The following is a 115343-nucleotide window of genomic DNA, read 5'->3' on the forward strand; positions in this document are numbered from 1 at the left end:
CAGTTAAAGTAGCCAAGCCATTGTTGTAGTTGTTCTGCGTACTTTTATAGATCTCATTTGCCAGATCTGCATTCTTCTTCTGTGCATTTATTGCATTCAAGCTGTAGCGTAATTGATTCTTAGCATTATCGAACGCTAAGTTCAGGGAATTGGTCGTTTCCCTTCTATCTTCGTTTGCTTTTTTGATATCTACATCTGCCTGACGAACTTTTGAACGGGTTAAAAAGCCGTTGAATATTGGCACTTTTAAGGTTAATCCTATTGCCGATGACCCATAGCCAATAGCGGCAGCGTTAGAGCTTAAAAAATCAAAACCACCACTCTGACTGGAATAGGTATAATTTCCTGATAAAGCTAATGATGGATAATACTCAGCAACATATGCTTTACGCTGAAGCCATAATAGCTTGTCTTGTGTATTTAGAATTTTAATCTCTGTTCTGTTATTCAATGCCACTGTATCTGCAAACTGAGGAAGTTCTGTAACTTCAGAAAGTTCAGTTTTAGGAAGCGTGATGGCCGTGTTTACCGGCATTCCCATCGCAAACTTCAACTGATTTTCCAATTGAGTGATTGAATTAGAAATCTGCTCGCGTTGTGTCTGTAAGTTAGTAAGCCTTACCGTAATACGGTCAACATCGATTTTTTTAGCCAAACCATTTTTATAGTTGCTGGCGATGGCATTTTCATTCGCCGTTACATTTTTAATGTTGTTCTCTATCACAACCAATTGTTGCCTGGTTACGAGTGCCTGATAATAGTTGTTGGCTACTAGTTCGATGATCTGCTCCTCTGTTAGAAGAGATGTAAGGCTGTAGTATTCCTCACTTGACCTTGCGGCTTGCAGACCGGTAAATACTTGTTGATTAAAAATCTGTTGAGAAAGTTGAACACCAGCAGTTGAATTCCATTTTTGACCGAATTTCAATGTCTGTAGTTGTCCCCCGAAATCAACAACCTGTTGTCCAATGATCGGATTATAGGTAAGGCCACTTGTTCCTGTGATTTGTGGTAAAGCCTGGGCTCTCACTTCCTCTACCTTATACCTGCCTTTGTCTATGTCCAGCTTAGCTTTACGAATCCTAACGTTGTTCTGTACTGCAAAATTTAAGGCATCCTTTAAACTTAAAGTTTGCTGTGCAGTTACCGTATTGGATAATGCCAGACCCAGTAGGAGCAAGGGGATGGTTTTTATTTGTTTGATGATCGCATTCATATAATATAGTATAGTTTGTATTCTTATTTAAGTCCTTTAACAAATATTTTTGATAAACTAAGCTGTTTGTCAAGCATGATCTTCATATCCTTCTTGCTTGGGAATAGTTCTTTGTTGCCGTGCATGATACAGAGCGAAGTTATTCCCATTAGGCTCTCCAGGTAAAGTTCAACTGTTTTTTCCAGGTCGGTTTCAGCAATTTCTCCCTTGTCCAATGCCCTTTTGAAAATGCTGACATGGATATCCACGTTCTTCTTCTTCATATGCATGAACCTAGCCTTAAGCTCATCTGAGTTTAAGGAGGCGTCAGGACTGGATCCGGACAGGTGGAGCATATAATATTTTTGAAAAAACTTAAATCTGATCTCTATAAAATCATTAAGACGCTCGTCTAGCGACTTCTCGATCAGCAATTCTTTTTCAGCTAATTCGAAATAATCATCAAATATCTTTTGGATCACGCCTTCTATCAAGCTGCTTTTATCCGGGAAATAATAATATAATGATGGTTTTGATACAGAGAGGTCTTCAGCAATCTCATTCATCGTCGTCTTCTGGATGCCATAGTGGATAAAGCGCTTTATCGCGCCTTCTATTATTGCATCTCTTTTCTTGTCCATTACTAACATCCTACTTTTTTTCTTTCTGACTTTTTTATTTCAATGGTCAAAAATAAGGCCATTATTTGAACTGCCGAAATTTAAAATGATAAATCGTCCAAAATTACCTGAAATTGACTTTAATGTGCTTTGGCTGAGACACCAGTCATAAATATTTCTGCGAATATTTTTTCTTTATAAAAGATGGTTTTAAACTGGTCTTTGCCGGGGAATATGTTTTTGTCTTTGGCCAAAATGTTAAAGTGGATTCCAGCAATGGCATCAAGAAATATGTCTGTGGCCAGTTTTGGATCTTCCATTGTCAATTCTCCACTTGAAATGCCGCGCGTAAATAATGAGTTGATAATGATCTTCTCAAAAGTTTTTGCTTTTTCAAATTTCTCAAAAAGATCATCAGGCAAGTCATTCCCAATCGTTTGGCTGGATTCGTACAGGTTGTAGTATTTTTGTATAAATGACTGTCTCTTTTGCAGCAGTTTCAGGACAGCCTCTTTTGCCGTAGCAGTCTTGTCTATGGATTTTACGAATTCCCGGCTAACCTTGTGCATCAGGTATTCCATGGTACTTACGTACAAACTTAGTTTGTCTGGAAAATAATAATATAAAAGCGCCTTGGATAATGAGATATCTTTTGCTATTTCAGACATGGTCGTCTTTGAAAGGCCATAATGGGCGAATCTCTTTAGTGCAGCTTCGATAATTAATATTTTCTTCTTATCCTGGTTTTCCATAAAAAATCTAATATACAAAGGGGCAATTAAAGTGCCTAACTATTTTTTTCTAAGTTTGTACTTTATATACTAATATATCCATGCTCACTGTTCAAGAAAATATTTCGCTTAAGCCATACAACACGTTTGGAATTTCTGCATTTGCTGCTGCCTTTGTGGAGATTGTAACTGTGGAGGATTTGAGTGAAATACTTCAGACGGACCTTAAAAGTAAGCCATTGCTAGTATTGGGTGGCGGAAGCAATGTTCTTTTTACGAAGGATTTTGAAGGGTTGGTAGTGAAGATAAGTATACCTGGCATCAGTTATGCCGAAACAGAAGATGGGGTTAAAGTTACTGCAGGAGCTGGTGTGCTCTGGCATGCGCTGGTTACATTTTGCGTTAATAATGGTTTCGCCGGATTAGAAAACCTCAGTTTAATTCCTGGAACAGTAGGGGCTTCGCCAGTACAAAATATTGGCGCCTACGGTGTTGAATTGAAAGATGTGTTTGACTCTTGCATTGCTTATGAAATTCAAACTGGCGATAAGAGAATCTTTAATTACGATGACTGTAAATTTAGTTACCGGGAGAGTGTTTTTAAAACAGAACTCAAAGGACAATATATAATTACTTCGGTTACATTTAAACTTAGCAACACTCCGAAGATCAATACACGGTATGGAGCTATTCAGGAAGAGCTTAAAAGGCGTAACATTACAGCTCCAACCATTGCAGATGTTTCAACTGTGGTATCAGAGATTAGGGTAGGCAAACTTCCTGACCCTTCAACTATAGGTAATGCGGGTAGCTTTTTCAAAAATCCTGTTGTTAGTGCAGCGGCATTTCGGGTTCTTTGTAAGAAATTTCCAGACGTTGTTCATTACTCTCTTCCAGAAGGCGGGGAAAAGTTGGCCGCGGGATGGCTTATTGAGCAATGCGGATTTAAGGGAGTTACTATTGGACAAACAGGCACCTGGAAACACCAAGCACTCGTTTTGGTTAATCACGGAGATGCAACCGGGACAGAAGTGTATAGTTTTTCAGAACAGATCATTTTGGCTGTGGATGCCAAATTTGGTGTTCGTTTAGAAAGAGAAGTAAATATTTTGTGACATTTACTTTCTTTGCCATTAAACAGACAAAATTGATTTCTTAACATCCAAATTCATTTTTTGGTATACCTATTGTATAGGTTAGCGTGTACAGCATTAAACAAAAAGCGTTTCGCCACTGATAAAGCTTCTTTGTTTTTTAAAACCACTAAAACTTAAACATCATGACAAAAAATGAATTCAACCTGCAACTCCATGATCATTCAGTGTCCTTGCAGTCATTCGCTTTAAATTTTACTAAAGACATAGAAGATGCAAATGATTTAGTGCAAGATACTATGTTAAAAGCTGTTACGTACTACAGCAAATTTAAAGAGGGAACAAATTTGAAGGGGTGGTTGTTTACGATAATGAAAAATACTTTCATTAATAACTACAGAAGATTAGTTAAAACCAATGCGCTGATTACTAAGACTGACGATATTTCTTCAGCGAACCTTCATTACAGTGCTTCTTCAAACACAAGTGAAAGTAAATTTGTGATAGGAGACATAAACAAAGCTCTTTCTACTTTAGCCCCTGAATATTACATTCCTTTCATTAAGTACTTTGAAGGCTTCAAGTACCATGAAATTGCAGAAGAGCTAAATATTCCAATTGGAACAGTAAAAACAAGAATACACGTTGCCAGACAAATCCTGAAGAAATATTTGAAAACTTATTCAAAAGATATTTTAGGAGCCGACATCGCTTAAACTAATTAAATTCCCTTCTCAAAGGCCTGTTTCAATCGAATCAGGCCTTTTGTGTTTTTTATTTGGTATAGCAATAATTGTATACTTTTGAAATAAGAATGGAACTCCCAATATATACAAAACAACAACTCGCGCTGCGAAACGGACAAGATAAACCTCAAATTTGGGTGGCCTATAGAGGTTTGATTTATGACGTTTCCGAAAGTAGGCTTTGGAAGAACGGCAAACATTACGAACATTGGGCGGGGCAAGACCTGAGTGATGAGTTGTCTGACGCCCCGCACACTGAAAGTGTATTTGAAAAATTTTCTGTTATCGGTAGGTTGATGTAATTAAGCTTCTATAGTGAACGAGCTCAAGTTTACAAACTCTTGAACACGTGCTGCTACTTCTTCTTCAGTAAGATTTAATATTTTTTCTGTACCAAATTTCTCTACGCAGAATGACGCAAGTGCAGAACCATAAATTATTGCGTTTTTCATATTGTTGAAGCTAATTGTTCCCACTTTGGCAAGATATCCTATGAAGCCGCCGGCAAAAGTATCTCCGGCGCCAGTTGGGTCAAATACATCAGCCAAGGGAAGTGCAGGAGCAGAAAATATCTTGTCTTCATGAAACAATAATGCGCCGTGTTCACCTTTTTTAATGATCAGATATTTAGGTCCCATTTCCAGAATTTTCCTGGCGGCCTTGACCAACGAGTATTCTCCGGAAAGCTGTCTTGCTTCCGCATCATTAATGGTTAGTACATCAACCAACTTAATTGTCTCCAGTAAATCAGACATCATAATGTCCATCCAAAAATTCATGGTATCCAATACGATAAGTTTTGGGCGATTTTTAAGCCGTTTGATTACAGTTTGCTGCACGATAGGGGTAAGGTTCCCCAGCATCAGATATTCGCAGTCTTGATAGCTTTCAGGGATAATGGGGTCAAAGTTTTCTAACACATTCAGCTCCGTAATTAAGGTATCTCTGCTGTTCATGTCGTTATGGTATTTTCCCGACCAGAAAAAAGATTTTTCTCCTGCTTTTACCTGAAGTCCCTCTGTGTCGATCCCGTGTTCTGCAAACTTATCAATATTCTTTTTTCCAAAATCATCTCCAATTACCGCTACAATTTTTACCTTATCGTAAAAGTAGGATGCGGATAAACTGGCGTAAGTTGCAGCACCGCCTACTATTTTATCTGTCTTTCCGAAAGGTGTTTCGATAGCATCAAAAGCTACAGTTCCTATGATTATCAGGCTCATATATATTTTTTAATTTTTTTTTGCTACAAATATTGCATAAATAATTTAAAAGCCCTAATATTGCATTCCCAAAACGAACGAGGGTTTGCTTCTTAAAGAAGATCCAAAGGCGGTTTTGGTAACCAGAGTACTCCTTCTTAGCTCAGCTGGTTAGAGCATCTGACTGTTAATCAGAGGGTCGCTGGTTCGAGCCCAGCAGAGGGAGCCAAAAAGGCAAGCACGGTAAAACGGTCGCTTGCCTTTTTTTATTTCTATGGCTTTTGCATATCTGCCAGTAACCTTTAAGAATTGGATAATTGCGTTGAATATCTTTGCGTTTATGTATGATATATTTGCTGGTAACCAATCTATAAACCAATGAAATCTACAGCCTTAATTTTTGCATTTTTTCTCTTTTTTTTAGTTTCTTCTGCTCAAGAGAACCATCGTTACAAACCATCCGCTTCAAATTTGAAGGCCCGACAACATTTTCAAGATATGAAATTGGGCATGTTTATTCATTGGGGGATATACAGTACGCTAGGTGATGGCGAGTGGGTAATGAACACCAGGAAGATTCCCTATAATAATTACAAGCGACTGGCTGATTTTTTCAATCCACAGGCATTTAATGCAAAGGAGTGGGTAACGATAGCAAAAAATGCCGGTATGAAATATATTACGATCACTAGCAGGCATCATGATGGATTTAGTATGTATAAAACTCAGGCTTCTCCCTATAATATCGTTGATGCTACACCCTATAAAATGGACCCATTGAAAGAATTGGCTGCCGAGTGTGAAAAGGAGGGAATAGAACTCCGCTTCTATTATTCCCTACTTGACTGGGGTCGCGAAGATTATGCGTATGGTAGCCCAATGAAAGATGGAGTTCCAGTAAATGGTGACTGGAAAGCCTATATCGACTTTATGAAAATGCAGTTAACCGAGTTAATTACGAATTATCCAAGTGTAAAAGGGATTTGGTTTGATGGAGAATGGGATAGGAAAGACAGCAACTGGCATTTCGATGAAATTTACGCATTAATTCATAATCTTAATCCCGAAATCATGATTGGCAATAATCACCATCTTGCTGTAAAGGAGGGTGAAGATTTCCAGTTATTTGAAAAGGATTTGCCAGGAGGCAATACTGCTGGCTTCAGCGCTGATGCAAAAATTGGTCAACTACCATTAGAAACCTGCGAAACGATGAATGGCAGCTGGGGTTTCAATATTAATGATAACAACTATAAATCTGTAAACCAGCTGGTAAATTACATTGTCAATGCGGCAGGAAGAAATGCCAATTTCCTGCTCAACATCGGTCCTATGCCCAATGGAAAGGTACAGCCAGAATTTGTTGATACTTTGGCAAAAGTAGGGGAGTGGATGAAGACCAATGGTGAAAGCATATATGGTACACGCGGTAATATCATACCGGCTCAGGATTGGGGAGTTATCACTGCACGCGACAATATATTCTATGTACACATTCTCAAGATTCCATCTTCCAACCAGGTATTCATCCCATTGGAAAATAAGAAGATCAAGAGCGCGTACAAGATGATAGATCATAAGAAAGTTCAATTTAAGCAAGATAAAAAGGGAATAACTCTTACGCTGGATGCTGGTGGAAACGCAATTGTAGATTACATTGTAAAACTGCAGTAACAGCAGAATGAGATAGGCAGAACTCACCGCTTTGTTGTGGGTTTTTTTATTAGTTTTGCATCCCTTTTATGAAAAACTACTTATACGGTATAGACTTTGGTACAACCAATTCTGCCCTGGCCATTTATGATGAAGATTCGAAAGAAATTCAAAGTACTATCATTATTCCTTCACTAATCTATTTTTATCATCAGCTAAAGGGTGTAGATGAACAAAGCTATGTAGTAGGGGAGGAAGCAATTTCAGCGTATCTCAATGATGGAATGAAGGGACGTTTCATTAAATCAATTAAGCAAATCCTGTCCAGAAGCAGTTTCACAGAAACCCGGATTCATAACCGAAAGTACAATGCATCAGACTTGGTTGCCATAATTCTAAGAGAACTAAAAAGCAAAGCTGATGAGCTAACTGGTCAAGATTGCCAGCGAGCAGTGATTGGCAGGCCAGTTTTTTTTGATGATGACAATGTTCAGAAAGATACTCTTGCACAAAACCGATTGAGCAAAGCGGCTGAAATTGCTGGCTTTAGAGAAGTAAGATTTCAGTTTGAACCTATTGGGGCAGCTTTTGCTTATGAGAAGACGCTTGAGAAAAAGGAAAACGTATTGGTTGCCGATCTTGGAGGTGGTACTACGGATTTTACATACCTAGTTCTGGATCCTGTAAAGGTTGGTGCAAAGGACAGGAAAAATGACATGATGGCTACTGGTGGTATTTACATTGGCGGAGATAGCTTTGATTCTGCATTCATGTGGGAAATTGGTACGCCGTACTTTGGTAAAAACACTACTTACGAAGCAACGCTAGGTAAAATTCTTACTGTGCCAAAGTCACTTTTTGTAAACATCTGTTCCTGGGAACAAATGAATTTTTTTAACGGGCAACGAATTAAAAAAGACATCGAAAATTATTACTACTTTTCTGGCAATGATGCCAAGTTTAGAAACTTGATCACACTGATAGATAATAATTTAGGTTACTCAATGTTCCAATCAATCGAAAAAACAAAAATTGAGTTGTCAAAATCTAATCATTCCGTATTCCGCTATAAAAAAATGGATATAAAAATTGAAGAAAATATCCAATTGTCGCATTACGAAGAGATCATCGAAAAGGATGTGGTCCGCATTGAAGATTACCTGGATAAGTTTATGATACAGCACAAAATAAGTGCGACAGACATAGATAGTCTTTTTTTAACAGGAGGTACCTCAATGGTTGGGCGTATTCAGAAATTATTCAAGACCAAATTTCCTCACATCAAGCTAAACTCCGGAGATAACTTTAAAAGCGTTGCCAAAGGTTTAGCCTACAGCGGATATTTGTTTAACGATCTATAATTTGCATGATATTTAGCAAAATCATTCCTGTAAAATCAAATGTAGGGAAGATTTCGCTGCATTTCCTTTGCAGTTTGGGTGCTGTTGTCATGGCTCCAGCCCGGAGGATAAAAAATGTATTTTAGCTTATTACGGTAGCTAGGCGTTTTTTTCATGTCTTGCCAGATTGCAATGAATTCATGAAAAATAATGTTCACCGGGCCATTGTCTTCAGGTTGTTTAGTTAAACCAAATTTGATGTCCTCATGGTCAATTTCCGGCTGAAAGGTCCCAAATAATCGGTCCCATAAGATCAGTACCATACCCATGTTTTTGTCAAGATACCTTAAATTACTTGCATGGTGAACACGGTGGTGCGAAGGGGTGACAAAAATATATTCAATGATTGGATGTAGTTTTTTTATGGCCTGAGTATGCACTATGTTACCATATATTTGAGTAATCAAATATGCGAACAGAATATCGAACGCATCAAATCCCATAAAGGCAAGCGGAAGGTAAAAGAAAACACGGTATAAAGGCTCAAATACAGTAGACCTAAAACCGGTTGTCAGATTAAAAAATGTTGAAGAATGGTGTGTGACGTGCATCGCCCAGAAGAAACGGACATAATGACCTGTGTAATGCAGTACCCAGTAGAGGAAATCTTGAGCGAGGATCAACACCAGCCAATATAATATTGTATTGTTAATCTGGAATATCCTGTAGTGCAAATACACATAGTGGAGTAAAAGGAAAGTTCCAGCTTTAGTGGTTAGGTTGACAATGAACGCAGAAACCATTAAATAAATATTGGTAAGCGTATCTTTTTTTTGATAATGGTGTCTGTCGTGGGTATAGCTAAAAAACATTTCAACAAACGTTATCAGTATGACCAAACTGAAGAGAATAATCACTGAAATACTTTTGTAAAATTCTATCATAGTTGTAATTAGGGTAAAGGTAATTTCGATCAAGAATCAGGCCTCAGTCGTCAATGAACCGTTATCCTTTTGTAAAATTCCTTTAACAAAAAAATATATGTATTTTTAATCTTCCAATTAATTTGGATACTAACAATGTTAACTCAAATAAAAACTGATGGATAGAATTAACAAAATGATCATGCCCGTTGTGGCGTTGGCGATACTTGGCACGTTTTCCTGTAAAAACGGAGATACATCTGGTGAGCTACATTCCGGCATTCTTATAAAGAACATGGATACTACGGTAAATCCGGGAGATAATTTCACTGCTTATGTAAACGGTACATGGGTTAAAAATACCAAACTTCCTTCTGACAAGGCTTCTTACGGCGCAGGAGCTATTGTGAATGATAAAGCGCAGGAAGACGTAAAAGCAATTATCGAAAATGCATCAAAAGGTAGTCCGAAGGACGGTTCTGAAGAACAGAAGATAGGTGATTTTTACGAATCGTTCATGAACAGCAAGGTACGTGACTCAATTGGATTGGCGCCTTTAACTAAAGAGTTTCAGAAGATTGATGCCATAAAGACGGCTAAGGATTTGGTTTCCTATATGGCCTATGCCAATAGGGTCGGGATTAAAATTCCTTTTAACGTTAGCGTTACAGAAGATTTTAAAGATCCAAAACGTTATATGTTGTTAACGTGGCAGGGGGGACTTGGACTGCCAGACCGGGAATACTACTTTTTAACAGATGCGAAATCTGCAGCCCTTCGTGCAAAGTATGTAATCCACATTGAAAAGATGCTTGGCATTGCGGGTATTTCTGATGCTAAAAGGAAAGCAGAACAGATCATGGCGCTGGAAACTCAGCTTGCTGGAAAGCAAATGAAAAAAGAAGATACCAGGAATATTGCGGCACTTTATAATAAATATGCTGTGAAAAGTTTAGTAAGCCTTACGCCTGATTTTGATTGGACTGTTTTTTTAAATGAGGCCGGCGTTAAAAACCCCGATAGCATTGTTGTTACTCAAGTAGCGTATACAAAAGCGCTGAACGGCATTTTTAAAAGTACACCAATAGATACATGGAAAGATTATCTTAAATGGGGAGCTGTAACGGGAGCTGCCACACTTTTAAATACAGCGCTGGACCAGGAAAACTTCGATTTCTATTCCAAGACTATGCTAGGCATAAAAGAGCAGAAACCACAATGGCGTAGAGCTGTTGCCATGGTAAATGCCAATCTTGGGGAGATGGTTGGGAAATTATATGTGGAGAAACATTTTCCTCCTGCAGCAAAGGAAAGGATGTTGAAGCTAGTCAATAATTTACTTAAAGCTTATGAGACAAGCATCAATGCATTGGATTGGATGAGCCCTGAAACTAAGAAGCAGGCTCTAGTTAAGATTAAGAAGTTTATGCCTAAGATCGGATATCCTGATACATGGAGAGACTATGGTAACCTGAAAGTAGTTAAAGGTGATTTATATGGTAATTCCCTACGCGCTACTGAATTTGAATACAAACGTACTATGGATAAGCTTGGGGAAGTGGTCGACAGGAAAGAATGGGGTATGACGCCACAAACAGTTAATGCTTATTATAATCCGACGCTAAATGAAATTGTCTTCCCAGCAGCAATCCTTCAGCCACCCTATTTCGATATGGGGGCAGATGATGCCGTAAACTACGGCGGTATAGGTGCAGTAATCGGCCATGAAATAGGACATGGGTTTGACGATCAGGGTAGTACCTTCGATGGCGACGGGGTATTGAGAAACTGGTGGACTCCTAAAGACCTTTCTGAGTTTAAAAAGCGCACCAATGCTTTGGTTGCACAATACAATAGCTTTAAAGTATTTCCTGATCTTAGCGTAAACGGCACATTTACTTTAGGTGAGAATATAGGTGATTTAGGTGGGTTGAGTATCGCGATGAAAGCCTACAAGGCTAGCTTGGAAGGTAAGCCAGCTCCTGTGATGGACGGGTTTACTGGTGAGCAGCGCGTGCTTATTGGTTGGGGACAAGCTTGGTTAAATAAAGCCAATGAAGAAGCATTAAGAAATCAAGTTGGGACTGATCCGCATTCTCCTGCTAAATTCAGGGTAAATGGCGTAGTGAGGAATATTCCTGAATTTTACGAAGCATTCAAAGTGAAATCTACCGATTCCCTTTATCTTGCACCAAAGGACCGGGTAAAGATCTGGTAGTCTATTTGGTAACTATAAATGGCCGGTTGAGAATTAAGCCGGCCATTTATTTTAACTGCTAATGTAACTTTCCAACTGAGATATGGTTTGCTTTTGATCAGCAATAATAAATTTTACAAGATCTCCTATAGAGACCATTCCAAGCAGCTTTTCATCTTTCATAACTGGCAAATGCCTTATATGTTTGTCTGTCATTAGTTGCATACATTTTTCAATGCTGTCTGTTGGCAGCACGGTAATGGGTTGTGCAGTCATGACTTCATAGATGCTCGTGTCTGCCGATGATTTTCCATGGAGGATAATCTTTCTGGCGTAATCACGTTCAGTAAAGATTCCTGTAAGCACTTCTTCTTTAGTAATGAGCAGGGCGCTAACATTTCGCTCCATCATCAATTGGAGCCCGGAAAGAACTGATGAATTTTCAGCTACTGAAAATATTTGCGACGGCTTCGCATCTAGTATTTGTTGTACTGTTTTCATAAGTAATTAATATTTAGCTATTTGAATGTAGCTAAAAAAAATCACTACAGCAACTCTAAAATTTCTTCTACATATTTCCGGTCATTTGCTAATCGCGGAACTTTATGTTGCCCACCAAGCTTACCTTTTTTCTTAAGCCAGTTGTAGAAGGTGTTCGCAGGCGCATTGTGTACTATTGGTCGTTTTAGTGCCATATCTTTAAAGCGTTTGGCGTCATAATCTGAGTTAACGTCTCTTAAAGTTTGATCCAGTATGTCAACAAATTTCTCAAAATCGTTTGGTTGCTGGTCAAATTCTATAATCCATTCGTGTCCGCCTACATCTTCTCCTTTAAAATAAATAGGGCAGGCCGTGTAGTCTTTAAAAACTGCCCCTGTCACATCACAAGCTTTGCAGATCGCCTGTTCCGCATTATCAATGATCACCTCTTCGCCAAAGGCGTTTATAAAGTGCTTTGTTCGACCAGTAATACGGATTCGATACGGAGCAATATTTGTAAATTGTACAGTGTCTCCAATCATATAGCGCCATAGCCCTCCATTGGTAGAAATGATGATGGCATAGTTTTTATTTAACTCGACTTGGTCAAGGGAAAGCGTATCGGCATATTCATCTTCCAGATTTTCAATAGGAAGGAATTCATAATAAATGCCATAGTCTAGCATAAGCAGCATTTCGTCAGAATTCACTTCATCTTGTATGCCAAAAAAACCTTCAGAGGCATTATAAGTTTCCAGGTAATACATATCATTGCATGGAATCAGCTCTTTAAATTGTTCCCTATACGGTTTAAAGTTTACAGCACCATGTGTATAAAGCTCCAAGTTGGGCCAAACCTCCAATAAATTCTTTTTTCCAGTGATTTCAAGCACCTTTTTTGCCAGCACAATAGTCCAGGTAGGGACTCCCGCGATATTTGTTACGTTTTCTTTAATGGTGGCCTCAGCCATTTTTTCCATTTTAATCTCGTAGTTGTCCATCAGGGCGATTGACATATTGGGTGTACGATAATATTCTGCCCAAATGGGTAGATTTTTTATCAATACGGCTGATAAGTCACCATAGAAGGAATCTTCATTGAGTTGGTTGATCTGGTGACTTCCACCTAGGACCAGTCCTTTACCTGTTAGTATTTGGTTCTCGGGGCGGTTGTTACAGAATATAGACAGCAGATCTTTTCCACCTTTGTAGTGGCATTCCTGCAAAGACTCTTCGGAAACAGGAATAAATTTGCTCCTATCACTAGTTGTTCCTGACGATTTGGCAAACCATTTTATTTCTGAAGGCCAGAGGATGTTTTGCTCGCCGTTCAGCATTCTTTCTATGTATGGTTTAAGAGAATCATAGTTTTGGATGGGAACCCTTTGTTTAAATTGTTTTGGGTTTTCAATACTATGGTAATGGTATTTTTCTCCCCATTCGGTATCCTGAGCACTGCTAATCAGTTTATGAAACCACTCTTCCTGCACATCATGGGGATATTTCATGAAAAGCTCGATCTGATGAACACGCTTTTTCATATACCATGTAAAAATAGAATTTACAATTGCCATAAGTGTTTAATCTGGTTATAAACTTTTACTGCGCAATACAAAGTTGGAGCCAAGATATACCCTTCTCACCATTTCATTAGCTGCAAGTACTTCAGGAGTGCCTGACTCCAGGATCTTGCCTTCAAATAGGAGATATGCTCTATCAGTAATTGACAGTGTTTCCTGTACGTTGTGATCGGTAATCAAAATACCTATGTTCTTTTGTTTAAGCTTATAAACGATGGTTTGAATCTCTTCTACCGCAATTGGATCCACACCAGCAAATGGCTCATCCAGCAAGATGAAATTGGGGCTTGCAGCAAGCGCCCTGGCAATTTCTGTCCTTCTTCGTTCCCCCCGAAAGCAGATCTCCACGATTCTTTCTGACTTTATGAAGGCTGAACTCGTTGATCAATTCCTCAAGTTTTTCATGACGTTCCTCTTTAGTCATCTTAGTCATTTCCAGAATGGCCATAATGTTGTCTTCAACAGAAAGCTTCCTGAATACTGATGCTTCCTGGGCGAGGTAGCCAATACCTTTTTGTGCACGTTTATACATGGCATCAGCGGTAATGTCTACATCATCAAGATAGATGGTGCCTTCGTTGGGCTTAATCAGCCCTACAATCATATAAAAGGAAGTAGTTTTGCCTGCTCCATTTGGTCCAAGCAGTCCTACGATTTCGCCCTGACTAACAGAAAAGGAAACGTCGTTTACTACCGTTCGCTGCTTGTATTTCTTAATCAGATGCTCTGCTCTTAATATCATTTGGTGTATTAATTATCAATTTTAATTGCTTTTACATTTAATTGAATTGTCTTCTGGTCCCGCCATACGTTTTCCTCAATTGTATAACAAACAGAGAAGGGCCGATTTAGTTGTAAAAGCTTTTCGTATTCCGAAAGTCCAAATCCAATACATTCAAAATTTGCTGAATTTAGTTGTTTTATACTAAACTTTAAGTGTTTTTCGCCAACTACCTGCGGATAACGCAAGAGGTAAACGTTATGGGTAACAAATGTTGGAGTAGTATTGTGTGGGCCAAAGGGCGCCATTTGTGCAATGATACGCTGAAACTTGCCAGTTATTTGCGCGAGTTCTATTTCCGTGTCTATGGTAACCTCTGGACAAAGCAGCTCATCTGTAATCGTAGCGGCAACCACTTTCTCGAAACGTTCCGAGAATAGGTCTATATTTTCTTTTTTCAAAGTTAATCCTGCCGCGAACTTGTGCCCACCGAACTGTTCCATTAAATCTTCACATCCCAGTAGAGCTTCATACAGATCGAAGCCAGCTACTGATCTTGCAGAGCCTGTTAATAGGCCATTCGATTCTGTCAGCACGATTGTAGGCCGGTAATATTTTTCTGTTAGTCTTGAAGCAACAATGCCTATTACTCCTTTATTCCAACTGCTGTTGTACACAACCGTTGTTTTCTTCCCCATTAAAATTGCAGAATCATCTATTAAAGCAAGGGCCTCAGCAGTAATGCTCTTATCAGAAAGCCTACGATCAGAATTTTGAAGATTAATAAACTCACTTTGTTCAATCGCTAAATGGTCTTCATCACAGATCAGCATTTTCACCGCCTGATTACCATGGTCCATGCGACCTGCAGCGTTAATTTTAGGTGCGAGATTAAACACAACGTCTGTTAGTGTATATATTTTTGCTTTTCCCGAACTATCCATCAGGGCCTTTAAGCCGGTACAAGGATTAGCGTTGAGCCTGATCAAACCATGGTAGGCTAATATTCTATTTTCGCCTTCAACTGGTACAATATCAGCTGCTATGCTAACCATAACCAGATCAATATATTGCAAGTAGCTACTATCTGGCAGGTTATGTTTTATCCCATAGGCTTGTGCTAATTTAAAGCCTATTCCACAGCCCGCAAGTTCTTTAAACGGATAGCTGCAATCTTTACGCTTGGGGTCTAGGATGGCTATTGCCTCCGGTAGGCTCTCGCCGGGTAAATGGTGGTCACAGATGATGAAATCTACGCCTAAAGTTTGCGCGTAAGCTATCATTTCCAGTGATTTGACTCCGCAATCCAAGGCAATAACCAGTTTGAAATTATTGTGACTGGCGTAGTCAATCCCTGCACGGGAAATTCCGTAACCCTCTTTATGTCTGTCGGGAATGTAGTATTCAATCTTTCTCGTAATCTTGCTGAAAAAGCTATAGGCCAGCGCAACTGCAGTAGTGCCATCCACATCGTAATCACCATAGATCAAGATGTTTTCTTCCTTTTCTATCGCCAAGTCTATTCGTTGAATTGCTTTGTCCATGTCCTTCATCAGGTACGGGTCATGGAGTAAATCAAGTCTTGGACGGAAAAAATCTTTTGCTTGCTCAAACGAAGTAATATTTCTTTGAACCAGAATTTCAGCCAATGTAATGTCTATGTTGAGTTGCTGTGCTAACAAAATTGCCGACTCCTCATCGCCTTTCGGTGTCTCCACCCATCTTTTCTTCGTCGTCATTTGGTTGTTTGTTCAGGCAGGTTCTATATCTTTGCGTTGATATGGTAAATATATCATTTATTCTTTTTTTTCACTAAGATTACGCCATTGCAAGTTTTCACTTTATACGAGGGTTCCTACTCGGTAGATGCTTCTAAAAAGTTTGTTCCCTTTGATCCTGCTGTTGACAAACCACAGGATCGTCCAGCGTCATTATTTATATATGTACAACCATTCTTGGTGCAAACTAATACTAGCCTTTTGCTCTTTGATACGGGTTTAGGGTATAACAACACTGATGGTAAGTTTATTCTTCATGAAAACATCAGGAAGGCAGGATTTGATCCTGATGACATCGATTTAGTACTAATGTCTCATTTACATTTTGACCACTCTGGGGGCATGGTCCAATACATAAATGGAAAGATGGAACTTAGTTTTCCTCATGCTACTTATGTCATACAGCAAGGCGAATGGGAAAGTGCCTTTACAAGCAGCTCATCTTCGTATAGAACAGAGATATTTGATTTTCTACAACGCAATGCACAACTTCATTTTATAGAAGGTTCTGGGGAGTTAACCGCGGAGATTGGTTATGAGCTTACTGGTGCACATACTCCGTTTCATCAAGTCTTTTTAATTGATGACGGAACAGACAAAGTATTTTTTGGTGGTGATGTTTTGCCTGAACCTGAAGAATTAATCAAAAAATTTATTGCGAAGTACGACTTTGACGGTAGAAAAGCAATGGAACTTAGAGAAGAGTTTGGAATCAAAGCTGCGGCTGAAAATTGGAACTGCCTATTTTACCATGGTAAGTCAAAATCAAGTGGTTATGTCGAGTTAACTAATGGTAACTTTAAAATACTATAAATTAAGGGGTGATTAGCCTTAGCAGTTCGGTTAGTCTTTCAATTGATAGTGGTTTTGATATAAATCCTTTAATGGACTTATAAGTTTTTGCTTTTTCAATATCATTTTCATAAACGGACGAGGAGAGCATATACATGTCTGATTTTATTTCCGGACTTAATTTCTCATATGCTTCCAGAAATTCCCATCCATTTAGAACCGGCATATTAATATCTATAAGCATTAAATGCGGAAATCTAGTTTTGTCTTCGGATACTTGAGCCAAATAATCAATGGCCAGTTGTCCATTATTCTTAGAGGTCATCTCAACGTTATAACCGGTTTTTGCTACGATCTTTTTGATAATGAAGATGTTGATTTCATCATCATCAATAACAAGGAGGTTGATTTTATAATCTGACATAACGTATTAACAAATGGGATATTGTGTACAACTAAGATAGAAAAATATTATACAAATGTTTAAACTGTTAGTTTATTTTTATCGCAAAAAAAAGGCCATTGCAATAGCAATAGCCTTTTTGATATCTTATCTTGAATTATTTCTTAGCTATCAACTTAACAGCCAGCTCAAACTCATCGTAAATCATTTTGTCTCCAACATCAGGGAACATACCTTTTGATCTGAATTTAATGCCGTATTTGGTCCTGTCTACGATAATTTTATCTGCCGCAGCGGTAACAGTGCCATCCGAATTCCATGTTACTGTTGCCGGAAACGTGACTGGATTCGTAATTCCTTTGATTGTTAAATCACCAGTAATGGTAACATTATTACCTGATCCAGCTACCACTTTTTTAACTATCAAAGTAGAAGTGGCAAATTTATCAACACCGAAGAAATCATCAGCTTTCAAGTGACCTTCAAGCTTGTCGCTTTTATCAGCATCCTTAATTGTAGGCATGTTGATTACAAAGTTTCCGCCAGTTAGCTTCTTGCCATCGAACAATAAATTTCCAGATTGTAAAGCGATAGTTCCGTTATGGCTTCCTGTCAATTTTTTACCAAGCCAGGTTAAACTTGATTTTTCTGCATCTACTTTATATGTAGTTGGTTTAAATGGCGCTATGAACGCAGAACTTACTGCTACCACTAGAAGTAGTAAAGCAACGGATGTGATTTTTAATTTCATTATTTGTTTTCTTATGAATAGTGTTTTTTTAAAACCTTTTGATGCATCTTAGAACGCAAATGTACCAAAAGGTTTAATGCTCGTTATTGATCTATGTTAAGATTTAAGCAAAGCTTTCGCTCTCTTGGTAACTCTCTATAGGCGGGCAGGCACATATTAATGATCTATCTCCGTAAGAGTCATTAACCCGGCCAACTGATGGCCAAAATTTGTAAGCTGCCACATATGGGAGCGGAAATGCTGCTGTTTGTCTGCTGTAGCCGTGTGACCACTCATCTCCAGTTACTACAGCAGAAGTATGAGGTGCGTTTTTCAAAGGGTTGTCTATCTTATCTAATGTTCCATTCTCAACAGCAATAATTTCATTTCTAATGGCTATTAACGCATCACAGAAACGGTCTAGTTCATGTTTAGGTTCACTTTCTGTTGGTTCAACCATCAATGTGCCTGCTACCGGGAACGATACCGTTGGTGCGTGAAAACCATAATCCATCAGTCGCTTTGCGATGTCAACTACCTCTATTCCGTGATTTTTAAATGCCCGGCAGTCCAATATCATCTCATGTGCGCAACGTCCATTGGCACCCGAGTACAATACGGGATAGTGAGCCTCAAGCCTGGCTTTCATGTAGTTTGCATTTAAAATGGCATATCTGGTAGCATTGGTTAATCCTTCTGCCCCCATCATTGCTATATAAGCATGCGAAATGATTAAGATTGATGCTGATCCCCATGGAGCTGAAGATACAGCATGGATCGATTTTTCATTATTTATGTCTACAACCGCATGACCTGGAAGATATTTAACCAGATGTTTTGCAACGCCAATTGGACCCATGCCCGGTCCGCCGCCTCCGTGAGGAATGCAAAAAGTTTTATGGAGATTAAGGTGACAGACGTCAGCACCAATGTTTGCCGGACTGGTCAGACCAACTTGCGCATTCATATTAGCGCCATCCATGTAAACTTGTCCGCCGTTCTCGTGTATGGTATTGCAAATATCAATGATGCTTTCTTCAAAGACTCCATGAGTAGACGGATAAGTTACCATGAGGCATGATAAGTTAGCTGAATATTCCAGCGCTTTGGCTTTCAAATCTTCAACATCGATGTTTCCGTTTTCAAGAGATTTAACTACAACGATTTTCATTCCCGCCATTGCTGCAGAAGCAGGATTAGTACCATGCGCAGAAGAAGGAATTAATGCAATGTTACGGTGATGATCACCACGATCCTGATGGTAAGCCCTAATTACCATCAATCCCGCATATTCACCCTGAGCACCTGCATTTGGCTGGAGGCTCATTGCCGCAAAACCAGTAATTTCGCTAAGCCACTTGTCGAGTTCATTGAAAACTGTATAATAACCCATTACCTGATCTGCAGGCGCAAAAGGGTGAACTTTACCAAATTCTGGCCATGTGACAGGAATCATTTCTGTTGTAGCGTTGAGCTTCATGGTACAGGAGCCAAGCGCAATCATAGAGTGACAAAGGGATAGGTCCTTTGCCTCCAAAGATTTAACATAGCGGAGCATTTCATGCTCCGAGTGGTGTGCGTTAAATATCGGGTGTGTCAGATAGGCTGAGCTGCGTTGGAGTGGAGCAGGAATAACAGATTCGACTGGTCCTTCCGAAATTTCTACTGCATCAGCAGCGACAGCCTTTACTTTCGCAAATATTTTGACTAGTAATTTAACATCCTCAAAAGAAGTTGTTTCATCAAGTGAAATGGTTACGATAGGTCCGTTATAATGCAGGTTAATCTCATTGTCAATGCATTCTCTGTGAATAGAATCTGCAAGGTTATGCAAATCCAGTTGAACCGTATCAAAGTATACTTGGCTCAATACGTTATAACCAATTTTCTTCAAAGATTCTGCCAACGTAATGGTCAGGCCATGGGTGCGTTCTGCAATTAGCTTTAAGCCTTTAGGTCCATGGTAAACTGCATAAAAACCAGCCATAATTGCCAATAAGGCCTGGGCTGTACATATATTGGATGTCGCCTTGTCCCTGCGGATGTGTTGCTCCCGGGTTTGAAGGGCCATGCGAAGCGCGTAATTATTATTACTGTCTATAGTAACCCCAATTATCCGTCCAGGTATTGCGCGTTTATATTCATCTTTAGTTGCAAAGAATGCAGCGTGCGGACCACCAAATCCCATTGGAACGCCGAAGCGCTGACTGGTACCAACAACGATGTCTGCACCCCACTCTCCAGGAGGGGTTAATAATGTAAGGCTCAACAGATCGGCAATGACTGTGATTTTAACATTCTTTTCGTGAGCTTGTTCTGCAAATGCGGTATAATCATATACCTCACCATTACCAGCCGGATATTGAACTATCGCCCCAAAAAATTCGTCATGCAGATCGAAAGTCAAATGATCGCCAATAACCAACTCAATACCAAAAGGATTTGCGCGTGTTTTAAGAATGTCTATAGTTTGGGGGAAGATCAGTCCTGAAACAAAGAATTTTTTCGCAGATTGATTTTTACGCAAACTGTATTGCATAAACATGGCTTCAGCAGCCGCAGTACCTTCGTCAAGTAAGGATGCATTCGCAATCTCCATTCCTGTTAGATCAATAACCGCTGTTTGGAAATTAAGGAGCGCTTGTAAACGACCTTGTGCAATCTCTGCCTGGTAAGGAGTATATTGTGTATACCAACCCGGATTTTCCATCACGTTTCGCAAAATCACCCCGGGCGTTATTGTATCATAATAACCTTGTCCGATATAAGACTTAAACACTTTGTTAAGTGAAGCAGTCTGCTTTAACGCGCTTAGGTAATCCTTCTCAGATTTCGCAGCGGGCAGATTTAATATTTGCTTCAATCTGATCTTTTCAGGAACAGTTTGCGCTATCAATTCGTCAACAGAACCTACCCTAAGGGTAGCAAGCATCGCATCGGTATCATCCGAATTTGGCGCAATGTGACGGTCTTTAAAGTCTTCTTGGTAATGAATGTTTAAGCTCATGAATTCTTTGAATAAAAAGTTGCGCAAAGTTAATAAAAATACGCCTATTTCAGGTCAAGATAAACGAGCAATTGGGTAACGATTTAGTGCTTCAGTTGGGCAAGATACATTTGTATCGTATTTTCCATTCCTAAATAAATTGCATCACTAATTAAGGCATGACCTATGCTAACTTCCAGAAGTCCGGGAATACTTTCCGAAAAGTATCTTAAGTTGTGTAGGTCGAGATCATGTCCTGCATTGATGCCTAATCCGACTTCGTGTGCCTTGTGTGCAGCAGCTACATAGGGTACAATAGCTTTTTCCCTGTTATCATAATAATTATGAGCATAGGCTTCTGTATATAATTCAATCCTGTCAGCCCCGGTATCCGCAGCAGCTGCGATCATTTCAACAACAGGATCTACAAACACGGACACCCTTATACCTTCAGCTTTGAAAAGCGAAACCATTTCTTTTAAATAGGAATGGTGTTTAATTGTATCCCAGCCATGGTTTGAGGTGATTTGTCCATCGGCGTCTGGTACAAGCGTCACCTGCACAGGCTTGTTCGCTAAAACCAAGTCAACAAATTTTTCTTCTCTGCAATTTCCTTCAATATTGAATTCAGTTTTAATCTTTCTCTTGAGATCGTAAACATCCTGGTAGCGAATGTGTCTTTCGTCGGGACGTGGGTGGACGGTAATTCCTTCTGCTCCAAATCGCTCACAATCTAATGCTACTTTTACCAAATCGGGGTTGTTCCCACCGCGACTGTTGCGCAGGGTTGCAATTTTATTAATGTTTACAGAAAGCTTTGCCATAGCACAAAGTTAAGGTATTTATAAACTGAGGAACAAAAAAAAGGGATGTTACATTTAAGTAACACCCCAATCCATACATTATTTTATTTTAGTATCTGTAAGCTTCTGGTTTGAACGGGCCCTCAACTTGAACACCAATGTAATCAGCTTGATGCTGATCCAGAACGTCAAGCTCAACTCCAATTTTTGCCAGGTGTAAACGAGCTACTTTCTCATCAAGATATTTAGGAAGGACGTAAACTTTGTTTTCATATTTATCTGTATTTGTCCAAAGTTCTAGTTGTGCAAGTGTCTGGTTAGTGAATGAAGCAGACATTACAAAGCTTGGGTGACCGGTAGCACAACCAAGATTTACCAAACGGCCCTCCGCCAATAATATAATATCTTTACCATCGATAGTATATTTATCTACCTGCGGCTTGATTTCAACTTTAGTATCGCCATAGTTGGAATTTAACCAGGCAACGTCAATTTCATTGTCAAAGTGACCGATATTACAAACGATAGCTTTATCTTTCATTGTCTTGAAGTGCTCTGCACGAACAATGTCACAATTACCGGTTGTGGTGACGATGATGTCAGCTTCTAATACAGCTGTAGTAAACTTCTTAACTTCATAACCTTCCATTGCGGCTTGTAACGCACAGATCGGATCAATTTCAGAAACGATTACACGTACACCTTGTGAACTCAAAGATTCAGCAGAACCCTTACCTACATCTCCGTAACCAGCCACAACCGCAACTTTTCCAGCCATCATGATGTCTGTTGCACGACGAATCGCATCAACTAATGATTCACGACAACCATATTTGTTATCGAATTTAGATTTGGTAACAGAATCATTCACATTAATTGCAGGTAAATGCAATGTTCCGTTTTTCATACGCTCGTATAAACGATGAACGCCGGTAGTAGTTTCTTCTGATAGGCCTTTAATGTTTGCAATTAGCTCGGGAAATTTATCAAATACCATGTTTGTTAAATCACCACCGTCATCAAGAATCATGTTTAATGGTTGCTGATCCGGACCAAAATGTAGTGTCTGCTCAATACACCAATCGAAACTTTCTTCGTCCAATCCTTTCCAGGCATAAACCTGGATACCCGCAGCGGCAATCGCCGCGGCGGCGTGATCTTGAGTGGAGAAAATGTTGCATGATGACCAAGTAACCTCTGCGCCAAGGGCAACAAGGGTCTCAATTAGAACTGCGGTTTGAATGGTCATGTGAAGGCAGCCTGCAATGCGTGCGCCTTTTAACGGTTGTGACGGACCGAATTCTTCGCGAAGCGACATCAAACCTGGCATTTCTGCCTCTGCTAATCCGATCTCTTTGCGGCCCCATTCTGCCAGTGAAATGTCCTTAACTTTATAAGGAACGTAAGTTGTCTCTACTGATGACATATGTTTATGATTAAGTTTATGATTTACAGTGGATTGGATTTAACATGATTTTATTTCACGCCTTCTAATTTTCCTTCTGCATTTCGTATGCAAAAGTAGGGAATAGTTTAGCTAAATTCAAAAAGGGACTAAGCCAATAGCATTTACTATGTTTGGCTGACTTTAGACCCATTGACTGTTTGTTGAAAAGGGGCTTTATCTTCAAAAATGATAGTTTTATTTTTCAACTATTTATATAAATTAGTAAAATACAATAGGTGCAAGGCGATACATGACATATTCGTTATCATTTTTATTAATCATTGATTGGCTAAAGGGACATTTACTGGCTTGCCCGTTTAAAAGGTTAACAGGTTTGGATTGTCCTGGATGTGGTTTTCAAAGATCCATATTAGCATTAGTTCAGGGTGATGTTAAATCTTCTGTTCATTTGTACCCTGCTGTTGCTCCTATTTTAATGTTTATCATTTTTGTTCCTCTGCATCTAAAATTTGATTTTAAAAATGGGGCCCAGCTGATTAAGTTCCTATACCTCATCATTGCGATTGTAATTGTTCTTAATTATATCTATAAAATATACAACCATAAATTATACTAAAACTCAATCACCATGTCAGAAAATCAATTCCCTCGGGACTCGTCAGAAAATAACCCTTCACCAAAACCTCCAGAATTTAAAAAACCTGTTGAGCCTGTGCATCCGTTTGGGTCCTTCGGGCAGCAAGCATTGCCAAACAGTACACCTGTACTGGTATTAGGGATACTTGCTATTCTGTCATGTTGTTGTTATGGATTGCCTGGATTAATCCTTGGCATTATAGGCTTAGTTCTGGGTAACAAAGATCTCAAACTTTTTAAACAGAACCCAGGGCTATACACCGAGAGTTCTTACAAAAACTCTAAGGCAGGACGTATATGTGCAATAATCGCTTTGATACTTAGTGCTTTGTTCGTAATCATCATGATTGGTCTGATTGCTGTGCTAGGGTGGGCTACTATACAAAATCCCGAAGAATTGAAGAGAGTTCTGGAAGAAATGGGGAAAAAATAACAAAGTAATTTAAAGGTAAAAACTGAACGCCAGTTTTTTATTCGCTTTGATGCTGCATCTGGACACTGTACCTTTGTACATTCAAATTGACAATTAAAATTAAAATATATGTATCCAGAGTATCTAGTAGAACCAATGCGTGCTGAACTTACAAAAGTAGGTTTTGAAGAATTGAAGACTGCCCAGGAAGTAGATAGTGCAATTGGTACTGAAGGAACTGTTTTTGTAGTTGTGAATTCAGTATGTGGCTGTGCCGCGGCCAACGCACGTCCAGCTGCAAGACTTGCTGCAGCTAATGACAAACATCCCGATAAATTGGTAACCGTTTTTGCAGGTATGGAAAAGGAAGCTGTAGACAGAGCCAGGGGTTATATGATGCCTTTTCCTCCATCATCTCCGGCAATGGCTTTATTTAAAGACGGTAAGCTCGTGCATATGATTGAACGCCATCAGATAGAAGGTAGACCAGCACAAATGATTGCCGACAGCTTGGTAGGCGCATTTGAACAGTATTGTTAACCAATTGTGCATATTTAAAAGCCCCTGATTATATGATGTCAGGGGCTTTTTCATTTTATCTTTAGTGCTGGTGCTTTGAAGCATAGTATAAGACTTTGCTATATAGTTCGTCTGGCAAGAAAGGCTTCACTACAAAATCGTCTATACCGGCATCCCTAACTTGTTCCGCAATTTCATTCGGAAGATTAGCAGTTAATGCTATAATTGGGATGCTTATTCCTCTTGATCGCATGTTTCTAGTGGCTTCATACCCATCCATAACGGGCATATGTAAGTCTATTAAGACCAATCGATGTATTTTTGGGTCGACCGTATTTAGTCCTTCAAGACCATTATGTGCTACATCAATGGTAGCTCCCCAGCGTTCCAAATACTTCTGGGCAACAAGGACGTTCATCAGGTTGTCTTCCACTAAGAGGATATGAACGCCGGTTAAAGGTTTATCCGCTTCGTTTGGAAGAGTTTCTGGGTCATGGGGCTTAATTTCTTTAATGCTCTTCTCAAAGATTTGAATAAAATAGAAAGTAGATCCTTTCCCTTCCTCGCTAATGAGCTTTAATGACGATTTTTGTAACTCCAGGATCTTCTTAGAGATAGCAAGTCCAAGTCCTGTTCCACCAAAACCTCTTGATGTTGAGGAATCCGCCTGGGTAAAGCGCTCAAAAATGATTTTCTGTTTATCTTCCGAAATTCCAATCCCAGTGTCTTTTACATATATATTTAGCGTGACAGTTCTTTCATTTTGGTTCGCTACTTCAATTCCAACCTGAACGTTTCCTTTTTGGGTAAATTTAATGGCATTGTGGACAAGATTGGTCACGACTTGTGAGGTTCGTGTAGGATCCCCCATTAGCTTATGCTTTAATTTCTCGTCTACATCAAGTTTAAGGGAGATACCTTTGTCGGTAGCGGATCCCTGCAGGCCGCTAACAATATTCCTGGCTATTGATGCAATGTCCATTTCAATATGCTCAAACGTGACCTTGCCGGCCTCGATCTTTGTATAATCCAATATGTCGTTCACGATAGCTAGTAAATTATTAGCTGAAAACAACATGATGTCCAGTTGCTCGATTTGATCTTCTCTGGGCTCATTTTTAAGCAGCAGATGACTCATTCCAATTACCGCGTTCAATGGAGTGCGGATCTCATGACTCATTGTACTTAGAAATTCGCTTTTAACGACCAAACCTTCTTCTGCCTGAGTGGTGGCTTGCTTCAAAGCAAATGATACGCGATGTGAAAGGACTAATGACTGCAGGAAGAAAAAGCAGATATAACAAAAGAAACTTAGAATCTGGTGTGAACCTATGATTCCCCAATAGTGCAAAAGGGTAATCGCGAAAGCTGGTATTAATGCAAGTGAACTAAGGAGGGTATAAATGGAGCCTGGCCTTTTCTTAATATACGCAATAGTGTAAATTACCGGAACGTAAACCAGGCAAAAGATGGTGACTATTAGAAATGGATTGATTAGCTGAGTGAAAAATATTGGGGAAATGCACAAGGTTGCTAATGCAAAAGTGAAACACACGATGCTGACGATTTCTATTATCTTTTTATTGGTTTCAAGGGGATAAAGATACTTTGTGTAAAGCGCGAAGAGTCCGATACTTAAAAAAAGACTCATGTATTCCATCCGAATCGCAATGTACCAGTCCAGATTTGGAAACACCGTATGGAGAACATAGTCATCCACACCGATGATCCTATAACTGTAAACAGTAGAATATATGGCAAACATTAAAATCGCCTTATCGCGGTTTCCAAGAATAAAAAGACCTAGAAAAAACAGGCTACCCATTATTAAACAGCCGAACAATATAAAATCGATTGCCTCAGCGCTACGCCTTTCAAGTTCAATATCAAACTTCTTTCCAATCACGAGCGGTTTGCTGATGCCGCCTTTACTGTGAACAAAATTGGAGATTTGTAGAAGTATAATCAGTTCCTCCGTGTTTCTGGGCACGTCAAAAGCTTTATATTCCCAGTGGGGGACAAACTTTTCTGAGCTTATGCTTACCTTCCCGTTAGTGGCAACTGGCTTGCCATTTATAAAAAGCGCGTAGGCAGTATATGTTTCAGGCATCGCAATCCTCAGTGTTTCATCGCTTTTTGGCAATAACAACTTTACTTTATAAGAAGCGTAGCCAAATGCAGGAAGTTTCCGTTCCCAGGACTTATAATCTGTCCATCTCGACGGAAATTTTACGTATTGAGGTGGTACTGTTACAGAATCTTCTGGCGCAACGAGCATACTCCAATAAAAACCCCATGTGCCACGAAGCTCTATTGGCTCTTCAAATGATTCCTTGCGAAGGTCGATAACACCATTTGTTTCCGAGTGCAACACTGAATTGTCTTGCGCAGCGCAAACACCCACTCCAATGCAAAGTGAAAATAATAATGCGTAAAAGGTTTTCAAAATCATGAGTATTGGTCCTATCCCTAGGGCTCAAATTTATTTATAGGCCACAAAGTATGAAATATTAAATCATCTGGGAAATCGAATGAAACATTTATCGGTCATTACGTTATTTGATTTACTAATAATACAGATTTAATAAACTTTAAACATTTTTTTCGGTAATTTGTCGTTTTCTGATATTTAATGTTTAATCATGAAAATAGGCCTTTTCAGAGTTGCTAAATTACATTTTTGTTAGTGATAAAGGGCTCGAAAAGGTATAAACTCAAATGATATGGATCCTAAAATACAAAAAAAGCACAATTTAAATATCGAAGGTAATGTTGAGGCTGCGCAAACGATTGTTTTTGCTCATGGCTTTGGCACAGACCAGACCGTTTGGAAAAATATTAAGGAAGCCTTTGTTGACGATTATAGGATTATTTTATACGATAACGTTGGGGCAGGTAAGGCTGATCCAGATGCCTATAGTCCGAACAAATACAATTCCCTGCATGCTTATGCGGATGACATGCTCGAAATATTAAAGGCGCTAAATTTGGATGATGTCATAATAATAGCACATTCTGTGAGTTCGATGATAGCACTATTAGCTATGAATAAATCTCCAGAGGCTGTGTCAAAAGCTGTTTTCTTAAATGCTTCTCCACGTTATATCAATGATGATGAGGAAAATTATACTGGAGGTTTCACCCAGGAGGCATTAGATAGCATGTATGAAGCGATGACGACTAACTACTATGCCTGGGCTAGTGGTTTTTCTGCTGTGGCAATGGGTAATCCAGATGTTCCTGAGCTAGGTGAGGAGTTTGCGCGGACTTTATCAGCTATTAGACCAGATATTGCGCTCTCAGTCGCCAAAGTTATTTTTGAATCAGACATGCGTGAAGAACTTAGTAAGCTTCAAAACAGAGTCCTATTAGTGCAGGCTCATGAAGATATTGCTGTTCCCCCATTTGTCGCCCAATATTTAAATGAACATATCAATAACAGTATATTAAAATATGTAAATGCGACTGGTCATTTTCCTCATATAAGCGCGCCTGACGAAATTATTGACATTATTAAATCTTTTATCTAAACCGATTGTCGCAACATAGTTTAAATGTCGATTGGGCAAAAGCCGCGTTAAAGTTCATTAAACAAATGGGCATGGCAGAACGATTCCAAACATGGGAATGGATTATGCAGAAAAGTGTTGTGGCATTGAAGGACATTTCTCAGGCTTCAAAAGCTTTATTGATTAGAAATGAAGACACACTCACTTCTAGAATAATAAACCTTGACACCGATATGGGACAGATGACTTACCTGGATCCTGTTATTTTACAAGACTTAAGTGCTGCGAGAGAACCTCAATTTTATGTCACGCCATTCGAGGTGAATACTAATTTATTAGGTTTACTTGAAAATCCATATTGCTTTGCTGTCTTTCCGGTAAAGCATAGTAATGGAGACGGCTTTATTTTTTTAGCCTGGGAAAAGTGTTTTGAATTTAGTGAAGATTTTATAGAATTCGCCAATAGTTGCCTTGATAAGATTAACGAAATTTCACGGCTTTCCAATACTTACTATGCGCTTGAAGAACTAAAACTTGGTTTTAACGCGATCTTACACACAGTACCTCAATGTATCGTTTATATAGATGATAGTGGGAAAAATAGCTGGATCAATGACCGTGCAGCCACCCTTTTTAAATTGGATAGCGGGAGTGTAGTACCAGCGAAACTGTCTGAAGCCATGCAGCATTTGCGCAATTCGGCTTCTAATAAAGAGGAAATTTTCAGGACGGGAATGGAAATCTTCAAGTCTAAAAATAAGAAAATTAGCAACTGGAAGTGGATATTTCATGATCCTGTTTTTTTTGTGCTTGATGTTTGTTGTACGCCTACGGTATCCGATTATGTGAGTGGTGTATTGTGGACATTTGATGACATCACCAGTCAATATATTTTCGACCAGCGCCTTAGAGATCTAAATGTTCAACTTGAAGAGAAAAGTCGGCTTGCAGAGGAGCAAAACAAAGCGAAGTCAGAGTTTCTCGCAAATATGAGTCACGAGATTCGCACTCCTATGAACGGAGTAATTGGCATGACCAGTTTACTTCGCAACACACATTTGGACGAAGACCAGTTTGATTTTGTAGAATCCATACGCATTAGTGCTGACGCCCTTCTTGAGATTATTAATGAAATCCTAGATTTTTCTAAAATTGAGTCTGGAAAACTTGAACTCGAGGAGCATTCCTTTTTTATACATAAAATTATTGAAGAAACTTATGATTTACTTGCATTAAAAGCGTATGAAAAGGATATAGATCTTCTGTATCAAATTGATCCTCATGTTCCAATGGAAGTCATCGGAGATATGACCAGACTTCGGCAAATTGTCGTCAACCTGGTAGGTAATGCCATTAAGTTCACACCTAGCGGAGAAATTTTAACCTCTATCAAGCTTGTATCTCGTGATGAAAGTAATTATGAGTTAGAATTTTCAATAAAGGATAGTGGGATCGGTATTCCCGAGGATAAGATGCACAAGTTATTTAATTCTTTTTCGCAAGTCGATTCTTCTACAACAAGAAAATATGGAGGCACGGGACTAGGCTTAGCCATTAGCTCCAGATTAGTAGAGAAAATGCAAGGGAGGATTTGGGTGGAGAGCGAGGTTGGAAAAGGGACAACTTTTAGATTTACGATAAAGATCCAAGCCAAGTCTGAAATTAAAGAGTTTAAGATCGCAACTCCACAAAAGGAGATCTTAGGAAAGGTGGCTTTGCTAATAGACGATAACAAGACCAACCTGAAGATATTAAAAGGCCATTGCGAGCTTTGGGGAATGTATGCTGATGTTGCAATCAGTGGAACTGAAGGCCTGAACTTAATGCAGAGAAACGAATATGATGTAGTGATCATTGATTTGCTGATGCCAGAGATGAATGGAGTGGATGTTGCCGTTGCCATCCATGCAAAATATGGGCATAGTGTGCCAATGGTATTGTTTAGCTCTGCAGGGCAGTTTCCTGCCGATCGGCAAAATGAGCGTGAACTGTTTGCTGCTATTTTGGACAAGCCGATCAAGCAAGCCTATTTCCAAAAGATGCTGATAAATACGCTATCGAAATCAGCGGCAGTAAAAGATAAATTGACTTTAGCATCTAACTTGCAACCTGTTCACGTTGAAGTTAACGATTTGATCGGGATCCTTGTCGCAGAAGATAACATCATCAATCAAAAAATAGTAATCAATGCTTTTAAAGCGATTGGCTACGGCTGTGATGTCGTTTCTAATGGATTGGAAGTTTTATCCTCGTTAAAGCGGCAACATTACGACATTGTATTAATGGATGTGCAAATGCCCGAGATGGACGGCTTACAAGCTACCCGGGAAATCATAAAGATCTATGGAAACAACCGCCCGGTCATTATTGCTATGACAGCTGGTGCCTACGAAAAAGATAAAGAAGAATGTATAGAGGCTGGTATGGACGATTTTCTGACCAAGCCGTTCGACTTTGAAAATCTGTATAATAAATTCACCTTCTGGAAGGGTAAACTCAATAAATAAAAGCTTAAATACGCCTTATTTGTTAACCTGATTGGTATATTTGGGTATGACATATTGTTTAGCGATAAAGGTGAAGGAGGGCCTTGTGGCAATTGCCGATACAAGAATTACTTCAGGTACTGATACGACTCAAAAAAAGAAAGTTCATATCGAGCAGCGCGATAAATATTCGCTCTTCATCATGACCAGCGGCCTGCGTTCTGTCAGGGACAAAGCAGTACAATATTTTAAAGAACTTATTGAAGAAGGTGAGGTTCATAACAAACTTTATAAGGCAGTTAACGCATTTGGAGCTCAAGTTAAGCGGGTAGCCCAGGAAGATCGTGCAGAGCTGGAACAAAGTGGCTTAAAATTTAACTTGCATACCATAATTGGCGGACAATTGAGAGATGATGAGGAACATAAGCTGTTCCTCCTTTATCCGGAAGGTAACTGGGTTGAATTGGGCGAAGGAGCACCATTTGTAGTGATTGGAAATTCTGGACACGGAAAAGCCATCCTAAACCGTACACTGACTAGCGAATCAAGTATGCACTTAGCTTTAAAAACAGGATTTCTTTCTTTTGACTCAACTAGGGCAAGTGCTAATGATGTGGATTTTCCGATAGACGTTGTGCTTTACCAAAATAATACCTTTGGAATGGTTGAACATCGATATGGAAAGAAGGATTTGGAGTATATTTCCGATCAGTGGGCTGAGGAACTGAAAAAAGCATTGAATAATATATCTGATGAATGGATGGAGGTTGCTTTTAATAAATTGCCGGTTCCTAACGAGGCGGAAATATGAAGTTTGAGGTTTCAACAACATTAAAATACGGATCAGCAGATTTGTCTACTTTGATCCTCAATATACAGCCTTTTAAATCTTTTGGTCAGTTTGTGATTAGCGAAGACTTTCAATCTTCCCAAAAACTTATTTCCTATGAATGGGTGGCTGCTAGTGGCGAAAAACGATTTAAAGTATTGGAGATACCACAAACAGCAGAAGTTGTGTTCACCTACACTGGCATTGTTGAAAACCGAATCAAAACCATCCCCGCTGCACAGCTTGACGATGTTCCAATAAGTCTCATGCCCATTTTAGTTTTACCTTATCTAAATCCCAGCCGGTATTGCCAGTCAGACAAACTGTACAAATTTGCATTTGATAAATTTGGTCATATCGAATCTGCCTTCAATAAAGTAATGGCCATCAGGGATTGGATCTTTGAGAATGTAGAATACCGCTCAGGTCACACCACACCACAAACATCGGCTTATGATACGGTAACAGAGCAAATAGGAGTATGCCGGGATTTTGCACATCTTGGTGTAGCATTATGCAGGGCGCTAACTATCCCCGCAAGGTATTTTACAGGATATGCCTATCAATTGCAACCACCAGATTTTCACGCTTGCTTTGAAGTATATCTTGGTGGACATTGGATCATCATGGATGCCACTAAGCTCGTTCCTATTAATGGTTTGGTCAAGATAGCGACAGGATTTGATGCAACTGATACGGCATTGGCCAGCAGCTTTGGTAATTTAAACTTTACGAGTATGGAAGTTGGAATTAAAGCACTTGACGAAAATTTCAAAGCATTTGATCATCAAACACTCCTGCAAGGCTACAGTTATTATTGAGTTTAAAAATCTTTATTCAGCAGTTTTTCTAACTCTCCGAACGAAACATTCATTCTTACGCGCCCTTGCTTAGCATAGGCGATTTCTCCTGTCTCTTCAGATACAATTACTGCTACTGCATCAGTGGCCTCAGAAACCCCAATCCCAGCTCGGTGCCTTAAGCCAAACTGAGGCGGTAGCTTGTCATTGTCTGTTAATGGTAGGATACAGCTAGCACTTTTAATTTTATTTTCTGAGATGACAACAGCTCCATCGTGAAGCGGACTGTATTTTTGAAATATGCTCTCCAGTAATCGTTTTGATATTTTGGAATCAATGATCTCGCAACTGTTAGCAAACAGTTGATCGTCGTAAAATTTAACGAATACGATCAAGGCTCCCGTGCGAGATTTTTTCATGCTTTTGCAGGCATCAATAATTGGTTTAATGCGAACCAGGTTGTCTCGTTCTACACCTTTACTGCCAAAAAGATAACCCCACCATGCCTTATTTTTTTGTAGAAAAGTGTTCTTGCCAATAAGAAGCAGGAAACGCCGGATTTCCGGCTGGAAAATGACAATCAACGCTATGATACCTACACTGATGAATTTTTCTATGATTGCAGTAAGCAGGTTCATGTGCAACTGTTTCACAGCAAACCAGATCATCATAATGATCAGCATGCCCAGTAACAGGTTTACTGCTATAGTATTTTTGATTAAATTGTAGATGTAGTAAATGATTAGCGCGACAAGAATAATGTCGATCACGTCTGTAACTGTGATTTTTAGGAAATCGAAGTCTAAACTTTTCATCAATGCAAGGTAGGAAATTTTTAATCAGGATACTCCTGAAGCGTTTTTTGTACCAGTGTAACGCATTGGACAGCTTCCTTCACATCATGAACCCTTAATATGCTTGCACCTTTCATTAAGGATATGGTGTTCAATGCGGTGGTACCATTCAAAGATTTGTCAGCAGTTATCTCAAGGGTTTTGTAGATCATTCCCTTTCTGGATATCCCGGAAAGTAATGGATATCCAAAATGCTGAAGATCTTCCAGATGATTCAATAATTCAAAGTTGTGTGCTGTAGTTTTCGCGAATCCAAAGCCGGGATCGAGGATCACATCTTTAACGCCAAGCTGTTTCAGCGCAGCTATTTTATCGCTAAAGTAGTTATTCACTTCCATACGAAAATCAGCATAGCTTGCCTCGTTCTTCATGGTTTGAGGTGTTCCTTTCATATGCATCAGCACGTAAGGCACCTGAAGCGAAGCCACGGTTTCAAACATCTGATCATCAAGACTGCCGCCAGAAATATCATTGATGAGATGTGCCCCAGATTCTACCGCTGCCCTGGCTACTTTAGACCTAAAAGTGTCTATCGACAAAAAGGCTTCCGGGAAATTTTTATGAATGGCTTCCACCATCGGAATTAGCCTACTTAACTCTTCCTCTTCATCAATATCTTCCGCGCCAGGGCGGGAAGAATAAGCGCCCAGATCAAGAAATACCGCCCCTTCATTAAGGTGCTTTTCTGCCATGTTCATAGCTTGCTGTTCGGTGGAAACTCGACTATCGCCATAGAAAGAATCTGGCGTAATATTAATGATTCCCATTACGCAAGGATAGGCTAAATCCAATAGCTTTCCCCGCAGGTTCAGTGTGGTCTTTCGGTATAAAAACGTATCTTTAGCCATTGTTAATGATACAAACTTAGATAAAATTGGCAACAAATACTTCACAAGAATACGATTCAGTAATTGCAGTTTGCAAAGCGCTTTTTATAAAGAAAACCAGTGATTACGGCACTGCCTGGCGCATTTTAAGATCTTCTTCCATAACTGATCAGATATTTATTAAAGCTCAGCGCATCAGGACCCTTGAAGAAAAGAAAGTATCCAAGGTAGGGGAAGACATTACATCCGAATATATCGGAATTGTCAACTATTGTGTGATTGCCATGATGCAGCTGGATATGGCAGCCGATGAGCCAAATGAGCTTGGGGTGCAGCGCGTTGAGTTGTTGTTTGATCAAAAGGTATCTATTACTAAAGAACTAATGTTTGCAAAAAACCACGATTATGGCGAAGCCTGGAGAGATATGAGAATTAGCTCGCTTACGGACCTCATCCTGATGAAGATATTTAGGGTAAAGCAAATTGAAGACAACCTTGGACAAACCATTGCATCGGAAGGAGTCGCCGCAAATTACCAGGACATGCTCAACTATGCGGTATTTGCATTAATTAAATTGGGGGTTAATTAGCTATGAAAGCAATCTTAAACTTCTTCAGGGTATTTGTTGGGGTGTTATTTATATTCTCAGGTCTGATAAAAGCGAATGACACGATTGGCTTTGGCTATAAACTGGAAGAATATTTTGATGTATTCCACATGTCTTTTTTCTCAGGATATGCTACAGCTATAGCAATGATACTTTGCATCCTGGAAATCGTTTTAGGAGCGCTGCTTCTTTTCGGTTTCTGGCGCAAGCAGGTCACTTCTGGCTTACTGGCTATTATTATTTTCTTTACATTTTTAACCTTTGTTTCTGCTTTTTTCAAGGTGGTTACATCGTGTGGCTGTTTCGGAGATGCCATACCCTTAACACCTTGGCAATCTTTCTCTAAGGATCTGGTATTGCTGGTGATGATTCTTTACATTTTTATTTATAAAAAAGACATTCACCCAATTACTACCCATCCAGGTTGGCAAAGCGGATTATTTTCGCTTGTTTTTACTGCTTCATTATTATTTACGCAGTTTACTTATAACTATTTGCCGGTTATTGATTTCCTTCCCTATAAAGTAGGAGCAAACATACCTCAGCTTATGAGTATCCCTGTAGGAGCACTGCCGGATGAGTATGAGATCACTTATAACCTCACTAACAAGAAAACTGCTGAAAAGAAAATACTGACCGACAAAGAATACCTCAAAACGGGTATTTGGAAAGACAATAACTGGGAGATCGTTGGCACCCCAGAAAGTCGACTAGTCAAAGCAGGTTATCAACCAAAGATCCGTGATTTAAAAATTATGGATGCTTCTGGTACAGATTACACCAAAGAAATTATTGAAAACCCATATTATAGCCTGATCATCGTAGCCTGGAATTTAAAGGACACAGATGAAAAAGCTATGTCAACATTAAACGCGCTGGCATTGAATGCTACTGAACAATTCAACATCCGTACGGTCTTACTTACCGCTAATTCTGCTCAGGATGCAGATGCATTCAGTAAGAGGATGAAACTATTTATGGAAGTTTTCTACGCGGATGCAGTACCTCTTAAAAGTATGGTAAGAGCGAATCCGGGGATTATGTTGCTAAAAAATGGGGTGGTGGTAAATAAGTGGCATTATCATAATGCACCATCTTTTGATGACCTTTCCAAAAATTATTTCGGCAAATAATATGATTTACTACGCCTTCAAAAAATTCGTTTATGGATTTGCTGTGATGGCGGGCGTAATTATCGTTGTTTTCTTACTATTCAATGTACTTCCCGGTGATCCCGCGAGGATGACCATGGGACAGCGATCTGATGTGCAGTCCCTTGAGGCGGTACGTAAAGAATTTGGGTTGGACAGGTCAAGGCCCGAACAATTTCTTCTCTACATTAATGATTTGTCTCCTCTTGGCATTCATGATCATACTGCCGAGGCTGAAGAAAAATATGGTTATGTAAAATTGATCGCTTTAGGCAACAGTGTTCTTGCATTGAAATGGCCTTACCTGCGCAGGTCGTATCAGACAAAAAGAGACGTCACGGCTATACTTCGGGAAACTGTTCCTAACACCTTTGTACTGGCGCTTAGTGCAATGTTCTTTGCTACAATAATTGGTATTTTTTTAGGAGTACTATCAGCGGTGAATAAGGATACCTGGATAGATAAAACGGCCAATGCTTTTGCTATTTTGGGTATTTCGGCCCCATCATTTTTTGCGGGGATTATCATCGCCTGGCTATTTGGCTTTGTATGGAGTGATTATACAGGCTTGAGCATGTCTGGCAGCTTGTACAGCTACGACCCTTTTGAAGGTGAAATCATGACCTGGAAAAACCTGTGGCTTCCAATGGTAACATTGGGATTAAGGCCGCTGGCCATTATTGTCCAGCTAACCAGAAGCGCAATGCTTGACGTGCTGGCGCAGGATTACATTAGAACGGCCCGTGCTAAAGGTTTAAGTAGAACCAGTATCATTTACAAGCATGCACTTAGAAATGCTATGAATCCTGTAATTACAGCTATTTCAGGTTGGTTTGCGTCTTTATTGGCAGGATCTTTTTTTGTCGAATACATATTTGGATACAACGGTTTGGGCAGAACAGCGGTAACCGCATTAGAGATGTCCGATTTTCCGGTGATCATGGGGTCAATTCTATTCGTTGCCCTGGTATTCGTTATCATTAATATTTTAGTTGACATTTTATATGCCTTTGTTGATCCAAGGGTAAAATTAGCTTAAGATGAGAATATTCCTTATTGGTTTTATGGGTTGCGGCAAAACAACGCTTGGTAAAAGACTTGCATTTAAAATGGATTACCAATTTATAGATCTGGACCATGAACTTGAAAATGCAGTCGGAATGTCTGTCGGCCAGTACTTCTCGGAAAATGGCGAGGATGCGTTCAGAGCTCTGGAGCGTGATTTGTTAAAGTCTATCAACTATCCCACCAACTGTATCGTCTCTACTGGTGGCGGAACGCCCTGCTACTTTGACAATATGGAATTCATGAATAGTACCGGCATAACTATATATATTGAAATGGAGCCAGCTGCATTGGCAAAAAGACTGGAAAATGGAAAGCACAAGCGCCCTTTAATTAAAGATCTTGACGGAGAACAGTTGGTCAATTTCATAGAAATGAAGTTAGCGGAAAGAAACCCTTTTTATAAAAGATCCTATATGTCTGTGGATGGAATAAATATTACTCCCGAGAAAGTAAGACATCAATTATTTCAAATCGGCTAAATAAGTTATTGTCTGTTGTTCTATGACTAAAATGGCAGCTTCTACCGCTGGTCCAACACCTGCAGTTTCAGATTTTACCGGTAGTGAATTGACCGTATAAAGTGCATCTGTATAATACTTACCCCAGGTTTTAATTATTTTCTGTTCATCTGCAATTGGTTTGCCACTGGCAATAGCCGCTTTACTCAAATCATACTCGGTCTTCAAGCGTTCAAGTGCCGCCTTTTTTACTTCGTCAACGATAAAAGTGGCTGTAACTTCATTGGCATTGATGAGGGTATATGCCGCTGTTAATGCACTTATGCCTACATTTTGCATGGTAGCTGCAGAAACTTTATCCAACCTGTCATTATCAGTGTGGTAGTACATATCTGTAAAATGCCACATCAACAGTCCGGGAATTTTATTTTGTAAAAAGGGGGTATGGTCACTGCCGCCTTCAAATGGATTGTAGTTTACCGTCCAGTTGGCGTGTTTGCCTTGGTCGCGACAAACTTTCATGATAAAATCATTGTAGTAATGTGGAAATAAATCCTCCTCCTTAACATCGCCAGCTCCCCATTCAGAATGTTTATCTGTACCCCTTGTCCATATCGCTGAAGGATCCGGCATTTTCTCGATCAGAAAGCTACCTCCAGTTTTTTTGGTATCTTCTCCAACCATATCCAAGCTCATGCCGCATAATATTCCCTTTGCTCTTTCCGGATCTTCCTTGATGTAGCGCTGTGTGGATACAATTTCATCTCCCCATAAGAATGTTATGGTGCGCTGGGGTATAAGTTTGTTTTCCTTTACCAATTCCGCAGTAACACGCGCCATTTCGGTTAGTGTGCCAACTCCTGTTGCATTATCGTTAGCACCGGGCTCCTGCACATGGGCGCTAAATACAAATCGCTGGTTTGGAGAAACAGTTCCTCTTACATTCGCTACTATGGTTAATTCTTCTGAAGGGTAGCTATTGGTTTCTATACTTACCTTCAGTTTTACAGGGCCTTTTGTCAATGCCCTTTTTAAACGCTCCTTAGCCTGGTAAGACAAATTAATGGCCCAGCCTTTATTGTCCTGGTTGCTGATCGCAGAAAATTGTATAGAACTCTGGTTTTTTTCTGGCTGTGTATAAGTAGGCATGGCATAGCCAAGTACACCTATTGCTCCAGCGTTAACGGCTTCATTAAATAGCCTTCCACTGCTTGTTTCTGAAAATAAAATCTTTCCTTTAATGGTTGTTTCACCGAGCGTTTTTATTGCAGCTGCATCAACCATAACTACTTCTGCTTTTGTACCGCCTGCCGGCGTTGCATTGGATCCAATGGCGATCATGTTCCTGTTGGTCTTAAACTCCAATAATGGCAGTTTTTCTCCTTCAATACTGATGCTGGCATTAACTGGATCCCAGGCGTTTTTTTTCATTGGACGTTTCTCAATGCGATAGGTCAGTGCAGCCTCTTCTTCATTGCCCTTCTGTAAAATGTACCCTGCTTTTTTAAGTAGTGCTTCTACATAATAGATACTTTCATTGAAACCTTTATTCCCTGGAAGTCGCCAGCGCTGCTCTACAAATGCCGTAGTTTCAAAAGCATTGTGCTTATTGAAGCTTTTTCTCGTCATTTCGAAATAAGGAACTGTAGGATCTTGAGCAATTGCCGAAGTGCTGATCAGCAATAGGAAAACAATTGATATTTTTTTCATCTTTCAGTTATAAAGTGATCCAGGACTGGTCTGCTTGTTTTTGCAGGATCGCAGAAAATGCTGTACGCGGTGGAATGTCTAAATAGGGGTAGGTAACTTTTGATAAATAAAGCCCCTGCGGATGTGCAGGGGTAATCAAAGCAGGTGTTTGGTTGTTGATCAGGTAATTTTCAAATTCATCTACTGATAAAGTACCCCTTCCTATTTTGAGCAATTGCCCCATAATGATCCTGATCATCTTACTCAGGAACCGGTTCGATGCGATCTGGAACCTCATCCTGTCGCCATTGGGGTCAATAGAAATAGAGGCTTTCATCACATTGCATATTGTATGTTCATACTTATCCGGGCTGGTGCAAAATGCACGGTAATCTTTGTAATTGGGCAGGATGGCAGCAGCCTTTTTCATCTTGTCAAAATCCAGATTGTCCAACAGGTAATAGGCGCTTAGCCCATTTAAAAACGGGTCTTTATAGGTGTGTAAAAAATAATCGTAAGACCGGTACACAGCGTCAAACCTGGCATGTGGCTCACCCTCCATCGGTATGATGTCAAAAACAGCAATGTTTGAAGGTAATGATTTGTTTAATCTAAAAAGCAGATCAAAGTCCCATTCCCTTTCTATGTCCATATGAAAGAAAAACTGGCTGGCGTGCACATGCGCATCTGTTCGTCCGCAGCCATTTACGAAAACGGTTGTTCTCATGATCTTGCTCAACGCTTTTTCTATAACACCCTGAACGTTTGCTATTCCAGATTGTTTCTGCCATCCATTGTAATTCAGGCCATTATAGCCAATATGAACAAAATATCTCAATTTCTTTATCTTCTTGGCGCCCGCTTGTTCAACTCATCAATTGGCATGTTCATCATTCGTCCTACAGGTATTTTACCTTTATAAGTAATAACCTTTAGCATAGTAGCATCCTTTGGCGGCATTAATTTTTCTGTATACTTTGGATAAAAACGGTCTGGGAAGGAGTTGTCAAAGCTGTAATAAATATCCAGCCCTTCCACTTCAGTGCTCAACTCAATCATCAACTGTTTGTCGGCAGATCTGCTTACTGAAAATATCGGATCGTAAACACTTGGTGCATATTTTGTTTCAGCAATGTCCAGGCGTTTAAAGTGCTGCTCTACTTTGGAAAAGAAAGTAACCCAATTCTTTTTTTCAACGGGCGACCAAACTGATTCTGCTATGGCCATACCGCGTGGCCAGGTCATGTACTCGGCCTGTCGTATGTTATACACTTGTTCTGTCCACAAGTTGGCCTGTCCGCCTTTAATGTACTTTGGGTCTGCACCCGCAGGTATAGGGTCGAATTCGTAAGATTTACTTAGTCGCAGGGAAGCATATACTCGCGGTTCTGTAATTTGATCCGCCTGCATGTAATCCAGGTAAGCATATGTAGTCGGACTCATCACTACCTCATGTTTGTTCTTTGAGGCATCAATGCCATATTTTGTTCCTCTCCAACTCATTACCGCGGTACTCGCTGGCATATCTCCATCCAGGATCTCATCCCAGCCCATAAATTTTTTTCCTTTGGATTCTACGATTTTCTGGACCCGCTTTTCAAAGTAACCTTGCACCTGATGCATATTCTTTAGTCCCTCCCGTTTCATCAGCACCTTGATGCTGTCGTTCTTTTCCCAGTAATTAATTGGGGCCTCGTCTCCACCCATGTGGATATAATCAAAGGGAAACAATTTAGCAACCTGGGAAATAACAGAATCCAGAAAAACATAAACCTTTTCATTAGCCGGGCAAAGCGTATTGTCAATAAGTGCAATAGGAGGGGAACCTTTAGACCAGTCCATGATCCGCTCTCCTGATCTTACCCTATAATTTTCTGCGCCTGGGGTACAGGATAATTCCGGGTACGATGCTATGGCAGCTAAACTGTGACCGGGCACATCAATTTCTGGCATCACATCAACGAACCTGTCTTTCGCATATTGTACTATTTCTTTAATGTCCTCTTGGGTATAGAAACCACCATAGGTGCGAGGCTCATCAGCAGTTGGAGGAATAAAATTTCCAAATTCCCCGGTTTTATTTACCCGCCATGCACCAACTTCAGTCAACTTTGGTAAGCCTTTAATCTCAATTCGCCAACCCTCGTCGTCGGCCAGATGCAAATGCAACAAGTTGTATTTGTACCTTACCATGGCATCAATATATTGTTTTACCTCAGCTTTGGTAAAGAAATGTCTGGCCACATCAAACATAAGTCCTCGCCATCCTACACGCGGATAATCGGTAACCTCAACACATGGTACAGCCCATTCTACATCTTCAACCAATTCCTTGCTTTCAATTTCCTTTGGGAAAAGCTGGATCAGGCTTTGCACACCATAAAATAGACCTGCAGGCTTGTTGGCCTTAATGGTAATCAACGATGGGGTTACGGTTAGGGTGTAACCTTCTTTTCCAATAAATGCATTGGTTTTGTCGTTTAAAACCAAATTGATGGTAGATTTGGTATTCTTATCGGTTACATTGGAGACAAAGCTACCCGTTGGAATGGACAGCCTTTCCTGCAGAAAACTCACGACCTGTTTAAGCTCCGGATTTGCAGGCGAATGAATAACTACATTTGCCGGCAATATAAAATGGCCCTCCGTTTTAATCAAAGAGACCGGTTCTGGAATAATGGCGATTTCGGAAGTATGGTTTGCAGCTTCGTTAGCGGTTGTGGCAGGGATGTCAGCAATTGCCGCCTGACTAAATACTTTAAAGCTCAACAGGCAGAGGATTAATAACACAGAGTATCTTTTCATAATCCCTGCAATTTACCAAAATTTACTTTAAGGCATCCAAAACACGGAACAACTTTTTGTTGATCCCAGACCCTGTATAATTGTTTACATTGATGACAATCACATATTTATTGCCGCTTGCACTGGTATAATAGCCTGCAAATGCAGAGACATCGTTAATGGTTCCGCTTTTCAGTTTCATGCCATTGTTTTCTGGCAATGAATTATAATAATCTCTAAACCAATTCTCTTTTTGCGCCTGATAGAGCACACTTGCCATCGCAAAGGTGGTTACTCGTGTGCCAGGCGATAGGCCGCTCCCATCTAATATATTCAATGCATTTCTGTCTATTCCGCGTTCTGCCCAGAAATTAATAATTGAGGACGCACCGTTTTTGGTTGTCGCGGTTCTTCCAAGTTTCCATGCTATGGTTTTGATGAGGTGTTCCCCGTAAAGATTAACGCTCTTTTTATTAAACCAGTAAACAATGTCACTGAGCGAAGGGGAGGAGATCGTATTAAGTTTTTGAGTGATTTTTGGAAGCGTTTGTTGAGTTGCGTTGAGTATTCTACTCGTAGTTGTGATACCTGATGCCACTATCCCAACCCGCCTTAAGGTATCTTGCAATCGGAAAGCTGCATCATACGCAGGATCTGGAAGCGCTACAGAAATGCCATCTTTTGAAGCGCCAAATCCCCAGGTTCCTCGTAAATAAGCAATAGTGCTAAGTGGAGGTATATACGCGTAAACGTTATCGCCAGTTCCTTCTGCACCAGCCTTGACCTCGTTTACAATCTGCAAATACGGCATAGCTGGGACAGTCTTTGTAATGCTGACAGAATTGTCAGCACGGTTTGCCTTAAGGTGTAAGTCAAATTGGTTCTCTCTCCAGCTAAGTCCAGAAGCGCCTGCGCCATAATAATTGCCAATATCTTGCCAGATCCAGCCATCAGGTGTTGTTTGAGTCCCAAATATACTTTCGTCGCCAATAACGCTGCCATCAATTTTTTTTATTCCTGCAGACCGGATCGCCTTTACCCATTGCCCCAGGATTACACCTTCTTTGCTGCTTTCATACCTCCATGATCCCAGCGTGGGGTCGCCACCACCGGTAATGATCAGGTTTCCCTTTAGCGTTCCATCACCGCTAATCGTTCCGCTATAGCTAAGTGTGGTCTGAAACCTAAAATCTTTTCCAAGTATGCTGAATGCTGTTGCTGATGTGATCGTTTTCAAAGTGGAGGCTGTTGCCAGTCCAATATTCTCATTCCGGGCAAATAACGTTTTCCCCGTATTTGCATCTAATACACACAGCGAAGCTATCGCATATTTTGTTTGATCATCTGCAAGGAAAGTATTAAATGCCTGTTCTATTTTTTGAACCGGACTTTGTGCATTGGACACCAGTCCAATGAATAGTAAATACAAAAAAAGGAATTTTCTAAGCATATTTCAAATAAAAAACGTGATGTAAAAATAGCAGGTATTGCCTTTTCCACATCACGCTAACGTATTTTACGGTAATTTATATCAGTTCTTTTCTTACCAGGTATTCTGCAATCTGTACTGCATTTGTCGCAGCACCTTTGCGCAGGTTATCCGCCACAATCCACATGTTAAGTGTGTTTGGTAAAGATTCATCTCTTCTTATTCTGCCTACAAATACCTCATCACGTTCGTGAGCATCTTTTGGCATTGGATATTTCAGGTTTGCCGGATCATCAACTACAATGAGTCCTTCAGTTTTCGACAATAGGTCCCTCACTTCTGCAACATCAAATTCATTTTCAAATTCAATATTTACCGATTCAGAGTGTCCACCCATCACTGGGATACGCACCGTTGTAGCGGTAACGCGGATGGTGTCATCACCCATAATCTTACGGGTTTCCAGGATCATCTTCATTTCTTCTTTGGTGTAGCCATTATCGGTGAATACGTCGATCTGAGGGATTACATTGAGGTCAATAGGGTAAGCATAGGCCATTGGCCCATCCATAATACCTTTACGCTCATTCATCATCTGATCCACTGCTTTTACACCTGTACCGGTTACGGATTGGTAAGTAGAAACCACTACGCGTCTGATTCTGTATTTGTCGTGCAAAGGCTTAAGTGCTACTACCATTTGTATCGTTGAGCAATTCGGATTGGCAATGATCTTATCATCAATAGACAGCTCATGTGCATTTACTTCAGGTACGATCAATTTTTTGGACGGATCCATCCTCCATGCTGAAGAATTGTCGATCACTGTTGTGCCGGCTTCGGCGAAACGTGGTGCATTCTCTAATGAAGTACCTCCACCAGCAGAAAACAAAGCAATATCGGGTCTCATTGAAATTGCTGTATCCATGTTTACAACAGCGAACTTTTTACCTTTGAAAGTGATTTCCTTACCAACACTCTTTTCAGAGGCTACAGGGATCAATTCGGTTAGCGGGAAGTTACGCTCTTCTAATACTTTCAACATTACGGTGCCTACCAAACCGGTGGCTCCTACTACTGCAATTTTCATGTTCTTTTAGTTGTTTTAATTGTCATGAAGCGTCACCAGCGAAGCTTCTGATGGTTTCATGTTCTTTTTCTAATTTGTTATTTACTTTTTTAAATTTATTACTGGTTTTACGTTTAATAAGTCTGCAAATATGAGATTATTTTACGTAAAAAAAGGGAAGTGGTTCGATTTAAACCACTTCCCTTTAATATTTTGCGACGATATTGTCTTTATATCAGGTTGTGGTCTACATAGTCAAAGCTCTTCTTAATGCTGGCAAAAGGATCCATTGAAAAATTCTCCTGCTCTACAATGAGGTGCTTTAAACCGGCCTGCTTGGCATGTTTATAAATCGACTTAAAGTCTATCGATCCGCTTCCAACTTCTGTATTGATTTTAGGGTTGGCTTTGTCCATATCCTTAACGTGCCACATCACAAAGCGACCCGGATGTTTCTCAAATAAAGCTATTGGATCGTGACCAGACCTTACTACCCAGTATAAGTCCATTTCGAAATGAACGTTGTCTTTGTCCGTACCGGCAAGTAAAACATCATAACCCATTTCTTGGCCATACTTGGTAAATTCAAAATCATGGTTATGATAGGCCATTTGCAATCCTGAGGCTTTGACCAGGCCAGCTGCCTGGTTCAATCTTTCCGCAAGTCTTTTAAAATCATCAATGCTGGTTCTTAAAGTAGGATCTAGCCACGGACAAGTAAAGTATTCCATATTTAAGGTTGCTGCCCCTTCGATTAAAGGTTTCAACTCTTCCAAATTTCCAGACTTAATAAAATCGGTCAGGGTGAAGTGTCCGCTCGGGGCCTTCAATCCATTCTCTTTAAGAGTTTGGCTAAAGTCTTTTGCCGATAATCCCCAAAACCCTGTTTCGGCAGTGTACCCATAGGTTTCCACCTCTTTGTATCCAGCCTGGGCAACCTTAGCAATTACGCCTTTTACGTCTTTTGGCAACTGCTCTCTCAAAGTGTACAGCTGTAAGCCTACTACTTTTCCGCTAGCTGCCGGTGTACAATAAAAATTACGTAAAATGACAGCACCTGCCGCCGCGATACTTGCCTGTTTAATAAAGGTTCTTCTTGAGTTCATGATTATTATACGTCACAAATGTTAACTGCCTCACTTAAAGATTTAAATACTTCTTTACTTCTTGGGATAAATTCCTGTGCAAGATAACCTTTAAATCCTGTAGCAACAATAGCTTTGATAATAGCAGGATAATAAAGCTCCTGATTTTCATCGAGTTCATGCCTTCCCGGTACACCTGCGGTATGATAATGAGATATGTATTTAAAGTTGTTTCTAATGGTGCTGATCACATTACCTTCATCAATTTGCATGTGATAGATGTCGTATAACAGTTTAAAGTTTTCAGACCCTAATCTTTTACACAACTCCACACCCCATGGCGTATTGTCACACTGATAATCTTTATGGTCAACCTTGCTGTTCAACAGTTCCATAACCAGCGTCACTTTGTATTTTTCTGCAATAGGCAATACCTGTTTCAATCCTTCTACACAGTTATTCCATCCAGTCTCATTGTCTTTACCACGTCTGCTGCCGCTAAAACAAATCAGTTGTTTGTAACCTGCATCAGCTACTCTTGGAATCATTTCCGAATAATTTTTAATGAGGGTTGCATGAAACTTCGTGTCGTTCCATCCATCTTCCAGGTTGATCTCTGCACCATTACATAGTGAGGAATCTAATCCGTGTTTTTTTAAAGTATCCCAGTCATTAGGACCAACGAGATCGATCGCTTTGATGCCTATCTTTTTAGCTTCCACACAAAGTGTATCTAAATCTACACCGCCAAAACACCAGCGGCAAACCGAATGGTTTACATTTCCTTTAAGCATAGTACTTTTATGTTCTGCAAAAGCAAAGGCAGGCAAAGCCGCCGAAACGCCCAATGCAGCGGTCCCGGCAACCATATTCTTCAGCGCAGTCCTTCTGCTCAATTCTGATTTCATGTTCTAATTATTTAAACGGTAACTGTCTCAGTCTTTTTCTTATCTGAGAAGAATAAAAGGAATAATATGGCTACTACTGCAGCAATTGCAGCCGGAATGATCCAGATATGGTACCAATCGTGCCCGGTGCCAACAACATATTTGTCAACTACCATACCCGAAATAAACGATCCGATCAGCATCCCAACTCCATAAGTAGCAAGGGTGATAAAGCCTTGTGCCGCACTTTTAAATCGATCTCCCGCTAGCCTGTCTGTGTAGATTTGACCGGTAACGAAGAAGAAGTCATAACAAATGCCATGCAGTACAATGCCTCCGATCAACATCCAGTAATTGGTATCTGCGTTACCGAAAGCAAAGAACAAATACCTGATCACCCAGGCAATCATCCCAATGGCCAGCATTTTTTTAACACCAAGACGAACAAAAAATAAGGGCATCAGGATCATAAATAGAGTCTCAGAAACTTGCCCTAATGCTTGAACCCCCGCGGCGGCTTTCATTCCCACTTCATTAAGAAAAGGATTGGTAAAATTATAGTAGAAGGATAGTGGAACACATATCGCAACTGAAGCAATAAAAAACATTAGGAAAGATTTATTCTTTAATAAACCTATTGCGTCCAGTCCAAGAATATCGCCTACAGTCGTTTTCTCGCCTTTTTTTACTGGTGGCGTGTGTGGTAGGATGAAACTAAACAATCCTAAAATAATCGATGCAATGGATGCAACTTTGAAAGTCATTACCAAATTTCCATCCTGTTCCCAATTTAACCAGCCAATGATCACGCCGGCAACGATCCATCCAATGGTTCCAAAAACGCGGATAGCAGGAAATTCCTTTTCAGGATCTTTCAATTGTTTAAAGGAGATGGAGTTTACCAGGGCCAACGTTGGCATATAGGCGATCATATAGCCCAGGATGAAAGGGAAAAAGCTCTCGAAATTTAATGAGGTTGAGGCAAGCCAAAGTAAAAGACCACCAACCAAGTGCAAAACTCCAAGTATTTTTTGCGCTGCAAAAAATCTGTCAGCAATTAGTCCTATAATGAATGGGGCAATGATTGCACCCAAAGATTGGGTACTGTAGGCAGAGCCAATTTGTACGCCGTCTGATAAAAGGCTTTTTCCCAGGTAAGTACCCATGGTCACAAACCATGATCCCCAGATAAAAAACTCCAGGAACATCATGGTTGATAATTTAATACGGTTATTTAAATTCATTGTTTTTTAGTTACGCTTTATTTATAGTTCTTTAATCATGATGTTCTTGTACCATACTTCATCACCATGATCCTGAAGGGCTATTTTACCTGATTTAAAGGCACCAAACCCTTCCCATGCTGCGAACTTACTTTTAGCTACCAGTTCTTTCCAGTTTTGGTCCCATAAAGTCGTTTTTACTACACTAATCCCATTGAGCTTAAGCTCCAGCGATCCTTTATTAGCGATAATTTCTGCAGTATTCCATTCACCTACTGGCTTAACCGGCTCAGAGCTGCTTTGTATCAAATCATAGAGGTTGCCGGCACGGTGTTTCGTAATTTTTCCATCAGGGTGGCCATCATTGTCCAATACCTGCATTTCCGGTCCGGTCATATAAGTTGCCCCATATTTTTGCGGATCGTCCTGTACGTAAAAGATGATTCCGCTGTTTGATTTCGGAGCTACCTTCCAGTCAATCTTCAAATGGAAATTGCTGTATGCTTTATCAGTTACCAGGTCACCTCCGTCACCTTCAGAAGATGGGACAAAATGAAGCGTTCCGGCATCTGCTTTCCATTTGGTACTGGCCGCAGTCTTACCATATGTGTGCCATCCGCTTGTGCTTTTCCCGTCAAATAATTTGGTAAAACCTTTCGAAGCGCCGCTTTGGGCTTTCGAAAAACTGCTGCTCATCATTGAACCAATGATGAGCGCAGAGAAAATGTATTGTTTCATTAATTTATTTATTGTTAAGATTCCAACCCTCACGATATTCGCGTTTCACATATTGGTTTACGCTGTCAAAATTGGTTACTTTCATATTGATGTTATCCCACAGCAATTTGATGTGACCGCCTTTAAGGTCGTAACCACGAACTGCAAGATTTGCCATTAATAAAGCTTCAGTAAGTGGTCCTGCTTTATCGAACGAAGAACTTAGCTCAGTTTTACCATATCCGGCTATTGCACCCTCTACCCATTGTGCGTAATGGCCGTCAGCTCCGCCCGGAACACGAGCCCATTTTTGCTTAACTTTTGCATCTTTAGTGCGCGAAGTAGGCAATAATAGTGGATCGTTAGAGTAAGTGCTGGCGATCATTTTACCTTTTGTACCGATGAACAATGAACCGTTTCCATCGTCACCAAATCTTTCATTGGCTTCTAATTCAATTGGTCTTTCCGGCTGAATACCACCGTCCATCCAATGTAGTGTAATGTCTCCTTTTGTTTTATCTGTTTTAGGGAAAGTCATAGTAATGTGGCTTGATGGAGGACAGCTTTCAGGGAAAACTCCTTTCTTAAATTCATCAACATATACACTTCCTACTGTTGCCTGTACGTCTTTTACATATTGTAGTCCAAGAACCCTGAAAGGTGCTTCGATTAGGTGACATCCCATATCTCCTAATGCGCCTGTTCCATAATCCCACCATCCGCGCCAGTTAAACGGCACCAATTTGTCTACGTAGTCTTTTTTAGGGGCAGTACCTAACCAAAGGTCCCAGTCCAGTTCTTTTGGAATCTCTGCTTTTGTGTTGGGCCAAGCGATACCTTGTGGCCATACTGGTCTGTTAGTCCAGCAATATACAGTATGTACATCTCCGATTAGATTAGCATCATACCATTCAGATAATAATCTAGTTCCATCGTTAGATGCACCCTGGTTACCCATTTGGGTGACAACTTTATATTGTTTAGCCGCATTGGTCAATAAGCGTGCTTCAAAAAGATCGTGGGTTAAAGGTTTTTGTACATACACATGCTTGCCCAATTGCATGGCATGGTAAGCAATAATAGCATGGTTATGATCTGGTGTTGAAACAGACACTGCATCAAAATTCTTATGTTCCTTATCATACATTTCACGCCAATCTTTGTAGTACTTGGCTTTCGGGAAATTTTTACGGGTAGTAGCTGCTCTTCTGTCGTCTACATCACATAAAAATCCGATATCTGCTTTTCCGCTTTTAGCGAACATCGCGATATCTGATTCTCCTTTACCACCAGCACCAACACCGGCCACAATTAACCTGTCGCTTGGCGCAAGAAAACCTGGTCCACCTAAAACATGTCGCGGAACGATCATGAATGCAGATGCTGCAATAGCGGTTGTTTTTAGAAAACTACGTCTTGAGGCAGCCTCCTGGTCTTTTTTGATTTCTTCCATTGTTTATTTTGGTTAGGTTACGAAATTATTTCTTCAGTGATAGGATGTATTTTACCATTTCCTTGGCATCAGATTTACTTACTGCCGGATGCGGACTCATCGGAACATCTCCCCATACACCGGCACCTCCAGCAATGATTTTATCGGCAAGATGATCAATGTCAGCCGCAGTGTATTTCGCAGCTACATTAACGTATGCCGGACCAACGATTTTGTTTTTAACGCTGTGACAAGCAAGGCAATCAGATTTCTTGATTAAGGCCTCTCCTGGAAGTTCTGCCGTAGCAGCAACCGCTGCAGCTTTCACTGGTTCAGCTTTTACCGCTGGTTCAGGTGTTGTTGCCGCTGCAACAACCGGAGCATCCGTTTTCGGTGCTGCCGTTGTGGTCGCAGAATCAGTTGCTGCTGAGTCCGCCGCCATAGGTGCTGGTGCATTTAAGCCTAACTTTGCAGAATCTGCTGATGCTTTCATAGCAGCCCGCTCTTCGGGACTATGGCAGGATGCCCAGGTCAGGGCCAGGCAACCTAAAATTAGAAGTGATTTCTTCATTTGTGTATTTGTTTATAAACCTAAAATTTTATTGTTAAAATCGTGATCGCCACCTCCAGAGGATGCGAAATCATCAAATGCCCTATCGGTCACTTTAATGATGTGCTTTTTAATAAACTCTGAACCCTCGCGGGCGCCAACCTGGGCATCTTTAATAGAACATTCCCATTCCATAACTGCCCAGCCTTTATAATCGTACTGTGCCAGTTTACTGAAAATGGTTCCAAAGTCTACTTGTCCGTCTCCCGGAGAACGGTACCTGCCGGCACGGTTTGCCCAGCTTTGGTATCCTCCAAATGTTCCTTGTTTACCTGTCGGGTTAAATTCTGAATCCTTTACATGGAACGCTTTGATGCGTTCATGGTAAAAATCAATATACTGGATGTAGTCCAATTGCTGTAACACAAAGTGTGATGGATCATACAACAAACACGCACGCGGGTGGTTATTTACTTTTTCCAGGAACATTTCATAAGTGATGCCATCAAAGAGATCTTCACCAGGGTGGATCTCATAGCATACGTCAACTCCGCATTCATCAAAAACATTTAGGATCGGCGTCCATCTTTTCGCAAGCTCTGTAAAGCCTGTATCAACCAAACCCTCCGGGCGCTGTGGCCAGGGGTGAAACATGTGCCATAACAAAGAGCCGCTAAAAGTGGCATGTGCATTCAGCCCAAGATTTTGTGAAGCTTTAGCCGCATATTTCATTTGCTGCACCGCCCATTCCTGTCTTGCTTTTGGGTTATTCTTATATTGGTCTGGTGCAAAAGCATCAAACGCAAGGTCGTATGCCGGGTTAACTGCTACAAGCTGGCCTTGAAGGTGTGTTGAAAGCTCAGTGATCTCTAAACCGTATGATCTTACTTTGCCTGTAAGTTCATCCGCGTAGGTTTTACTTTCTGCCGCTTTTTGAAGGTCAATAAATCGTGGGTCTAGCGTGGGTACTTGTATCCCTTTAAAGCCAAGACTTGCCGCCCATTCGCAAATCGAATCTAATGAATTGAACGGTGCCTCATCGCCAATAAACTGGGCTAAAAATACCGCAGGTCCTTTAATTGTTGTCATCCTTATTTATACTTTAAAATCAAACCATTTTTGGTCAGACTGGCTTGACGCCACTACATTGTCAATAAATGCCATACCCCTAACACCATCTTCCACTTTCGGGAAATCCAGCATCGCTTCAGTAGGAGTAGTTCCATGGATCTTCGCTGATAATGTTAACGCAAAATTGCGGTAGATATTTGCAAATGCTTCCAGATAACCTTCAGGGTGTCCGCCCGGTACACGCGTGTTGTGTTTCGCTGCATCAGAAAGATAAGCTTGTCCGGCACGGTAAACCTGTGCAGGCTGGTCAAGCCATTTTACCAACAAAGTATTCGGCTCCATCTGGTGCCATTCTAATCCACCCTTTTCTCCATAAACTCTTATTTTTAACGCATTTTCTTCACCAGCAGCAACTTGGGAAGCAGATAAGACACCGCTCGCGCCGTTATCAAATTTCAACAATACGTTTCCATCGTCATCTAAGCCGCGACCTTCCACTACAATATTCAGGTCTGCGCATAGCTTGCTGATCTTTAAACCAGAAATGTATTCTGCCAACTGAGCAGCATGCGTGCCTATATCACCCATACATCCGCTTTTACCGCTTTTCTTTGGGTCAGTACGCCATGCAGCACCCGCATTGCCCTCTCTTTCAGTCAAGGTACTCAACCATCCTTGGGGATACTCAACCATCACCTTTCTAACTTTGCCTAAAACGCCGTCTTTCACCATTTGTCTGGCTTGTTTAACCATTGGGTAGCCAGAATAAGTATGGGTAAGGCATAAAAGCAGTCCGGTTTCTTCAACTTTTTGCTGTAATTGTTTTGCTTCTTCTAACGATAGTGCGATTGGCTTTTCGATCACCACATTAAAACCATGGTCCAGCGCCAGCATTGCTGGTCCGAAATGCGCAAAATTAGGGGTAACGATGGTTACAAAATCTATGCGCTGATCAGCAGGAAGCTTGCTTTCCTTTTCGATCATTTCCTCGTAGGTGAGGTAAATGCGCTCTTCAGGAAGAAAAAGCATTTCGCCAGATTCCCTGGCTACTTCCGGGTTGATACTTAAGGCTCCGCAGCAAAATTCTACTTGCCCGTCAATGTTTGCAGCGATACGGTGAACAGCTCCGATAAATGCATCTTTACCTCCGCCTACCATACCCATTCTAATTTTTCTCGTTTTCATTAACTTAAATTGTTACTGGTTTTATTACTAATGCACAGAACAAGAGGCTACCAATGCGCCGGCCACACACCGATTAATGCAGTATATGTATTTAACACTGTAAGGTCTTTTGGTGGACAATTCATATTTGGCGGTTTGGTGACATAGTTGTGTGCTAAATGTCTTTCGTTTTGTAATATTAAGAAAAAATAAATAGTTAGTGTTCTAAATACACAATTTAAGTAAAAATATAATGTTTTTGTTACCTATACCCTTTATTGTGCCTTTCAAGTGCTTAAAGGCCTATATCAGCTGCACTTTATTTATTTTCATATAATTGCCCTACAGATTTGTATTCCTAAAAAGATTTTAAAGAGCTTTGTTTCATTTTTATAACTTTGCCCAATTCAAGAAAAAACATGGTTGAAAAAATTATAGTATTAGGCTCAAACGGACAGATCGGCACCGAGCTTGTAACCGCCCTTCGAAAAACCTATGGCGAAAGTAACGTGGTGGCCTGCGATATCCGACGCCCGGATTACGACATCAAGAATTCCGGGCCATTTGAGTTTGTCAACGTGCTGGAAAAGGAAACCCTAAATAGCCTCTTTAATAAATACAAACCAACTCAGGTTTACCTACTTGCTGCGCTATTGTCGGCTACCGGCGAACAGAATCCAAAACTGGCATGGGATTTAAATATGAATGGCTTATTGAATATTCTTGATCTCGCTATTACCTATAAAACAGCAAAAGTATACTGGCCAAGTTCAATAGCCGTTTTCGGACCTAATTCGCCCAAAGACCATACGCCGCAGTTTTGTGTAATGGATCCGAATACTGTTTACGGGATCAGCAAGCTGGCAGGCGAACGCTGGTGTGAATATTACAATCAGAAATTTGGATTGGATGTGAGGAGTATCCGTTATCCTGGATTGATCAGTTGGAAGGCTGCGCCTGGTGGTGGTACTACTGATTATGCCATCCATATTTTTCATGAGGCATTAAAAAAGGGAAGTTATGCTTCTTTTTTAAATGCAGAGACAGAATTGCCGATGATGTATATGGATGATGCCATTCGCGGCACCATAGAATTAATGGACGCACCATCTGAGCAGATTGCCATTCGTTCCAGTTATAACTTTACAGGGGTAAGTTTCACGCCGGAAGTGCTAGCCGCTGAGATCAGAAAACATATTCCTGAATTTACATTAACTTACAATGAAAATGATCCAAGGCAGCTCATTGCGAATAGCTGGCCGAGGTCGATTGATGATCGTGTTGCAAGTGCCAACTGGGGATGGAAGCCTGAGTTTGATCTTGCAAAAATGACAAGTGATATGTTAAAGAATTTAAAAAAATAGGAGGTAGTATGAAGTAGTTAGTATTTGGGCAGGGAGCGAACCTACCCGATGTACTAACCACTGGCTTCTAACTACTGATATCTAACATCTAAATACTAACTACTAAATACTACAATGGGAAGAGCATTTGAGTTCCGTAAAGAAAGGAAATTTAAACGTTGGGCCAAGATGGCCGTTCAATTTACCCGCATAGGTAAAGATATCGTTATGGCCGTTAAAGAGAATGGGCCGCATCCGGAAACCAATTCACGTTTGCGTACCGCCATTCAAAACGCTAAGGCTGTAAATATGCCTAAGGATCGTGTTGATGCTGCTATTAAGAGAGCTTCAGATAAAAGCATGGCCAACTATGAAGAGATCGTTTATGAAGGTTATGCCCCTCATGGTGTCGCAATTCTTGTAGAGACGGCTACTGACAATACCAATCGTACCGTTGCCAATGTTCGTAGTTATTTTAATAAGACCAGTGGCACTTTGGGTAAGACCGGCTCCCTTGATTTTGTATTCAACAGGAAATCTATATTCAGGTTTGTGCCAACTGATGCGATTGATTTGGAAGAATTGGAGTTTGAATTGATTGATGCCGGATTGGATGAGCTTTATGTAGAAGCTGATGAAGATGGAAATGATATCGCTGTAGCACAGGGTGCTTTCGAAAACTTCGGTTCATTGCAAAAAGCATTAGAAGAGAAGGGGATTGAATTAAAAAGTTCGAAACTGGAGCGTATCGCATTGTCTCATCATGAAGTAAGTGAAGAACAAGCTGCAGATGTATTAAAACTGATTGATAAGCTAGAGGAAGACGACGATGTCCAGGCCGTATACCACAACATGGCAGAATAATTATTTGTGATTAGCAAACAGCCATTGCAATAGCCCGGGTTCTTTAAATGCAGAATCCCAGCTATTGTGATTGTCGTTAACATACAGCGTCATCTTGGGCTTTACGCCGAGAACTACTAACTGATCGGCAATAGCTTTTGATAATCCCACGGGTACCACATCATCTTTTTCTCCATGAAAGATCCATAAAGGGATCTTTTTGTATTTCTGTACGTTTGCAATATTGTCGCCCCCGCAGATCGCAAAAGCTGCGGCAAATGTCTTCCGCTTGCGCCTCAGCAATTCATAAGTGCCCATTCCACCCATAGAAAGGCCGCCAACATACACACGCTTTTTATCTACAAAAGGTTTGTCCAGAAAATTGTCAATCATACCCAATAAGGCATGCATGGATTTGGTAGGCTTACCACCTGAAGCAAATATACGGTCTGCACTCACATTTAAGCCTGATTTTAGGTCAGCATTGGCCCAAAAGCTATCGCTGCTACATTGTGGGAATACAACTATTGCCGGAAACCGGCGGCGGTTGTCTTCCTGAAGAAACAGTTTACCACCGTGTGTAAGCTGGCTGTTGTTGTCGTTTCCCCTTTCTCCGGAGCCGTGCAGAAAGAATACGATGGGATATTTCTTTGCGGGATCAAAATTTAAAGGAAACAGGATCCTGTAATAGATACTGTCTTTACCCTTTATAAAATTTCCTTTATCAAATTTGCTTAAATCCTGTGCAGTACTGCTCAGCGTACTGAATAGGAATAAAGCAGCGCCAATCAATTTCAAAGGAGTCATTTGCGGATTGATTTAGTATATATAAGAGAATCTAACTATTTCTTTTTCAGATACGGCGTGATTGCTTTTGCCCAAATCTCGTAGCCTTTCGGTTTCATATGCAGCATATCCGACTGGAAAAGTTCCAGTCTGTTATTGCCATTCTCGTCTAGCATTTTAGAGGTAACGTCTACAAAACTTGCATTTTTTTGCTTGGCAATGTATGCCTTTATGGACGCATTTGCTGTTAAAACTACATCAGAAAACTTGGACCTCGATGGACTCAGTTTCATGGATACATAAGTAATGGTCGCTTTTGGTAAGCCTTTACGTACGTTTGTAAAAAACGTAACAAAGCGGTTATAGGTATCCTCTGCATTGACACCGGCCGCCACATCGTTTTCCCCGCTATAGATCACCACTTGTCTGGGCTTATACTTCAATACCAATTCCTGGATATAATCATTTGCAGAAACCAGGTCCGATCCGCCAAAGCCCCGGTTTATGGCATCATAGCTTTTAAACGTTTCCTCCAGGTCTTTCCACATCCTTAGGGATGAACTGCCTACAAATACAATCCCATTTTTAGGAGGCATCGCAATACTGTCACTTTTTTTGAACGCAGATATCTCGTCCCAGAATGGCTTGTTTTGCCCGTAAGCAGCGGTAGAAAGTAGTAATAATATCAATAAAGGTTTGATTAGATTATACATTGATAAGAAATTTTAGTCAAGATACTGTTTTACAATATCAAACTGAAACTTGTTTCCAGCACATCTCTTGAATTTCCGCCAACATATACTTTGAAGTCGCCTGGCTCTGCAACAAACTTCAGATCACTATTGTAAAATTTTAAATCTTCCACACTGATCTTGAAGGTCAGTGTTTTCGTTTCTCCTGCCTTCAAACTGATCTTTTGAAATCCTTTCAGCTGTTTTACCGGGCGGGTAGTGCTCCCAACTAAATCCTGAAGATATAGTTGTACCACTTCCTGACCTTCAACAGTTCCTGTATTGCTCACACTGATGTTCACATTCAAATTGCCACCTGCTTTCAGCTTATTGCTGCTCAATTGAAGGTTACTGTATTTAAACGTGGTATAGCTCAAGCCGAAACCGAAAGGGTAGAGGGGCTCATTGCTTACATCCAGGTAATTGGAGCGAAACTTAGAGAACCACATGCCTTCTTTTAGTGGTCTTCCTGTGTTTTTATGACTATAATACAGCGGAATCTGCCCAACGTTTTGTGGAAATGTAGTGGTCAGTTTACCAGATGGATTGACATCGCCAAACAATACATCTGTAATGGCAGCACCAGCTTCAGTACCACCAAACCATGCATCAAGTATGGCAGGTACGTTCTGGTTTTCCCAGTTCAACACTAGCGGCCTTCCGCTAAATAAAACCAGCACCACCGGTTTTCCGGTTTTTAATAATGCTTCTAGTAACCTCTTTTGCACTTCAGGTATTTCCAGGTTTGTCCTGCTGGAAGCTTCACCACTCATTTCAGAGCTTTCGCCAAGCGCGGCAACTATTACATCAGCTTTTTTGGCGATGGAAACAGCCTCCTTTATGATGTCCTCTTCCGGGCGGCTGTCCCTGGGGATATCTCTTCCAAACATGGTTGCCCTTTTTTGGTAGGCAGTGTCGCCAACCAGGTTGGCACCCAGGCTGTGCAGTATTTTAACTTTATCGCCCAGGATAGTTTGCATGCTCTCCAACAAGGATTTGGTATTGGCCAGATCACTGTTCACACTCCAGGTGCCTGGCATGTTAGTGCCAGTGTTCGCAAGCGGCCCAATTAGTGCTACTGTTCCAGCCTTTTTAAGTGGCAGTGTTTGGTTTTCATTTTTTAACAGTACGAAAGATTGCCCGGCCGCTTTACGTGCAAATTGCAGGTTCTCCGGTGTCAGGATCTCCTTTTTTGCACGTTCTTCATTGCAATACCTAAATGGATCCTCAAAAAGCCCAAGTTTGTATTTCGCTTCCAACACCAGTCGACAGGCATTGTCTATTTGTGTTTGTTTTACTTTTCCTTCTTTCAATGATTTTTTGAGAGTGGTTAAAAATCCTTCACCAACCATGTCCATCTCTACGCCAGCGTTCAGCGATAAAGCGGATACGGTCTTGAGGTCGCCCAACCCATGGTCTATCAGTTCGTTCACGGCTGTATAGTCGGTTACCACAAAGCCTTTAAATCCCCATTGCTTACGCAACAGGTCTGTCATTAGCCATTTATTTGCAGTTGCCGGAACACCGTTGATGTCGTTGAATGAGGTCATTACACTTCCTGCACCGGCATCTACAGCCGCTTTGTATGGTGGCAGGTAATCATTATACATACGGTCCATACTCATATCTGTGGTATTGTAATCCCTGCCGGCTTCAGCTGCACCGTAAAGGGCAAAATGTTTTACACAGGCCATCATCGTATTGTATTTCGATAGGTCGTCGCCCTGGTAGCCTTTTACCATTGCCTTAGCAATCTGGGTTCCCAAATAAGTATCTTCTCCAGATCCTTCAGAAATCCTGCCCCAGCGGGGATCTCTGGAAATATCAACCATAGGTGAGAAAGTCCAATTTAATCCGTCTGCAGTCGCTTCGGTCGCGGCGATCCTTGCTGTTTGCTGGATCAACGACATGTCCCAGGTGCAGGATAAAGCTAACGGAATAGGGAAAGTTGTTTTATAGCCATGGATCACATCCTGACCAAAAATTATTGGGATTTTTAATCGGGTATGGTTAACCGCAATTTCTTGCGCTTTTCTAATCCTCGCCGGCGTGGTCATACTAAAAATACCGCCTACTTGTCCGTTCTTTATTTTTGCTTCCACATTCGTACTCACCGCGGAACCTGTCGTGGCTTCGCCGCCGGTGAGCAGGTTTAGCTGACCGATTTTCTCATCTATGGTCATTTTGCTGAGCAGATTGTTGATGAAGGTATTCATCTTTTGATCGGCAGCTGGCACAGTTTTCTTTTGCTGGGCCATAGCAGTCAGGGAAGTCAAGAGTAGGGCAAGTATAAGAAGAGGGGTAGTTTTCATGTATTATTTTTTTAAAATAGGTGATTCAAAACCGAGCTTGCTTAAGCCGGCCTGGATATCAGGGTTACTCATAAAGAGTTTCCAGAGCAATCCGCTCCTGTAATTTTCAATCATCACAATGATGGGGCCCTGGTCTATTGCCAGGTGTGATTTTGCATACCAGTTGTGCTCTTCACTAAAGGCATCTACAAAACCGTACTTGCTCCAAATCTTGTCGCCCAGGTCAAAGTAGAAATGTTTAAGCGCCTTCATCGAGAATTCGGGGGTGTAAGGGAAAGCAGAAAGTGCGGCAGTCGGGCTAATCACACCAAGGTCTTCCGAGGGGGAATGTGCTGCATATCCCTGCCAACTGTCGCTGGCAGTCAATCCCCAGCTATTCGCGCCATATCCTTTGTAATTTTTAGGATTTGCCAATACATAAGCACGGTTAATCAGGGTATGGTTCCTGTTTTGTTCCCAATAGTCGGCATACTGGTCCTTCAGCCCACGTGGGTCCAACCCTAAAAAGGAATACTGGGAAAAGAAAAGCGGACCGCCACTATCAAATCCCAATGGGAGTTTATAACCGTAAAATTCTTTGCCATTTTTAAAGAAATTACTTTGGGCCCAACCCCTGTGGTAAACTGCAGCAGGAACGGAATATCTTTTAGCAGATGCCGCCAATACATAAGTGATCAGGCATTCATTATAACCGCGAAGCGGGAAGTTCATCGCCCACCCATTATTCGGACTCCAATGCCAGTACAATACTTCTTCTCCTCCTTTTGTAAACCAATCCCATTCTATTTCATCCCATAATCCAGAGATTCGTCCGCGCAGTTCATTCTCAATCGGGTTGTCTGCATTGAAATATTGTTTTGCAGTTAGTAATCCTTGGAATAAGTAAGAAGATTCTACCAGGTCTGCCCCGTCGTCCTTCCTGCTAAAGGGAATGGTCTTACCGGATTGCCCGTTTAACCAATGCGGAAATACACCATGGTAAGCATCTGCTTTGCCTAAAAACTTCACCATTTTGAGCAGGAATCGGGATGCACTGTCGCGCGCGATCCAATGCCTGTCGGCCGCTACTACAACAGCCATTATCCCAAAACCAGTACCACCCGTTGTGGTTACTTCATCCCCGTAACCAAAAGAAGCATTGCTGCGCTCCCTGGCCATACCACTTACCGGATGGGCAAAATCCCAAAAGTAGCGAAAGGTCTGTTTTTGTACCAGATCGAGTAATTGATCATCGGTCAGGTTCTTCCTTATTTTCAGGTTCGGGTCCAGACTATTGTTTTTTTGTTGTGTGCAGGCTACTTGTGTTGCCAGTACCATTACCAGAAAAGTCAATATGTATTTTACCATGTGCTTTGATTCATAGAAGTTGCCGGTTGTGTACCGGCAACTTCTAAAGTAATTAAAATGAATTAATTATATCCTGGGTTCTGGGTAAGTAAGCCCCCGCTTTGATCAATTTCTGTAGAAGGGATAGGCCATACCTCATTCTTATTTGCTTTCCAGCCTTTCGGACCGAAAACTTCCAGTCCGCGACCCTGACGGATCACATCAAAATAACGGTCAGACTCCATGGCCAGTTCTACCTGGCGCTCGTGCCATATCGCGTTACGCAATGCAAGTTTCTCACTAGTAGTCACATCCGGCAAGATTGCCGCATTGCCGCCCCTGGCACGTGCCCTTACTTTGTTTAGAGATGTTTTAGCAAGTGTAGCATCACCAAGCTCGTTGGCTGCTTCTGCATTCATCAGCAAAATGTCTGCAAATCTCAGTACACGCACATTTTGTTGCGCACCCTCGTTAAAGCCAGAAACATATTGAGAAAATGGAACATATGATTTTTGATTGTAACGCTCATTTGGTACCGTATTTGGAATCACGTCACCCTCTGGGGTGGTTTCTCCTCTGAATATGATGGTGGCATCTCTTCTTGGATCTCCTGCTTCAAAAGCATTGGCCAATGCTTCAGATGGCGTGTTGAAACCCCAACCTCCACCGGATACGCCGGCAACACCCTGCACCTGGCTGTATTGTGAGTTTGACGCATCACCGTTGCCCGCAACCAATTCGCACTGTACTTCAAATAAGGATTCTACGCTGTTTTCATTTTGTGTCCTAAATCCTTTCTCAAAATCTCCAAATAAGTTATAGCCCATTCCAATCACCTGGTTGGTGTAGGTCAGCACGTCACTCCATTTCGCTTGATACATCGCTACTTTAGCGTGAAGTCCTATGGCTGCACCTTTTGTCGCTCTGCCCAAATCTGTACTTCCATAAGAAGCTGGAAGTACCGCTGCCGCATCGGTCAGGTCTTTCTCAATTTGAGCGTAAACAGCTGATTTATCAGATTGAGGCATGTTATATTCTGTGGCATCTTTTGGCACATGCAGGCGCAACACTACTCTGCCATAAGCGCGAACTAGCCGAAAATAGGAGTAAGCCCTTACAAATTTAGCTTCTGCCAGGTAACGGGATTTTAAGGCCTCGTCCATAGTAATGTTAGGAACATTGTCCAATACCTGATTACAAAGGTTAATGTTCTGGTATTGACCCGTCCAGAAATCCTGCAACGCACCTTGCGTAGAGGTCACGGTAAAAGTATCATAAAGATTAAAGAAGGTGGCATCAGTTGGCGTACTGCCTTTATCTGCCTCATCAGAACCTGTACTTTCAATGCAAATCGCATTAAAGGCCACATTGTTCCAGCTCCTAAGTTGTGCATAGATGGCATTTACGCCTTTAAGAGCATCATCTTGTGTCTTCCAGAATTCAACTGCAGGCTGCTGTGCCTGTGGTGGAACATCGAGGAAACTTTTCTTGCAGGAGGCGGTTAATAACAACACGCAAAGCGCTGCTGCGGTAAAGCCCGACTGTATATTTATAGTTGTTTTCATGTTAAATTCGATTAAAATGTTACGTTAACCCCAAAGTTGTAAGTTGCATAGAGCGGGTACACATTGGTGTCTATCCCGGCGTTCGTTGGTGTTCCACCTACTTCCGGACTAAAGCCTTTATATCCAAATAAGTTCAGCGCATTTTGTGCGTTAAGGAACACCCTAAGCTTTTGCATTTTCCATTTAGAGGTTAGGGATTGTGCCAGTGTATAACCCAACTGCACATTTCTAAGCCTGATATAATCTCCTTTTTCTACATAAAAGGAGTTGGGTGCGTTATTCAATCCGCTTGCCAAACTAGCAGAGGCATAAGTGTTTGAAGATCCGGCACCAGTCCAGCGGTTTTTAATGAAATCAGCGGTATAATTTTCATTACCAAAACGATTGCTCAGATTGGCATTGAAAACATCAACTCCTGCAACACCTTGGATATCTAATGTCAAATCAAAGCTCTTGTAACCAAAATTAGTATTCAACCCGTAACTGAATTTAGGATTAGGATTACCCAGTACCACACGGTCGCGAAGATCGATTGTTCCATCTCCGTTGATGTCGGCGTATTTAAAATCACCTGCTTTAAAACTGTTATTTGTCCAGGTATTTGCTTCCGCCTGTGTCTGGAATATTCCATCTACTTTGTAGCCAAAGAATTCACCAATCGGCCTATTGTTCACCGTCCTGGTAGAGATATAACCGCTTGTAATACCTGCGCCACCTTTATAGATTGGGTTGGCTCCAGAGGCTACGTTTGTTACTTTGTTTTCATTGATCCCAATATTTCCACTAATGGAATAGGTTAGTCCGCCTTTTGTCTTGTCAGCCCAAGTAGCTAAAAATTCAAATCCGTGGTTTTGTATATCGGCCTGATTGGCGATAATTGTGCTGTTTGTTGTACCGATGCTCCCTAGTACCGGAATGTCAAAAATAGCCTGTTCAGTTTTTCTGTTGTAATAATCCGCTTCTACGCTCAACCTGTTGCTCAGGAAGCCCATTTCCAGACCTACATCAGTTCCTGCACTGCGCTCCCACAGTAATGAGGGAGGCACAACGCTGCGGATACTCGCACCAGTGTATGGATTGCCGCCAAAAATAGCAATTAGCGAAGCTGATTGATCTACAGTTAAGGTAGATGGATTAAACGGCACGCCCGCATTACCTACCTTACCCCAGCTACCTCTTAATTTCAGGTTGCTGAACAATTGCTGGTCTTTCATGAAATCTTCATTACTGATCACCCATCCGGCACCAATAGAAGGGAAGTTAGACCAGGTACTGCCTGTACCAAAGAATTGCGAGGCACCGTCTCTTCTCAAGGAAGCATTTAACAGGTACCTGTTTTTGAAGGAATAGTTAACTCTTCCAAAATACGAAGCAAAAGTGCTTAATTTTCCTGCATCCAGTACACTGCGTGTTGCAGCATCACCGAGGGCCAGATAAAGATCGCTTTCAGAACTGAAAGGAACGCCCTGTGCTTCTGCATTAATGGTATATTGTTTCACACGCTGTGCTGTTTGGCCCACTAAAACAGTCAGACTATGGTCGTCCCATTTCTTATCAAAGTTCAATGTGTTTTCAATGATCCAGTTGCGGTCTTCCACACGGTCGATGTCCAGTTTGGTAATGGTGCTTTGCTGCGTATTGCTGGCTTTGTATTTAGGTACGTAGCCACGCACTTCTTCCTGACCAAAATCACCGCCTAAGCTGGTTCTGAAGGTAAAGTTCTGGAACAGCTTAAGCTCGGCAAAAACGTTACCGGTTACTTTATACTTGCTGGTCGTCTGGTTAAAATAATCCAGCGTGGCCTGCGGGTTCATGTTACTTCCGTTGCCCAGGTTATAATCATTAGGATCACCGTACGTTCCATCTGCCTTGAACACTGGTACCACAGGAGATGCTGCATAAAGTGCTCTGAAAATGCTCGCTGGCGCATCTTTTGAATTGCTTGCCGTTGCGGTTACATTATATCCCACTTTTAGTGCTTCAAAAATCTGGAAGTCGTTGGACAAACGTGCAGTGTAGCGCTTGTAATTATTTTTCTTAACGATACCGTCCTGATTCAAATAGCCCAATGATAAGTTGTAGGTGGATTTTTCAGAACCGCCACTTACTGAAAGCTGGTGATTGGTCACTATCGCATCCCTAAGGATTTGATCGTACCAATTAGTTCCTGTGCCAAGATCGGTGCTGGCAAATAAAGGCGCTTGGCCTTGTAAAGCGTAAGCCTCATTTACTGCCGTTGCATACTCACTGGCATTGGCCATTTTAACCATATTGGTCACACTTTGTATTCCGAAGGATCCATTGTAATTGATGGTGGCATCTCCCTTCTTACCTTTTGTTGTGGTTACCAACACAACGCCATTGGCAGCACGGATTCCATAAATAGACTGACTGGAAGCATCTTTCAAAATACTGATGCTCGCAATGTCTGCCGGGTTTAGGAAGTTGATGTTGTCATACCATACGCCATCCACTACATACAATGCGCCAGTATTGCCATAAATGGTGCTTGTACCGCGAATGGTTAGCTGAGGAGTTCCGCCAGGTGTACCTACGTTAGTGATCGATAAGCCCGCTACTTTCCCCTGTAATGCACTTACCGGGTTTAGTGAAGCTTGTTTAGAGATATCCTCACCTTTTACAGTAGCTACCGAACCGGTAACATCCAATTTTCTTTGGGTACCATAACCTACTACTACCACCTGCTCCAGTTGAGCAGCAGATTGAGATAATGCCGTATTGATGGTGGTTTGACTATTTACCGGCACTTCATTTAGCGTATAGCCTATATAAGTAAATACCAGTGTAGCGTTTGCGGGCGCGTTAATGCTATAAGCGCCATTTGCAGTTGTTGTTGTTCCTATCTTCGTTCCTTTTATCAATATGCCAACACCTGGCAGCGGACTCTTATCTGATGCGTCCGTAACCACACCAGACACAGTAATGTTTTGTGCCGATGCTGTGTTTATAAATAGAAAGCATAAAAAAGAAAAAACAGAAAACTTTGTAAGACTTCGTTTCATACGTTTAGTTATTTTTAGTTAGTTAAATGTCCATACACTATTTAAGCAATGCAAAAAAGTGGCCTTCACATTACTACATCACCATAAAAACTAGTTGTTATCAAGTTGTTAAATCTTGGTTAATCTACGCTAAAATGGGCTTTTTTATGCTTGCATAATAAATAATGCCTACTACAACCCCCATCAAAAAAAATGTGCATTGGTGTAGTGAAAAAAGGGATGATGAGTGGTAATGATGTAGTGTTATAGCTCCATCAGGAACTCTGAAAGGTTCTTGTCATGGGGTACATCCAGCTTCTTACGCAGTCGATATCGTCGTATTTCTACTCCCCTTAAGGAAATGTTTAACAAAGACGCCATTTCTTTACTGCTCATGTTCATGTGGAGGTAGGCACATAATTTTAAATCGTTAGGCACCAGGTCTGGATGGTTAACCTTCAGTTTTTTAAAGAAGTTTTCATGCGCCTCATTGAAACTGCTTTCAAAAAGGTTCCAATCCCGTTCATCGTTCATGCCTTCCTCTATCACTTTCTGGATCCTGCGCAGCTGATCTTCACCCAGGAGTTTTCCGCTGGAGTCTTTGATCTTCAACATTTCCTGACTCAATTTCTGTAGCAATTCATTTTTGTAGACCAGACTCATAGCCGAATTGGCCAATTCCCTATTTTTGCCTTCCAATTCTACCTGTAGCTTTTCAGTTTGCAATTCTATGATCTGCCTTTCTGTTGCTTCCGCTTCTTTTTTCAGCGCCTCTTCTTTTTCGGCACGCATTTTTGCAGTAATGGATTGCTGATCGCGCAGGAGTTTACGTTCATATAATATTTTCCCCAGCCAGGCCAACGCAATCGCGAACACCAGGTATAAAGCAAATGCCCAGTAGCTCAGGTAAAACGGTGGAAGTACAGTAAATTCAAATTGAGTAACACCACTCCTTAAAGTTTCGTTTACCCTGGCCCTTACTTTAAATACATAATTGCCCTGGGATAGGTTGGTGAAATCCTTCTGCGATGCGGGATTCCAGTCAGACCATTGCCTCGAGTAGCCTTCTAGGTAATATTGGAAGCTTACTTTTGCCTGCCGGTAATAGGGAAGGGAAAAAGAGATCCGGAGGTTATTTCTACTGTAAGGAATTTTGATGGCTAAACTATTGTCTCCATTTTCGCTCAGGAGCTTAAAGGTATCCGTAATGTCTTCTACTCTTCTGATCAAAACCTGAGGCAGTGAATTTTTTCTTTCGGAAATGATATTGTTGCCATGATAGATCACAAACCCATCATCCACACTAATCAGGTAGATGTTATCACGGATCCGGCTGATGTTCTCATAGTACTGTACCATCCTGCCGTCAAGCACATTGAAAGTTGCGGTATCTATCTTTGGTTTGCCGGGTTCGTTAAAATCGGCCAGGCCGACTTTACCATGATTGATAAACCAATATTTTTTAGCTGCCGCAGGAATAATTTTGTTGGAGCTGGAAAGTCCCGCAAGAGATTTGTTGAGCGCGGCGTAACTGCTAAATCGGTTGCTAATCTGGTCGTAGGTAAAAAAGCCATGATTGGATGAAAAAACCAGTTTATTCTCCAGAGAAAACACGTTGATATTGTAGTCAGCCGGTAATCCCTGATTTTCATCATAGGAAATCACCGAAACTACTTTTTTGAGGTCAGCGCTTAATCTCAACTTGTACAAACCTTTATAGGCATGACTAACCCAAATGTCACCCCGCTCGTCCTGCTCCACATACCTGGAAGGTTCTGAGAACCCGCTCACTTTGTGGTCGAATACCCACAAACCGGCGGCATTCTTTTTAAACAGAACCAGTCCATTGTAAGAGCCCTGAATCAGGTAATTGGGATTGGAATTGAGCTTCTTTATGGTCCACCCGCCGGCTTCGCCAGATACCAGGCTCAGTTTTGTCCCGTCAATCCTGAAAGTCCCCTGGTTATGTCCGCAAAGCAATTGTCCATCAACATCTGCCAGTTCCCATACTTGTCCCTGAGATCCGGGGATCAGCTTGAAATCGAAAGAACTGAATTGTTTGCCTGCTTCCCATTTGCTATAGAAAAGTCCTTGATTAGTACCCAGGTAAATGTTATCCCCATGGATCAAACTCGAATAAACCGTTCCAAACTGACCTGCTTTATCGAAATAGGAATATAAAGGTGAATTGAATTCTACACGGTCTATACCATTGTCGAGCCCCATCCATAAGTTCTGACTTTCGTCCGCATACATGCTCAGCACAGTATTGTTTTGTAAGCCGCTTGATTTGCTGATGCGCTGCACCACATTGCCATTTTCATCGATAATGATCAGCCCGTTCAGGATGGTGCCATAAGCATAATAGCTGTTGAGCAGACGCGTGCCGTTGTTGAGCTGGTAGGTCTTTAAAAAGGCGTTTGCGGGTGAATTCAGTTCGCTAAATTTATCACCATCGTATACCATTAAGCCGTCTTTACCGGTGCCGATCAGCAAGGTTCCATTTTTGTATGGAAGAATCGACATCACCAGTGACGGTTGCAGCGTACCTGAATTTTCTAATGGGATAAGTTTATTGCCAATTAGCTCAAATAAGCCTTTATCCAGATTTTCCACATAAAATTTTTGCCCAACCCGGTGCAGAAATAAATACGTGTTGTCTCCGCCAACTAGGTTAATCTTACCATCCTGATAAATATAAATGTTTTTGAACGATTGGAATAGTACCCGCTTGCCGTCTGCATAGATCTTCCAAATCTCATCTTTAATGCCGTGCGGCCTTGGAATCAATCCTATAAGTGAAGTATATTTTAGCTGGCCATTCTTGTCAGACCAATAGCCAAATTCGCCAAAGCCGCCAGTGTAGATCAGGTTGCCGGCAGTTGCCACCGCCCTTACAATTTGCCGGTTAGGTAATTCGTATTGCTGCCAGTACTTTCCGTCGTAAGTTAGCAAACCCTGGGCATTGCCGAAATAGAGTACTCCTTTTTTATCTTTCGCTACCGACCAGTTCTGATTGCCGGAAAGGTAGGTGGATTTTGAGAAATTTTGAACATAAGGAACCCCTATGTTTTTGATGTCCTGGGCCAGTGCTACGCCGCAAAAGGCATGAAGCAGTGCCCAGATTACGTATTTTATCTTATTATTTAACAAGATTAACAGGTTGTGGTACCTTTACGTAATAACCAGTCCCATCATATGGTCGCTTACGCGGATTTGTGGTGCAGATAACTGAGCAGCATCCTTGAAGTTCATCTCCACAATCGTCACATTGCGTTACGTGCTCATTACATTCCGGATTGGCACAGTTGATCATTTTCGGCGTGATCTTTCCGCAATTGTAACAGGTAGAGACGATCTTTGGATTCACTGCGTTTACATCTACAGCAATCCGGTTATCGAATACATAACATTTGCCTTCAAAGTCTTCCCCTCCAGCTTCTTTTCCGTATTTGATGATGCCGCCATGTAACTGGTATACGTCATTAAAGCCATGATGGAGCAAAAGGGCAGATGCTTTTTCGCATTTAATACCACCGGTACAATAGGTCACTACTTTCTTGTCCTTATACTTGGCCAGCTCATTGATCTTTTCCGGGAATTCCCTGAAATTCTCCATGTCAAGCGTAACCGCATTTTTAAACCTGCCCAGGTTGTGCTCGTAATTGGAACGAACGTCCAGTAAAATGACATCTTCCTGGTCTATCATTTTCTGGAATTCTTTAGGCTCCAGATGCTTACCGGTTTGTCTATTTGGATCAATGATATTTGGATCTCTTAAACCCGAGTGTACAATCTCCGATTTGTAACGGCAGTGCATTTTGATAAAAGAAGGTTCTGCTACGTCATCAATTTTAAAATCGGTCTTTGCAAAGCGTTCATCGGCTTTAATCGCTGTCATGTATGCTTCGCAGGATGCTTTCGTTCCCGAAACTGTTCCGTTCAACCCTTCATCGGCAACGATAATCCGGCCCACCAAATTTAAGGATTTACAAAATTTAAGATGATCTGCAGCAAATTGTTCTGCATTGGCTATTGGGCTATAGCAATAGTAAAGTAGTGTCTGATATGTTGTCATGTTTCATTGATACCGGTGCAAACGGCGTTTAATGCGGAGCAAAGGTAGGAAAATATGCGTTCTCTTCAAAGGCTGGAATCTTTTGCCCTGAAGAAGGGCAAAACTTCCTAGGCCTTTTCTGAGAAGCAAATTTTCAAGGGAAGTATAGTAGTAAAGCAAAAGCGAGAGTAAACTGGCCAGGCCTTTTCTGAGAAGCAAATTTTCAAGGGAAGTATAGTAGCAAAGCAAAAGCGAGAGTAAACTGGTCAGGCCTTTTCTGAGAAGCAAACTTTTTGCTGAGGGAGTACTGGTAGAAGGCTTTGCTATTACATAAATTTGCGGGGAAATTAGACGAAATTATGGAACGACAACTCAGCAACATATTGGCGATTAACGGAAGTGCGAGTAAGGAATCTTCCAACAGCAAGCTCGTAACTGAACTTATGAAATTGAGCAACTCAATTTTTCAGGTTACTGTGTTTGATGATTTGGGTGTGTTGCCTCATTTTGATCCGGCACTTACGGAACAGTTGCCCGCTGTCGTTGCCGGGCTTCTGAATCAGATAGCTTCTGCTGAAGGCGTAATAATTTGTTTTCCTGAATATATCTTTAGCATCCCGGCAAGGCTTAAAAATTTGACCGAATGGTGCGTAGCTACTACTGTTTTCCTCGACAAACCAGTAGGTTTGATAACTGCTTCAGCAGATGGGCAACACGGTCATGCCCAGCTTAGACTGATAATAAAGACCCTGGGCGGTTGGATTAGCGAAGATGCAGCGCTGGTGGTGCCAGGTGTTAAAGGAAAATTCAATGCCGACGGCGAATGTACGGATCCATATCTAAAAATTCAGCTTAGCAATTTCATTCAAGGCTTCCGAAGATTACTTTCCAAATAAGCTTAGCTTAATCTGGGAACGATAGCCTTCTTAATGATATCGTTGCGGATGGAGGTAAATTTCCTTTTTTATGTCAATTAAAGGTTTGCCGGAACGCTGCAGGGGTAAGATTGGTTTTACTCTTGAACAATTTGCTAAAGGATTGCGGGTACTCAAAGCCCAGCAAATAGGCCACTTCGCTCACGGAGAGACCAGTAGTGGACAACATTTCTTTAGCCCTGCCGATCAGTTTGTCCTGAATATGTTGTTGCGTGCTTTTTCCGGTAAGGGTCTTCAGCACAGTGCTAAGGTAATTTGGGGAAACATGAAGAGCCTCAGCAATGGACAATACTGTTGGAATCCCATTATTGCTTAATTTATCTGAAAGGAAGATCTCATTAAGTATTTCCTCCAGTCGGATCAATATACCGTGGTTGCTTAACTTACGCGTAAGGAACTGTCGCTGATAAAAACGCTGGGCGTAAGACAGTAGCACGTCCAGCTGGCCGATAATGATATTTTGGGTAAACTGATCAATACTCCGATGATATTCCGTTTGTATGTTCAGCATGATGCCATTGACGGTACTTTCTTCCTGTTCTGAGAGAAAAAGCGCTTCATTTACAGAGTAGTCGAAAAACTCATATTTGCGAATGTTTTTAGCTAATGGAGTACCCCATAGAAAATCATCTTGGAAGATCAGCAGCCAACCCGAATGTTCCATAGGCTCGTCTGGGTTAGCTTCAATCCCTATCTTTTGTCCCGGGGCCATAAAGGTCATGGTGCCTTCATCGAAATCGTATGCCTGCTGACCGTATTTAAGCTTCGCATGAAAATTCTTTTTCAGCGCAATGGCATAAAAGTCAAGAACCCAGCTTCGCGGATGATCTGCCTCTTGTTTCATTTCTTCAAAGCGTACCACACTTATCAAGGGATGCACAGGTCCGGGTAATCCCCGGAGCCGATGAAATTCAGCAATAGATTTAATGTGTTGCGGACCCAGATCTGTCATGTTCTAAGATACCTGTTTTTGAAAAGCAAGAGCAAAATCTTTGGCAAAATCTCTCAACTTTATTTTGCCCAATTCCGGTTTGTGCATATCATAATCTTCGGCAGTTATACCTTTATGGTGCCCCGCCTGCAACTCAACCAAAAGTGCTGAAGATTTTGCAGGTAAACCCGCTGTTCCCAGGTTTCGCTGCATCTGTTCGTCTGAAATGAGTTCCCATTTTAGATTAGGTTTGCCAATCGCCTCGCCCAGAATACCCGCCACTTGATTACAAGTTAACTCATCACTGGCCACATAACGAATCGTGGTATCTGCTGCCATGTTTTCCAATTCCTCCGCCACAGCTACCGCGATGTCCTCGGGTGCCACTAACACCGTACGGTCTTCAGCACCGTAATTGGCTGCGATCCTGTCCCTATATTTGATCATGGGAATAAAGCTGAAAAGATTGTAATAGAAAGATGCAGGACGAATATGAGTGACGCTAACTTCTGGACGAAGTTCGTTCATGATTTGCTCGAGGTAATATGCACCCACAATTCCACCAGTGCCATTATCGCGGTGGGCTCCCCAACTGCTCAAATTAACGATGTGTTTTACCTGTGCCTGCCTGATCGCCGCTACATAGTTCTTGCCGATGCTACTGAAATGCTTCACCGGGTCCAGGTCAGGTTGCATATAACTTACTGGTGGTACCATCGTATAGACGGCATCGGCCCCTGTAAATGTTTTGGCTAAAAACGCTGCATCGGTTACCGAGCCAATGGCAGCGATGGCTCCAATTTCTTCAATAGCCTTCTTCTTATCCGCATTACTGCTAATTACGGTGAGGCTGTGTCCTTTTTGCAGTAATGCAAGCGCTAGCGGTTTGCTGATGTGTCCCAATGAACCTGTGATAACTATTTTCATATTTCTATTTTATAGTACAAATATCTGTCAAAACAGCTTGGGTATTTAGCCATATCTATTTATGTTGTGTCTGAATCTATGAGTGTAGCCATTTTGACTAAACCAAAAGCAGATTTGGATAAATCTTAGTAGTCGAAGCGTTCCATATTTGTATCAACAAAAGAAATCAATTATGCGCGTATTTGTTACAGGAGCCACCGGCTTCATCGGTACTGCCATTGTGCAGGAATTAATAAGTGCTGGACACCAGGTATTAGCTTTAGCCCGTTCAGATGCATCAGCTCAAAAACTGATTGACGCAAGGGCGGAAGTTCACCGGGGCGATCTGGAAGATCTGGAAAGTTTGCGTAGCGGTGCTTCTGCCGCAGATGGCGTGATCCATGCCGGTTTTATACATGATTTTACCCGCTTCGCGGAAGTTTGCGAAGTAGATAAAGTAGCAATTGAAACCATTGGTATGGTGTTGGCCGGCTCTAACCGCCCTTTTATTGTCACCTCTGGTACAGCTTTGGTCAATCCGGGACAGTTGGCCACCGAAGATATTATTCCTACGTTTAACCCGGCATGGCCACGTGCTTCAGAGCAAGCCGCAGATGTCGCCGCTGCTTTAGGCGTTCGGGCCGCAACTGTTCGGTTATCACCTTCGGTACACGGAGATGATGATCAACATGGATTTATACCCATCCTGGTTAATATTGCCAAAGAAAAGGGGGTATCTTCTTATATCGGCGAAGGAGAGAACCGCTGGAATGCGGTACACCGACTGGATGCAGCCCGTTTGTTTCGCCTCGCGTTAGAAAACGCTACAGCTGGTGCGCGTTACCACGCCGCTGCCGAAGAAGCCATTACCGTTAAATCCATTGCAGAAGCCATCGGTAAACAACTCAGCCTCCCTTTGGTTGCTATTGCACCTGCAGCAGCACCCGAACATTTTGGCTGGTTTTCCCAAATGGCTGCCATCGATTGTCCCGCATCAAGTATTTGGACACAGGATCATTTAAACTGGAAACCTACCCATTCTACTTTGCTTACCGATATTGAAAATGGTATTTATACCCAATAGCATTAACACACTTGGAAAATAATTAAACGGATGAAATTATCGTGACCGGTTCTTTAGGGAACATTAGTAAACCGCTGACAGAAATATTAATTTCTCAGGGACATGTGGTGATTGTGATCAGCAGCGATCCAGAAAAACAACAAGCTATTGAAAGCTTAGGTGCGATACCTGAAATTGGCTCCATCTCCGATGTTCAGTTCTTAACTGATACGTTCAAAGAAGCAGATGCGGTTTATGCCACGATCCCCCTGAGCTTTACAGAACCCGATCTTGGTGAGTGTTTGCACCGGATAGCGTCAAATTATGCCCAAGCCCTTAAAGATGCCTGTACCAAGCGAGTTGTCCTACTGAGTGGTTGGGCCGCGGACCTGGTAAAAGCCGAGAATGTGGAACACTTACTGGGTGGGCTGGATGCTGCTGTTACCATCATGCGGCCTGCCGCGTTCTACACTAACTTTTACCAGTCCATGGATTTAATCAAGGGCAAAGGTTTTATTGGCAAATTTCTAACGTTTCGTTATTCCGGTATTTGGTGTTTGATAACGGGTAAAATCGGCCTGATGATGGGCAATTACGGAGGGGAGGACCGAATTGTTTTCGTGTCGCCAAAAGATATCGCTGAGACAATTGCTGAAGAACTGGTGTTGTCGCCATTGGATAAAACTATTCGTTACGTAGGAAGTGAAGAAATGACTTGTAACGAAGCAGCGAATATTATTGGCGCGGCAATAGGTAAACCTTGGTTAAAATGGATATTGCTGTCGGACGAACAAATGCTTCAAGGATTAAAAATAGCAAAATTACCGGAAAAGCTGGCGGAGACACTGATGGAGATGCAGGCAGCGATGCACAGTGGCAAAACCCTGGAAAATTTTCATCAAAATCAGCCCAGAATGGGTGAGGTTAAACTAGTCGATTTCGCTAAAGAGTTTGCCGCGGTTTACCATAAAAATTAACGAACTTCATCTAAGTTATGAGCACACATCAACTTTTTCATTTTCATACCATCACTGAGTATCACCGTGCTGCGGGCTTGCCAAAGCCTGCACATCCTTTGATTAGCCTTGTGCATATGGACGACCTGAATAGGCCCCTTGCGGAAGGCCCTTTCAGCATAATTTATGATTTTTATTCCATCGCTATGAAAAGGGTAAAGAACGCCAAATTCAAATACGGGCAACAGGCCAGTGATTTCGATGAAGGCGTCTTATTTTTTATGTCGCCCGGTCAGGTGTTTGGGGTGGAGGTTGAAAAAGGGACGGTGGCGCATCGCCCAGAAGGATGGATGATCCTGATCCACCCGGATTTTCTATGGGGTACTCCGCTGGCTAAAACCATTAAGCAATGCGAATTTTTTAATTATTCGGTAAATGAAGCACTTTATTTATCAGATAAGGAGGAGAACATGCTCAACACGATCTCAGAAAATATTGAACAAGAATACCATGCGAATATTGACCGGTTCAGCCAGCCTGTAATTATTGCGCAACTGGAACTCTTGCTGACTTACTCAGAGCGATTTTACCAGCGGCAGTTCATTACCCGAAAAATCGCCAGTCACGAGATTCTGATCAAACTAGAAGACCTGCTCTCTGCTTATTTTACCAGCGGTAAGCTCGCTCAAAAAGGACTGCCCAGCGTTACTTACATTGCAGAAAACTTAAACATTTCACCTGGTTACCTGAGTGGCTTGCTCAAATCTTTAACCGGACAGAATACCCAGCAGCATTTACACAACAAATTGATTGAACTGGCCAAAGAGAAACTTTCTACCACTAGTCTTACCGTGAGCGAAATTGCCTATGAACTTGGCTTTGAACACCTGCAATCTTTCAGTAAATTATTCAAAACCAAGACCAGACTCTCACCAATGGAGTTTAGACATTCATTCCATCTATAAATCCATTCATTTGTTTTGTTTTAATTGTTACATAAAAAGGCTGAATTGATCTCCGGTCTGCCATTTTTTACTAACTTCATATTCATTTTAAAAAAAATTAGACGATGAAGAAATATACAGCGACGCTGTTTTTAGTAATGTTACTTTCTATTGTCGGTCGAGTTTCGGCCCAAGCCGTTAAATGGACCGAGAAAAAGGCGAACGATTGGTATGCTACCCAGCCATGGATGGTTGGAGCAAATTACACTCCTGCTTATGCCATTAACCAACTGGAATTCTGGCAGTCTGCCACTTTTAATCCTATTGCCATTGATAAGGAACTAAACCTGGCTGAAGGTTTAGGTATGAAAACGCTTCGAGTTTACTTGCATGACCTGGCCTGGAAAGAAGACGCGAAAGGTTTTAAGAAGAACATCAATACTTTTTTAGACATCGCCGCGAAACATCACATTAAACCTTTATTGGTTTTTTTCGACGATTGCTGGAACCCGGATGGCGCGATTGGTGTACAACCGGCACCGAAGCCTGGAGTGCATAACTCCGGCTGGTTAAGGAGTCCGCTTAGGGCGGTGCACGACGACCCGAACCAATGGGGATATTTGAAAGCATATGTACAGGACATCCTTAAAACCTTTGGGAAAGATAAACGCATTTTATTGTGGGATTTGTACAACGAGCCTGGCAATAATGGTTACGGCAACAAATCTATGCCTTTGCTAAAGGCAGTATTTACCTGGGCAAGGGAAGTAAATCCTTCGCAACCGGTTTCTGCAGGGGTGTGGGATGATAACTTGAAAGACCTAAATGCTTTTCAGGTGGAAAACAGTGATGTGATTACTTATCATAATTACGATAAACCTGAAGTACACCAAAAACGCATTGATGAATTGAAAAAATACAACCGACCGTTGATTTGTACCGAGTATATGGCCAGAAGAAATGGTAGTACTTTTCAAGTGATTTTACCGATGTTGAAGGAGCAAAAGATAGCGGCAATAAACTGGGGCCTGGTTGACGGTAAAACGAATACCAAGTATGCTTGGGACGAGCCGATTAAAGATGGCTCTGAACCTAAATTGTGGTTCCACGAGATTTTTAAGAAAGATGGAACTCCATACAAAACTGAAGAGACTGATTTGATTAAGTCTTTAACCGGGAAGAAGTAAGTCTTTGATCATTAAAGGAAATACGGGACAAGGCGTTTAGCCAAAGTACCAGAAGAGCAATACCGCAATTGCAGAAATGACAATAGCTATGATATAGCCTAGTCGATCGCCTTTTCTATTACTTTTAAACTCGTATTTCCTTTTATATTCTGATGGTAAACGCATAATCTTATTTTTACTAATGATGCTTAATGGACATTATTTCCATAAACTACTCGTGATGATAGGGCTCCCCTTTTAAAATACTAAAAGCCCGGTACAACTGTTCTACAAAAAACAGCCTCACCATTTGATGTGAAAACGTCATGTCTGACAGGGAAAGGCTAGCGTTCGTCCGCTTGTATATTTGCTCATCAAATCCGTAAGGCCCTCCTATAATAAATACTACATGCTGAACACTCCCAATCATTTGTTTGTTTAAATAATCGGAAAACTGCACTGAGGTATATTTTTTTCCTTTCTCATCCAGCAGGATTACTTGATCTGAGTTGCTGATGTTTTTTAGGATTAGCTCTGCTTCTTTACTTTTTTGCTGTGCCTCGCTTAAGTTTTTGGTGTTTTTTATTTCAGGAATCACCACAAAGTTAAAGCCGATGTAGTGTTTTAACCTGGCAATGTATTTCTCTATTCCTTCAATCAGGTATTTGTCTTCCGTCTTCCCGACAACGAGCAATGTTATTTTCATCTGTTTAAATTTTTAACCGTTGCTTCCTTGGCAAAGCTTCATTTTGTTGCGAGATCCTGATCTGGAGCGCAGCGGAAGGCTACTAAGTAAATCGAGTTCAGGATGACGATAGCAATATAGCGTTGCGCAGCAAAATAAAATCGACCTGACGGTTATATGTTAGCCAAACTTAGATAAATTTGCTGTATAATGGTAAAAACAAAGGAGAACATTCTTGCCGGATACAAAGATCATGTGACTGCGCAGCAAACAATTATCAGTGACCTTAAAAGTAAGCTGAACCAGGTTGCTTTATCACGACTGGGCGCTTTTATTGCCGAGATATTGATTGTAGCACTGATTATTAACTACAGTTTTTACTGGCAGTTTGGAGTAATGCTAGCCGTTCCGCTCTTATTTTTTTTGATGCTTGTAAAAAGACAAGCTGCCCTGCAAGAGGAGCTGGCCTACGCCATAAAATTGCTTTGGGTGTATGAGAATGAAGTAAACCTGGTATTGGCCGGTAAAAATGGCTATGCTAATGGTGCGCTTTTTAATGATGAGGCACATCCTTATGCATCTGATCTGGATATAGTAGGCCCGGGTTCTTTATTTGCGTTGATTAATCGATCTAAAACGGCAGATGGTATGCGTTTGCTTGCCGGTAATTTGCTGAGTGCCAACGACAGGCAGACCATAGCACTAAGAAAGGAAGCCATAACGGAATTGGAAACGCATATTGAACAGACCTTCCATTTTAGGGCCCAGTTGGAGGACCATAACCCGGAGCAGCTAGCTATCATTAAGGATAAACTAACGCATCAGCTGCCGAAGCAACTGGCATTTACACGGAAGCCTTTCCTTAAGATTTACGTATCGGCTGTGCCATTTATTACTTTTGGCGTATTTGCAGCGGCGATCATTTTTAATGGGGTACTTTGGTCGATCTTTGGCCTGCTTGCCCTTTTTAATGCGGCGGTCACCTTTTTTAATTTAGCGGCGACCAACCAAATCTATTATGGCTTTTCTGGCAGCTCCAATTTGCTCAATTCTTTTTCGGGTACGATCAAATGGACGGAAGATGTTGGCTGGAAATCTGCCTATATCAAAGGGCTTTTTGTAAACGTTAAGTCGGGCCAATCTGTTAGTCTGCAGATTAAAAAACTTGCTGGTATTATTACGGCTTTTGATGCGCGGTTAAATGTTTTTCTGGCCGCATTCCTAAATGTGTTTTTGCTTTGGGATTTGCGCTGCGCGGTTAGGCTTTACCGATGGCATAGGGATTCATCAGAGAATTTGGTGGAGGGATTGTATCGCATTAGCGAGTTTGAGGAGTTGGTCTCTTTTGCTACGCTACGTTATAACGAACCAGAATGGATTTTCCCAGTTATTGAGGAATCTTTTAGCTTTTCATGTATGGGCTTAGGTCACCCACTGATACGAGAAAATGTCCGTGTACCTAATGATTTTATGCTGGCGGCAGCGCCCACTACGGATATTGTGACGGGATCCAATATGGCGGGCAAGAGTACATTCTTGCGAACGGTGGGTATTAATATGGTGCTGGCCTTTGCAGGTGCGCCCGTATGCGCAGAGCAGTTGAATTCCTCGATATTCAGTTTGCTGAGCTACATGCGGATCAAAGACTCTTTGAACGACCAAACCTCTACTTTTAAAGCAGAGCTGAACCGGTTGAAAATGATACTGGACGCGACTGCCAGTGATAAAAGTTCTTTTGTGCTGATAGATGAGATGCTGCGGGGTACGAACAGCAGGGATAAGTATTTAGGTTCTAAAGTATTTATAGAAAAACTAATTGCTCAAAAAACACCTGCGCTTTTTGCTACGCATGATTTACAGCTATCTGAGATGGTAGCTGATTATCCCCAAGAGGTGAGAAATTATCATTTCGACATACAACTGTCGGAAGGAGAAATGAATTTTGACTACAAGCTGAAGCAGGGGCCGTGCAAGACTTTTAATGCAGCCTTATTGTTGAAAGAAATCGGCCTTTCGCTGTAGGTTTTCGCTCTGCTTATTCTAAGAGGATATAGTAGGCATTTACAGGTAGCTGGAGCCGGATGCCTTTGCTGGTGTTTTCCAGGTTTAGGCTTCTGACCGCGTAACCCGCTGCATCCAACTGCGTGGCCTTTTTTAGCCCTTTGTTGTTGATGCTGATGCTTCCTGAAGCTGGCATACCTAGCCAGGGCATTTTGCCAGTATTGGTGATTTTAAAGCCTTTTATTTCCTGATCTTTTTTTCCGGATACGGCCGGTTCTTCTTTCCAGTCGGTAGGCCTGAATAACGTGCCTACTTGTAAAAGTATTTTTTTGGAACTGGTTAGGGATTTGTTGTCCATGCTGACCAGCTCTATGGTAGCATATTCGTTAGTTGATTCGATAATGACCTCATCAAGATCAAAGTGTTTTTTCGTATTTAGAAACCCGCTGATGGCCTTGGCTTTTGGGGTATTGAGGATAAAGACGCCATTCTTGTAATTCAGTTGTTGTTCTTTAGTTAGGGAAGTGACCTGCTGTTGTTTGGTGTTGATGAGTTGATTTACATTCTCTGCAAGTATGGTTTCGTTTTTATTGTTGCCGTAGTTGGTGGTAATACCCCCGGTTAAAAATGTTAAGGGAGAAAGTTCGGCCTTACCCTCGTTTTTCTTATCGAAAACCACAAAATCCCGATTGGGATCAAAAGATTGCTCTTCAAAAATTTGAGGGACTTCGCGGTTGTACAAACTTTCCATGGTCCGCCGTTCCTTAAACGCATTCACTTCTCTAACATAACCCATCCTGTGCATTAAGGCATTGGCTGGGAACATGCCCATTTCACCAGGTGTGGAGTTGGTCCACCGGTTTAACGGATGCTGACCGTTCAGGTTTATGAAATTGTAATAAGGATCTGCGGCGTAATTTGCTGCGGTTGGCGTGAACCAAAAGAAAGCATCAAGACCGGTTAATCCGCTATAGGCAGCAACGAGCAGCGGTCCTTCAGTTTGGTATTTATTAGGAAGGTTCCATGCGCTTTCTGTAACCATCATGGGGTGACCGGCTACGTGTTTGATGTTGGTGGGTAGGTTTTGCGGATTTTTGAGGGCCGAAGGTGCGTCATAGAAATCACCGGGATCAATGCGCCATCCCTCATTTGGTCCCTTGTGCTGCGAGTCGAAATATTTGTTCACTGCCATGACATCAGCAGCGCTGTTGGTGTACCGCTCCAGGTCCAATAGCCTACTTTGAGAAGCTGTGCGCCCGTTGTTGCCATTGATGAGCTGTTTGCAGCCAAGCTGGTTACGATAATAATCAACCATTTCCTGATAGAAGGCATGCTGTTTATAGGCGTAGAACTCCACTTGGTCCTTTATCTGCGCTGCGCTATTTTTGGTGGCCGGTATGGTTAGGTTATAGATGGGCAACAGATCCACGGTATCTTTAATTACTCTGGTATTTCCATATTTTTGTTTCAGCCATGCGGAGAACTGCGTGCCGATGAGTTTTGTGAGTTCTGGCTTAATGGCACTCATGGTCCAAAAGAATACGGCATCTTCGTTCTCAACCTGGATGATGGAGATTGCCGGCTCATCCTTCAGGGCGATGCCGGTGTAGGGGTTTTTAGTCGTGTATAAATATTTTACCCAGGCTTTGTACCCGGCTTTTAGCTTTTCATTAAAGAATAGGACACCCCATAAATCGTCCTTTCCGGAATATCCATCGATGCCCCATTCTTCAGGTACCCAGCCGCCCATGTGTCCGTTATGGGGCCAGAAAGGGGAGATGACCGTATAGATGCCCTGTTTTTTCATGGCGGCCACGCAGCGCCAAATGTTCCTAATTTCATTAGTATCTACCTCTGTAAGTTTGGTGTTTTTGCCATGCGGATTGACGGCCGCGTGGTAGCGGATTTGGTTAACACCTATTTTGGCCAGAAATTTAGCCAGGGTGTCTAACTTTGCATCACTAAACTCGGCCGCCAGACTACCGCCGTTGCAGGACCAGAATCGCACTGCATTGCCTTTTTCATTTACAAAAGAGTTGCCGTCATTACTTAGACGGATAAAACCATTTTCGCCAGCCAAACGTTCATTGAGGTAGCTTAAGTTGAGCAGACCGCCACCCTGAGATTTGTTTTGGGGATAGGAGAAAGTCCACCAACTTTGATCGGGGACTTGCGCTTTTAATACGGTCGTCGTGATGATCAGGAATACGAAAATCAATATCGATTTCATGGGGTGGTAATAGATTGTTTTAGCGCTTACTTAAACTTTATAAGTTAATATGAAGTTAATACTAATGTTAGATATTGCGTCGGAATAATTAAGAATGATCAAAGCATCAGATTTTGGGAAAGATTTTGTTTGGGGGGTGGCGGTTGCTGCTGCCCAAATTGAAGGTGCGTCTGATCTTTTTGGGAAAGGGCCATCCATTTGGGACACCTTCTCAAAAAAGGCAGGAGACGCCTGCAATTTTTACCACAGCTTTCAAGAAGACATTGCGCTGGTGAAACTACTTGGCTTTTCTGTGTTCCGCTTTTCCATTTCCTGGCCGAGAGTATTGCCACAGGGAAAAGGCTTGATTAACCGGGAGGGCGTACGCTTTTATCATCAGGTGATTGATGAATGTTTGAAACAGGGCATTGTTCCTTATGTGACGCTGTACCATTGGGATTTGCCGGATGCACTGGAACAAGAGGGGGGCTGGACTTCTTTCGCGATTAATGAGGCTTTTAATGAATTTGTATTGTTATGCGCCAAAGAATATGGCGATAAGGTGAAACACTGGATAATATTAAATGAGCCTTTCGGTTTTACGTCCCTGGGCTATATGCTGGGCATACATGCGCCAGGAAAGACAGGTGTCACTAATTTTTTCTCGGCCGTCCACCATACGGCAATTGCCCAGGCAGACGGCGGAAGGATCATTAGGGCGGAAGTAAAAGGTGCCGTAATCGGGACCACATTTTCCTGTTCGGAAATAATACCTTACTCGCAAAGCGATGCAGATGTACTGGCTGCCAACCGTATAGATACGTTAATGAACCGGCTTTTTGTTGAGCCATTGCTGGGGATGGGCTACCCTACGGCCAACTGGGAACTGTTGGAAAAATTTGCCATAAACCATTCCACCTGGCGGCATACGGCACGAATGACCTTTGATTTTGATTTTATAGGATTGCAGAATTACTTTCCGCTAACAGTAAAATACAATGCTTTTGTGCCGGTAATACAGGCTTGGGAAGTAAAGGCCAAGAGCAGAAAGAAGCCCCATACGGCTATGGGATGGGAGGTGAATGCCGACAGTTTTTATAATATTATTAAACAGTTTGCTGCTTATCCGGGCATTAAAAATTTGATGATCACGGAAAATGGAGCCGCCTATAAGGATGTGCTGACATCAGATAACCGGGTACATGATGAGGAACGGATTGCTTATTATGAATTGTATCTGGCCGCTGTGTTAAGGGCGAAGAATGAAGGGATTAACATTACAGGATATATGGCCTGGACCTTAATGGATAACTTTGAGTGGGCCGAAGGTTTTAAAGCACGCTTTGGACTGGTGTACACCGATTTTAAAACACAGGAGCGTTTTGTTAAGGATTCTGGGTACTGGTTTAAGGAGTTTTTGAGCAGGTAAATGCAGTCGCTTTATTGCATAAAAAAAACTCCCGTTTTTTGAACGGGAGTTTTTTTATGTAACGAGACCCCGTCCTATGCTGGGGATGACGTGTTATGCGTTGGCAGCGGCTTTTAGCGCTGCTTCTCTCCTGATGATGTTTAATGCACCACCAGCTTTAAACCAATCAATTTGTTGAGCATTGTAACTGTGGTTTACCGAAATCTCCTCTTTGGTTCCATCAGCGTGGTTTAATACCAGCGTTAAAGGAACGTTAGGCGTGAAAGTGGTTAACCCATTGATATCGATTACATCATCTTCCAGAATCTTATCATAATCGTCCTTGTTGACAAAGGTTAATCCCAGCATACCTTGTTTTTTAAGGTTTGTTTCGTGGATACGGGCAAATGATTTTACCAGTACGGCACGTACACCAAGGTGACGAGGCTCCATCGCCGCGTGCTCGCGACTAGATCCTTCACCGTAGTTTTCATCGCCAACAACGATAGAACCCAAGTTTTCCGCTTTGTAAGCCCTTTGCGTTGCAGGAACAGGTCCGTATTCGCCAGTTAAGACATTCTTTACCGAATCGGTTGAATCATTAAAATAATTTACCGCTCCGATGAGCATGTTATTGGAAATGTTATCTAGGTGACCGCGGAACTTTAACCATGGGCCAGCCATAGAGATGTGATCCGTTGTACATTTACCTTTTGCTTTGATCAGTAATTTTAACCCTTTAAGGTCTGTGCCTTCCCAAGCTTTGAAAGGATCTAGTAGTTGTAACCTGTGTGAGGTAGGAGATACCAGTACTTGCACGCCACTGCCATCTTCAGCAGGTTTTTGATAACCAGCATCGTCCACATCAAAACCTCTTGGAGGTAATTCATACCCTGTAGGCGCATCAAGCATAACTTGCTCACCCTTATCGTTAGTCAAGGTATCCTTTAGGGGATTGAAACTCAAATCACCAGCAATAGCCAATGCAGTTACCAGTTCAGGAGATCCAACGAATGCAAATGTATTTGGATTACCATCGGCGCGTTTCGCGAAATTCCTGTTGAACGAATGTACGATGGTATTCTTTTCCTGCTTTTCAGCACCCACCCTGTCCCACATACCGATACACGGTCCGCATGCATTGGTAAATACCTTCGCGCCGATGCTGTTGAACACGTCAAGGAAGCCATCGCGGGCAATGGTGAAACGGATTTGCTCAGAGCCAGGGTTAATGCAATATTCTGCTTTAGAAGTTAAGCCTTTTGAGCTTACTTGTTTAGCGATGCTTACCGCTCTCGAGATATCTTCATAAGAAGAGTTGGTACAAGAACCGATCAAACCTACATCGATCTTCATTGGCCATCCGTTAGCTTCGGCAACTTCTTTCATTTTAGAAATAGGCGTAGCCAAATCTGGAGTAAAAGGACCGTTTAGGTAAGGTTCAAGTTCATCAAGATTAATTTCAATAATCTGGTCAAAATATTTAGCAGGGTCTGCGTAAACTTCTGCATCACCAGTTAAGTGTTCCTTTATCGCGTTTGCAGCATCAGCAACTTCTGCACGATCAGTTGCTCTTAGATAACGTTCCATACTCTCATCGTAACCGAAAGTAGAAGTAGTTGCGCCGATCTCTGCACCCATGTTACAGATGGTACCTTTACCCGTACAGCTCATGCTGGTTGCACCTTCGCCGAAATATTCTACAATTGCACCAGTGCCGCCTTTTACGGTCAAGATACCTGCAACTTTAAGGATAACATCTTTTGCCGAAGTCCAGCCATTTAATTTACCGGTCAATTTGATACCGATCAGCTTAGGGAATTTAAGCTCCCATGGAAGTCCGGCCATCACGTCGCAGGCATCGGCACCGCCAACACCTATGGCAACCATACCTAAACCACCGGCGTTAACTGTGTGAGAATCTGTACCGATCATCATACCACCCGGGAAAGCATAGTTTTCCAGAACAACTTGGTGAATGATACCTGCACCTGGTTTCCAGAAGCCGATACCGTATTTATTCGAAACTGAAGCCAGGAAATCAAAAACTTCCTTGCTTTCTGTATTTGCAGCTGGTAAATCTATTTCCGCACCATTTTTTGCAGTGATCAGGTGATCGCAATGTACGGTAGATGGAACGGCAACCTGTGGCCTGCCTGCTTGCATAAACTGTAATAAAGCCATTTGGGCAGTTGCATCCTGCATTGCAACACGATCAGGGGCAAAGTCAACATAATCAGTACCTCTTACAAAAGAAGTGTTGGTATTTCCGTCCCAAAGGTGGGTATAAAGAATTTTTTCTGAAAGTGTTAAAGGTCTGCCTACTAATTTACGTGCCGCCTCAACGCGGGGGCCAAAGTTTGCATACACCTTTTTGATCATTTCAATATCAAAAGCCATTGATAATATGGGTTAAAAGGGTAAGTATTTTGTTATTTGTAGCGAATTTACAAAAAAAAACAGGGGGAGGCCATCATCTGTAAATCATTATATTATTTATACTTATTCTAAACAAATGATAGAGTCCCATAATGAACACTGCTGTCCGTTTATGAACGCTTTAGCATGTTGCAGATTGCCTTAAAAGCCTTTAAATCGGCCCGTGCGCGTTTAGGAAGTTTTGGCCTTGGATTGGCGTTGTGCTACCCGTTGAACCTGGGCGCCGGTAAGGCTTGAAAGCTATAGCCGAGCTTAGTAAAATATTCCAGTACCTTTGGTAAGGCATAATATAGACGGGGAGCGGCCTTAAGGCTGTCATGAAAAACAACGATTGATCCTTTTTGTGTATGTTTTATCACGTTGAGGTAACACTGATGGGGATCCAGATATTGATCGAAATCTCCGCTGAGCACATCCCACATGATGATTTCCATGTTGGGATAGGCAGCGCGGACGGCCGAGATTTGAGATTTTTTGATTCGCCCGTAAGGTGGACGGAATAGGTTACTGCAGGTTTGCAACTGGCATTTTTTAAAGTTATCCAGGTACAGCGGATCTGGTGTAATCCAGCCCTTTAGGTGATTGAAGGTATGGTTACCGATGTTGTGGCCATCGTTCTTTATATTTTGGAAAATGGCGGGATGTTTATGAATATTGTCTCCAATACAAAAAAAGGTAGCTTTGGCACCGAAGCTTTTTAAAGTTTTTAGTGCGAAGTCTGTAACATCGGGTATAGGTCCATCGTCAAAGGTTAAATAAATGACTTTATGGTCCCGTTTTTTATTCCAGATGAGCTGAGGATAATACCATTTAAGTAATAGCGGAGATCGGACCAGGTACATGCTCAAAGATAGGAAACTGTTGTTGTACCCGAAAATTTACAAAATCAAAAAGTTGTTTATCTTATTATTGTGAAATTTAAATTATGAAAAAGCTTACTATAGCCTTATCTCTTTTCTTAACATTAGGACTTGTTAAAGTGACTGTTGCACAACAGGTTATAACGATACAGCAAGCTATCGAAAACACGCTCAACAATAACCTTCAGGTTAAAAAATCAAAGTTGAGCGAAGAACTGGCAGATGTGACGCTTACACAGTCTAAAGCAGCCCTGTACCCAAGCGTAAATGCAGATATATCGCAAAGGATGTCATGGGGCCGTAACAACAGCGGTACATCAGGTATATATGAGAACACCCAGAATTATAATTTTGGTCCAGGTGCCAGTGCCAGCGCTGACTTATTTAACGGTTTTACAAAAGTAAACCAGATTAAGCAGAACAAGATTTTACTGGAAGTTGGGAAAGCGAACACTGATAAATTGAAGAATGACCTGACCCTGCAGGTGATTATTTCTTACCTGGATATTTTATACAATAAAGACAGGCTAGTTGCTGCTACCCAGCAATTAAAAGTCGCCCAGGACCAACTGGTGCAACAACAGGAATTGCTGAATGTGGGTAATAAAACACTTGCTGATATTGCAGAAACAAGATCACTTGTGGCCACTGCCGAACTGGACGTGACCACAGCGGATAACGCGCTGACCATTTCTTACTTAACCCTGTCGCAATTGATGGATATACCATCTTCAACTAAATATGATATACAAGCACCTGTGCTTTCTACTTTCAATAAGCCATCTACCGCTTATAACCCGGAAGATGTCTATATAGAAGCAGTAAAGGTTTTCCCGGATTTGAAATTGGCTTCTTTGCAAACTTCATCAGCAAAAAAAGGTGTGGATATTGCAAAAGGTAACCTTTATCCGCGTTTGTCCATTAGTGGTAGTTATGGTACTGGATACTTCTACAATTATAATTATCCGACAGGTTTTCCTAATGCCGCGTTCTCTGACCAAATCAGGAACAACGTTTCCAAAGGATTAGGAATGAGCTTAAGTATCCCGATATTTAACGGCTTGCAGGCAAAATCTGGTGTGAAAAGGGCAAGCATCAATTTACTGCAGGTACAAGCCGATGAGCAGCTGGCAAAAAATAACCTGAATAAAATTATTTACCAGGCAGTTGCAGATTTAAAAGCGGCAGCAAGTACTTACGAATCCACTACAAAAACCTTTAACGCCCGTACGGAAGCATTTTCTGTAATTGAACAGCGTTACAATGTTGGATTGGTAAACTCTCTGGATTACAGTACCTCGCAAACCAATAAAAACAAAGCTGAGATTGACAATATCCGCGCTAGATATGACTTTCTGTTCCGGGCCAAAGTTATTGACTATTACCTGGGCCGCCAGATTACCTTTTAAACTTAATCATAACTAATAATACCAGGCATAACAAACAATAAATAATAACAAATGAAACTAAAACCGATATTAATTGCAGTAGCTGTAATCATAGTATTACTGGTGGTTGCAAAACTTACTGGCCTTATTGGAGGCAAGAAGGCTGAAAAGGTGACCATAGAAAAAGCCGCTGACAGGAAAGTAATTGAAACCGTTACAGCAAGTGGCAAGATCCAGCCGGAAACAGAAGTAAAGCTGAGCTCTGAAGTGTCCGGTGAAGTGATTGAGTTATTGGTTAAAGAAGGTGATGTGGTTAAAAAAGGCCAGCTGCTTTGCCGTGTTAGACCAGATGTTTTAAAATCAGGCTATGATAGGGCTACTGCTTCATACAGCTCTCAAAAAGCTACCGTGGCATCGTCACAACAGATGCTTGCACAGGCGCAGGGAAATATGGTTAATGCAGAGGCAACGTACAAACGTAACGTAGAACTTTTTAATAAGAAAGTGATCTCTGCCTCGGAATTTGATGCTGCCAAAGCTGCATACCTAACTTCAAAGACTAATCTTGGTCGCGCTAAAGAAGAACTGACCGCTGCCAAATTTATGTTGGAGCAATCTGGTGCAAACGTACAAGAGGCAGGCGCAAACCTTGCAAAGGCAACTATATTTGCCCCTGTAAATGGTGTAATCTCCAAATTGTCTGTAGAATTGGGCGACAGGATTCTTGGTACCGCTCAAATGGCTGGTACGGAGATTATGAGAATTTCCAACCTTTCTTCCATGGAGGTTAACGTAGATGTTAATGAGAACGATATTAACCGTGTAAATGTGGGCGATAGCGCAGTTATCGAAGTAGATGCGTTTGCCGATAAAAAATTCAAAGGGATTGTAACCGAGATTGCGAGTTCATCTAAGGATATAGGTACCACTACCAGTGTAGACCAGGTGACCAACTTTAACGTGAAGGTGCGTATTGTCGCAGAATCTTACAGCGATGTTAAAGGCGGTGCGAAGGATTTACCATCACCATTTAGGCCAGGGCTTTCAGCAACGGTTGATATTGAAAGTGAATCGTTAAATGGTCTTGCTATTCCAATACAGTGCGTATTTACGGAAGACAAAAATAAGGCAGCTAAAGATGGCGAAAAATCAGCTAATGATGCCAACCAGGATAAGCAAAAAGCGAAGCTGAACGATAAGACCGTTAAGCAATATGTTTACCTGTACAATACGGACGCTACCGTGAAGAAGGTTGAAGTAACTACAGGAATCCAGAATGATCAGTATATCATCGTTAAAACTGGCTTAAAAGCTGGTCAGGATGTGGTTACCGGTCCGTATTCTGCTATTCAGAATAAACTTAAGGACGGCATGAAGGTGGAAAAAACCACTAAGGATCAGCTGTTTGCGAGCCCTAAATAAAATTGATATTATCAGTCATTTTAAATAAGTAAATTGCCCCGGTCTAAAACATGAGACCGGGTTTTTTTATTTATACATTATGACACCTAAAGTTGCAATGATTGGCGGCGGGAGCTGGGCTACTGCAATCATCAAAATGCTCTCTGATAACACTTCACCTAAAGATATTTTTTGGTGGATGAGAAATACAGAAGCCATTGCGCACTTGCAAACGTATAAGCACAACCCGAACTACCTGAGCTCTGTGGAAATCCAGATTCCGGGAGACCATATTTCCAGCGACATATCGGCAATTATTGAAAATGCAGATTATATTGTATTGAATGTTCCGGCTGCCTTTTTAAAGGAGACGCTGGTGGGGATCACGCCAGAGCAATTGAAGGGGAAAAAGTTTATTTCTGCAATTAAGGGTGTAGTGCCTGATGAGAATTTGATTATTGGTGAGTTTTTAAACTGTAAATATCAAATCCCACTGGAAGATATTGTGGTGATTAGCGGTCCCTGTCATGCCGAAGAGGTAGCGTTGGAAAAGCTTTCTTACCTGACCATCGCTTCCGTAAACCTGCAGCTTGCGGCTTTCTTTGCAGGACTGCTTAAAACCAGGTATATTAAAACTAATGTCTCAGACGATATTTTCGGGACTGAATACGCTGCCGTTCTTAAAAATATTTATGCGGTGGCAAGCGGGATTTGCCATGGAGTAGGATATGGGGATAACTTCCAGGCGGTGCTGATTTCTAACGCGATCAGGGAAATTAAGCGGTTTGTTGATGTGGTGCATCCGATTAACCGAGATATTAAAGAATCAGCCTATTTGGGCGATTTGCTGGTGACTGCATATTCTCAGTTTAGTCGTAACCGTACTTTTGGTAATATGATAGGTAAGGGCTACACCGTAAAATCAGCGCAACTGGAGATGAATATGATTGCTGAAGGTTATTATGCAGTGAAGTGCATGCACAATGTAAACAAAAAATATAAGGTGGATATGCCTATTTGCCAGGCTGTGTATGCTATACTTTATGAAAAGCAATCTCCGCATTTAAAAATGAAACAGCTTACTGAGCTGTTAAATTAGCAAACAAAATCTGCCAGTCTTTGTTCATAGTATAAATACCAATACTATGAAAACTAAATATTTAAAGGGATTATTTATCATTGCCCTAAGCACTGCAACTGCATTTGGTAGTTTTGCACAGGAAAAAAAGAAAACGGTCGGACAAACTATTGATCATGCTGCTACAAAGGTAGGCAACAAGACAGCTGAAGTGGCTGTTAAGGGAAGCGCCAAAATAGCTGATAAAACCTGGAAAGGGATGATGGCTCCGGATGGTACAGATGTGTACATCGACGGAAGCAACAGAAAATATTGTGTGAACAAAAAAGGTGCTAAAGTTTATCTGAAAGCATCGCAGATCAAACCGAGACCTGCATCTCACTAATAAAAAAGGCCCTTTAGATTTCTCAAAAGGGCCTTTTTTGTAGTTTATCTAGATTAAGATCTGCGTTTCCTATCACTGCTTCCGCCTTCGCGTCTGCCGCTTCCGCCACGGTCATCACGACTTCTTCCAGAGAAATCTTTGAAACCGCCACCTGTGCTGCTTCCGCCTTCACGTCTGCCGCTTCCTCCGCCACTGCTTCTGCGTTCTCCGCTTCCACCTTCGCGTCTGCCGCCTCCGTAGCCACCGCCGCTTCTTCTTTCACCACCACCGAAGCCACGACCACCGCCGCCACCTCTGCGTTCACCACCACCGCCGCCGTCACCGTCAGCAGTTTTTTCAATCCTTACTCCGCGGTTATTGAATTCAACACCCTTAAAATTATTGAATAGCGATTCTACAGTTGCGTTTTCAACTTCGAAGAATGAATACACACCTTTTAGATCAATCTTTCCAATACTTTTTCCACTGATCTTTCCGTTGTTGCAAACAAAAGATAACAGATCGCCTCTGGTGAAATCATCAACAGAACCAAGATTGATAAATAAGCGGGTATAGCCTTCGCTATTTCTTGATCCGCGTTCTCCACGCTCACCACGTTCTCCGCGTTCACCACGATCATCTGCAGAAGAGTTTAAATCAGGCGCATTTTTGTAATATTCTAAAAAGCGGTTAAACTCAAGAGAAGCAAAACGTTTGATGACCTCATCTTTGCTGAGTTCGGCAAACTCATCCATAATGCGTGGCATGTACTGCTCGATCTGCGATTCATTTACTTCCACATTATGTACCTTATGTACTAATGCAAACAATTGTTTTTCGCAAACATCAAAACCAGTAGGAAGATCAGCTTTGGTAAACTGTTTTCCAATGATTCTTTCAATCTGACGGATCTTACCGATCTCTTTAGAGTTAACGATACAGATAGAGATACCAGTTTTTCCGGCGCGACCAGTACGGCCACTACGGTGCGTATAACTTTCAATTTCGTCTGGTAAAGAGTAATTGATTACATGTGTTACATTGTTTACATCGATACCACGTGCAGCAACATCAGTAGCAATTAGCAATTGCATGTTACGATCGCGGAAACGTTGCATCACCTTGTCGCGTTGTTGCTGAGAAAGATCTCCATGCAACGCATCTGCATTGTAACCATCTTTGATCAAATGCTCTGCAACGTCCTGAGTGTCCAGTTTGGTTTTGCAGAATACTACAGCAAAGATTTCGGGGTTGAAATCTACGATACGCTTTAAGGCAGCATATTTATCTCTGGCACGTACGATGTAGTACTCATGCTCGATATTTACGTTACCGGTATTTTTGGTACCCATGGTTAACTCTACTGGAGAGTCCATGTAATTTTTAGCTATTCTTCTAACCTCTGGAGGCATTGTAGCGGAGAATAACCATGTTTTTTTGTCATCAGGAGTAGTCGACAAGATGTCGTTAATGTCTTCCTGGAAGCCCATATTCAACATTTCGTCGGCTTCATCCAAAACTACATATTTCACATTACTGAAATCTATAGCTTTACGGCCAATAATGTCTAACATACGGCCCGGTGTAGCCACAACTATTTGTACACCGATTCTAATTTCACGCAACTGCTGCATAATGTTTGCTCCACCGTAAACGGCAACAACATTAGCACCAGAGATGTTTTTTGAGAAATTCTTGATGTCACTGGTAATCTGTAAGCAAAGCTCTCTTGTAGGGCATAAAATCAGCGCCTGCGGCTTATTGCTCTTAAAGTCTATCAATTCCAACAGCGGCAAACCAAATGCGGCTGTTTTTCCTGTTCCTGTTTGGGCCAAACCAACAAAATCGTTATTGCCCTCTAACAGTACAGGAATACTTTGTTCCTGAATAGGTGTTGGATTTTCGAAACCTAAATCCTTTACAGCATTAACAACGTCATCACTTATCCCCAATTTACTAAATGGGTTTGTCATGTATTATAATTTATTAAGCCGCAAAGGTATGGTTAATAATTGGTATTTTACTGTAACGTAACTAAATAAAAATGAGGAGCTTAATTATCTGAGTCTTTCTGCCGATCTCAACAATTGCTCATCTTTTGTGATACCGCGTATTGCAAGTGCACAAAATAGTATAGCCAGGATCGGTAAAGCAACCCCAAATTTGTAAGAAGCATGCTCTAATCCACCTGGAATTTTCTGCGCAAAATTAAAGGTCCAAAACGAGATTCCGCCGATCATCGCGATGAGTGCGCCAATCATTCTTTTCTGTAAAGTCCGTCTTTTAAAATTGAAGATAATTGCTAGCGCCATTACGCCAACGGCAACCACCGAAATGTACAGCGGCCTGAAAGAGTCGATTTTGGTAGTGACCCCATTTTCCTGCTGGAATAAACCTGTGGCCTGGATCCAGAATTCTTTTGCTCCATTGACAGTACCTATAACCGGCACTACGAGGAGTAGTAACAATGTTAGCGAAGCGAGTAGCAACCAAACAGACTGAATTCTCTGTATCATATCAATTCCATAATTTTAACAAAGATATTAAAACACCAAAACTAAGCAATCTAAAAATAGATTTAGAACGTTAGATTTGTAGCATTGAACAGAACGCGATATTTTATTGAGCTGGCATATAACGGCACCCTATACCATGGCTGGCAAATACAGCCTAATGCGCTTACGGTACAAGAATGTTTGGATAAGGCCATGTCTACCTATTTCAGGCAAACTGTCTGCACTTTAGGCTGTGGACGTACAGATGCCGGGGTTCATGCTACGCAGTTTTTTGCGCATTTCGACCTGGATTTTGATGATGACCAACCTGTTCCAGATGGACAGACAATGGACAGGGCAGTTGGCGGTATAAATTCGCTATTGCCGTATCAAATTTCCGTGAAACGGATTTTTAAGGTTCAGGATGATGCGCATGCCAGGTTTGATGCTACAGAAAGGGCCTATCATTATTACATTCATTTTAACAAGGACCCCTTTAAACTGGACAGGTCCTGGTTATTTAAAGGTAACCTGGACGTGGAGGTGATGAACCAGGCAGCTGCTATTTTGCCGCGTTTTACTGATTTTTCCTGCTTCAGTAAATCCAATACTCAAACTTTTACCAATAATTGCAAAGTAACGGAGGCTTTTTTTACTGAAGAAGATGGAGCGTTACGCTTTACGGTTCGTGCAGATCGCTTTTTGCGGAATATGGTACGCGCTATTGTAGGTACGCTTGTGCAGATTGGTAAAAATGAAATTACCTTAGCAGAATTCGAATCCATTATAATCAGCAAAAACAGGAGTAAGGCAGGACAGTCGGTTCCAGCATGTGGTCTTTACCTGGTTAGCGTTAAATATCCTTATGTCAATTGAGATATGTCTAAGATAACAGGAGATGTTATAAATGTAGGTTTACTGAAAAGGGTTTTTCAATATGTTAAACCTTACCAGCGTACCTTTATTTGGTCTGTAGTACTTACCATACTCCTGGCAGTTATTGCGCCGTTGCGACCAATCATTATTGGCTACACGCTGGATCACTACATTTTTGCTGGGGATTACCCGGGGTTGCTGAACATGACTTTATTAATGCTGTTACTGTTGGTTTTGCAAACTGCATTTCAATATAGCCACACGCTGCTCACCAATACCCTCGGCCAATCGGCAGTGAAAGACCTGCGGATCAATGTTTTTAACCACATCACAACACTTCGTTTAAAGTATTTCGATAACACACCAATAGGGCAGTTGATTACCCGTACTGTTTCCGACTTGGAAACCATTGCGGAGATTTTCTCTGAAGGCTTGATCATGATTATTGGAGACGTGCTGATGGTTGTGGTTATTGTGGCCGTGATGTTAACGCGTGACTGGATGCTTACCATTGTAGTGTTGCTGCCTGTGCCATTGCTGATTGTGGCTACGTCGATATTTCAGAAAGCCATTAAGATTGCTTTTCAGCAAATAAGAACAGAGGTTTCTAACCTCAATACCTACCTGCAGGAACACATTACAGGGATATCCATTATCCAGTATTTTGCGAGAGAACAGCAGGAATATAAGAAGTTTGTGAATATCAATGCGCGTTACAGAGATGCCAATATCCGGTCTAATTGGTATTATTCTATATTTTTCCCGGTAGTTGAAGTGATCTCTGCTGTATCTACCGGTCTGTTGATCTGGTACGGATCAAGGTCTATCCTTGCACACCCCTTAAACGTCAAACCTGGTGTCATTACAGAATTTATCATGTACCTGGGTATGCTGTTCAGGCCAATCCGTGAGCTTGCGGATAAATTCAATACACTGCAAATGGGAATGGTTGGTGCTGAGCGTGTATTTAAGGTATTAGATACCGATGAGGTTACAGAGAATAATGGAACCCTGCAGACAAAAAACATGAAAGGGGAGATCTCCTTTGAGGGCGTATGGTTTGCTTATAATGAAGAAAATTACGTGTTGAAGGACATCTCCTTTAGGGTAGGCGCCGGTAAAACGATTGCGCTAGTAGGTGCGACGGGGGCTGGAAAATCATCTACTATAAATATTTTGAACCGTTTTTATGAGATCCAAAAAGGGGAGATTAAAGTGGATGGCGTAAAGATCCAGGATTATGAGCTAAACCACCTGCGCAAAAACATTGCTACCGTACTGCAGGATGTATTTCTCTTCTCTGACACTATCTTTAACAACATTACCCTGAATAATCCTGAGATCCAGATGGAGCAGGTTGTGGATGCTGCCAAAAAGGTGGGTGCGCATGAATTCATTGAAAGGTTGCCAGGTGGTTACTTATACAATGTAATGGAGCGGGGTGCCACACTATCTGCCGGACAGGCACAGCTGATTTCTTTTATACGTGCCCTGGTTTATAATCCGGCAATTCTGGTGCTGGACGAAGCTACTTCATCAGTAGATACAGAAACAGAAATGCTGATTCAGCGTGCTATTGAAAACCTGATGCAGGGGCGAACGTCTATTGTTATCGCCCATCGGTTATCAACCATACAAAAAGCAGATCAGATTTTAGTGCTGGATAAGGGTGAAATTAAAGAACGTGGTACCCATCAGGAACTGTTGAAGCTAAATGGGTATTACAAGCGTCTGTACGATCTTCAGTTCAACTCAGTGGGTATCAAAACGCCTGTTTCTTAGAGTATTCCAGTTTACCCATATATTATGCCTACCTTTGTTGGTTAATGGAATAGTATATGAGTGATTATAGTGAATTGATATTGAACGACAAAAATTCCGGTAAAATACAAGATCTTGAAAATGCCCTTAATGGGGTTGAAGTAACGTATGCGCTATGGCTGAATGCCAGGAAGAACAGCCAGACAGGCGAGCAGCCGGACAGACTTGGCAATTACTTCCGTTATTTTTATAACGAAAAAGGTATGCAGTTTTATGTGAAAGATGAACTTCCGCGTGAAATAAGGAATGCATGCTGGTCGGCCTATAGAGCCATCTTCGGAAATTCTTAACTCAGGTTAATTTCAAATAAAAAAAGAGGATGCCTTTCTGGACTCCTCTTTTTTTAATTTAAAGCAATTTTATTTGAGCTGGTAAGTAACCAGGTTGCTTTGATTGATGCCGAAAAGTAGCTTGTTATTTATAGCTACTGTACTTCGTACATCCCCTAGTAATTTAAAACCCGATGCACTTTGTGGGATATAGGAATAATCCCCCTTTCCGTCATTTTTAAGAAGTACCCCAAAGTTCGCATCACTCTTTCCGAACTTCAGCCGCGCTTTGGTTATATTTCCGCATAATAGCAAGTCTTTATGCCCGTCTTTGTTATAGTCTAATGTAGTAATCGTGAATATCGGTGCGTATTGTACCTGTGCAGGCAATGCGATCTCCCGGAACTTGCTATTGCCATTGTTGATAAAGGCTACTGTCTTCAAACAATTTGCGGTTAACCGGGAAGCGCCTTTCAACTCCTCTGGTTTAAAAATATCTTTCATGTCTGCATCTGCGTAGCTTTTGTAATCAGCAAAGCGAGTACGCATAATACTCATTTGGTCTAGAAGTTCATCACGTGACACATAAGGATGACTTTTTCCTTGTATGTAAAAACATAGCATTGGATCTACTGAGCCATTGTCGTCAAAATCCTTAAAATATAGCTCTGCCGGTTCTTTTTCGCTGACCTTACATTGTGTATTCAAGCCCATGTTTCCTGCTACGAGATCGGGCTTACCATCACCATTGATATCTTCCAGCAGGATCTTGTTCCACCAGCCGGAGTAATTTTTTCCTAGATAGGCAGTGGTTTTATTGGTTAATTTTCCCTTCTCATTGATCATTATGGTAAGTGGCATCCATTCACCTGCCAGTACCAGGTCAGGTTTATTGTCGCCATTCAGATCTGCCCATTCCGCATCTGTCACCATCCCAATTTTTTGCAATTGTGGTGCAATACTGGAGGTCTGATCGCTGAAGCCGCCCTTGCCATCGCCAATCAATAAATAGCTTTGTGGCGTTTCCGGATACCTTCCAGGAATTACTCTGCCGCCAACAAATAGATCTGTAAAACCATCTCCATTCACATCACCTGCAGCTACGCAGCCTTTACTGCTCAACATAATAGGTAATTTTGACGGACTAACACGGAAGTTTCCTTTTCCATCACCGAGATAGAGTCTGTCCAGCATAAGCTTGTCATCAGTTAGATAGCTACTATATCCACCACTGGCAACATATAGATCTAGCTTCCCATCATTATTGGCATCAAAAAATGTGGCGTCAGCATCCTGCGGTCTTTTTGGTTCATTAAAAGCAGGATTTGATTTGATCGTGAACGAACCATTTTTGTTTTGCATGAATAACATTCCTGGCTGATTTTCATCACCTCCAATGTACAAATCTTCCAGGCCGTCGCCATTCACATCAGCTTTAGCCATGCATGGTCCGCCAAAAGAAAGCGGATTGGTAAGCAAAGGCTGGCGTTTAAAATCATTTATGGTATTTGTCGGCTGGCTAAATGAAACCGGGGATTTAACTTGAGTAAATAACGATGAAACTGACTTTGAAGGAATGGCTTTTTGTAGCGCGTCTTTTTCAGACAGAACTATTGTTTGATTTGTTTTTACCTTACTTAAAATTTGCTGTTTACCACTTGCCCAAGTAATCTTGAGAGAATCAATATTTGCTTTTTCAGAAAGGCCAAAGTGCAAAACAGGACTAACACTGGATTGATAACCTCTTGATGGGTTTTGTTCCAGGTATTGTAATTTGCCTCCACTGTACAGCCATAACCTTGCGCCAACGCCTTGTGTGTTGCCGCCCGCGCCATTTAGTTTAACTTTTAGAAACTGGTTCTTATTTTTTTCTGATGAGGAGTTCTGGTATATAAAAGCTGGGAGATTGATGTTGTTTACAACGATATCCAGATCTCCATCATTATCCAGATCGGCATATGCCGCCCCATTACTGTTGGATGGTAATTCAATACCCCATTCCGTTGTCTTATTGGAAAAAGTAAGATCGCCATTATTCTTAAACAAGTAATTCTTTACATTGGATGAAGGGATTTTGTTAATGACTTCTAATAGGTTTTGCCTGACGATATCTGGGTCCGTTTGTCTTAAAAAGTCTCCCTGATACTTTAGAAAGTCCATGTCTGTATAATCGCGCATATAACCGTTGCTTACAAATAGGTCTTTAAAACCATCGTTATCATAGTCGGCAAACAAAGGTGCCCAGCTCCAATCTGTATTGGAAATTCCGGCTAGTTGCCCGATTTCGCTAAATGTGCCGTTTCCATTATTAATTTGCAGCATGTTGCGCATGTCCTGTTGGTGGAAACCCAGGTTTAGCCGTATGTTATTGTACTCATAATTATCCGGGGCGAATAATTGTTTTTGGCGATGGTTGTCCTCGGGTAGCATATCCACAGTTAATATATCCGCCAGCCCGTCATTGTTGATGTCGGCAACATCATTGCCCATAGAATACATAGAAGTGTGCCCCATGGTACCGCTCAACTGATCTGTAAAAGTACCGTCGCCATTATTTATATATAAGTAGTCCGGTGCAGAATAGTCGTTAGATATATAAATGTCAGACCAGCCATCGTTATTTACGTCGGCAATTCCTGCACCTAAACCATAAGTAAAAGCAGTATTGATTAAACCAGCCTGATCTGTCACATCCGTAAATAAGTTATTGTTGTTCTTAAAAAGCTTTACCCTGATTTTAGGAGCTGGCTCTTTAAGAACTGTTTGTGCAGATTGTTCTTCAAGTGTAGTAAATACTTTAGGGTTATGATTAAGTAGGAAAAGATCCAGATCGTTATCTTTATCATAATCAAAAAATACTGCTTGGGTGCTATAAGAATCGTCATTCAATCCGTAATCGGCAGCTTGTTCTTTAAAAATTGGTGCTCCGGATTGATCGTTACCCTGATTGATATAAAGTTTGTTTTGCCTGTTAGGCGCAGGTAGGCCTCCTGAATAACATTGATAAATGTCTAGCTTTCCATCACCATTTACATCAGCCATGGTAACTCCGGTTTTCCAGGAAGGTTCAAATTCATCAAAACCCGCTTTGGCAGTAATGTCCTCAAATTCCATTTTACCTTTATTGAGGTACAATTTTGCGGGGGTCATATTGCCTGAGAAATAGATGTCGTCCAGTCCGTCATTATTTAGATCTCCAACGGCCACGCCACCACCATTATAAAAATATTGGTACGACATCACATTGGCATGTGGATCTTCTGTGATCACATTGTTGAATTCGATATGCGTTTTTTCTGAAGGCAAGGTAGTAAAAAGGGTATTTTCAGTCTGATTGTTATGTGTATTGTTGCAGGAAAGAAAAAAAATAAATGCAAGCAAGAAGCATCTTGAAGCTAATTTGGAATAGGGATACATTTGGCTAGTAGTGGTTTAATTTCTAATTGAAGATAATGAATTATTTCAAAAATTCTCTATCGGCTGGCGCTAATTTTAGTGCTTAAAAGAATTAGGTACCAATTTGGTTGATAAATGTTGATTTGTTGATAAATTTTAGCAACAGCGAACATATTTAATGGTAAATTGTTAACAGAAAATAAGGCAGAGGAAATACCTAAAAATCGCCTGGTTAATAAGAAAAAAGTCCTGTGAGCGGGAGATCCGTGAAGGGCAGGCAAAACATAAAAAAAGCTCCTGAGATCAGGAGCTTTTATTTTTTCCGGGGTCAGCAGAATGGCATCCCTCAAAGCCATTCTACTGATCCGGAAACGGTCGCATCAACTTTATATTGATACGCCCTTTCACTTATCCCTATACCATTACTTAGGCAAATTGAACGCCAAAATGTAAAGGGTCGTTAAAATAGCATACAACGAAGTTTGTGGAATTCCGGGGATTTATCTTGGGGATTATGATGGACAAAGTGTGGAGATGGCTGCCAAGTCCTTACTTATCTAAAAAAATTCTTATACTAGTAAAATGAAATCTATACTTTCAAACCTGACTTTTCAGGTGTTGGCTGCTATTACTTTTGGTGTGTTCGTTGGTGCGTTCTATCCGGGTTTTGCACCTCAAGCCAAATTGATCAGTCAGAGTTTTATCAATATGATAAGTATGTTGATTGCTCCGATTATTTTTCTGACCATTGTTTTGGGTATTGCCCATATGGGTGATATGAAAAAAGTAGGTCGCGTTGGCGGAAAAGCCCTGCTATATTTTGAGATAGTGACTACGTTTGCCATCGTAGCAGGTATGTTGGTAGCCAATATTTTAAAGCCGGGTATCGGATTAAAAGTAGCTGAAGGCGATGTAGAAAAATTAAAAGCTTATACCGGCCAGGCTGATGGGATTAATTGGCTGGAATTTCTGGCACATATTATCCCTCATAATATCTTTGAAGCTTTTACGAAAGGTGAGATTCTCCAGATCTTATTCTTCGCCATTTTGTTTGGCTATGGTCTTAATAAAATGGGGGAAAGCGGACATTCTTTGCTGAGCACGTTCGACAAAATTTCCAAGGTTTTATTTAACATTATGAAAGTGGTAATGCGGGTAGCGCCCCTAGGTGCCTTTGGAGGAATGGCATATAGTGTAGGTACCTATGGACTGGAGACGCTATTGCCAATGGCGAAATTGATGGGAGCTGTTTACCTGACTTGCTTGCTCTTTATTTTTTTTGTGCTGAATGGGATTTGCTGGTTTTATAAATTTAGCATATGGCAATATCTCAAATACATTAGACAGGAGATCTTGATTGTTTTAGGGACGTCATCATCAGAATCAGTATTACCCAGTATGATGCAGAAGATGGAGGCAATAGGTTGCAAAAAATCTGTGGTGGGCTTGGTCATCCCGACAGGATATTCATTTAATTTGGATGGAACAGCTATCTACCTTTCGATGGCAGTAATATTTCTTTGTCAGGTTTTTAATATAAATTTATCAATTGGTCAGCAATTAAGCGTCCTGGCGGTCTTGATGGTAACTTCAAAAGGTGCGGCAGGTGTAACCGGAAGTGGGTTTATTGTTCTAGCCTCTACATTAACTGCATTGAAGATTATGCCGGTAGAACACATAGCAATATTACTAGGTGTAGATAGATTCATGTCTGAGGCAAGGGCCATTACAAATATGATTGGCAACGGCATTGCCACGATAGTAATTGCAAAGAGCGAGAATGAATTTGACGAAGAAAAATACAAACTGGCGATACAGCCGGCAACAATAGAAAAAAATGAAGAAAGTAGACTATGAAAAGTAAATTAGTACTGGTAATAATTTTGTGCGCATTGATAACGGGATGTGGGGGCATTAGAAAAAAGAACACTGCTAATGATGCAGAACTGGGTTTTAAGCCATTGTTTAATGGCAAGGACATCAATGACTGGTTTGTAAAGATCTATCATCATGAAGTGGGCGAGAACTTTGGTAATACGTTCAGAGTTGTTGATGGCATTATTCAGATCAGGTATGACCAATATGGTGATTTTAACAACCAGTTTGGTCATCTTTATTACAAAACTCCCTTTTCCTATTATCACTTGAAATTCGAATATCGATTCGTGGGCAAACAGCAAAGAGGGGCACCAGACTATACGCTTTTAAATAGTGGTGTAATGTTTCATTCTCAAGACCCCAGAACAATGCTGAAGGAACAGGACTGGCCAATATCGATAGAGATGCAGTTGCTGGCCGGACTCGGGGATGGGAGATCAAGACCAACGGGTAACATGTGCTCTCCCGGTACAGATGTGGTGTATCAAGGAAAAATTGCGACTGACCATTGCATCAACTCTAGTTCAAAGACTTACGATGGAGAGCAGTGGGTTAAAGGTGAATTGATTGTGTTGGGCGATTCACTTATTAAACACATTATAAATGGGGATACCGTCCTTCAGTATTCCAAGCCACAAATAGGTGGAGGAGTTGCCAATGGGTATGATCCAAAGTATAAACAAGACGGTAAGCTGCTGAGCAGCGGTTTCATCGCTTTGCAGAGCGAGGGACAACCTGTAGACTTTAAGAACATTAGAATTAAGGAACTATTGGTTAAAAAGTAGATATGAATAAAAGTAGATTGGAAGCGTTTAGTGATGGGGTTTTAGCTATCATTATAACAATCATGGTATTGGAGTTAAAAGTGCCGCATAATAGCAGTATCGGTGCTTTACTGGATTTATTTCCGGTATTTATGAGCTATATACTTAGCTTCATCTATGTCGGTATTTATTGGAACAATCATCACCACATGATGCAGTTGGTTAAAAAGGTAAATGGGAAAGTATTATGGGCTAACCTCCATTTGCTTTTTTGGCTATCCTTGTTTCCGTTTGCCACAGCATGGATGGGGGAAAATCACTATGAAACCTGGCCAGTAGCAGTTTATGGCTGCGTAATGTTTATGGCTGCCATGGCTTATTTTATCCTGGAACGAACGTTATTGAATTTGCACGGACCCGATTCTGATTTTGCTGCAACATTTAAAAGACAAGGGAAGGATTTGTTATCTACCATCATCTATGCCGTTGCAATAGGGGGAAGTTTTATTTCTCCTGTTATTGGAATTGTTTGTTATGTTGCTGTAGCGATCATATGGTTTATCCCTGATAGCAGGGTAGAGAAAAAACTAAGTTGAATTTTTTTTCAATTGCTTTCGTAATTGAAGCCAGTTTTCTCTAAGTTTGCATCAAAAAATAAGGATACATGAGTGTTTTAGTAAATAAAGATTCAAAAGTTATTGTTCAGGGCTTTACCGGTAATGAGGGTACTTATCATGCTTCTCAGATGATTGAATACGGAACTAATGTTGTAGGCGGTGTTACACCGGGTAAAGGTGGGCAAACTCATCTTGATAAACCGGTTTTTAATACAGTTAAAGATGCCGTTGACAAAGCCGGTGCAAATGTATCCATCATATTTGTTCCACCAGCTTTTGCGGCTGATGCCATTATGGAAGCAGCAGAAGCCGGTATTAAAGTTATAGTGTGCATAACTGAAGGTATCCCAACGAAGGATATGATTCAAGTTAAAGAATATATTTCTGACAAAGACTGTCGTTTAATAGGCCCGAACTGTCCCGGCGTTATCACTGCTGGAGAAGCTAAGATCGGCATCATGCCTGGCTTTATCTTCAAAAAAGGTACGGTAGGCGTAGTTTCAAAATCTGGAACGTTAACTTATGAAGCAGTAGATCAGGTAGTTAAAGCAGGCTTAGGTATTACTACAGCAATTGGTATTGGTGGCGATCCAATTATTGGTACAACTACTAAAGAAGCAGTTGAGCTGTTAATGAACGATCCAGAAACTGAAGGTATCATTATGATCGGTGAAATCGGTGGCGGAATGGAAGCTGAGGCTGCACGCTGGATTAAAGAGAACGGAACTAAACCGGTTGTTGGCTTTATTGCAGGACAGACAGCTCCGGCTGGACGTAGAATGGGACACGCGGGGGCTATAGTAGGTGGTGCTGACGACACAGCAGCTGCGAAGATGAAAATTATGGCAGAATGCGGTATCACCGTGGTAGAAAGCCCGGCTGAAATCGGAGAGGCTATGGTTGCGCTATTAAAAAAATAAAAACCTTCTTGTATAAAACGAAAGCTCTGGTGAATTTCATCGGAGCTTTTCTTTTTTATAAGTACAGCTGATCCGCATCTAACCATAATGACAGTATTATGGCATGAGGTTAAAACTTAGCAACAATGATGTGCGTATATTGCTTTAACTAATCAGATACAGATGAAAGCTTTGATCAATAAAACATTACTTTTAAGCGGTTTGTTCTTGATGACAGGTTTATTGGCCTGCGCCCAGAATCCAAAAAAAGAGGACCCAAAGAAAACAGGAAAGAATATGGAATGGAATAAGTTAACTAAGGAAGAAGAAGATGTGATCGTAAGAAAGGGGACAGAATTCCCCGGTACTGGAAGTCTGCTCAATAATAAGGAAAAAGGTACTTATACTTGCAAGCGTTGCAACGCACCGTTGTACCGCTCTGAATCTAAATTTGAATCACATTGCGGATGGCCAAGCTTTGACGATGAGATTAAAGGGGCTGTACTAAGAATTCCTGATGCAGATGGTACAAGAACAGAAATTGTTTGTGCAAATTGTAAGGCCCACCTTGGGCACGTTTTTATCGGCGAAGGTTTCACAGCTAAAAATACCAGGAACTGTGTAAATTCAATTTCCATGAACTTTGTTCCTGATAAGAAATAAAATTATATTTATAGATATTGCTATAAAGCCCGGGGATAACTTCCCGGGCTTTTTTTTGATAAGTGGTTAGTTTGCTTATGTTTGCTGGCTCACCAACTATAGTAAATATGAAGTATTGTTTATTTTTATGCGGTATGCTTATCTCTTCTTTGGGTTTCGCTCAAAATTCTTCTGAAGAACTTGTATCAAATGTTTCTAATAACAGTGTTGTAACAAATCCTGAAGCGGAAATAGTTTCAACATCTAAAATGTCATTAAAAAGTGGGTATGCCACCTATTATGCGAAGAAGTTTGAGGGGAGAAAAACGACAAGTGGGGCAAGGTATCGTGGTAAAAAAATGACAGCTGCGCATTTAACTCTTCCGTTTGGAACAATAGTCACGGTAACCAATCTGGATAACGGTAAGTCTGTAGACGTAACAGTCAATGACAGAGGCCCTCATTCTAAAAAATATATGATTGACGTTTCGGAAGCTGCGGCGAAGGAACTTGGGTTCTATAAAAAGGGCCAATCTAGGGTAGAAATTAGCTATCTCTTGCCAGAAGATAATACCTAACTATCCTGACATTAAAGTCAGTTTTTTTAAATTATTAACATTACTAGACTTTCCCTAACCCCTTAAAAAGAAATAATTAGCTTTTTTATGGATTGATTATGACTGTAATCTGATCTTTTAAACTCTCGATTTCCTCTAGTTGTTAACAACTTTGTTCTACAAAAAAGGCCTCATACTTTATATTTGTTTTAGTAAGGTTCTTTAATAAATCACACACAGATTTTTAGTTAAAGGTTTAGTATTTAATTGCTTAAGATTGTAGGAATTGAAAAGTTTTTTAATCTTTTATCATTAAGTACGGATTTCTAGGCTGTAAGATTTATGGAGTACCGCCCCCTAATTATCATTCACTATTAAAAAGAGGCAATGCAAGAAGAAGAAGTACTTTTGAAAGAAAACAAGGACAGGTTCGTTCTTTTACCAATTAAGTACCCGGCAATCTGGGAAATGTACAAAAAGAGCGAGGCTAGCTTTTGGACCGCAGAAGAAATTGATCTTTCAGATGATCAAAAACACTGGGACAATTTAAATAGTGGTGAGCGTCATTTTATCTCGCATATTTTAGCCTTCTTCTCAGCAAGTGATGGTATCGTAAATGAAAACCTTGCTGTTAATTTTATGAGTGAGGTGCAATTACCTGAAGCACGATGCTTTTACGGTTTTCAGATTATGATGGAAAACATTCATTCTGAAACTTATGCTTTACTGATTGATACCTACATCAAAGATCCCGAAGAGAAAGACAGGCTATTCCACGCTATAGATACTGTTCCTTGCGTTAAACGTAAAGCAGAATGGGCTTTACGTTGGATAGAGGGCGGTAATTTTGCTGAGCGTCTGGTAGCTTTTGCAGCAGTAGAAGGAATTTTCTTTAGTGGAAGTTTCTGCTCTATTTTCTGGCTTAAAAAACGCGGGTTGATGCCGGGGCTTACTTTCAGTAATGAATTGATCTCGAGAGATGAGGGTATGCACTGTGAATTCGCCTGTCTGTTATATAGCATGCTCTCTAATAAACTTACCGAAGAAGCGGTTCATGCGATTATTAAAGATGCCGTAGAAATTGAGAAGGAATTTATTACTGATGCACTTCCGGTAGCATTAATTGGAATGAATGCCAAGCTTATGTCACAGTATATTGAATTTGTAGCCGACAGATGGGTTGGTGAACTTGGATATACCAAAATTTATAATGCCACCAATCCTTTCGATTTTATGGAAATGATTTCCCTTCAGGGAAAAACCAATTTCTTTGAGAAAAGGGTAGGTGATTACCAAAAGAGTGGTGTGTTGACTTCAACAGAAGATAAAGCTTCTGCGTTTTCTCTAGATGACGACTTTTAGTTCCGCAACCCAGTAAAATTTAATCATAGCTTATATTTAAATAGATAACTAAATCCCTGAAATAATATGTTTGTACTAAAAAGAGATGGCCGCAAAGAAGCGGTGAGGTTTGATAAGATAACTGCCCGCATTGAAAAGTTATGTTACGGGTTTAATGCGGAACTAGTAGATCCTATCGATGTAGCAAAAAAGGTAATCGAAGGACTTTACGACGGTGTTACCACATCTGAGCTGGATAACCTGGCAGCAGAAACGGCAGCTTCACTAACAACAAAGCATCCTGATTATGCTTTGCTTGCATCTCGTATTGCAGTATCGAACTTGCATAAAAATACTACAAAGTCTTTTTCCAAAACAATGGAGATGTTGTACACCTACATTGATGCTAAAACAGGAAAGCCTTCCTCGCTAATTGCAGATGACGTTTGGGAAGTAATCAAAGACAATGCTGAGTTGTTGGACAGCACTATTATCTATGACAGGGATTTTGGCTTTGACTACTTTGGCTTCAAAACCTTGGAAAAGTCATACCTTTTGAAAGTTGATGGACAAATCGTTGAACGCCCTCAACATTTGTTCATGCGCGTATCAGTTGGAATTCACAAAGGAGATATAGAAAGTGCTATTGCAACTTATAACTTGATGAGCGAACGTTGGTTTACTCATGCCACGCCGACTTTGTTCAATGCAGCTACACCTAAACCTCAAATGTCTTCTTGCTTCCTTTTAACCATGCAGGATGATAGTATAGAGGGAATTTATGATACCCTGAAACAAACAGCGAAAATATCTCAAAGTGCTGGTGGTATTGGTTTAAGTATTCATAACATCCGCGCTACGGGAGCATATATTGGAGGTACCAATGGAACAAGTAATGGTATTGTGCCAATGCTAAAAGTATTTAATGATACTGCCCGTTATGTAGACCAGGGTGGAGGTAAACGTAAAGGTGCCTTTGCCATTTATCTAGAACCTTGGCATGCTGATGTATTTAGTTTCCTTGATCTGCGTAAGAACCATGGTAAAGAGGAGTTACGTGCCCGTGATTTATTCTACGCCCTTTGGGTATGTGATTTGTTTATGAGACGTGTTGAAGAAAATGGCGACTGGAGTTTATTCTCGCCGGATGAAGCTCCTGGTTTAGCAGATTGCCATAGTGCAGAATTCGATGCGCTATATGAGCGTTACGAAAGAGAAGGAAGAGCCCGTAAAACAATTAAAGCACAAGAATTATGGTTTGCGATCCTTGATTCGCAAATTGAAACCGGTACACCTTACCTATTGTACAAAGACGCTGCAAATAGCAAGTCCAACCAACAGAACCTGGGAACAATTAAGAGTTCTAACTTGTGTACTGAAATTATAGAATATACGTCTAAAGATGAAGTTGCGGTTTGTAATCTTGCTTCCCTTGCTTTACCAAGATTTGTGATCAACGGTGAATTTGACCACCAAAAATTATATGATGTAACTTATCAGGCTACTTTGAACCTGAATAAGATCATCGATTACAACTATTACCCTGTTGAAGAAGCAAGAAATTCGAATATGCGCCACAGACCTGTGGGTTTAGGGGTGCAGGGATTAGCAGATGCATTTATTTTAATGCGCCTGCCTTTCGAAAGTGAGGGCGCCCGTATTTTAAATAAAGAGATCTTTGAGACTATTTATTTCGCATCAATGACTGCTTCTCATGATCTGGCTGTAAAAAATGGACCTTACCAAACTTTTGAAGGTTCACCACTTTCTAAAGGCAAATTCCAATTTGATCTATGGAATGTTACTCCAGATAGTAACCGCTGGGATTGGGAAACTTTGCGTGAAAAGGTAATTAAGGACGGTGTTTACAACTCTTTGTTAGTTGCTCCTATGCCAACTGCATCTACTTCACAAATATTGGGTAACAATGAATGTTTCGAGCCATATACTTCCAATATCTATACAAGACGTGTATTAAGTGGTGAATTTATCGTGGTAAACAAACATTTGTTAAAAGATCTTGTAGCACTTGGATTATGGACCCCAGCTATGAAAGATAGAATTATCCTGGCTAATGGATCTATTCAGGATATCGCTGAGATACCTGATTACATCAAAGAATTATATAAAACTGTTTGGGAAATTAAAATGCGTAGTATTATCGATATGGCTGCCGACAGAGGTGCCTATATCTGCCAATCGCAATCATTAAATCTATTCATAAATGCACCAAATACTTCAAAACTAACCTCAATGCACTTCTATGCGTGGAAAAAGGGACTGAAGACAGGTATGTATTACTTACGTACACAAGCTGCCTCGCAAGCCGTTAAGTTTACCGTAGAGAATCAGGCAGGTAAAAACATGGAGCCAGTAATTCCTGAGCACATTTCACAAAAACAGAGTGCCGAAGAAATTATAGAGGGTCCAGTTTGTACTATGGAAGAAGGCTGTATCAGCTGTTCAGGTTAATATTCTAACCCAATATATTTAAATGCAAAGGGCTGGCATGATTCAAAAATCATAGCCAGCCTTTTCATTTTTACATTAATTATTTGCTGTAAATACCACTACTGGCACGATAACCTGCCGAAGTATTGACATACCAGTCTTTAAAGGAAGTGCCTCCAGATTTTACCCAGTCGTTAAAATGAAGATACGCTTCAGTGATAGGTTTAAACTCTATTGGATAACTAAAGGTATCCGTAAAGCTTAGCCCCCATGGGGAACTGTCTTTGCTCAGGAAATACCGCCCTGTTGCGGGAGTACTGTTGTCGTCGCCTGTCCCAAGTAAACTGGTGTTTATCTTGTCTGTTGGTACATTATTAGGTAAGTGCACCTCATAACCTCTTTTCAAATTAACGATTAAAAAAGGGTTGAATGGTACCGTTCCAAAGTTTGCCGCTGCAATAGGACTGCCGAATTTCACATTCACAGTAGCTTTTGATGGTGTGGCCTTCGGTTTAGATGGATCCGTATTTACCTGCGGACTTCCATCTGCATTCTTCAGCAAGTTTTCATGATTATCAAACGGAATTATTACCGCTTTCGCCTGGCCAGCCTCCACGCCATTAGATGCTTGTTGGATGTAACTATTCTGCAGACTTTGCCCTGTAACACTACTTACTGCAGATGCCGAAAACGGAAATTGTACCCCAAAGCCATTCTTAAATGTCGCACCGGCGGCAACTGGCATAAATTCTCCAGTCATTTCTACAACAGCATTTTGTGCATTTGCGATAAATGTGTATCTGTAGTTTACCACCAAATCATTGACATCATAATCGCCTCGAGTTGGCCAATTGTCTTCAAATGCCAGTGTAGACCAACCTGAGCTTGAAGGGGAATAAGTGGTGAACGCTCTAGATGCGTCATTTGGATAATCATCAAGCTGATCAATTACGCCATCATTATCGGCGTCTCCACTCTTATCAATTAGTGAAACACCTGTGTTTGCTATTCCAGTAACTGGGTTAGCAGTTACGTAAGCAACAAGATCATTAAAGTCGTTATCGGAATTTGATTCGCGACTGGTATCCTCAAATCCAAGCAGGTAAAGGCTATGGACGTCGTCATATAACAAGACAGAGTGTTTTCTCCTGGAACTAGACGCTTCTGGATTGAATTTAGTTTCAGAATAAAACTTAGTACCTGAAGTTGAAACTCCTGAGCCATTCCATGCATTTTGAAGCAATACAAATGCAATAGTTGTTCCGGCTTCAAATCTGCCGAGTTTCACTTTATCACCAGAAAGTAAACCCCCGCCAGATTGATAACCCGAAGCATTTGGAAATACCATGGTAATTTTATCTATACCGCCTAAAATGCCGCCGAGCGTATTGTTTGTTGGCGGATCATCGGTATCATAGCTATAATAGGCTAAACTGTTTAAATAGCTCGCCCCTTCAGAAACAAATGTTACTGAAATATCGCTTGCCTGCGTCACCACAATATTATTCGTTGCACTGGTAGCTAAATATTCGGGATGAGATGTGGTCAAAGGTTTGCCCTCCGGGAGTGATGCATTGATAAAGTTAAGCAACGTGATGTCAATTGCATCAGGTGTTGCATCCAAGTATTTTGGTCGGCCTAAAGCAAACGGGTAGGTTGAGCTAGTTGCGATAGCATCGCTAGATGAGGTATAAGGTGAAGGATAACCATAGCTAAGGGTTAAAGATTTGCCTCCCGCTATAGTGGATAGTATCGATCCCGGAGCGCCAATAAATGGTGTTACTGTTTCGGGAACGACATCCCCACTTGCCATAAACTGACCGCCCACAATTATATTTAGCGCCGTTTTATCTCCAATTCGAGATTTCACCTTATTCATTAAACCAACAAAATTTGGGCTGATTATCAAAGTATCAAGATATGAAGGAAGGGATACTGTTCCTCTAACATAACCATTCGCATCACTAACTGCACGCAGAAATATCCTTTCAGGATTCGTTGGGTCACTAATATTGAGCACAGCGCCTTGAATTGGCTTGTCGCTATTGGTCAAAAGCCTTACCGAAACAGACAAGTCTTTAGTTGTGGCATAACTAAAAGATGATGGCACTTGTGTACCCGTTCCTGGATCTGGAAGGGGATCTTTGGAGCTGTTTTTCTTACATGCGCTAATAGCGGCAATCATAAAAAACAGGCTTAATAGAGGGAAGATTTTCTTTTTCATAACCGTTTTTTTAATAGTAATGTAATAAAGAAAGCCTTCAAAGCAGATGCCGCCTAAGGTTCGTATCTTTGCAACAGGCATGACAAAACATGAAATAATACCTTGTGAACGTTGCGGTTCGCCTATAGAGTGTAAGGCAAATTCCTACACCAAATGCCAATGCAGCGTGGTTCAGTTAACTCTGAACGAAATGCAGTTCATTAGTGAACAGCATGATGGTTGCCTTTGTTCATTTTGTTTATTTTCCCTGCAACAAGAATATCAGTCTACTTTTAGTCAAAATAGCACTGTTGTAGGCGATATCAGGCAGTAGCCTCCGCAACGATTTTAGACGATCCTGCCGCTACCATTTTAGTTTTTTTGGCTAACTTTACCCAAAATTATTTGTTAATTATCAATGGCTAAAGTACAAGTAGGTTTGGTGCAAATGAGCTGCACTAGCAACAAGCAGGAGAATTTAGATAAAGCAATTGTAAAGATCAGGGAAATTGCTGCGCAGGGTGCACAAGTGGTTTGCCTGCAGGAACTTTTTACATCCCTATACTTTTGCGATGAAGAAGACTATCAGAACTTTAAATTGGCCGAGTCCATTCCCGGCCCATCAACCGATGCACTTGCTATCGTTGCAGCAGAATTGAATGTTGTCATAGTGGCTTCTCTCTTTGAAAAACGTGCTGAAGGTTTGTATCACAATACTACAGCTGTATTAGATGCAGATGGCAAATATCTGGGTAAATACCGTAAAATGCACATTCCTGATGACCCGGGTTTTTACGAGAAGTTTTACTTCACGCCTGGCGACCTTGGTTACAAAGTCTTCAAAACCAAATACGCGAAGATCGGTGTGCTGATTTGTTGGGATCAATGGTATCCAGAAGCAGCAAGGCTTACAGCCCTAATGGGTGCAGATTTCCTGGTTTACCCAACTGCGATAGGTTGGGCAACAACACAAGATTTGCCTACCAATACTGAACAATATAATGCCTGGCAAACCATTCAGCGGTCACACGCTATAGCCAATGGAATTCCTGTGGTCAGTATTAACAGGGTTGGAAGAGAAGCAGATATTGAATTTTGGGGAGGATCCTTCGTTTCCAATCCTTTCGGAACCATACTTTACCAAGCACCTCATAACGAAGAAGAACTTAAAGTAGTAGAAATAGATATGTCGAAATCCGACAGCTATAGAACGCACTGGCCGTTTTTGCGCGACAGAAGAATAGACAGTTATTCACAGATCACTAAAAGATATATTGATGACGAATCTATTTGATCATTCGCCCAAAAAGGCAGGTTATAGTTTTCCACCGGAGTGGGCAAAACATGAAGCCACCTGGCTTACCTGGCCACATAAAGAGGAATCCTGGCCGGGTAAAATTGACACCATTTATGCTCCATATTGCCAGTTTATAAAAGCTGTAGCAGAAGGCGAGAAGGTGAGAATCAACGTTAACGATGAAGAAACGAAGGCCTTTGCAATAGAGAAACTTACTGAGCAGGGCGTTGATCTGTCGCAAATAGAGTTTTATTTTAACCCGAGCAATGATGCCTGGTGCCGGGATCATGGCCCGGCTTTCTTGCTTAACCCCGCCGCTGAGTCAAAAAAGGTTATTGTAGATTGGGGTTATAATGCCTGGGGAGGAAAGTATCCCCCTTTTGAGCAAGACGATGTGATACCCACACTTATTGCTGATCATCTGGATATCCCCGTATTTAATCCGGGGATTGTGATGGAAGGAGGTTCAGTTGAATTTAACGGTGCAGGAACCATTTTGACCACTACTGCTTGCCTGTTAAATAAAAACAGAAATCCACATTTAACTAAAGAAGAAATTGAGGAATACCTTAAGGAATGTTATGGTGCCCAGCAAATCTTGTGGTTAGGCGATGGAATAGTTGGCGATGACACTGACGGTCATATTGATGACATTACCCGATTTGTAAATGAAGATACTGTGCTTACAGTTGTAGAAAGTAATCCGCTTGATGAGAACTATTTGTTGCTTCAGGAAAACTTGCAGACCTTGCAAGGCATGACGCTAGTTAATGGAAAGCCATTAAATATCATTAAGTTGCCTATGCCGTCGCCAGTAATACACGAAGACACCAGACTGCCCGCCTCTTACGCAAATTTTTATATTGCTAATGCAGTGGTTGTGGTTCCCACTTTCAGGGATGTGAACGACCAGAAGGCACTTGACATCATACAAGGTGTTTTTCCCGATAGGAAAGTGATTGGAATTGATTCAACGGACATCATTTGGGGGCTCGGGAGCTTTCATTGCCTTAGTCAGCAAGAACCAGCAGTTTAAAAAGATTAATAAGAAAAAGAAATATATTAATGAAGTTATTAGAAGGAAAAACAGCACTTATTACTGGTGCATCTAAAGGAATAGGGCGTAAAATTGCGGAGAAGTTTGCAGAACAAGGTGCAAATGTTGCTTTTACCTATCTTTCATCAGTAGAGAAAGGCGAGGCACTTGTAGCAGAACTGGAAAGCTATGGCACTAAAATAAAAGGTTATCGTTCAGACGCCTCTAAATTTGATGAGGCAGAGCAACTGATCAATACCATTGTTGCTGATTTTGGGGCATTGGATATCGTTGTAAACAATGCGGGCATTACTAAAGATGGTCTGTTGATGCGTATGAGCGAGGATCAGTGGGATGATGTGATCAATGTAAACCTGAAATCAGTATTTAATGTCTGTAAAGCCGCTTCAAAAGTGATGATGAAGGCACGTAAAGGTTCTATCATCAACATGAGCTCTGTAGTAGGTGTTCAGGGGAATGCCGGACAAGCAAACTATGCTGCTTCTAAGGCAGGTATTATTGGATTTTCTAAATCCTTAGCTAAAGAGCTTGGGTCAAGAAATATACGTACCAATGTAGTTGCTCCTGGTTTTATCCGTACAGAGATGACTGACGTTTTGGACCCAAAAGTGGTGAAAGGATGGGAGGACGGAATACCATTGAAAAGGGCAGGCGAAACGGAGGATGTAGCAAACGTTTGCTTATTTCTAGCCTCCGAAATGAGCGCTTACGTAACAGGACAAGTGCTGTCGGTTTGTGGCGGTATGTTGTAGATGGGCGATTCCTTTACATTTTACACTTTTTTAGCGTTATGTGGCTGTACCTTTGCAGGTTTACTGTTCGCATGGATACTTTATAGTAAGACGACGCATTTAAGTAAAAATGTAAGATTTGCACTGGCGGCAGGAAGGGCGTTAATCATAACCATCATTTCCTTCCTGCTTTTTTTTCCGCTGCTTCGCAGCGTGTCCTACCAATTAGAAAAGCCTATTGTTGTTATTGGCCAGGATAACTCCATATCCGCAGGGCATATTGAACCTGCAGGGTTTAACAAAAGCAAATACGAGAAAGATCTGCAGCAGCTGGCTGACCGTTTATCGGAAAAATACGAAGTCCGTCGCTACAGTTTCAGCGATAGCGTTAAGTCAGGATTTGATTTTTCTTATAAAGGAAAGATCACCAATGCTTCTAAATTAATAGGCAGGCTTAATGATGAATTGCTCAATAGAAATGTCGGGGCAGTTATTTTAGCTACAGACGGTATATTTAACCGGGGTGGAAGCGTTCTCTACGATGTTAGCAAACTAAAGGCCCCTATATATACCATAGCCCTTGGTGATACAATTCCTAAAAAAGACCTGATCATTGCGAATGTGAACAGTAATGAAATTGTTTACCTCGATAATGAATTTACACTTGACGTTCAGGTACAGGCTTTTGAGAGTAATGGCGCAGCTAGCAAACTGACAGCATATGAAAATGGAAAGGAAGTAGCTACCGCCCCAGTGCAGATTACTTCAAATGCCTTTGTTAAAAATGTACAGTTAAAGCTTAAAGCTTCCAGGCTGGGTTTACAACGCTATACCATTTCACTTGGTTCATTACCTAACGAGATATCAGTGACTAACAATGTCCAACACATCTTTGTAGACGTGATTGATGCGAAGCAAAAGGTTCTGATTGCCGCTGCGGCACCTCACCCTGATGTTGCTGTTCTTAAAGAGGCAATTGCAGCCAATCAGCATTATGAGGTTAAAGTAATGATTGGCGATGAGCTCAATGCGGTTAACTTAAAGGATTACGGTATGGTAATCCTATATCAGCTTCCATCAGTTGATAACACAGCACAAGCCTTTCTCAGTCGGGTAAAGCAGTCCAATATTTCTACCTGGTATGTGTTAGGTGCTCAGAGCAATCTTCCAGCATTTAATCAAATGCAGAAGGGTATAAGCTATGCTGGGAATATTAGTGCATTGCAAGAAGTTTATTCCGATGCCAATCCTAATTTTACCGCATTTGGTATCGATGCCGCATCTTCGAAGATTTTGGAGAACTTTGACCCCCTATTAGCCCCTTTTGGTAGCATAACCGTAAATGGCAATGCAACCATTGCCCTCAATCAACGTATTGGTAAAATAAAAACGCAATATCCGCAACTTATTTTTACTACCGACGACGGTAAAAAGACGGAATATTTGATAGGAGAGGGGATCTGGAGATGGAAGCTTTCTGAGGCATTGGATAATATAGAAGAAACAGTAGTTGGTGGTTTGATCAGTAAATCTGTGCAGTACCTCTCTTTAAAAGATGATAAGCGGAAATTCAAAGTTTATACCGCGAAGAATGCTTTTGATGAGAATGAAGCCGTATTGGTCAACGCTGCACTTTATAATGATAGTTATATGCCTGTAAATACTCCAGATGTTAGCATACAGGTGAAAAATGAAAAGGGCAAGTCTTACAATTATTTGTTCTCCAGGACAGAATCTGGTTACCAGCTTAACGCCGGATCTTTACCTCCGGGAAGGTATAATTATACCGCAGCAACCAGGTTGGGGGGCAAAGCTTACAGCGCAACCGGATTATTTTACATCAACAATATCGTCGAGGAATATCAGCAAACCATTGCTAACCACGAGTTGTTAGGAAATCTATCTGCCCAAACTAACGGTAAAATGTATATGCCAAATTCTCTTTCCAAAATTTATGAGGAGATTATCAACAACGAGAATGTCAAAACGCTGAGCTACGAAGACCGAAAATATGAAGAGCTTATCAACTACAAGTGGCTATTTGCGTTAATCATGGTTTTGTTAAGTTCGGAATGGTTTTTAAGGAAAAGAAATGGAGAAGTTTAATCCTTTTTATCTTCGTGGATAATTACGAAAACATCTTCATTATCCTTTTTCATGAAATACTTTTCCCGGGCAAACTTCTCTGCGGTGTTTAGATTGGTATTGAGCTCATTCAAGTCTTTTTTAACCTGGGCAATCTCTTTAACATAAAAGTCTTTCTCTTCCTGAAGTTTGCTTACTTCAGATTTAAATTCGTACTGGGCAAGAAAGTCGTTCTTGTCAAAAAATAACATCCATACCACAAATGCGATCACAGATAGGAAGTACTTATTTTTTATCAGTTCCAGTAAACGGTTCATGTAAACAAATATATCTTTTATTGGAATCAATACCAAAATAAAACAAAAAAGCCAGCACTGTTAAAGGTGCTGGCTCAAGATCAAATCATGATCGAACTATTTTTTTGTGTATTTGAAATCTTTACCTATAAAACGTGCAGAAGCACCCAATTCTTCTTCAATGCGAAGTAATTGATTGTATTTTGCTATCCTGTCAGAGCGAGAAGCTGAACCCGTTTTAATTTGTCCGCAGTTTAATGCAACAGCAAGGTCGGCGATAGTTACATCTTCTGTTTCTCCAGAACGGTGACTCATTACTGAAGTATAGCC

At 41.2% G+C, this 115343-nt stretch carries 97 protein-coding genes, 1 tRNA gene and 1 pseudogene (2 of these 99 running past the window's edge); 48 read left to right on the plus strand and 51 right to left on the minus strand.

The annotated features are described in order from the left end of the window. From ACXZ1K_RS06610 to ACXZ1K_RS06620, 3 genes are all read right to left on the minus strand, one after another. Positions 1-1216, minus strand: partial view of a TolC family protein gene (locus ACXZ1K_RS06610; RefSeq protein ID WP_458972595.1) — the 5' portion only. It extends 128 nt beyond the left edge of the window; 1216 of the gene's 1344 nt are visible here — the first part of the coding sequence; its start codon is at positions 1214-1216; its stop codon lies off the left edge, out of view. 23 nt (positions 1217-1239) lie between these two features. Beyond that, positions 1240-1836: a TetR/AcrR family transcriptional regulator gene (locus ACXZ1K_RS06615; protein WP_458972596.1), complete on the minus strand. Its 597-nt coding sequence runs from the start codon at positions 1834-1836 to the stop codon at positions 1240-1242. Between the two features lie 119 nt (positions 1837-1955). Next, complete coding sequence (locus tag ACXZ1K_RS06620) at positions 1956-2567, minus strand: TetR/AcrR family transcriptional regulator (RefSeq protein ID WP_458972597.1); 612 nt, start codon at positions 2565-2567, stop codon at positions 1956-1958. Between the two features lie 80 nt (positions 2568-2647). Between ACXZ1K_RS06620 and murB the strand changes: the two genes are divergently transcribed. The 3 genes from murB (at position 2648) to ACXZ1K_RS06635 (ending at position 4688) form a co-directional block, all read left to right on the plus strand. After that, positions 2648-3661: a UDP-N-acetylmuramate dehydrogenase gene (gene murB / locus ACXZ1K_RS06625; RefSeq protein WP_458972598.1), complete on the plus strand. Its 1014-nt coding sequence runs from the start codon at positions 2648-2650 to the stop codon at positions 3659-3661. A gap of 164 nt (positions 3662-3825) precedes the next feature. Next, positions 3826-4356 carry an RNA polymerase sigma factor gene (locus ACXZ1K_RS06630; RefSeq protein WP_458972599.1) on the plus strand — a complete coding sequence of 177 codons (531 nt, stop codon included), beginning with the start codon at positions 3826-3828 and terminating at the stop codon, positions 4354-4356. Positions 4357-4454: 98 nt separating this feature from the next. Further along, on the plus strand, positions 4455-4688 hold the full coding sequence (locus tag ACXZ1K_RS06635; RefSeq protein WP_458972600.1) for a cytochrome b5 domain-containing protein: 234 nt from the start codon (positions 4455-4457) through the stop codon (positions 4686-4688). Here the strand turns inward: ACXZ1K_RS06635 and ACXZ1K_RS06640 are convergent, their stop codons facing one another. Next, complete coding sequence (locus ACXZ1K_RS06640; RefSeq protein ID WP_458972601.1) at positions 4689-5609, minus strand: PfkB family carbohydrate kinase; 921 nt, start codon at positions 5607-5609, stop codon at positions 4689-4691. A gap of 131 nt (positions 5610-5740) precedes the next feature. Between ACXZ1K_RS06640 and ACXZ1K_RS06645 the strand changes: the two genes are divergently transcribed. The 3 genes from ACXZ1K_RS06645 to ACXZ1K_RS06655 all read left to right on the plus strand — a co-directional run bounded on the left by ACXZ1K_RS06645 (position 5741) and on the right by ACXZ1K_RS06655 (position 8602). Further along, positions 5741-5817 (plus strand) — tRNA-Asn (locus ACXZ1K_RS06645). Between the two features lie 149 nt (positions 5818-5966). Next, positions 5967-7262, plus strand: a complete 1296-nt coding sequence (locus ACXZ1K_RS06650; RefSeq protein ID WP_458972602.1) for an alpha-L-fucosidase — start codon at positions 5967-5969, stop codon at positions 7260-7262. Between the two features lie 68 nt (positions 7263-7330). After that, entirely contained in the window at positions 7331-8602 is a 1272-nt protein-coding gene (locus tag ACXZ1K_RS06655) for an Hsp70 family protein (protein ID WP_458972603.1), read from the plus strand. A 35-nt stretch (positions 8603-8637) separates the two neighbouring features. Here the strand turns inward: ACXZ1K_RS06655 and ACXZ1K_RS06660 are convergent, their stop codons facing one another. Then, entirely contained in the window at positions 8638-9525 is an 888-nt protein-coding gene (locus ACXZ1K_RS06660) for a sterol desaturase family protein (protein WP_458972604.1), read from the minus strand. Positions 9526-9682: 157 nt separating this feature from the next. On the opposite strand from ACXZ1K_RS06660, the gene ACXZ1K_RS06665 reads away from it, so the two are divergent. Continuing rightward, positions 9683-11722, plus strand: coding sequence for a M13 family metallopeptidase (locus ACXZ1K_RS06665; protein ID WP_458972605.1), 2040 nt, complete (start codon positions 9683-9685; stop codon positions 11720-11722). A gap of 51 nt (positions 11723-11773) precedes the next feature. Here the strand turns inward: ACXZ1K_RS06665 and ACXZ1K_RS06670 are convergent, their stop codons facing one another. The 4 genes and pseudogenes from ACXZ1K_RS06670 to recJ form a co-directional block, all read right to left on the minus strand. Continuing rightward, entirely contained in the window at positions 11774-12202 is a 429-nt protein-coding gene (locus ACXZ1K_RS06670; RefSeq protein WP_458972606.1) for a CBS domain-containing protein, read from the minus strand. A 44-nt stretch (positions 12203-12246) separates the two neighbouring features. After that, entirely contained in the window at positions 12247-13755 is a 1509-nt protein-coding gene (locus tag ACXZ1K_RS06675; RefSeq protein ID WP_458972607.1) for a GH3 auxin-responsive promoter family protein, read from the minus strand. Positions 13756-13770: 15 nt separating this feature from the next. After that, positions 13771-14503, minus strand: a pseudogene (lptB, locus tag ACXZ1K_RS06680) (LPS export ABC transporter ATP-binding protein). Between the two features lie 8 nt (positions 14504-14511). After that, a complete protein-coding gene (gene recJ, locus ACXZ1K_RS06685; protein ID WP_458972608.1) occupies positions 14512-16221 on the minus strand; it encodes a single-stranded-DNA-specific exonuclease RecJ in 1710 nt (569 codons plus the stop codon). 87 nt (positions 16222-16308) lie between these two features. Here recJ and ACXZ1K_RS06690 point away from each other — a divergent pair, with 87 nt between their 5' ends. Continuing rightward, complete coding sequence (locus ACXZ1K_RS06690; RefSeq protein ID WP_458972609.1) at positions 16309-17073, plus strand: MBL fold metallo-hydrolase; 765 nt, start codon at positions 16309-16311, stop codon at positions 17071-17073. 1 nt (position 17074) lies between these two features. Here the strand turns inward: ACXZ1K_RS06690 and ACXZ1K_RS06695 are convergent, their stop codons facing one another. The 5 genes from ACXZ1K_RS06695 to ahcY all read right to left on the minus strand — a co-directional run bounded on the left by ACXZ1K_RS06695 (position 17075) and on the right by ahcY (position 23400). After that, complete coding sequence (locus tag ACXZ1K_RS06695) at positions 17075-17476, minus strand: response regulator (protein ID WP_458972610.1); 402 nt, start codon at positions 17474-17476, stop codon at positions 17075-17077. A 136-nt stretch (positions 17477-17612) separates the two neighbouring features. Further along, positions 17613-18206 carry a YceI family protein gene (locus ACXZ1K_RS06700; protein WP_458972611.1) on the minus strand — a complete coding sequence of 198 codons (594 nt, stop codon included), beginning with the start codon at positions 18204-18206 and terminating at the stop codon, positions 17613-17615. Between the two features lie 103 nt (positions 18207-18309). Then, positions 18310-21192 carry an aminomethyl-transferring glycine dehydrogenase gene (gcvP, locus tag ACXZ1K_RS06705; protein WP_458972612.1) on the minus strand — a complete coding sequence of 961 codons (2883 nt, stop codon included), beginning with the start codon at positions 21190-21192 and terminating at the stop codon, positions 18310-18312. 83 nt (positions 21193-21275) lie between these two features. Then, positions 21276-21995 carry a pyridoxine 5'-phosphate synthase gene (locus ACXZ1K_RS06710; protein WP_458972613.1) on the minus strand — a complete coding sequence of 240 codons (720 nt, stop codon included), beginning with the start codon at positions 21993-21995 and terminating at the stop codon, positions 21276-21278. A gap of 88 nt (positions 21996-22083) precedes the next feature. Beyond that, entirely contained in the window at positions 22084-23400 is a 1317-nt protein-coding gene (ahcY, locus tag ACXZ1K_RS06715; RefSeq protein ID WP_458972614.1) for an adenosylhomocysteinase, read from the minus strand. 271 nt (positions 23401-23671) lie between these two features. Between ahcY and ACXZ1K_RS06720 the strand changes: the two genes are divergently transcribed. The 3 genes from ACXZ1K_RS06720 to ACXZ1K_RS06730 all read left to right on the plus strand — a co-directional run bounded on the left by ACXZ1K_RS06720 (position 23672) and on the right by ACXZ1K_RS06730 (position 24970). Beyond that, positions 23672-23998, plus strand: a complete 327-nt coding sequence (locus tag ACXZ1K_RS06720) for a DUF2752 domain-containing protein (RefSeq protein ID WP_458972615.1) — start codon at positions 23672-23674, stop codon at positions 23996-23998. A 12-nt stretch (positions 23999-24010) separates the two neighbouring features. Next, positions 24011-24451 (plus strand): CCC motif membrane protein, encoded by a 441-nt coding sequence (locus ACXZ1K_RS06725; protein WP_458972616.1) that lies wholly within the window; start codon positions 24011-24013, stop codon positions 24449-24451. Positions 24452-24559: 108 nt separating this feature from the next. Beyond that, positions 24560-24970, plus strand: coding sequence for a BrxA/BrxB family bacilliredoxin (locus ACXZ1K_RS06730; protein ID WP_458972617.1), 411 nt, complete (start codon positions 24560-24562; stop codon positions 24968-24970). 61 nt (positions 24971-25031) lie between these two features. Here ACXZ1K_RS06730 and ACXZ1K_RS06735 read toward each other — a convergent pair whose 3' ends face one another. Then, a complete protein-coding gene (locus ACXZ1K_RS06735) occupies positions 25032-27401 on the minus strand; it encodes an ATP-binding protein (RefSeq protein ID WP_458972618.1) in 2370 nt (789 codons plus the stop codon). A 271-nt stretch (positions 27402-27672) separates the two neighbouring features. Between ACXZ1K_RS06735 and ACXZ1K_RS06740 the strand changes: the two genes are divergently transcribed. The 4 genes from ACXZ1K_RS06740 to ACXZ1K_RS06755 all read left to right on the plus strand — a co-directional run bounded on the left by ACXZ1K_RS06740 (position 27673) and on the right by ACXZ1K_RS06755 (position 32594). Beyond that, complete coding sequence (locus ACXZ1K_RS06740) at positions 27673-28479, plus strand: alpha/beta fold hydrolase (RefSeq protein WP_458972619.1); 807 nt, start codon at positions 27673-27675, stop codon at positions 28477-28479. Positions 28480-28550: 71 nt separating this feature from the next. After that, on the plus strand, positions 28551-30965 hold the full coding sequence (locus ACXZ1K_RS06745) for a response regulator (RefSeq protein WP_458972620.1): 2415 nt from the start codon (positions 28551-28553) through the stop codon (positions 30963-30965). A gap of 46 nt (positions 30966-31011) precedes the next feature. Further along, positions 31012-31755 (plus strand): peptidase, encoded by a 744-nt coding sequence (locus ACXZ1K_RS06750; RefSeq protein WP_458972621.1) that lies wholly within the window; start codon positions 31012-31014, stop codon positions 31753-31755. Beyond that, positions 31752-32594 (plus strand): transglutaminase-like domain-containing protein, encoded by an 843-nt coding sequence (locus ACXZ1K_RS06755; protein ID WP_458972622.1) that lies wholly within the window; start codon positions 31752-31754, stop codon positions 32592-32594. Before ACXZ1K_RS06750 ends, ACXZ1K_RS06755 begins: the two co-directional genes overlap by 4 nt. A 2-nt stretch (positions 32595-32596) precedes the next feature. Here ACXZ1K_RS06755 and cdaA read toward each other — a convergent pair whose 3' ends face one another. After that, positions 32597-33388: a diadenylate cyclase CdaA gene (gene cdaA, locus ACXZ1K_RS06760; RefSeq protein WP_458972623.1), complete on the minus strand. Its 792-nt coding sequence runs from the start codon at positions 33386-33388 to the stop codon at positions 32597-32599. Between the two features lie 20 nt (positions 33389-33408). Continuing rightward, on the minus strand, positions 33409-34275 hold the full coding sequence (gene folP / locus ACXZ1K_RS06765; RefSeq protein ID WP_458972624.1) for a dihydropteroate synthase: 867 nt from the start codon (positions 34273-34275) through the stop codon (positions 33409-33411). A gap of 26 nt (positions 34276-34301) precedes the next feature. Between folP and ACXZ1K_RS06770 the strand changes: the two genes are divergently transcribed. The 4 genes from ACXZ1K_RS06770 to ACXZ1K_RS06785 are packed head-to-tail and all read left to right on the plus strand — an operon-like array spanning position 34302 to position 37560. Next, positions 34302-34844: a DUF1599 domain-containing protein gene (locus tag ACXZ1K_RS06770; RefSeq protein ID WP_458972625.1), complete on the plus strand. Its 543-nt coding sequence runs from the start codon at positions 34302-34304 to the stop codon at positions 34842-34844. Positions 34845-34846: 2 nt separating this feature from the next. Further along, entirely contained in the window at positions 34847-35995 is a 1149-nt protein-coding gene (locus ACXZ1K_RS06775) for a BT_3928 family protein (protein ID WP_458972626.1), read from the plus strand. Between the two features lies 1 nt (position 35996). Beyond that, positions 35997-37052, plus strand: a complete 1056-nt coding sequence (locus ACXZ1K_RS06780) for an ABC transporter permease (RefSeq protein ID WP_458972627.1) — start codon at positions 35997-35999, stop codon at positions 37050-37052. Position 37053: 1 nt separating this feature from the next. Next, positions 37054-37560 (plus strand): shikimate kinase, encoded by a 507-nt coding sequence (locus tag ACXZ1K_RS06785; RefSeq protein WP_458972628.1) that lies wholly within the window; start codon positions 37054-37056, stop codon positions 37558-37560. Here the strand turns inward: ACXZ1K_RS06785 and ACXZ1K_RS06790 are convergent. From ACXZ1K_RS06790 to ACXZ1K_RS06850, 13 genes are all read right to left on the minus strand, one after another. After that, complete coding sequence (locus ACXZ1K_RS06790) at positions 37543-39249, minus strand: M28 family peptidase (protein WP_458972629.1); 1707 nt, start codon at positions 39247-39249, stop codon at positions 37543-37545. The two genes, ACXZ1K_RS06785 and ACXZ1K_RS06790, sit on opposite strands and share 18 nt — an antisense overlap. A gap of 7 nt (positions 39250-39256) precedes the next feature. Then, on the minus strand, positions 39257-40066 hold the full coding sequence (gene truA / locus ACXZ1K_RS06795; RefSeq protein WP_458972630.1) for a tRNA pseudouridine(38-40) synthase TruA: 810 nt from the start codon (positions 40064-40066) through the stop codon (positions 39257-39259). A gap of 5 nt (positions 40067-40071) precedes the next feature. After that, positions 40072-42033 (minus strand): beta-N-acetylhexosaminidase, encoded by a 1962-nt coding sequence (locus ACXZ1K_RS06800; RefSeq protein WP_458972631.1) that lies wholly within the window; start codon positions 42031-42033, stop codon positions 40072-40074. Between the two features lie 22 nt (positions 42034-42055). Beyond that, a complete protein-coding gene (gene dacB, locus ACXZ1K_RS06805; RefSeq protein WP_458972632.1) occupies positions 42056-43441 on the minus strand; it encodes a D-alanyl-D-alanine carboxypeptidase/D-alanyl-D-alanine endopeptidase in 1386 nt (461 codons plus the stop codon). A 97-nt stretch (positions 43442-43538) separates the two neighbouring features. After that, on the minus strand, positions 43539-44531 hold the full coding sequence (locus ACXZ1K_RS06810) for an aspartate-semialdehyde dehydrogenase (protein ID WP_458972633.1): 993 nt from the start codon (positions 44529-44531) through the stop codon (positions 43539-43541). Between the two features lie 209 nt (positions 44532-44740). Then, the gene (locus tag ACXZ1K_RS06815) at positions 44741-45616 is read right to left on the minus strand and encodes a sugar phosphate isomerase/epimerase family protein (RefSeq protein ID WP_458972634.1); all 876 of its coding nucleotides are present in this window, start codon (positions 45614-45616) and stop codon (positions 44741-44743) included. A 5-nt stretch (positions 45617-45621) separates the two neighbouring features. Next, entirely contained in the window at positions 45622-46503 is an 882-nt protein-coding gene (locus ACXZ1K_RS06820; protein WP_458972635.1) for a hydroxypyruvate isomerase family protein, read from the minus strand. Between the two features lie 11 nt (positions 46504-46514). Next, on the minus strand, positions 46515-47726 hold the full coding sequence (locus ACXZ1K_RS06825; protein ID WP_458972636.1) for a nucleoside permease: 1212 nt from the start codon (positions 47724-47726) through the stop codon (positions 46515-46517). A gap of 21 nt (positions 47727-47747) precedes the next feature. Then, positions 47748-48443, minus strand: coding sequence for a 3-keto-disaccharide hydrolase (locus ACXZ1K_RS06830; RefSeq protein WP_458972637.1), 696 nt, complete (start codon positions 48441-48443; stop codon positions 47748-47750). Positions 48444-48447: 4 nt separating this feature from the next. After that, positions 48448-49875: a Gfo/Idh/MocA family protein gene (locus ACXZ1K_RS06835; RefSeq protein WP_458972638.1), complete on the minus strand. Its 1428-nt coding sequence runs from the start codon at positions 49873-49875 to the stop codon at positions 48448-48450. 25 nt (positions 49876-49900) lie between these two features. Beyond that, positions 49901-50425, minus strand: coding sequence for a c-type cytochrome (locus ACXZ1K_RS06840; RefSeq protein WP_458972639.1), 525 nt, complete (start codon positions 50423-50425; stop codon positions 49901-49903). Positions 50426-50437: 12 nt separating this feature from the next. Further along, positions 50438-51493 (minus strand): sugar phosphate isomerase/epimerase family protein, encoded by a 1056-nt coding sequence (locus ACXZ1K_RS06845; RefSeq protein ID WP_458972640.1) that lies wholly within the window; start codon positions 51491-51493, stop codon positions 50438-50440. Positions 51494-51499: 6 nt separating this feature from the next. Further along, entirely contained in the window at positions 51500-52660 is a 1161-nt protein-coding gene (locus tag ACXZ1K_RS06850; RefSeq protein ID WP_458972641.1) for a Gfo/Idh/MocA family protein, read from the minus strand. Between the two features lie 398 nt (positions 52661-53058). Between ACXZ1K_RS06850 and ACXZ1K_RS06855 the strand changes: the two genes are divergently transcribed. Next, positions 53059-54003, plus strand: a complete 945-nt coding sequence (locus ACXZ1K_RS06855) for an NAD-dependent epimerase/dehydratase family protein (protein ID WP_458972642.1) — start codon at positions 53059-53061, stop codon at positions 54001-54003. Positions 54004-54117: 114 nt separating this feature from the next. Continuing rightward, entirely contained in the window at positions 54118-54846 is a 729-nt protein-coding gene (locus ACXZ1K_RS06860) for a YebC/PmpR family DNA-binding transcriptional regulator (protein WP_458972643.1), read from the plus strand. Here ACXZ1K_RS06860 and ACXZ1K_RS06865 read toward each other — a convergent pair whose 3' ends face one another. From ACXZ1K_RS06865 to trhO, 8 genes are all read right to left on the minus strand, one after another. Further along, positions 54847-55632 carry a carboxylesterase family protein gene (locus ACXZ1K_RS06865; RefSeq protein WP_458972644.1) on the minus strand — a complete coding sequence of 262 codons (786 nt, stop codon included), beginning with the start codon at positions 55630-55632 and terminating at the stop codon, positions 54847-54849. A gap of 35 nt (positions 55633-55667) precedes the next feature. After that, positions 55668-56324 carry a GDSL-type esterase/lipase family protein gene (locus ACXZ1K_RS06870; protein ID WP_458972645.1) on the minus strand — a complete coding sequence of 219 codons (657 nt, stop codon included), beginning with the start codon at positions 56322-56324 and terminating at the stop codon, positions 55668-55670. Positions 56325-56353: 29 nt separating this feature from the next. Next, on the minus strand, positions 56354-58654 hold the full coding sequence (gene bglX, locus ACXZ1K_RS06875; protein ID WP_458972646.1) for a beta-glucosidase BglX: 2301 nt from the start codon (positions 58652-58654) through the stop codon (positions 56354-56356). Positions 58655-58657: 3 nt separating this feature from the next. After that, positions 58658-60001, minus strand: a complete 1344-nt coding sequence (locus ACXZ1K_RS06880) for a glucoamylase family protein (protein WP_458972647.1) — start codon at positions 59999-60001, stop codon at positions 58658-58660. A gap of 62 nt (positions 60002-60063) precedes the next feature. Continuing rightward, the gene (locus ACXZ1K_RS06885; protein ID WP_458972648.1) at positions 60064-61545 is read right to left on the minus strand and encodes a RagB/SusD family nutrient uptake outer membrane protein; all 1482 of its coding nucleotides are present in this window, start codon (positions 61543-61545) and stop codon (positions 60064-60066) included. A gap of 11 nt (positions 61546-61556) precedes the next feature. Beyond that, positions 61557-64568 carry a SusC/RagA family TonB-linked outer membrane protein gene (locus ACXZ1K_RS06890; protein WP_458972649.1) on the minus strand — a complete coding sequence of 1004 codons (3012 nt, stop codon included), beginning with the start codon at positions 64566-64568 and terminating at the stop codon, positions 61557-61559. Positions 64569-64811: 243 nt separating this feature from the next. After that, positions 64812-67700 (minus strand): ligand-binding sensor domain-containing protein, encoded by a 2889-nt coding sequence (locus ACXZ1K_RS06895; RefSeq protein WP_458972650.1) that lies wholly within the window; start codon positions 67698-67700, stop codon positions 64812-64814. Then, positions 67690-68625, minus strand: coding sequence for an oxygen-dependent tRNA uridine(34) hydroxylase TrhO (gene trhO / locus ACXZ1K_RS06900; RefSeq protein WP_458972651.1), 936 nt, complete (start codon positions 68623-68625; stop codon positions 67690-67692). The genes ACXZ1K_RS06895 and trhO overlap by 11 nt, the downstream gene beginning before the upstream one ends. Before the next feature lie 338 nt (positions 68626-68963). On the opposite strand from trhO, the gene ACXZ1K_RS06905 reads away from it, so the two are divergent. Continuing rightward, complete coding sequence (locus tag ACXZ1K_RS06905; RefSeq protein WP_458972652.1) at positions 68964-69500, plus strand: NADPH-dependent FMN reductase; 537 nt, start codon at positions 68964-68966, stop codon at positions 69498-69500. Between the two features lie 73 nt (positions 69501-69573). On the opposite strand, the gene ACXZ1K_RS06910 is transcribed toward ACXZ1K_RS06905, so the two are convergent. Next, positions 69574-70491 carry a helix-turn-helix domain-containing protein gene (locus ACXZ1K_RS06910; protein ID WP_458972653.1) on the minus strand — a complete coding sequence of 306 codons (918 nt, stop codon included), beginning with the start codon at positions 70489-70491 and terminating at the stop codon, positions 69574-69576. A gap of 3 nt (positions 70492-70494) precedes the next feature. Next, a complete protein-coding gene (locus ACXZ1K_RS06915) occupies positions 70495-71397 on the minus strand; it encodes an NmrA family NAD(P)-binding protein (RefSeq protein WP_458972654.1) in 903 nt (300 codons plus the stop codon). Between the two features lie 172 nt (positions 71398-71569). Between ACXZ1K_RS06915 and ACXZ1K_RS06920 the strand changes: the two genes are divergently transcribed. From ACXZ1K_RS06920 to ACXZ1K_RS06935, 4 genes are all read left to right on the plus strand, one after another. Then, positions 71570-72460 carry an SDR family oxidoreductase gene (locus ACXZ1K_RS06920; RefSeq protein ID WP_458972655.1) on the plus strand — a complete coding sequence of 297 codons (891 nt, stop codon included), beginning with the start codon at positions 71570-71572 and terminating at the stop codon, positions 72458-72460. A gap of 41 nt (positions 72461-72501) precedes the next feature. Further along, positions 72502-73416, plus strand: coding sequence for an NAD(P)H-binding protein (locus ACXZ1K_RS06925; protein WP_458972656.1), 915 nt, complete (start codon positions 72502-72504; stop codon positions 73414-73416). A 17-nt stretch (positions 73417-73433) separates the two neighbouring features. Beyond that, complete coding sequence (locus ACXZ1K_RS06930; protein ID WP_458972657.1) at positions 73434-74360, plus strand: helix-turn-helix domain-containing protein; 927 nt, start codon at positions 73434-73436, stop codon at positions 74358-74360. 104 nt (positions 74361-74464) lie between these two features. Continuing rightward, the gene (locus ACXZ1K_RS06935) at positions 74465-75526 is read left to right on the plus strand and encodes a glycoside hydrolase family 2 TIM barrel-domain containing protein (RefSeq protein ID WP_458972658.1); all 1062 of its coding nucleotides are present in this window, start codon (positions 74465-74467) and stop codon (positions 75524-75526) included. Positions 75527-75562: 36 nt separating this feature from the next. Here the strand turns inward: ACXZ1K_RS06935 and ACXZ1K_RS06940 are convergent, their stop codons facing one another. After that, a complete protein-coding gene (locus ACXZ1K_RS06940) occupies positions 75563-75691 on the minus strand; it encodes a hypothetical protein (protein WP_458972659.1) in 129 nt (42 codons plus the stop codon). A 46-nt stretch (positions 75692-75737) separates the two neighbouring features. Further along, a complete protein-coding gene (gene rlmH / locus ACXZ1K_RS06945; RefSeq protein ID WP_458972660.1) occupies positions 75738-76211 on the minus strand; it encodes a 23S rRNA (pseudouridine(1915)-N(3))-methyltransferase RlmH in 474 nt (157 codons plus the stop codon). A gap of 189 nt (positions 76212-76400) precedes the next feature. Here rlmH and ACXZ1K_RS06950 point away from each other — a divergent pair, with 189 nt between their 5' ends. Next, a complete protein-coding gene (locus tag ACXZ1K_RS06950; RefSeq protein ID WP_458972661.1) occupies positions 76401-78212 on the plus strand; it encodes a MutS-related protein in 1812 nt (603 codons plus the stop codon). Positions 78213-78225: 13 nt separating this feature from the next. On the opposite strand, the gene ACXZ1K_RS06955 is transcribed toward ACXZ1K_RS06950, so the two are convergent. Next, positions 78226-80421 (minus strand): hypothetical protein, encoded by a 2196-nt coding sequence (locus tag ACXZ1K_RS06955; protein WP_458972662.1) that lies wholly within the window; start codon positions 80419-80421, stop codon positions 78226-78228. Positions 80422-80515: 94 nt separating this feature from the next. Between ACXZ1K_RS06955 and ACXZ1K_RS06960 the strand changes: the two genes are divergently transcribed. Next, positions 80516-81829 carry a glycoside hydrolase family 1 protein gene (locus tag ACXZ1K_RS06960; protein WP_458972663.1) on the plus strand — a complete coding sequence of 438 codons (1314 nt, stop codon included), beginning with the start codon at positions 80516-80518 and terminating at the stop codon, positions 81827-81829. Positions 81830-81922: 93 nt separating this feature from the next. Here ACXZ1K_RS06960 and ACXZ1K_RS06965 read toward each other — a convergent pair whose 3' ends face one another. Further along, complete coding sequence (locus ACXZ1K_RS06965) at positions 81923-84208, minus strand: aconitate hydratase (RefSeq protein ID WP_458972664.1); 2286 nt, start codon at positions 84206-84208, stop codon at positions 81923-81925. A gap of 242 nt (positions 84209-84450) precedes the next feature. Beyond that, the gene (locus ACXZ1K_RS06970) at positions 84451-85089 is read right to left on the minus strand and encodes a polysaccharide deacetylase family protein (RefSeq protein ID WP_458972665.1); all 639 of its coding nucleotides are present in this window, start codon (positions 85087-85089) and stop codon (positions 84451-84453) included. An 83-nt stretch (positions 85090-85172) separates the two neighbouring features. Here ACXZ1K_RS06970 and ACXZ1K_RS06975 point away from each other — a divergent pair, with 83 nt between their 5' ends. From ACXZ1K_RS06975 to ACXZ1K_RS06990, 4 genes are all read left to right on the plus strand, one after another. Further along, on the plus strand, positions 85173-86516 hold the full coding sequence (locus ACXZ1K_RS06975; RefSeq protein WP_458972666.1) for a TolC family protein: 1344 nt from the start codon (positions 85173-85175) through the stop codon (positions 86514-86516). A 51-nt stretch (positions 86517-86567) separates the two neighbouring features. Next, complete coding sequence (locus ACXZ1K_RS06980) at positions 86568-87917, plus strand: efflux RND transporter periplasmic adaptor subunit (RefSeq protein WP_458972667.1); 1350 nt, start codon at positions 86568-86570, stop codon at positions 87915-87917. Positions 87918-87996: 79 nt separating this feature from the next. After that, entirely contained in the window at positions 87997-88995 is a 999-nt protein-coding gene (locus tag ACXZ1K_RS06985; RefSeq protein ID WP_458972668.1) for an NAD(P)H-dependent glycerol-3-phosphate dehydrogenase, read from the plus strand. Positions 88996-89041: 46 nt separating this feature from the next. Then, positions 89042-89359: a hypothetical protein gene (locus ACXZ1K_RS06990; RefSeq protein WP_458972669.1), complete on the plus strand. Its 318-nt coding sequence runs from the start codon at positions 89042-89044 to the stop codon at positions 89357-89359. A gap of 53 nt (positions 89360-89412) precedes the next feature. Here the strand turns inward: ACXZ1K_RS06990 and ACXZ1K_RS06995 are convergent, their stop codons facing one another. Both ACXZ1K_RS06995 and ACXZ1K_RS07000 read right to left on the minus strand, forming a co-directional pair. Beyond that, positions 89413-91311: a DEAD/DEAH box helicase gene (locus tag ACXZ1K_RS06995; RefSeq protein ID WP_458972670.1), complete on the minus strand. Its 1899-nt coding sequence runs from the start codon at positions 91309-91311 to the stop codon at positions 89413-89415. Between the two features lie 84 nt (positions 91312-91395). Beyond that, positions 91396-91854: a DUF4293 domain-containing protein gene (locus ACXZ1K_RS07000; RefSeq protein ID WP_458972671.1), complete on the minus strand. Its 459-nt coding sequence runs from the start codon at positions 91852-91854 to the stop codon at positions 91396-91398. A gap of 84 nt (positions 91855-91938) precedes the next feature. On the opposite strand from ACXZ1K_RS07000, the gene truA (ACXZ1K_RS07005) reads away from it, so the two are divergent. The 3 genes from truA (ACXZ1K_RS07005) to ACXZ1K_RS07015 are packed head-to-tail and all read left to right on the plus strand — an operon-like array spanning position 91939 to position 94820. Next, positions 91939-92709, plus strand: a complete 771-nt coding sequence (gene truA / locus ACXZ1K_RS07005) for a tRNA pseudouridine(38-40) synthase TruA (protein ID WP_458972672.1) — start codon at positions 91939-91941, stop codon at positions 92707-92709. A 3-nt stretch (positions 92710-92712) separates the two neighbouring features. Further along, positions 92713-94491 (plus strand): ABC transporter ATP-binding protein, encoded by a 1779-nt coding sequence (locus ACXZ1K_RS07010; RefSeq protein ID WP_458972673.1) that lies wholly within the window; start codon positions 92713-92715, stop codon positions 94489-94491. A 56-nt stretch (positions 94492-94547) separates the two neighbouring features. Further along, complete coding sequence (locus tag ACXZ1K_RS07015; protein ID WP_458972674.1) at positions 94548-94820, plus strand: hypothetical protein; 273 nt, start codon at positions 94548-94550, stop codon at positions 94818-94820. A gap of 69 nt (positions 94821-94889) precedes the next feature. Here the strand turns inward: ACXZ1K_RS07015 and ACXZ1K_RS07020 are convergent, their stop codons facing one another. Next, complete coding sequence (locus ACXZ1K_RS07020) at positions 94890-98216, minus strand: VCBS repeat-containing protein (RefSeq protein WP_458972675.1); 3327 nt, start codon at positions 98214-98216, stop codon at positions 94890-94892. A gap of 561 nt (positions 98217-98777) precedes the next feature. Between ACXZ1K_RS07020 and dctA the strand changes: the two genes are divergently transcribed. From dctA to ACXZ1K_RS07060, 8 genes are all read left to right on the plus strand, one after another. Then, positions 98778-100052 carry a C4-dicarboxylate transporter DctA gene (gene dctA / locus ACXZ1K_RS07025; RefSeq protein WP_458972676.1) on the plus strand — a complete coding sequence of 425 codons (1275 nt, stop codon included), beginning with the start codon at positions 98778-98780 and terminating at the stop codon, positions 100050-100052. After that, positions 100049-100858 carry a 3-keto-disaccharide hydrolase gene (locus tag ACXZ1K_RS07030; protein WP_458972677.1) on the plus strand — a complete coding sequence of 270 codons (810 nt, stop codon included), beginning with the start codon at positions 100049-100051 and terminating at the stop codon, positions 100856-100858. Before dctA ends, ACXZ1K_RS07030 begins: the two co-directional genes overlap by 4 nt. A gap of 2 nt (positions 100859-100860) precedes the next feature. Beyond that, a complete protein-coding gene (locus ACXZ1K_RS07035; protein ID WP_458972678.1) occupies positions 100861-101433 on the plus strand; it encodes a TMEM175 family protein in 573 nt (190 codons plus the stop codon). A 68-nt stretch (positions 101434-101501) separates the two neighbouring features. Further along, positions 101502-102374 (plus strand): succinate--CoA ligase subunit alpha, encoded by an 873-nt coding sequence (sucD, locus tag ACXZ1K_RS07040; protein ID WP_458972679.1) that lies wholly within the window; start codon positions 101502-101504, stop codon positions 102372-102374. Between the two features lie 162 nt (positions 102375-102536). Beyond that, positions 102537-103016, plus strand: a complete 480-nt coding sequence (locus ACXZ1K_RS07045; protein WP_458972680.1) for a methionine-R-sulfoxide reductase — start codon at positions 102537-102539, stop codon at positions 103014-103016. A gap of 107 nt (positions 103017-103123) precedes the next feature. Next, on the plus strand, positions 103124-103573 hold the full coding sequence (locus ACXZ1K_RS07050; protein WP_458972681.1) for a septal ring lytic transglycosylase RlpA family protein: 450 nt from the start codon (positions 103124-103126) through the stop codon (positions 103571-103573). 366 nt (positions 103574-103939) lie between these two features. Further along, complete coding sequence (locus ACXZ1K_RS07055) at positions 103940-104914, plus strand: ribonucleoside-diphosphate reductase small subunit (RefSeq protein ID WP_458972682.1); 975 nt, start codon at positions 103940-103942, stop codon at positions 104912-104914. Positions 104915-104980: 66 nt separating this feature from the next. Further along, on the plus strand, positions 104981-107365 hold the full coding sequence (locus ACXZ1K_RS07060; RefSeq protein WP_458972683.1) for a ribonucleoside-diphosphate reductase subunit alpha: 2385 nt from the start codon (positions 104981-104983) through the stop codon (positions 107363-107365). A 79-nt stretch (positions 107366-107444) separates the two neighbouring features. Here ACXZ1K_RS07060 and ACXZ1K_RS07065 read toward each other — a convergent pair whose 3' ends face one another. Next, on the minus strand, positions 107445-109568 hold the full coding sequence (locus ACXZ1K_RS07065; protein WP_458972684.1) for an LruC domain-containing protein: 2124 nt from the start codon (positions 109566-109568) through the stop codon (positions 107445-107447). Positions 109569-109647: 79 nt separating this feature from the next. Here ACXZ1K_RS07065 and ACXZ1K_RS07070 point away from each other — a divergent pair, with 79 nt between their 5' ends. From ACXZ1K_RS07070 to ACXZ1K_RS07090, 5 genes are all read left to right on the plus strand, one after another. Continuing rightward, entirely contained in the window at positions 109648-109881 is a 234-nt protein-coding gene (locus ACXZ1K_RS07070) for a cysteine-rich CWC family protein (RefSeq protein WP_458973241.1), read from the plus strand. An 84-nt stretch (positions 109882-109965) separates the two neighbouring features. Then, positions 109966-110841, plus strand: a complete 876-nt coding sequence (locus ACXZ1K_RS07075; protein WP_458972685.1) for a carbon-nitrogen hydrolase — start codon at positions 109966-109968, stop codon at positions 110839-110841. Beyond that, the gene (locus tag ACXZ1K_RS07080; RefSeq protein ID WP_458972686.1) at positions 110825-111880 is read left to right on the plus strand and encodes an agmatine deiminase family protein; all 1056 of its coding nucleotides are present in this window, start codon (positions 110825-110827) and stop codon (positions 111878-111880) included. Before ACXZ1K_RS07075 ends, ACXZ1K_RS07080 begins: the two co-directional genes overlap by 17 nt. A 29-nt stretch (positions 111881-111909) precedes the next feature. Next, positions 111910-112653 carry a 3-oxoacyl-[acyl-carrier-protein] reductase gene (gene fabG / locus ACXZ1K_RS07085; protein ID WP_458972687.1) on the plus strand — a complete coding sequence of 248 codons (744 nt, stop codon included), beginning with the start codon at positions 111910-111912 and terminating at the stop codon, positions 112651-112653. Next, a complete protein-coding gene (locus tag ACXZ1K_RS07090) occupies positions 112654-114738 on the plus strand; it encodes a hypothetical protein (protein ID WP_458972688.1) in 2085 nt (694 codons plus the stop codon). Here ACXZ1K_RS07090 and ACXZ1K_RS07095 read toward each other — a convergent pair. Both ACXZ1K_RS07095 and eno read right to left on the minus strand, forming a co-directional pair. Then, entirely contained in the window at positions 114735-115034 is a 300-nt protein-coding gene (locus tag ACXZ1K_RS07095) for an FtsB family cell division protein (RefSeq protein WP_458972689.1), read from the minus strand. The two genes, ACXZ1K_RS07090 and ACXZ1K_RS07095, sit on opposite strands and share 4 nt — an antisense overlap. Positions 115035-115130: 96 nt before the next feature. Then, positions 115131-115343, minus strand: partial view of a phosphopyruvate hydratase gene (eno, locus tag ACXZ1K_RS07100; RefSeq protein WP_458972690.1) — the 3' end only. 1083 nt of this gene lie beyond the right edge of the window; 213 of the gene's 1296 nt are visible here — the last part of the coding sequence; its start codon lies off the right edge, out of view — the gene reads right to left on this strand; its stop codon occupies positions 115131-115133.

The sequence above is a fragment of the Pedobacter jaeyakensis genome (assembly GCF_054461315.1).

Excerpts from the sequence above, each read along its gene's own strand:
- dctA (WP_458972676.1), top strand. The coding sequence starts at position 98,778 with ATGAAATCTATACTTTCAAACCTGACTTTTCAGGTGTTGGCTGCTATT.
- ACXZ1K_RS06885 (WP_458972648.1), bottom strand. The coding sequence starts at position 61,545 with ATGAAAACAACTATAAATATACAGTCGGGCTTTACCGCAGCAGCGCTT.
- ACXZ1K_RS06910 (WP_458972653.1), bottom strand. The coding sequence starts at position 70,491 with ATGACAGATCTGGGTCCGCAACACATTAAATCTATTGCTGAATTTCAT.
- ACXZ1K_RS06935 (WP_458972658.1), top strand. The coding sequence starts at position 74,465 with ATGAAGAAATATACAGCGACGCTGTTTTTAGTAATGTTACTTTCTATT.
- gcvP (WP_458972612.1), bottom strand. The coding sequence starts at position 21,192 with ATGAGCTTAAACATTCATTACCAAGAAGACTTTAAAGACCGTCACATT.
- ACXZ1K_RS07060 (WP_458972683.1), top strand. The coding sequence starts at position 104,981 with ATGTTTGTACTAAAAAGAGATGGCCGCAAAGAAGCGGTGAGGTTTGAT.
- murB (WP_458972598.1), top strand. The coding sequence starts at position 2,648 with ATGCTCACTGTTCAAGAAAATATTTCGCTTAAGCCATACAACACGTTT.
- ACXZ1K_RS06700 (WP_458972611.1), bottom strand. The coding sequence starts at position 18,206 with ATGAAATTAAAAATCACATCCGTTGCTTTACTACTTCTAGTGGTAGCA.
- ACXZ1K_RS06755 (WP_458972622.1), top strand. The coding sequence starts at position 31,752 with ATGAAGTTTGAGGTTTCAACAACATTAAAATACGGATCAGCAGATTTG.
- ACXZ1K_RS07095 (WP_458972689.1), bottom strand. The coding sequence starts at position 115,034 with ATGAACCGTTTACTGGAACTGATAAAAAATAAGTACTTCCTATCTGTG.
- cdaA (WP_458972623.1), bottom strand. The coding sequence starts at position 33,388 with ATGAAAAGTTTAGACTTCGATTTCCTAAAAATCACAGTTACAGACGTG.
- ACXZ1K_RS06670 (WP_458972606.1), bottom strand. The coding sequence starts at position 12,202 with ATGAAAACAGTACAACAAATACTAGATGCGAAGCCGTCGCAAATATTT.
- ACXZ1K_RS07015 (WP_458972674.1), top strand. The coding sequence starts at position 94,548 with ATGAGTGATTATAGTGAATTGATATTGAACGACAAAAATTCCGGTAAA.
- ACXZ1K_RS06730 (WP_458972617.1), top strand. The coding sequence starts at position 24,560 with ATGTATCCAGAGTATCTAGTAGAACCAATGCGTGCTGAACTTACAAAA.
- ACXZ1K_RS06790 (WP_458972629.1), bottom strand. The coding sequence starts at position 39,249 with ATGAAAAAAATATCAATTGTTTTCCTATTGCTGATCAGCACTTCGGCA.
- ACXZ1K_RS07035 (WP_458972678.1), top strand. The coding sequence starts at position 100,861 with ATGAATAAAAGTAGATTGGAAGCGTTTAGTGATGGGGTTTTAGCTATC.
- ACXZ1K_RS06860 (WP_458972643.1), top strand. The coding sequence starts at position 54,118 with ATGGGAAGAGCATTTGAGTTCCGTAAAGAAAGGAAATTTAAACGTTGG.
- ACXZ1K_RS07010 (WP_458972673.1), top strand. The coding sequence starts at position 92,713 with ATGTCTAAGATAACAGGAGATGTTATAAATGTAGGTTTACTGAAAAGG.
- ACXZ1K_RS06740 (WP_458972619.1), top strand. The coding sequence starts at position 27,673 with ATGGATCCTAAAATACAAAAAAAGCACAATTTAAATATCGAAGGTAAT.
- ACXZ1K_RS06640 (WP_458972601.1), bottom strand. The coding sequence starts at position 5,609 with ATGAGCCTGATAATCATAGGAACTGTAGCTTTTGATGCTATCGAAACA.
- ACXZ1K_RS07030 (WP_458972677.1), top strand. The coding sequence starts at position 100,049 with ATGAAAAGTAAATTAGTACTGGTAATAATTTTGTGCGCATTGATAACG.
- ACXZ1K_RS06870 (WP_458972645.1), bottom strand. The coding sequence starts at position 56,324 with ATGTATAATCTAATCAAACCTTTATTGATATTATTACTACTTTCTACC.
- trhO (WP_458972651.1), bottom strand. The coding sequence starts at position 68,625 with ATGACAACATATCAGACACTACTTTACTATTGCTATAGCCCAATAGCC.
- ACXZ1K_RS07055 (WP_458972682.1), top strand. The coding sequence starts at position 103,940 with ATGCAAGAAGAAGAAGTACTTTTGAAAGAAAACAAGGACAGGTTCGTT.
- ACXZ1K_RS07090 (WP_458972688.1), top strand. The coding sequence starts at position 112,654 with ATGGGCGATTCCTTTACATTTTACACTTTTTTAGCGTTATGTGGCTGT.
- ACXZ1K_RS06800 (WP_458972631.1), bottom strand. The coding sequence starts at position 42,033 with ATGAAAAGATACTCTGTGTTATTAATCCTCTGCCTGTTGAGCTTTAAA.
- folP (WP_458972624.1), bottom strand. The coding sequence starts at position 34,275 with ATGGCTAAAGATACGTTTTTATACCGAAAGACCACACTGAACCTGCGG.
- ACXZ1K_RS07075 (WP_458972685.1), top strand. The coding sequence starts at position 109,966 with ATGGCTAAAGTACAAGTAGGTTTGGTGCAAATGAGCTGCACTAGCAAC.
- ACXZ1K_RS06950 (WP_458972661.1), top strand. The coding sequence starts at position 76,401 with ATGGTAAAAACAAAGGAGAACATTCTTGCCGGATACAAAGATCATGTG.
- ACXZ1K_RS06815 (WP_458972634.1), bottom strand. The coding sequence starts at position 45,616 with ATGAACTCAAGAAGAACCTTTATTAAACAGGCAAGTATCGCGGCGGCA.
- fabG (WP_458972687.1), top strand. The coding sequence starts at position 111,910 with ATGAAGTTATTAGAAGGAAAAACAGCACTTATTACTGGTGCATCTAAA.
- ACXZ1K_RS06960 (WP_458972663.1), top strand. The coding sequence starts at position 80,516 with ATGATCAAAGCATCAGATTTTGGGAAAGATTTTGTTTGGGGGGTGGCG.
- ACXZ1K_RS06630 (WP_458972599.1), top strand. The coding sequence starts at position 3,826 with ATGACAAAAAATGAATTCAACCTGCAACTCCATGATCATTCAGTGTCC.
- ACXZ1K_RS06665 (WP_458972605.1), top strand. The coding sequence starts at position 9,683 with ATGGATAGAATTAACAAAATGATCATGCCCGTTGTGGCGTTGGCGATA.
- ACXZ1K_RS06650 (WP_458972602.1), top strand. The coding sequence starts at position 5,967 with ATGAAATCTACAGCCTTAATTTTTGCATTTTTTCTCTTTTTTTTAGTT.
- ACXZ1K_RS06655 (WP_458972603.1), top strand. The coding sequence starts at position 7,331 with ATGAAAAACTACTTATACGGTATAGACTTTGGTACAACCAATTCTGCC.
- ACXZ1K_RS06985 (WP_458972668.1), top strand. The coding sequence starts at position 87,997 with ATGACACCTAAAGTTGCAATGATTGGCGGCGGGAGCTGGGCTACTGCA.
- ACXZ1K_RS06940 (WP_458972659.1), bottom strand. The coding sequence starts at position 75,691 with ATGCGTTTACCATCAGAATATAAAAGGAAATACGAGTTTAAAAGTAAT.
- bglX (WP_458972646.1), bottom strand. The coding sequence starts at position 58,654 with ATGAAAACTACCCCTCTTCTTATACTTGCCCTACTCTTGACTTCCCTG.
- ACXZ1K_RS07050 (WP_458972681.1), top strand. The coding sequence starts at position 103,124 with ATGAAGTATTGTTTATTTTTATGCGGTATGCTTATCTCTTCTTTGGGT.
- ACXZ1K_RS06615 (WP_458972596.1), bottom strand. The coding sequence starts at position 1,836 with ATGGACAAGAAAAGAGATGCAATAATAGAAGGCGCGATAAAGCGCTTT.
- ACXZ1K_RS06980 (WP_458972667.1), top strand. The coding sequence starts at position 86,568 with ATGAAACTAAAACCGATATTAATTGCAGTAGCTGTAATCATAGTATTA.
- ACXZ1K_RS06720 (WP_458972615.1), top strand. The coding sequence starts at position 23,672 with ATGACATATTCGTTATCATTTTTATTAATCATTGATTGGCTAAAGGGA.
- ACXZ1K_RS06965 (WP_458972664.1), bottom strand. The coding sequence starts at position 84,208 with ATGGCTTTTGATATTGAAATGATCAAAAAGGTGTATGCAAACTTTGGC.
- ACXZ1K_RS06780 (WP_458972627.1), top strand. The coding sequence starts at position 35,997 with ATGATTTACTACGCCTTCAAAAAATTCGTTTATGGATTTGCTGTGATG.
- ACXZ1K_RS07070 (WP_458973241.1), top strand. The coding sequence starts at position 109,648 with ATGACAAAACATGAAATAATACCTTGTGAACGTTGCGGTTCGCCTATA.
- ACXZ1K_RS07045 (WP_458972680.1), top strand. The coding sequence starts at position 102,537 with ATGAAAGCTTTGATCAATAAAACATTACTTTTAAGCGGTTTGTTCTTG.
- ACXZ1K_RS07080 (WP_458972686.1), top strand. The coding sequence starts at position 110,825 with ATGACGAATCTATTTGATCATTCGCCCAAAAAGGCAGGTTATAGTTTT.
- ACXZ1K_RS06810 (WP_458972633.1), bottom strand. The coding sequence starts at position 44,531 with ATGAAAATTGCAGTAGTAGGAGCCACCGGTTTGGTAGGCACCGTAATG.
- ACXZ1K_RS06920 (WP_458972655.1), top strand. The coding sequence starts at position 71,570 with ATGCGCGTATTTGTTACAGGAGCCACCGGCTTCATCGGTACTGCCATT.
- ACXZ1K_RS06840 (WP_458972639.1), bottom strand. The coding sequence starts at position 50,425 with ATGAAGAAATCACTTCTAATTTTAGGTTGCCTGGCCCTGACCTGGGCA.
- ACXZ1K_RS06850 (WP_458972641.1), bottom strand. The coding sequence starts at position 52,660 with ATGAAAACGAGAAAAATTAGAATGGGTATGGTAGGCGGAGGTAAAGAT.
- ACXZ1K_RS06660 (WP_458972604.1), bottom strand. The coding sequence starts at position 9,525 with ATGATAGAATTTTACAAAAGTATTTCAGTGATTATTCTCTTCAGTTTG.
- ACXZ1K_RS06675 (WP_458972607.1), bottom strand. The coding sequence starts at position 13,755 with ATGGCAATTGTAAATTCTATTTTTACATGGTATATGAAAAAGCGTGTT.
- ACXZ1K_RS06955 (WP_458972662.1), bottom strand. The coding sequence starts at position 80,421 with ATGAAATCGATATTGATTTTCGTATTCCTGATCATCACGACGACCGTA.
- ACXZ1K_RS07000 (WP_458972671.1), bottom strand. The coding sequence starts at position 91,854 with ATGATACAGAGAATTCAGTCTGTTTGGTTGCTACTCGCTTCGCTAACA.
- ACXZ1K_RS06990 (WP_458972669.1), top strand. The coding sequence starts at position 89,042 with ATGAAAACTAAATATTTAAAGGGATTATTTATCATTGCCCTAAGCACT.
- ACXZ1K_RS06930 (WP_458972657.1), top strand. The coding sequence starts at position 73,434 with ATGAGCACACATCAACTTTTTCATTTTCATACCATCACTGAGTATCAC.
- ACXZ1K_RS06890 (WP_458972649.1), bottom strand. The coding sequence starts at position 64,568 with ATGAAACGAAGTCTTACAAAGTTTTCTGTTTTTTCTTTTTTATGCTTT.
- ahcY (WP_458972614.1), bottom strand. The coding sequence starts at position 23,400 with ATGTCATCAGTAGAGACAACTTACGTTCCTTATAAAGTTAAGGACATT.
- rlmH (WP_458972660.1), bottom strand. The coding sequence starts at position 76,211 with ATGAAAATAACATTGCTCGTTGTCGGGAAGACGGAAGACAAATACCTG.
- ACXZ1K_RS06785 (WP_458972628.1), top strand. The coding sequence starts at position 37,054 with ATGAGAATATTCCTTATTGGTTTTATGGGTTGCGGCAAAACAACGCTT.
- ACXZ1K_RS06880 (WP_458972647.1), bottom strand. The coding sequence starts at position 60,001 with ATGGTAAAATACATATTGACTTTTCTGGTAATGGTACTGGCAACACAA.
- ACXZ1K_RS06745 (WP_458972620.1), top strand. The coding sequence starts at position 28,551 with ATGGCAGAACGATTCCAAACATGGGAATGGATTATGCAGAAAAGTGTT.
- recJ (WP_458972608.1), bottom strand. The coding sequence starts at position 16,221 with ATGACGACGAAGAAAAGATGGGTGGAGACACCGAAAGGCGATGAGGAG.
- ACXZ1K_RS06735 (WP_458972618.1), bottom strand. The coding sequence starts at position 27,401 with ATGATTTTGAAAACCTTTTACGCATTATTATTTTCACTTTGCATTGGA.
- ACXZ1K_RS06620 (WP_458972597.1), bottom strand. The coding sequence starts at position 2,567 with ATGGAAAACCAGGATAAGAAGAAAATATTAATTATCGAAGCTGCACTA.
- ACXZ1K_RS06845 (WP_458972640.1), bottom strand. The coding sequence starts at position 51,493 with ATGACAACAATTAAAGGACCTGCGGTATTTTTAGCCCAGTTTATTGGC.
- ACXZ1K_RS06855 (WP_458972642.1), top strand. The coding sequence starts at position 53,059 with ATGGTTGAAAAAATTATAGTATTAGGCTCAAACGGACAGATCGGCACC.
- sucD (WP_458972679.1), top strand. The coding sequence starts at position 101,502 with ATGAGTGTTTTAGTAAATAAAGATTCAAAAGTTATTGTTCAGGGCTTT.
- ACXZ1K_RS06825 (WP_458972636.1), bottom strand. The coding sequence starts at position 47,726 with ATGAATTTAAATAACCGTATTAAATTATCAACCATGATGTTCCTGGAG.
- ACXZ1K_RS06835 (WP_458972638.1), bottom strand. The coding sequence starts at position 49,875 with ATGGAAGAAATCAAAAAAGACCAGGAGGCTGCCTCAAGACGTAGTTTT.
- ACXZ1K_RS06750 (WP_458972621.1), top strand. The coding sequence starts at position 31,012 with ATGACATATTGTTTAGCGATAAAGGTGAAGGAGGGCCTTGTGGCAATT.
- ACXZ1K_RS06865 (WP_458972644.1), bottom strand. The coding sequence starts at position 55,632 with ATGACTCCTTTGAAATTGATTGGCGCTGCTTTATTCCTATTCAGTACG.
- ACXZ1K_RS07020 (WP_458972675.1), bottom strand. The coding sequence starts at position 98,216 with ATGTATCCCTATTCCAAATTAGCTTCAAGATGCTTCTTGCTTGCATTT.
- ACXZ1K_RS06975 (WP_458972666.1), top strand. The coding sequence starts at position 85,173 with ATGAAAAAGCTTACTATAGCCTTATCTCTTTTCTTAACATTAGGACTT.
- ACXZ1K_RS06775 (WP_458972626.1), top strand. The coding sequence starts at position 34,847 with ATGAAAGCAATCTTAAACTTCTTCAGGGTATTTGTTGGGGTGTTATTT.
- ACXZ1K_RS06995 (WP_458972670.1), bottom strand. The coding sequence starts at position 91,311 with ATGACAAACCCATTTAGTAAATTGGGGATAAGTGATGACGTTGTTAAT.
- ACXZ1K_RS06905 (WP_458972652.1), top strand. The coding sequence starts at position 68,964 with ATGGAACGACAACTCAGCAACATATTGGCGATTAACGGAAGTGCGAGT.
- ACXZ1K_RS06830 (WP_458972637.1), bottom strand. The coding sequence starts at position 48,443 with ATGAAACAATACATTTTCTCTGCGCTCATCATTGGTTCAATGATGAGC.
- ACXZ1K_RS07065 (WP_458972684.1), bottom strand. The coding sequence starts at position 109,568 with ATGAAAAAGAAAATCTTCCCTCTATTAAGCCTGTTTTTTATGATTGCC.
- ACXZ1K_RS06710 (WP_458972613.1), bottom strand. The coding sequence starts at position 21,995 with ATGGCAAAGCTTTCTGTAAACATTAATAAAATTGCAACCCTGCGCAAC.
- ACXZ1K_RS06635 (WP_458972600.1), top strand. The coding sequence starts at position 4,455 with ATGGAACTCCCAATATATACAAAACAACAACTCGCGCTGCGAAACGGA.
- ACXZ1K_RS06915 (WP_458972654.1), bottom strand. The coding sequence starts at position 71,397 with ATGAAAATAGTTATCACAGGTTCATTGGGACACATCAGCAAACCGCTA.
- ACXZ1K_RS06970 (WP_458972665.1), bottom strand. The coding sequence starts at position 85,089 with ATGTACCTGGTCCGATCTCCGCTATTACTTAAATGGTATTATCCTCAG.
- ACXZ1K_RS06725 (WP_458972616.1), top strand. The coding sequence starts at position 24,011 with ATGTCAGAAAATCAATTCCCTCGGGACTCGTCAGAAAATAACCCTTCA.
- ACXZ1K_RS06820 (WP_458972635.1), bottom strand. The coding sequence starts at position 46,503 with ATGAAATCAGAATTGAGCAGAAGGACTGCGCTGAAGAATATGGTTGCC.
- ACXZ1K_RS06695 (WP_458972610.1), bottom strand. The coding sequence starts at position 17,476 with ATGTCAGATTATAAAATCAACCTCCTTGTTATTGATGATGATGAAATC.